General features: G+C 68.7%; 105 protein-coding genes and 2 tRNA genes (2 of these 107 running past the window's edge). 56 read left to right on the top strand and 51 right to left on the bottom strand.

Annotation, left to right across the window (positions count from 1 at the left end; all coding sequences use genetic code 11):
- The 8 genes from H8R02_RS02145 to H8R02_RS02110 form a co-directional block, all read left to right on the top strand.
- Window positions 1–163 carry the 3' end of a glutathione S-transferase family protein gene (locus H8R02_RS02145; RefSeq protein ID WP_255429123.1) on the top strand. 452 nt of this gene lie to the left of the window's left edge, so only the last 163 of its 615 coding nucleotides appear in the window; its start codon lies beyond the left edge, outside the window; it ends in the stop codon at window positions 161–163.
- A 2-nt stretch (window positions 164–165) separates the two neighbouring features.
- On the top strand, window positions 166–1,011 hold the full coding sequence (locus tag H8R02_RS02140; RefSeq protein WP_187079690.1) for a pyridoxamine 5'-phosphate oxidase family protein: 846 nt from the start codon (window positions 166–168) through the stop codon (window positions 1,009–1,011).
- A gap of 66 nt (window positions 1,012–1,077) precedes the next feature.
- Window positions 1,078–1,890: an MlaE family ABC transporter permease gene (locus tag H8R02_RS02135; RefSeq protein ID WP_187079689.1), complete on the top strand. Its 813-nt coding sequence runs from the start codon at window positions 1,078–1,080 to the stop codon at window positions 1,888–1,890.
- A 1-nt stretch (window position 1,891) separates the two neighbouring features.
- A complete protein-coding gene (locus H8R02_RS02130; RefSeq protein ID WP_187079688.1) occupies window positions 1,892–2,917 on the top strand; it encodes an MlaD family protein in 1,026 nt (341 codons plus the stop codon).
- Complete coding sequence (locus H8R02_RS02125) at window positions 2,914–3,558, top strand: hypothetical protein (RefSeq protein ID WP_187079687.1); 645 nt, start codon at window positions 2,914–2,916, stop codon at window positions 3,556–3,558. The genes H8R02_RS02130 and H8R02_RS02125 overlap by 4 nt, the downstream gene beginning before the upstream one ends.
- A gap of 27 nt (window positions 3,559–3,585) precedes the next feature.
- Window positions 3,586–4,602, top strand: a complete 1,017-nt coding sequence (locus H8R02_RS02120; RefSeq protein WP_187079686.1) for a MerR family transcriptional regulator — start codon at window positions 3,586–3,588, stop codon at window positions 4,600–4,602.
- 18 nt (window positions 4,603–4,620) lie between these two features.
- Window positions 4,621–5,808, top strand: a complete 1,188-nt coding sequence (locus tag H8R02_RS02115; RefSeq protein ID WP_187079685.1) for an acyltransferase family protein — start codon at window positions 4,621–4,623, stop codon at window positions 5,806–5,808.
- Window positions 5,795–7,102, top strand: a complete 1,308-nt coding sequence (locus H8R02_RS02110) for an MFS transporter (RefSeq protein WP_187079684.1) — start codon at window positions 5,795–5,797, stop codon at window positions 7,100–7,102. The genes H8R02_RS02115 and H8R02_RS02110 overlap by 14 nt, the downstream gene beginning before the upstream one ends.
- Here the strand turns inward: H8R02_RS02110 and H8R02_RS02105 are convergent.
- The 9 genes from H8R02_RS02105 to H8R02_RS02065 form a co-directional block, all read right to left on the bottom strand.
- Window positions 7,062–7,646, bottom strand: coding sequence for an alpha-ketoglutarate-dependent dioxygenase AlkB (locus H8R02_RS02105; protein ID WP_187079683.1), 585 nt, complete (start codon window positions 7,644–7,646; stop codon window positions 7,062–7,064). The two genes, H8R02_RS02110 and H8R02_RS02105, sit on opposite strands and share 41 nt — an antisense overlap.
- Window positions 7,647–7,718: 72 nt before the next feature.
- Window positions 7,719–8,195 carry a histone H1-like DNA-binding protein gene (locus H8R02_RS02100; protein ID WP_187079682.1) on the bottom strand — a complete coding sequence of 159 codons (477 nt, stop codon included), beginning with the start codon at window positions 8,193–8,195 and terminating at the stop codon, window positions 7,719–7,721.
- A 165-nt stretch (window positions 8,196–8,360) separates the two neighbouring features.
- A complete protein-coding gene (locus H8R02_RS02095; RefSeq protein WP_187079681.1) occupies window positions 8,361–9,572 on the bottom strand; it encodes a ribonucleotide-diphosphate reductase subunit beta in 1,212 nt (403 codons plus the stop codon).
- 138 nt (window positions 9,573–9,710) lie between these two features.
- Window positions 9,711–12,623 carry a ribonucleoside-diphosphate reductase subunit alpha gene (locus H8R02_RS02090; protein ID WP_187079680.1) on the bottom strand — a complete coding sequence of 971 codons (2,913 nt, stop codon included), beginning with the start codon at window positions 12,621–12,623 and terminating at the stop codon, window positions 9,711–9,713.
- 366 nt (window positions 12,624–12,989) lie between these two features.
- A complete protein-coding gene (ampD, locus tag H8R02_RS02085; RefSeq protein WP_187079679.1) occupies window positions 12,990–13,580 on the bottom strand; it encodes a 1,6-anhydro-N-acetylmuramyl-L-alanine amidase AmpD in 591 nt (196 codons plus the stop codon).
- A complete protein-coding gene (locus tag H8R02_RS02080) occupies window positions 13,558–15,039 on the bottom strand; it encodes a sigma-54-dependent transcriptional regulator (RefSeq protein WP_187079678.1) in 1,482 nt (493 codons plus the stop codon). Before H8R02_RS02080 ends, ampD begins: the two co-directional genes overlap by 23 nt.
- On the bottom strand, window positions 15,040–16,755 hold the full coding sequence (locus H8R02_RS02075) for a two-component system sensor histidine kinase NtrB (RefSeq protein WP_187079677.1): 1,716 nt from the start codon (window positions 16,753–16,755) through the stop codon (window positions 15,040–15,042).
- A gap of 8 nt (window positions 16,756–16,763) precedes the next feature.
- On the bottom strand, window positions 16,764–16,997 hold the full coding sequence (locus H8R02_RS30240; RefSeq protein ID WP_187079676.1) for a PP0621 family protein: 234 nt from the start codon (window positions 16,995–16,997) through the stop codon (window positions 16,764–16,766).
- Window positions 16,994–17,791, bottom strand: coding sequence for a cytochrome C assembly family protein (locus H8R02_RS02065; protein WP_187079675.1), 798 nt, complete (start codon window positions 17,789–17,791; stop codon window positions 16,994–16,996). The genes H8R02_RS30240 and H8R02_RS02065 overlap by 4 nt, the downstream gene beginning before the upstream one ends.
- 59 nt (window positions 17,792–17,850) lie before the next feature.
- Between H8R02_RS02065 and ffh the strand changes: the two genes are divergently transcribed.
- The 3 genes from ffh to H8R02_RS02050 all read left to right on the top strand — a co-directional run bounded on the left by ffh (window position 17,851) and on the right by H8R02_RS02050 (window position 21,241).
- Window positions 17,851–19,215 (top strand): signal recognition particle protein, encoded by a 1,365-nt coding sequence (gene ffh, locus H8R02_RS02060; RefSeq protein ID WP_187079674.1) that lies wholly within the window; start codon window positions 17,851–17,853, stop codon window positions 19,213–19,215.
- Window positions 19,190–20,539 (top strand): sensor histidine kinase, encoded by a 1,350-nt coding sequence (locus H8R02_RS02055; protein WP_187079673.1) that lies wholly within the window; start codon window positions 19,190–19,192, stop codon window positions 20,537–20,539. The genes ffh and H8R02_RS02055 overlap by 26 nt, the downstream gene beginning before the upstream one ends.
- A gap of 75 nt (window positions 20,540–20,614) precedes the next feature.
- Window positions 20,615–21,241 (top strand): L,D-transpeptidase, encoded by a 627-nt coding sequence (locus H8R02_RS02050; protein WP_222622309.1) that lies wholly within the window; start codon window positions 20,615–20,617, stop codon window positions 21,239–21,241.
- On the opposite strand, the gene H8R02_RS02045 is transcribed toward H8R02_RS02050, so the two are convergent.
- From H8R02_RS02045 to H8R02_RS02035, 3 genes are all read right to left on the bottom strand, one after another.
- A complete protein-coding gene (locus H8R02_RS02045) occupies window positions 21,238–22,062 on the bottom strand; it encodes an outer membrane beta-barrel protein (RefSeq protein WP_187079672.1) in 825 nt (274 codons plus the stop codon). The two genes, H8R02_RS02050 and H8R02_RS02045, sit on opposite strands and share 4 nt — an antisense overlap.
- A gap of 123 nt (window positions 22,063–22,185) precedes the next feature.
- Window positions 22,186–23,523 carry a tRNA (N6-isopentenyl adenosine(37)-C2)-methylthiotransferase MiaB gene (gene miaB / locus H8R02_RS02040; protein ID WP_187079671.1) on the bottom strand — a complete coding sequence of 446 codons (1,338 nt, stop codon included), beginning with the start codon at window positions 23,521–23,523 and terminating at the stop codon, window positions 22,186–22,188.
- Window positions 23,520–23,918, bottom strand: coding sequence for a hypothetical protein (locus tag H8R02_RS02035; protein WP_187079670.1), 399 nt, complete (start codon window positions 23,916–23,918; stop codon window positions 23,520–23,522). Before H8R02_RS02035 ends, miaB begins: the two co-directional genes overlap by 4 nt.
- An 83-nt stretch (window positions 23,919–24,001) precedes the next feature.
- Between H8R02_RS02035 and H8R02_RS02030 the strand changes: the two genes are divergently transcribed.
- From H8R02_RS02030 to H8R02_RS02020, 3 genes are all read left to right on the top strand, one after another.
- Window positions 24,002–25,138, top strand: coding sequence for a tetratricopeptide repeat protein (locus tag H8R02_RS02030; protein WP_187079669.1), 1,137 nt, complete (start codon window positions 24,002–24,004; stop codon window positions 25,136–25,138).
- Window positions 25,135–26,115 (top strand): NADPH:quinone reductase, encoded by a 981-nt coding sequence (locus H8R02_RS02025; protein WP_187079668.1) that lies wholly within the window; start codon window positions 25,135–25,137, stop codon window positions 26,113–26,115. Before H8R02_RS02030 ends, H8R02_RS02025 begins: the two co-directional genes overlap by 4 nt.
- Before the next feature lie 93 nt (window positions 26,116–26,208).
- Entirely contained in the window at window positions 26,209–26,754 is a 546-nt protein-coding gene (locus H8R02_RS02020) for a hypothetical protein (protein WP_187079667.1), read from the top strand.
- Between the two features lie 43 nt (window positions 26,755–26,797).
- On the opposite strand, the gene H8R02_RS02015 is transcribed toward H8R02_RS02020, so the two are convergent.
- Both H8R02_RS02015 and H8R02_RS02010 read right to left on the bottom strand, forming a co-directional pair.
- Window positions 26,798–27,595: a DUF4399 domain-containing protein gene (locus H8R02_RS02015; protein WP_187079666.1), complete on the bottom strand. Its 798-nt coding sequence runs from the start codon at window positions 27,593–27,595 to the stop codon at window positions 26,798–26,800.
- Window positions 27,596–27,656: 61 nt separating this feature from the next.
- Entirely contained in the window at window positions 27,657–28,688 is a 1,032-nt protein-coding gene (locus tag H8R02_RS02010; RefSeq protein ID WP_187079665.1) for an AraC family transcriptional regulator, read from the bottom strand.
- Between the two features lie 37 nt (window positions 28,689–28,725).
- Here H8R02_RS02010 and H8R02_RS02005 point away from each other — a divergent pair, with 37 nt between their 5' ends.
- Window positions 28,726–28,998: a DUF4242 domain-containing protein gene (locus H8R02_RS02005; protein ID WP_187079664.1), complete on the top strand. Its 273-nt coding sequence runs from the start codon at window positions 28,726–28,728 to the stop codon at window positions 28,996–28,998.
- A gap of 3 nt (window positions 28,999–29,001) precedes the next feature.
- On the opposite strand, the gene H8R02_RS02000 is transcribed toward H8R02_RS02005, so the two are convergent.
- The 5 genes from H8R02_RS02000 to H8R02_RS01980 all read right to left on the bottom strand — a co-directional run bounded on the left by H8R02_RS02000 (window position 29,002) and on the right by H8R02_RS01980 (window position 35,030).
- The gene (locus tag H8R02_RS02000) at window positions 29,002–31,182 is read right to left on the bottom strand and encodes a TonB-dependent receptor (protein WP_187079663.1); all 2,181 of its coding nucleotides are present in this window, start codon (window positions 31,180–31,182) and stop codon (window positions 29,002–29,004) included.
- Between the two features lie 20 nt (window positions 31,183–31,202).
- Window positions 31,203–32,462, bottom strand: coding sequence for an MFS transporter (locus H8R02_RS01995; RefSeq protein ID WP_187079662.1), 1,260 nt, complete (start codon window positions 32,460–32,462; stop codon window positions 31,203–31,205).
- Between the two features lie 22 nt (window positions 32,463–32,484).
- Complete coding sequence (locus H8R02_RS01990; protein ID WP_187079661.1) at window positions 32,485–34,131, bottom strand: protein kinase domain-containing protein; 1,647 nt, start codon at window positions 34,129–34,131, stop codon at window positions 32,485–32,487.
- 102 nt (window positions 34,132–34,233) lie between these two features.
- Window positions 34,234–34,848, bottom strand: coding sequence for a phosphatase PAP2 family protein (locus H8R02_RS01985; protein WP_187079660.1), 615 nt, complete (start codon window positions 34,846–34,848; stop codon window positions 34,234–34,236).
- Window positions 34,849–34,953: 105 nt separating this feature from the next.
- A tRNA-Met gene (locus tag H8R02_RS01980) sits at window positions 34,954–35,030 on the bottom strand.
- A 79-nt stretch (window positions 35,031–35,109) separates the two neighbouring features.
- Here H8R02_RS01980 and H8R02_RS01975 point away from each other — a divergent pair.
- Together H8R02_RS01975 and H8R02_RS01970 are read left to right on the top strand one after the other, a co-directional pair.
- Window positions 35,110–35,721: a sigma-70 family RNA polymerase sigma factor gene (locus tag H8R02_RS01975; RefSeq protein WP_187079659.1), complete on the top strand. Its 612-nt coding sequence runs from the start codon at window positions 35,110–35,112 to the stop codon at window positions 35,719–35,721.
- The gene (locus tag H8R02_RS01970; protein WP_187079658.1) at window positions 35,718–36,800 is read left to right on the top strand and encodes a hypothetical protein; all 1,083 of its coding nucleotides are present in this window, start codon (window positions 35,718–35,720) and stop codon (window positions 36,798–36,800) included. The genes H8R02_RS01975 and H8R02_RS01970 overlap by 4 nt, the downstream gene beginning before the upstream one ends.
- A gap of 7 nt (window positions 36,801–36,807) precedes the next feature.
- Here H8R02_RS01970 and H8R02_RS01965 read toward each other — a convergent pair whose 3' ends face one another.
- Window positions 36,808–37,584, bottom strand: coding sequence for an enoyl-CoA hydratase (locus H8R02_RS01965; RefSeq protein WP_187079657.1), 777 nt, complete (start codon window positions 37,582–37,584; stop codon window positions 36,808–36,810).
- Between the two features lie 36 nt (window positions 37,585–37,620).
- Entirely contained in the window at window positions 37,621–38,610 is a 990-nt protein-coding gene (locus H8R02_RS01960; RefSeq protein WP_187079656.1) for an ABC transporter substrate-binding protein, read from the bottom strand.
- Between the two features lie 124 nt (window positions 38,611–38,734).
- Here H8R02_RS01960 and H8R02_RS01955 point away from each other — a divergent pair, with 124 nt between their 5' ends.
- The 3 genes from H8R02_RS01955 to paaK are packed head-to-tail and all read left to right on the top strand — an operon-like array spanning window position 38,735 to window position 41,267.
- Entirely contained in the window at window positions 38,735–39,538 is an 804-nt protein-coding gene (locus H8R02_RS01955; protein ID WP_187079655.1) for an enoyl-CoA hydratase-related protein, read from the top strand.
- Complete coding sequence (gene paaI, locus H8R02_RS01950) at window positions 39,538–39,972, top strand: hydroxyphenylacetyl-CoA thioesterase PaaI (RefSeq protein WP_187079654.1); 435 nt, start codon at window positions 39,538–39,540, stop codon at window positions 39,970–39,972. The genes H8R02_RS01955 and paaI overlap by 1 nt, the downstream gene beginning before the upstream one ends.
- On the top strand, window positions 39,969–41,267 hold the full coding sequence (gene paaK, locus H8R02_RS01945) for a phenylacetate--CoA ligase PaaK (protein WP_187079653.1): 1,299 nt from the start codon (window positions 39,969–39,971) through the stop codon (window positions 41,265–41,267). Before paaI ends, paaK begins: the two co-directional genes overlap by 4 nt.
- Window positions 41,268–41,272: 5 nt before the next feature.
- Here the strand turns inward: paaK and H8R02_RS01940 are convergent, their stop codons facing one another.
- The 5 genes from H8R02_RS01940 to H8R02_RS01920 all read right to left on the bottom strand — a co-directional run bounded on the left by H8R02_RS01940 (window position 41,273) and on the right by H8R02_RS01920 (window position 46,514).
- Complete coding sequence (locus H8R02_RS01940) at window positions 41,273–41,719, bottom strand: hypothetical protein (RefSeq protein ID WP_187079652.1); 447 nt, start codon at window positions 41,717–41,719, stop codon at window positions 41,273–41,275.
- Window positions 41,720–41,847: 128 nt separating this feature from the next.
- Window positions 41,848–42,882, bottom strand: coding sequence for a DUF3108 domain-containing protein (locus H8R02_RS01935; protein WP_187079651.1), 1,035 nt, complete (start codon window positions 42,880–42,882; stop codon window positions 41,848–41,850).
- 23 nt (window positions 42,883–42,905) lie between these two features.
- Window positions 42,906–44,663 carry a M61 family metallopeptidase gene (locus tag H8R02_RS01930; protein WP_354004856.1) on the bottom strand — a complete coding sequence of 586 codons (1,758 nt, stop codon included), beginning with the start codon at window positions 44,661–44,663 and terminating at the stop codon, window positions 42,906–42,908.
- On the bottom strand, window positions 44,660–45,382 hold the full coding sequence (locus H8R02_RS01925; protein ID WP_187079650.1) for a DsbC family protein: 723 nt from the start codon (window positions 45,380–45,382) through the stop codon (window positions 44,660–44,662). The genes H8R02_RS01930 and H8R02_RS01925 overlap by 4 nt, the downstream gene beginning before the upstream one ends.
- Before the next feature lie 22 nt (window positions 45,383–45,404).
- Window positions 45,405–46,514 (bottom strand): FAD-dependent monooxygenase, encoded by a 1,110-nt coding sequence (locus tag H8R02_RS01920; RefSeq protein WP_187079649.1) that lies wholly within the window; start codon window positions 46,512–46,514, stop codon window positions 45,405–45,407.
- A gap of 34 nt (window positions 46,515–46,548) precedes the next feature.
- Between H8R02_RS01920 and H8R02_RS01915 the strand changes: the two genes are divergently transcribed.
- Complete coding sequence (locus H8R02_RS01915) at window positions 46,549–47,406, top strand: MOSC domain-containing protein (protein ID WP_187079648.1); 858 nt, start codon at window positions 46,549–46,551, stop codon at window positions 47,404–47,406.
- 44 nt (window positions 47,407–47,450) lie between these two features.
- On the opposite strand, the gene H8R02_RS01910 is transcribed toward H8R02_RS01915, so the two are convergent.
- Window positions 47,451–49,316: a sensor domain-containing diguanylate cyclase gene (locus tag H8R02_RS01910; RefSeq protein WP_187079647.1), complete on the bottom strand. Its 1,866-nt coding sequence runs from the start codon at window positions 49,314–49,316 to the stop codon at window positions 47,451–47,453.
- On the opposite strand from H8R02_RS01910, the gene ychF reads away from it, so the two are divergent.
- On the top strand, window positions 49,315–50,409 hold the full coding sequence (ychF, locus tag H8R02_RS01905) for a redox-regulated ATPase YchF (protein WP_187079646.1): 1,095 nt from the start codon (window positions 49,315–49,317) through the stop codon (window positions 50,407–50,409). The two genes, H8R02_RS01910 and ychF, sit on opposite strands and share 2 nt — an antisense overlap.
- On the opposite strand, the gene H8R02_RS01900 is transcribed toward ychF, so the two are convergent.
- A complete protein-coding gene (locus H8R02_RS01900) occupies window positions 50,406–50,897 on the bottom strand; it encodes a YqaA family protein (protein WP_187079645.1) in 492 nt (163 codons plus the stop codon). The genes ychF and H8R02_RS01900 overlap by 4 nt on opposite strands.
- 99 nt (window positions 50,898–50,996) lie before the next feature.
- On the opposite strand from H8R02_RS01900, the gene dusB reads away from it, so the two are divergent.
- From dusB to purH, 3 genes are read left to right on the top strand one after another with little or no spacing between them, the layout of a single operon-like run.
- Window positions 50,997–52,034 carry a tRNA dihydrouridine synthase DusB gene (gene dusB / locus H8R02_RS01895; protein WP_187079644.1) on the top strand — a complete coding sequence of 346 codons (1,038 nt, stop codon included), beginning with the start codon at window positions 50,997–50,999 and terminating at the stop codon, window positions 52,032–52,034.
- On the top strand, window positions 52,031–52,267 hold the full coding sequence (locus tag H8R02_RS01890) for a Fis family transcriptional regulator (protein WP_187079643.1): 237 nt from the start codon (window positions 52,031–52,033) through the stop codon (window positions 52,265–52,267). Before dusB ends, H8R02_RS01890 begins: the two co-directional genes overlap by 4 nt.
- Window positions 52,264–53,832 (top strand): bifunctional phosphoribosylaminoimidazolecarboxamide formyltransferase/IMP cyclohydrolase, encoded by a 1,569-nt coding sequence (gene purH / locus H8R02_RS01885; protein WP_187079642.1) that lies wholly within the window; start codon window positions 52,264–52,266, stop codon window positions 53,830–53,832. The genes H8R02_RS01890 and purH overlap by 4 nt, the downstream gene beginning before the upstream one ends.
- On the opposite strand, the gene hemL is transcribed toward purH, so the two are convergent.
- A complete protein-coding gene (gene hemL / locus H8R02_RS01880) occupies window positions 53,829–55,139 on the bottom strand; it encodes a glutamate-1-semialdehyde 2,1-aminomutase (protein WP_187079641.1) in 1,311 nt (436 codons plus the stop codon). The two genes, purH and hemL, sit on opposite strands and share 4 nt — an antisense overlap.
- Window positions 55,123–56,040, bottom strand: coding sequence for a bifunctional hydroxymethylpyrimidine kinase/phosphomethylpyrimidine kinase (thiD, locus tag H8R02_RS01875; RefSeq protein WP_187079640.1), 918 nt, complete (start codon window positions 56,038–56,040; stop codon window positions 55,123–55,125). Before thiD ends, hemL begins: the two co-directional genes overlap by 17 nt.
- Before the next feature lie 113 nt (window positions 56,041–56,153).
- Between thiD and H8R02_RS01870 the strand changes: the two genes are divergently transcribed.
- The 6 genes from H8R02_RS01870 (at window position 56,154) to H8R02_RS01845 (ending at window position 66,435) form a co-directional block, all read left to right on the top strand.
- Window positions 56,154–56,327, top strand: coding sequence for a rubredoxin (locus H8R02_RS01870; RefSeq protein ID WP_187079639.1), 174 nt, complete (start codon window positions 56,154–56,156; stop codon window positions 56,325–56,327).
- Between the two features lie 72 nt (window positions 56,328–56,399).
- Window positions 56,400–56,786, top strand: coding sequence for a response regulator (locus H8R02_RS01865; RefSeq protein WP_187079638.1), 387 nt, complete (start codon window positions 56,400–56,402; stop codon window positions 56,784–56,786).
- A gap of 10 nt (window positions 56,787–56,796) precedes the next feature.
- Window positions 56,797–57,162, top strand: a complete 366-nt coding sequence (locus H8R02_RS01860) for a response regulator transcription factor (RefSeq protein ID WP_187079637.1) — start codon at window positions 56,797–56,799, stop codon at window positions 57,160–57,162.
- A gap of 34 nt (window positions 57,163–57,196) precedes the next feature.
- Window positions 57,197–57,727, top strand: coding sequence for a chemotaxis protein CheW (locus H8R02_RS01855; protein ID WP_187079636.1), 531 nt, complete (start codon window positions 57,197–57,199; stop codon window positions 57,725–57,727).
- A 215-nt stretch (window positions 57,728–57,942) separates the two neighbouring features.
- Window positions 57,943–60,051, top strand: coding sequence for a methyl-accepting chemotaxis protein (locus tag H8R02_RS01850; protein WP_435531258.1), 2,109 nt, complete (start codon window positions 57,943–57,945; stop codon window positions 60,049–60,051).
- A gap of 24 nt (window positions 60,052–60,075) precedes the next feature.
- The gene (locus H8R02_RS01845) at window positions 60,076–66,435 is read left to right on the top strand and encodes a hybrid sensor histidine kinase/response regulator (RefSeq protein ID WP_187079634.1); all 6,360 of its coding nucleotides are present in this window, start codon (window positions 60,076–60,078) and stop codon (window positions 66,433–66,435) included.
- On the opposite strand, the gene H8R02_RS01840 is transcribed toward H8R02_RS01845, so the two are convergent.
- A complete protein-coding gene (locus tag H8R02_RS01840; protein ID WP_187079633.1) occupies window positions 66,408–67,730 on the bottom strand; it encodes a cryptochrome/photolyase family protein in 1,323 nt (440 codons plus the stop codon). The genes H8R02_RS01845 and H8R02_RS01840 overlap by 28 nt on opposite strands.
- A gap of 22 nt (window positions 67,731–67,752) precedes the next feature.
- Between H8R02_RS01840 and H8R02_RS01835 the strand changes: the two genes are divergently transcribed.
- Genes H8R02_RS01835 through H8R02_RS01810 form a run of 6 tightly spaced genes read left to right on the top strand, consistent with a single transcriptional unit; the run spans window position 67,753 to window position 72,263 of the window.
- Complete coding sequence (locus tag H8R02_RS01835) at window positions 67,753–68,352, top strand: YqgE/AlgH family protein (protein WP_187079632.1); 600 nt, start codon at window positions 67,753–67,755, stop codon at window positions 68,350–68,352.
- Window positions 68,349–68,765 (top strand): Holliday junction resolvase RuvX, encoded by a 417-nt coding sequence (ruvX, locus tag H8R02_RS01830; protein WP_187079631.1) that lies wholly within the window; start codon window positions 68,349–68,351, stop codon window positions 68,763–68,765. Before H8R02_RS01835 ends, ruvX begins: the two co-directional genes overlap by 4 nt.
- On the top strand, window positions 68,762–69,262 hold the full coding sequence (pyrR, locus tag H8R02_RS01825; protein WP_187079630.1) for a bifunctional pyr operon transcriptional regulator/uracil phosphoribosyltransferase PyrR: 501 nt from the start codon (window positions 68,762–68,764) through the stop codon (window positions 69,260–69,262). The genes ruvX and pyrR overlap by 4 nt, the downstream gene beginning before the upstream one ends.
- Complete coding sequence (locus H8R02_RS01820) at window positions 69,262–70,224, top strand: aspartate carbamoyltransferase catalytic subunit (protein ID WP_187079629.1); 963 nt, start codon at window positions 69,262–69,264, stop codon at window positions 70,222–70,224. Before pyrR ends, H8R02_RS01820 begins: the two co-directional genes overlap by 1 nt.
- A gap of 12 nt (window positions 70,225–70,236) precedes the next feature.
- Window positions 70,237–71,541 (top strand): dihydroorotase, encoded by a 1,305-nt coding sequence (locus tag H8R02_RS01815; protein ID WP_187079628.1) that lies wholly within the window; start codon window positions 70,237–70,239, stop codon window positions 71,539–71,541.
- On the top strand, window positions 71,526–72,263 hold the full coding sequence (locus tag H8R02_RS01810) for a lysophospholipid acyltransferase family protein (protein ID WP_187079627.1): 738 nt from the start codon (window positions 71,526–71,528) through the stop codon (window positions 72,261–72,263). The genes H8R02_RS01815 and H8R02_RS01810 overlap by 16 nt, the downstream gene beginning before the upstream one ends.
- Here H8R02_RS01810 and H8R02_RS01805 read toward each other — a convergent pair.
- Complete coding sequence (locus H8R02_RS01805) at window positions 72,246–73,349, bottom strand: hypothetical protein (RefSeq protein WP_187079626.1); 1,104 nt, start codon at window positions 73,347–73,349, stop codon at window positions 72,246–72,248. The two genes, H8R02_RS01810 and H8R02_RS01805, sit on opposite strands and share 18 nt — an antisense overlap.
- Window positions 73,350–73,458: 109 nt before the next feature.
- Window positions 73,459–74,562 carry an ABC transporter ATP-binding protein gene (locus H8R02_RS01800; protein WP_187079625.1) on the bottom strand — a complete coding sequence of 368 codons (1,104 nt, stop codon included), beginning with the start codon at window positions 74,560–74,562 and terminating at the stop codon, window positions 73,459–73,461.
- An 87-nt stretch (window positions 74,563–74,649) separates the two neighbouring features.
- Between H8R02_RS01800 and H8R02_RS01795 the strand changes: the two genes are divergently transcribed.
- Entirely contained in the window at window positions 74,650–76,257 is a 1,608-nt protein-coding gene (locus tag H8R02_RS01795) for an ABC transporter permease (protein ID WP_187079624.1), read from the top strand.
- Window positions 76,258–76,269: 12 nt separating this feature from the next.
- Here H8R02_RS01795 and H8R02_RS01790 read toward each other — a convergent pair whose 3' ends face one another.
- From H8R02_RS01790 to H8R02_RS01750, 9 genes are all read right to left on the bottom strand, one after another.
- Window positions 76,270–78,648 carry a beta strand repeat-containing protein gene (locus H8R02_RS01790; protein ID WP_187079623.1) on the bottom strand — a complete coding sequence of 793 codons (2,379 nt, stop codon included), beginning with the start codon at window positions 78,646–78,648 and terminating at the stop codon, window positions 76,270–76,272.
- Window positions 78,649–78,739: 91 nt separating this feature from the next.
- The gene (locus H8R02_RS01785; protein WP_187079622.1) at window positions 78,740–81,118 is read right to left on the bottom strand and encodes a beta strand repeat-containing protein; all 2,379 of its coding nucleotides are present in this window, start codon (window positions 81,116–81,118) and stop codon (window positions 78,740–78,742) included.
- Between the two features lie 182 nt (window positions 81,119–81,300).
- Window positions 81,301–81,537, bottom strand: a complete 237-nt coding sequence (locus H8R02_RS01780; protein WP_187079621.1) for a hypothetical protein — start codon at window positions 81,535–81,537, stop codon at window positions 81,301–81,303.
- A 172-nt stretch (window positions 81,538–81,709) separates the two neighbouring features.
- Window positions 81,710–81,784, bottom strand: a tRNA-Arg gene (locus tag H8R02_RS01775).
- Window positions 81,785–81,797: 13 nt separating this feature from the next.
- A complete protein-coding gene (locus tag H8R02_RS01770) occupies window positions 81,798–82,988 on the bottom strand; it encodes a vWA domain-containing protein (protein ID WP_187079620.1) in 1,191 nt (396 codons plus the stop codon).
- Window positions 82,985–83,875, bottom strand: coding sequence for a CPBP family intramembrane glutamic endopeptidase (locus H8R02_RS01765; protein WP_222622307.1), 891 nt, complete (start codon window positions 83,873–83,875; stop codon window positions 82,985–82,987). The genes H8R02_RS01770 and H8R02_RS01765 overlap by 4 nt, the downstream gene beginning before the upstream one ends.
- Complete coding sequence (locus tag H8R02_RS01760) at window positions 83,872–84,465, bottom strand: GNAT family N-acetyltransferase (RefSeq protein ID WP_187079619.1); 594 nt, start codon at window positions 84,463–84,465, stop codon at window positions 83,872–83,874. Before H8R02_RS01760 ends, H8R02_RS01765 begins: the two co-directional genes overlap by 4 nt.
- Window position 84,466: 1 nt before the next feature.
- Window positions 84,467–84,679: a hypothetical protein gene (locus H8R02_RS01755; protein WP_187079618.1), complete on the bottom strand. Its 213-nt coding sequence runs from the start codon at window positions 84,677–84,679 to the stop codon at window positions 84,467–84,469.
- Window positions 84,676–85,530: an AAA family ATPase gene (locus H8R02_RS01750; RefSeq protein WP_187079617.1), complete on the bottom strand. Its 855-nt coding sequence runs from the start codon at window positions 85,528–85,530 to the stop codon at window positions 84,676–84,678. The genes H8R02_RS01755 and H8R02_RS01750 overlap by 4 nt, the downstream gene beginning before the upstream one ends.
- Before the next feature lie 86 nt (window positions 85,531–85,616).
- On the opposite strand from H8R02_RS01750, the gene H8R02_RS01745 reads away from it, so the two are divergent.
- On the top strand, window positions 85,617–86,318 hold the full coding sequence (locus tag H8R02_RS01745) for a c-type cytochrome (protein ID WP_187079616.1): 702 nt from the start codon (window positions 85,617–85,619) through the stop codon (window positions 86,316–86,318).
- A gap of 10 nt (window positions 86,319–86,328) precedes the next feature.
- Here the strand turns inward: H8R02_RS01745 and H8R02_RS01740 are convergent, their stop codons facing one another.
- Window positions 86,329–86,760 (bottom strand): DUF1841 family protein, encoded by a 432-nt coding sequence (locus tag H8R02_RS01740; RefSeq protein WP_187079615.1) that lies wholly within the window; start codon window positions 86,758–86,760, stop codon window positions 86,329–86,331.
- A gap of 25 nt (window positions 86,761–86,785) precedes the next feature.
- Here H8R02_RS01740 and H8R02_RS01735 point away from each other — a divergent pair, with 25 nt between their 5' ends.
- The 4 genes from H8R02_RS01735 to H8R02_RS01720 are packed head-to-tail and all read left to right on the top strand — an operon-like array spanning window position 86,786 to window position 90,598.
- Window positions 86,786–87,490: a 3-oxoacid CoA-transferase subunit A gene (locus tag H8R02_RS01735; protein WP_187079614.1), complete on the top strand. Its 705-nt coding sequence runs from the start codon at window positions 86,786–86,788 to the stop codon at window positions 87,488–87,490.
- Window positions 87,490–88,128, top strand: a complete 639-nt coding sequence (locus H8R02_RS01730; protein WP_187079613.1) for a 3-oxoacid CoA-transferase subunit B — start codon at window positions 87,490–87,492, stop codon at window positions 88,126–88,128. Before H8R02_RS01735 ends, H8R02_RS01730 begins: the two co-directional genes overlap by 1 nt.
- Window positions 88,125–89,330: a 3-oxoadipyl-CoA thiolase gene (gene pcaF, locus H8R02_RS01725; protein ID WP_187079612.1), complete on the top strand. Its 1,206-nt coding sequence runs from the start codon at window positions 88,125–88,127 to the stop codon at window positions 89,328–89,330. Before H8R02_RS01730 ends, pcaF begins: the two co-directional genes overlap by 4 nt.
- A complete protein-coding gene (locus H8R02_RS01720) occupies window positions 89,330–90,598 on the top strand; it encodes a serine hydrolase domain-containing protein (RefSeq protein ID WP_187079611.1) in 1,269 nt (422 codons plus the stop codon). Before pcaF ends, H8R02_RS01720 begins: the two co-directional genes overlap by 1 nt.
- Before the next feature lie 497 nt (window positions 90,599–91,095).
- On the opposite strand, the gene H8R02_RS01715 is transcribed toward H8R02_RS01720, so the two are convergent.
- Window positions 91,096–92,085 carry an AraC family transcriptional regulator gene (locus tag H8R02_RS01715; protein ID WP_187079610.1) on the bottom strand — a complete coding sequence of 330 codons (990 nt, stop codon included), beginning with the start codon at window positions 92,083–92,085 and terminating at the stop codon, window positions 91,096–91,098.
- 122 nt (window positions 92,086–92,207) lie between these two features.
- Here H8R02_RS01715 and H8R02_RS01710 point away from each other — a divergent pair, with 122 nt between their 5' ends.
- The 3 genes from H8R02_RS01710 to H8R02_RS01700 are packed head-to-tail and all read left to right on the top strand — an operon-like array spanning window position 92,208 to window position 95,631.
- The gene (locus tag H8R02_RS01710) at window positions 92,208–92,675 is read left to right on the top strand and encodes a (2Fe-2S)-binding protein (RefSeq protein ID WP_222622306.1); all 468 of its coding nucleotides are present in this window, start codon (window positions 92,208–92,210) and stop codon (window positions 92,673–92,675) included.
- The gene (locus H8R02_RS01705; protein WP_187079608.1) at window positions 92,672–94,867 is read left to right on the top strand and encodes a xanthine dehydrogenase family protein molybdopterin-binding subunit; all 2,196 of its coding nucleotides are present in this window, start codon (window positions 92,672–92,674) and stop codon (window positions 94,865–94,867) included. The genes H8R02_RS01710 and H8R02_RS01705 overlap by 4 nt, the downstream gene beginning before the upstream one ends.
- Window positions 94,864–95,631, top strand: a complete 768-nt coding sequence (locus H8R02_RS01700; protein ID WP_255429122.1) for a sulfite exporter TauE/SafE family protein — start codon at window positions 94,864–94,866, stop codon at window positions 95,629–95,631. Before H8R02_RS01705 ends, H8R02_RS01700 begins: the two co-directional genes overlap by 4 nt.
- On the opposite strand, the gene H8R02_RS01695 is transcribed toward H8R02_RS01700, so the two are convergent.
- From H8R02_RS01695 to kefF, 4 genes are read right to left on the bottom strand one after another with little or no spacing between them, the layout of a single operon-like run.
- Window positions 95,571–96,098, bottom strand: coding sequence for a hypothetical protein (locus H8R02_RS01695; protein ID WP_187079607.1), 528 nt, complete (start codon window positions 96,096–96,098; stop codon window positions 95,571–95,573). The two genes, H8R02_RS01700 and H8R02_RS01695, sit on opposite strands and share 61 nt — an antisense overlap.
- A complete protein-coding gene (locus H8R02_RS01690; protein WP_187079606.1) occupies window positions 96,091–99,261 on the bottom strand; it encodes a response regulator in 3,171 nt (1,056 codons plus the stop codon). Before H8R02_RS01690 ends, H8R02_RS01695 begins: the two co-directional genes overlap by 8 nt.
- Before the next feature lie 56 nt (window positions 99,262–99,317).
- Window positions 99,318–101,177 (bottom strand): glutathione-regulated potassium-efflux system protein KefC, encoded by a 1,860-nt coding sequence (gene kefC, locus H8R02_RS01685; protein ID WP_187079605.1) that lies wholly within the window; start codon window positions 101,175–101,177, stop codon window positions 99,318–99,320.
- A 2-nt stretch (window positions 101,178–101,179) separates the two neighbouring features.
- Window positions 101,180–101,809, bottom strand: coding sequence for a glutathione-regulated potassium-efflux system oxidoreductase KefF (gene kefF / locus H8R02_RS01680; protein ID WP_187079604.1), 630 nt, complete (start codon window positions 101,807–101,809; stop codon window positions 101,180–101,182).
- 49 nt (window positions 101,810–101,858) lie between these two features.
- Between kefF and H8R02_RS01675 the strand changes: the two genes are divergently transcribed.
- Window positions 101,859–102,476: a ParA family protein gene (locus tag H8R02_RS01675; RefSeq protein WP_187080572.1), complete on the top strand. Its 618-nt coding sequence runs from the start codon at window positions 101,859–101,861 to the stop codon at window positions 102,474–102,476.
- Window positions 102,477–102,480: 4 nt separating this feature from the next.
- Complete coding sequence (locus H8R02_RS01670) at window positions 102,481–102,936, top strand: MaoC family dehydratase (protein ID WP_187079603.1); 456 nt, start codon at window positions 102,481–102,483, stop codon at window positions 102,934–102,936.
- Here the strand turns inward: H8R02_RS01670 and trmL are convergent.
- Both trmL and H8R02_RS01660 read right to left on the bottom strand, forming a co-directional pair.
- Window positions 102,933–103,397: a tRNA (uridine(34)/cytosine(34)/5-carboxymethylaminomethyluridine(34)-2'-O)-methyltransferase TrmL gene (gene trmL / locus H8R02_RS01665; protein WP_187079602.1), complete on the bottom strand. Its 465-nt coding sequence runs from the start codon at window positions 103,395–103,397 to the stop codon at window positions 102,933–102,935. The genes H8R02_RS01670 and trmL overlap by 4 nt on opposite strands.
- A gap of 10 nt (window positions 103,398–103,407) precedes the next feature.
- Window positions 103,408–104,112, bottom strand: coding sequence for a ComF family protein (locus H8R02_RS01660; protein WP_187079601.1), 705 nt, complete (start codon window positions 104,110–104,112; stop codon window positions 103,408–103,410).
- 32 nt (window positions 104,113–104,144) lie between these two features.
- Here H8R02_RS01660 and H8R02_RS01655 point away from each other — a divergent pair, with 32 nt between their 5' ends.
- The 8 genes from H8R02_RS01655 (at window position 104,145) to H8R02_RS01625 (ending at window position 110,214) form a co-directional block, all read left to right on the top strand.
- Window positions 104,145–105,026, top strand: a complete 882-nt coding sequence (locus tag H8R02_RS01655; RefSeq protein ID WP_187079600.1) for a methyltransferase domain-containing protein — start codon at window positions 104,145–104,147, stop codon at window positions 105,024–105,026.
- Window positions 105,027–105,108: 82 nt separating this feature from the next.
- A complete protein-coding gene (locus tag H8R02_RS01650) occupies window positions 105,109–105,585 on the top strand; it encodes a DUF2244 domain-containing protein (RefSeq protein ID WP_187079599.1) in 477 nt (158 codons plus the stop codon).
- A gap of 51 nt (window positions 105,586–105,636) precedes the next feature.
- Complete coding sequence (gene coxB, locus H8R02_RS01645; RefSeq protein ID WP_187079598.1) at window positions 105,637–106,791, top strand: cytochrome c oxidase subunit II; 1,155 nt, start codon at window positions 105,637–105,639, stop codon at window positions 106,789–106,791.
- A gap of 15 nt (window positions 106,792–106,806) precedes the next feature.
- Window positions 106,807–108,441 (top strand): cytochrome c oxidase subunit I, encoded by a 1,635-nt coding sequence (gene ctaD / locus H8R02_RS01640; protein WP_187079597.1) that lies wholly within the window; start codon window positions 106,807–106,809, stop codon window positions 108,439–108,441.
- A gap of 14 nt (window positions 108,442–108,455) precedes the next feature.
- Window positions 108,456–108,566, top strand: coding sequence for a cytochrome oxidase small assembly protein (locus tag H8R02_RS30030; protein WP_222622347.1), 111 nt, complete (start codon window positions 108,456–108,458; stop codon window positions 108,564–108,566).
- A gap of 4 nt (window positions 108,567–108,570) precedes the next feature.
- Window positions 108,571–109,122: a cytochrome c oxidase assembly protein gene (locus H8R02_RS01635; RefSeq protein ID WP_187079596.1), complete on the top strand. Its 552-nt coding sequence runs from the start codon at window positions 108,571–108,573 to the stop codon at window positions 109,120–109,122.
- Window positions 109,119–109,298: a DUF2970 domain-containing protein gene (locus H8R02_RS01630; protein WP_187079595.1), complete on the top strand. Its 180-nt coding sequence runs from the start codon at window positions 109,119–109,121 to the stop codon at window positions 109,296–109,298. Before H8R02_RS01635 ends, H8R02_RS01630 begins: the two co-directional genes overlap by 4 nt.
- A 31-nt stretch (window positions 109,299–109,329) precedes the next feature.
- The gene (locus H8R02_RS01625; RefSeq protein ID WP_187079594.1) at window positions 109,330–110,214 is read left to right on the top strand and encodes a cytochrome c oxidase subunit 3; all 885 of its coding nucleotides are present in this window, start codon (window positions 109,330–109,332) and stop codon (window positions 110,212–110,214) included.
- Between the two features lie 44 nt (window positions 110,215–110,258).
- Here the strand turns inward: H8R02_RS01625 and H8R02_RS01620 are convergent, their stop codons facing one another.
- Window positions 110,259–110,425: the 3' portion of a twin transmembrane helix small protein gene (locus H8R02_RS01620; RefSeq protein WP_187079593.1), read on the bottom strand. 55 nt of this gene lie beyond the right edge of the window; only the last 167 of its 222 coding nucleotides appear in the window; its start codon lies beyond the right edge, outside the window; its stop codon occupies window positions 110,259–110,261.

Below are 110,425 nucleotides of genomic sequence, written 5' to 3'. Positions count from 1 at the left end.
GCCGACGCTGGCCGACATCGCGCTCTACAGCTACACGGCGCATGCGCCCGAAGGCAACGTGTCGCTGGACGACTACCCCAACGTGCGGGCCTGGCTCGCGCGCATCGAGGCGCTCCCCGGGTTCGTGCCGATGAAGGTGTCGCCGGTCGGTTTGCGGGCGTGACCATGGCCGCGTTCCACGAAGGCGAGATCGCCCTGCAGGCCCAAGCGGGTGTCGACAAGCGCTTGGCCGAAGTCGGCTCGCGCGTGATCCGCGACCACATGCCGGACCAGCACCGCGAGTTCTTCGCGCAGTTGCCGTTCGTGGTGCTGGGCTCGCTCGATGAAAGCGGGCAGCCGTGGGCGTCCGTGCTCGCCGGCGCGCCGGGGTTCGCGCATTCGCCGCAGCCGCGGCGCTTGCGCATCGCGGGCGGGCAAGGCTTGAGGGCAGGCGCCTCGATCGGCCTGCTCGGCATCGAAGCCCACACCCGGCGGCGCAACCGCATGAACGGCGTCGTCGACACCGTGGACGAGCACGGCTTGGAGATCGCCGTGCGGCAAAGTTTCGGCAATTGCCCCAAGTACATCCAGCCACGCGAGGCGTCCTTCGTGCCGGACGCGCCGCCGCCCGGCCCGGTACGCACGATGGACACGCTGGACGAGGAGGCGCTGCAACTCGTCCGCGCCAGCGACACCTTCTTCATCGCCACCTCGCACCCGGCTGCCGCGGCGGATGGCGTGGCCGCGCATGGCGTCGACGTGTCGCATCGCGGCGGCCCGCCCGGCTTCGTGGCGGCGGCGCCGGGCGAGCTGCGCGTGGCCGACTACCCCGGCAACAACTATTTCAATACGCTGGGCAACCTGCTGCTGCAGCCGCGCTGCGGGCTGCTTTTCATCGACTACGCGTCCGGCACGACGCTGCACATCGCCGCCCGCGGCCAGGTGGAACGCACCCCCGGCGCACGCGAGCTGGTGCTGCAGGTGGAGAAGGCACGGTACACGCCGCACGCCCTGCCGCTGCGCTGGCGCTGACGCGCACCGGTCGGCTGTAGGCGGCGCCTTACGGGGTGGGGCGCTGCCGCTGACTATCATGCGCGCATGGTCCTGTCCCATCAATTGGCGTCCTGGTACCGCGTGCTGTCCCACAAGGGCCTCACGCCGCTGCGCTGGCTGTGGGCCTGGGTGTCCATCACCTACTTCGGCTCGACCATGCTCGTGCGGGCGATCACGCCGTCGAGTTACGGGCCCGAGACGCGCGCCAACCTGGTCAAGCACGTGTACATCGACACGGCGCCCATCCTCGGCTGGTTCTCGGCGCTGGTGGCGCTGCTCACGCTGATCATCACGCGCATCGTCGTCGTCACGGCCTACAGCTACGGCCTTTCCCAGTACGCGCTGGAACTGCTGGTGCGGGTGCTGATGATCGAGCTGATCCCGCTCACCGCGGCGCTGTTCGTGGCCCTGCGCTGCACCATCCCGAGCGGCGCGGCGCTGGTGGAGCTTCGCACGGTGGGCCACTTCCGCCAGTTGCGCCGCCAGGGGCTGGACCCGGTCACGATCGAGGTGCTGCCGCGCCTGATCGCCGGGGTGTTTGCCTGCATCACGCTGGCCGCGCTCAGCTCCTTCGTCGCGATGGTGGTCGCCTACCTCGCGGTCTACGGACCGAACGTGGCGGGCCTGCAGTCGTACACCCGCATGTTCGGCAACGTGTTCGAGCCGATGACGTCGCTGATCTTCGTGCTCAAGACGCTGTTCTTCGCGCTGGCCGTTTCGGTGATCCCGATGGCCTCCGGCCTGAACAACGTCGAAGCCGACCGCTCGCGCGAAAGCGCCGCGCTGCAGGGCCTGGTGCGCATGTTCGGCGTGCTGCTGGTGCTGGAGGCCGCCTCGCTCGTGGGCAACTACATCTGACATGGCCCAAGACAACAACGACAACGCCCCGCCGCCCACCGCGCCGCCGCAGCCGGCGACGCCCGCCACGCAGTCGGAGCCCGCCGCCAAGGCGCACTCGGTGCCGCACCTGGAGCTCAAGGCGCTGGCACTCGTGGCGTTCACCTTCCTCCTGGTGATCGGGACGGCCATCTATTTGATGTACGCGCGAGGCGTCTTCGAGGCCAAGCAGACCGTGGTGCTGATCGCGGACGACTCCGAGGGTGTGACGCCCGGCATGGACCTCACCTTCTCGGGCTTCCCCATAGGCCGCGTGCGCAGGGTCGAGCTGGGCGACCAGGGCAACGTGCGCATCGTGGTGGACGTGAACAAGCGCGACGCCAAGTGGTTGCGCACGTCGAGCGTCTACACGCTCGTCAAGGGGCTCGTCGGCGGTGCGCAGCTGCGCGCGTACAGCGGCGTGCTCACCGACCCGCCGCTGCCCGACAACGCCGAGCGGCCGGTGCTGCGCGGCGACGCCAACGCGGAGCTGCAGCGCGTGATCGGCGCGGCGCGCGACGTCTTCGACAACCTCAATGCGATGACGCAGCAGGGCTCGGAGCTGAACAAGACCTTCGCCAACCTGGAGACGTTCAGCCGCAAGCTGCAAAGCAAACAGGGCGCGCTGCACGCGATCTTCGGCAACGAGAAGGACGCCGCCAAGATCGTCGAGGCCGTGGACAAGGCCAACCAGGCGATGGCGCGGCTGGACCAGCTGATGGCCAAGGCGGACACGCAGGTGTTCGGGCGCGAAGGCCTCGCGACCGAAGCGCGGTCCGCGATCCGCGAGGCGCATGCGCTCTTGTCGGACGCGCGCGCGAGCATGAAGAACGTGGACAAGGTGCTGCTGGAGGCGCAGGGCGCGGCGGCCAACGTGAAGGGCGCGACGGCGGACCTCGGCGCGATGCGGGCCGACGTGGAGACCAATTTGCGCAAGATCGAGGACCTGATCAACGACTTGCAGCGCAAGTGGCCGTTCGCCAAGGAAAGGAAGATCGAACTTCCATGAAGCGCGTTGCCCTTGTCCTCCTGGCGTTGACGCTTTCCGCCTGCGGCAACAAGCCGCGCCAGCCCGACTGGCTGGTCAACGCCGACGGCGCGCAGGACCGCTTCGAGCGCGCCTACCTCTCCGGCCGCGACAAGGCCGCCACCGACGAATTCGCGCGGCTGCGCCACGAGCTTTCGAGCACGGGCGACCCGTCGCTCATCGCGCGCGGCGAGCTTACGCGCTGCGCGGTGCAGGTGGCTAGCCTGCAGCTGGATGGCTGCCCCGGCTTCGAGCCGCTGCGGCGCGATGCCTCCGATGCGGAGCGCGCGTACGCGGACTTCCTCCTCGGCAAGTTTCAGGGCGATCCCAAGCAACTGCCGGAGGTGTACCGCGGCGTGGCGGGCGGCGCGGGCGGTGCCAAGGCTGTCGAGGACATCAAGGAGCCGCTCTCCCGCGTGATCGCCGCGGCCGTCGTCTTCCGCACCGGCCGCGCGGACCCCGGCGTGCTGCAGGCCGCCGTGGACACGGCGTCACAACAGGGCTGGCGCCGCGCGCTCATCGCGTGGCTGGGAGCACAGGCAATGCTCGCCGAGAAGAACGGCGACACCGAAACGGCGCAGCGCCTGCGCCGGCGCATCGCGCTCGCCGCGGAAGAAAAGTAGCGGGCCGGCTGCGCGACAATCGCGCGCATGCTGCTCAAGGTCGGTGAACTCGCGCGCCAGTCGGGCCTGACGGTTCGCACGCTGCACCACTACGACGAGATCGGCCTGCTCAAGCCGTCGGGCCGCTCCGACTCGCGCTACCGCCTCTACGACGCCGGCGATATCGCGCGCCTGCACGGCATCCAGGCGCTGCGCCAGCTCGGTCTCCCCTTGGCCGACATCGCGAAGCTGCTGGACGACGAGCGCGCGGCGCCCGCGATGATCCTGCAGCAGCAGATCGCCGCGCTGGAGGAGCAGATCCGCCAGGCCGCCGAACTGCGCGACCGCCTCGCGCTGATCCGCGAAGGCGTGGAGAAGGGCCAGCCGCCGGGCTCCGAGGACTGGCTGCAGGCCCTCTCGCTCATGGCCACGTACGGCAAGTACTTCAGCACGGCCGAACTGCGCCAGATCTTCGACGGCTGGCACAAGATCGAGGACGACTGGCCGAAGCTGCTGGCCGAGGTCCGCGCGGTCATGGACCGCGGCGCCGACCCGCAGTCGCCCGAGGTGCAGAAGCTCGCGCGACGCTGGATGGCGCTGGTGCACCACTGGATGGACGGCGACATGGCGCTGATGCAGCGCTGGGGCGAGATGTACACGCGCGAACCCTCGGCGCACGGCCGCCGGGGCGGGCCGCCCACGGACATGATGCACTTCATGCAGCGCGCCAACGAGTACCGCTTCGACCTGCTCAAGCGGCACTTCACGATGGAGGAACTGTCGAAGATCCGCTTCGTGCCCGAGGCCGAATGGCAGGCGGTGAACGACGCCGGCGCACGCCTGCTCGCGCAGCGCCTGGGCACGCAGGACGAGCGCGTGCGCGCGGTCGCGAAGCAGTACCAGGGCCTGCTGATGCGGCTCGTGGGCGGCGACCCGGCGCTCCTGCGCAAGATGGTGGGCCTTGGCAACAACGAGCCCCTGCTGCGCTCCGGCTCGCCGCTCGACCCGGAAGTGCGCGGTTTCCTGGTCGCCGCGATGGAAGGGCTTGACCCTCACGCAACGTGAGGGACTAGATTCGGCGGGATGGAAACCCGTCCCGCCCCCGACCCCGCGCCGGCGCGGCTGTACGCGCTGGACAACCTGCGTGCCCTGATGATGTGGCTGGGCATCGTGCTGCACGTCGGCATCATCCACATGGTGCAGAACGCGCCGCTGCCGTGGCGCGACGATCGGCGCACCGCGCTGATGGACCTCGTGGTGCCGTTCATCCACGCCTTCCGCATGCCGGTGTTCTTCATCCTCGCCGGCTTCTTCGTCGCGCTCCTGCTTCAAAGTCGGGGCGCCTCCGGCATGGCGCGGCACCGCGCCATGCGGCTCGCGTTGCCCTTCGTGGTCTTCTGGCCGGTGGTGTACGCGGCGTCCGTGGTGTTCGCGCTGCTCTACCTGCACCGCATCCAGCACGGGACGTGGGGCATGGACCCCAATGTCCGCGTGAAGGCGCCCGACGGCCAGGAGGCCGGCCTCAACACGATGCACATGTGGTTCCTGTGGGTGCTGTTCATCATCTGCATGCTGACCGCGGTGGCCGCTCGCTGGCTGCCGAAGTCGCTGTGGGTCGTGCCGGCGCGCGTCCTGCAAGGCTTGGGTGGGGCGTGGTGGGGGCCGGTGGTCCTGGCGCTGCCGCTGGTGGCGGTCGGTCTCGGCCACCCGTTCGGGCTGATGCGCCCGAGCGGGCGCTTCCTGCCGCCGCTGACGGAGTTCCTGCACAACGGCCTCTTCTTCGCTTTCGGGCTGGCGCTGTTCCACCAGCAGTGGGACCTGTTCGCGCTGTACAAGCGCCGCTGGCCGGGCTATGCGATCGCCGGCGTCGTGCCCTTCATCGCCACCGGCGCGCTGATGGAGGCCAAGGCCGCGGCGGTCTGGACCGGCTTTGCCTACAACCTCGCCACGTGGCTCTGGAGCTTCGCGGCGATCGGCCTGGCGCTGCGCTTCCTCGACAAGCGCCATGCCGTGCTCGGCTACCTCGCGGACAGCTCGTACTGGGTGTACCTCATTCACATGCCGCTGACCATCGGCTTCGGCGCGCTGCTGTATGGCACGCCGCTGCCCGCGCTGGCGAAGATCCTGATCAACATCGCTGCCACCACAGTCGTGTGCGTGGCCACCTACCACCTCCTCGTGCGGTTCACCTGGGTGAGCGTGCTGCTCAACGGCAAGCGCCATCCGCGTCCCGCGCGCCCTTCTTCCGGAGCGATCCATGCATCCCCCTGAAACGCAGGCCGCGCGCGCGGCGCTGCTGAAAGACCGCAACTTCCGCTGGCTGGTGTCCGGCGGCACGCTCAACCTGCTGGGCGACCAGTTCACGCTCATCGCGCTGCCGTGGCTGGTGCTCAAGATGACCGGCGACACGCTGGTGCTGGGCACGGTGCTGGCGCTGATCGCCGTGCCGCGCGCACTGTTCATCCTGGTGGGCGGCGCCGTGGTGGACCGCTACTCGCCCAAGCGGGTGAACCTGGTCACGAAGTACGTGAACACGCTGCTGCTCGCGGCGCTCGCGCTCGGCGTGTTCACCGGCAAGCTGACGATGCCCATCGTCTACGTGCTCGCGCTCGGCATCGGCGTGGCGACGGCGTTCAGCATCCCCTCGGGCATGTCGCTGCTGCCGCGGTCAGTGGCCCCGCAGCACCTTGCGGCCGCCAACGGAATCATGATGGGGCTGCGCCAGCTCAGTTTCTTCGTCGGGCCGCTGCTCGCGGGCTTGCTGATCGCGCTGTTCGGCGACGGCTCGGGCGGCCAGCTCGCGAACGCCAACGGCATCGCGCTCGCCTTCGGTGTCGACTCGCTCAGTTTCGCGGTCTCCGCCTGGACGCTCTGGCGCGTGACGATGCGCGAAGCGCCCGAGGCGCCGCGCCAGGCGACCGCACCCGTCGTGCATTCGATCCTCGAGGGCCTGCGCCACGTCGGCCGCGACGCGCAGCTGCGCACCTGCTTCCTCTACTGGGCGGCGATCGCGCTGCTGGTGATGGGGCCGCTGCACATCGCGTTGCCGGTGCTGGCGAGCAGCCATCCGGAACTCGGCGCGTCGGCGCTGGGCATCATGGCCGGTGCGCACGGCTTCGGCACGCTCACCGGCATGGTCGTGGCGGGCGCGAAGCCGGGCCTGCGTATCGGCACGCTCGGCACCACGGTGCTCATCTTCGACCTGGTCGTCGGCGTGCTGTTCATGCCCATGGGCCACATCGGCGCGGCGTGGCAGGGCGCGCTGCTGATGGCGCTGATCGGCGTGCTCGGCGGATCGATGCAGGTGGCGATCTTCACCTGGCTGCAGCGGCGCGTGCCGCCGGCGATGCTGGGCCGCGCGATGAGCCTCTTCATGTTCATCTTCATGGGGCTGGTGCCGATGGCCTCCGCCGTGACGGGCGTGGTCCTGCGCTTCGTGACCTTGCAGCAGCTCTTCGTGACCTGTGGCGGCCTGCTGGTGGCGGTGTCGCTCGTGGCCTTCGTCGCCTCGCCGATGCGCGCGGTCAGCGACCCGCAGCCCGTGCCCGCCGGGTCCGGAAGGTGATGGAGTAGCGCAGTGACTGGGTGGGCGCGATGGCGTGCTGCCAGGCCCAGCGTGCGGGGCCGCGAAGCAGGTAGACCGAGCGCGGCTGCAAGTCGAGCTTGATCACGTCGGCGCGCGTGGTGCCTTCGGGCGGGTAGGGCCGGAACTTCATCACCGCGACGTCGGCGAGCGACACCCCCACCACGTCCTCGAAGTCCAGCACGTCGCGGTGCCAGCCGAGCGGCGTGCCCGGGCGGTACTCGGCGACGAGTGCGTGCTGGAATTGCTGCACGTCGATGCCGGCCCATCCCGCGACCTTCTCGCGCAGCGGGTACAACCACTCGGGCACCGCCTGCGCGTCGTCGAGCACGTTGTTCTCGTAGTCGTACTTGCCGCCGTAGCTCACCACGCGCCGCCGCGCGGTGTAGCCCTTGTAGCGCATGTTGTCGAGGGGCAGGGCGGCGATGTGCGCGACGAGCGCCTGCTCTTCCTCGCGCGTGAGGAATTCGAGCTCGTAGCGCATGCCGTCGGGCAGCGCGGGCCCGAAGAGATCCGTTTGCGGCATCGACGCAGTGTGCCGCGAAACGCCAAACAAAAAAGCCCGGCGTGAGCCGGGCTTTTGGGGAGTCGTTACCGGTTAGGGCTTCGACGCCGTCGGGAAGGGCCAAGCTGCCTGCGGGTTCAGAGTGGTCTGGGCCGCAGGGGCAGCCGGCGTGGGAGCAGCGCTCGCAGCCGGCTTCGCAGCAGGGGCTTTCGCAGCTTTCTTCGCGCCGCCGGCCTTTTTCGCAGCCTTTTTCGCGCCGCCGGCCTTCTTGGCCGCGGGCTTCTTGGCGGCGCTCTTGCGCGCGGTCTTCTTCGCTGCGGACTTCTTCGCAGTCTTCTTGGCAGCGGCCTTCTTGGCCGGCGCCTTCTTCGCCGCCTTCTTCGCTGCCGGGCGCTTGGCCGCGGCCTTCTTCGCAGCCGGACGCTTCGCAGCGGCCTTCTTGGCCGCCGGGCGCTTCGCCGCAGCCTTCTTGGCTGCCGGGCGCTTCGCTGCCGACTTCTTCGCCGTGGCCTTCTTGGCCGCCTTCTTCGCCGGGGCCTTCTTCGCGGCCGCTTTCTTCGCAGTTGCCATTTCCATTCTCCTGTTCAAGTTGATCGAATCAACCAAAGGGGCGCTTCACGCTTGTTGGTTTGCGCGAAGCGATCCGGGAGGTTGGCCCGAAGGCCAGCCTCCCGAACACCGTCGCCTGCCGTTTCTTATATGCAGGTCAAATTTCCAGAGCTCTCGCAGTTGCCATCAATCCCACGAAAGGGCGCCACCCGACTGGTACTCGATCACGCGGGTTTCGAAGAAATTGCGCTCTTTCTTCAGGTCAATCATCTCGCTCATCCACGGGAACGGGTTTTCCTCGTTCGGGAAGAGAGCTTCGAGGCCGATCTGCGTGGCCCGCCGGTTGGCGATGTAGCGCAGGTAGCCCTTGAACATGGAGGCGTTGAGGCCCAGCACGCCACGCGGCATGGTGTCCTCGGCATAGCGGTATTCGAGCTCGACGGCCTTGAGGAACAGGGCCTTGATCTCGGCCTTGAACTCGGCGGTCCACAGCTGGGGGTTCTCCAGCTTGATCTGGTTGATCAGGTCGATGCCGAAGTTGCAGTGCATCGACTCGTCGCGCAGGATGTACTGGTACTGCTCGGCGGCACCGGTCATCTTGTTCTGCCGGCCCAGCGCCAGGATCTGCGTGAAGCCGACGTAGAAGAACAGGCCCTCCATCAGGCAGGCGAAGACGATCAGGCTCTTGAGCAGCTTCTGGTCGGCCTCGGGCGTGCCCGTGTGGAAGTTGGGGTCCATGACCGCGTCGATGAACGGGATCAGGAACTCGTCCTTGTCGCGGATGGACGCGACCTCGTGGTAGGCGTTGAAGATCTCGGACTCGTCCAGGCCGAGCGACTCCACGATGTACTGGTAGGCGTGCGTGTGGATCGCCTCCTCGAACGCCTGGCGCAGCAGGAACTGGCGGCACTCGGGCGCCGTGATGTGGCGGTAGGTGCCCAGCACGATGTTGTTGGCGGCCAGCGAATCGGCGGTGACGAAGAAGCCGAGGTTTCGCTTGATGATGCGGCGCTCGTCCTCGGACAACCCGTTGGGGTCTTTCCAGAGGGCGATGTCGCGGTTCATGTTCACTTCCTGCGGCATCCAGTGGTTGGCGCAGGTGGCGAGGTATTTTTCCCACGCCCACTTGTACTTGAACGGCACCAGCTGGTTGACGTCCGTCTGGCCGTTGATGATGCGCTTGTCGGCAGCGGTCACGCGGCGCTTGCTGCTGCCGCGGGACGTGTCGGGTTGCGTGACGGTCAGGGTGTTCGTGGTAACGGGAACGGTATGCGGCGCAACTTGCGAGACTTGCGCTACTTGCAATTGGGGTGAATGACTCACCTCGCGGCTGGCGAGCAGACCGCTGCTCAATGCATTCGACGGTGTGGGCTTGACTTCGTCGTCCCAGGTCAACATAAGTTTTCCAGTGCTCGAATTATGTGAGCACTGATGCGGAATGCAAAGTGTCCGTTCACATCAGCGCCCGATTTTGTTGCTTGATTGCATCGGCCTCGTGTCGGACAAAGCCGATGCATTCCCTTTTTCACGCGTGCATCACTGGCACGCTTCGCACGTCGGATCGTCGATCGCGCAGAACTTGATGTCGCTCGCGGGCGTGTTGTCCGCGTTCGCCATCTGCGCGTGCGCGGCGGCCGCCGCGGCTTCGAGTGCGGACATGCCGCCTGCGCCACCGCTGTTGCTCACCGCGTTGAGGCGGCCGCTTTGCACCGTGGACTTCTCGGCTTGCGTCGCGCTCGTCGTGCGCAGGTAGTAGGTGGTCTTCAGGCCGCGGATCCACGCGAGCTTGTAGGTCTCGTCCAGCTTCTTGCCCGAGGCGCCCGCCATATAGATATTGAGCGACTGGGCCTGGTCGATCCACTTCTGGCGGCGCGCGGCGGCTTCCACCAGCCACACCGGCTCGACCTCGAAGGCGGTGGCGTAGAGCGCCTTCACCTCCTGCGGCACGCGGTCGATGGGGCGCAGCGACCCGTCGAAGTGCTTCAGGTCCATGACCATCACGTCGTCCCACAGGCTCAGGCGCTTCAAGTCGCGCACCAGGTAGTGGTTGATCACCGTGAACTCGCCGGACAGGTTGGACTTGACCGACAGGTTGCCGAAACAAGGCTCGATCGAGGCGTCCACGCCGATGATGTTGGAGATGGTGGCGGTGGGGGCGATGGCGATGCAGTTGCTGTTGCGCATGCCGTCGGCCGTGATCTTCTTGCGAAGCGCGTCCCAGTCCAGCGTGGCCGAGCGGTCCACGTCCACGTAGCCGCCGCGGGCCTGCTCCAGCAGGTTCAGCGTGTCCAGCGGCAGGATGCCCTTGTCCCAGAGCGAGCCCTTGTAGCTGGAGTACTTGCCGCGCTCGCGGGCCAGCTCGGTCGACGCCCAGTAGGCGTAGTAGCAGACGGCCTCCATCGACTCGTCGGCGAACTGGACGGCCTGCTCGGACGCATAAGGGATGCGCAGCTCGTACAGCGCGTCCTGGAAGCCCATGACGCCCAGGCCGACCGGGCGGTGGCGCATGTTGGAGTCGCGGGCCTTCTTGACGGCGTAGTAGTTGATGTCGATCACGTTGTCGAGCATCCGCATCGCCGTGGCGATGGTCCGCTTCAGCTTGTCGTGGTCGACCTTGCCGTCCTTCAGGTGCTGCAGCAGGTTGACCGAGCCCAGGTTGCAGACGGCCGTCTCGGTGTCGGACGTGTTGAGCGTGATCTCCGTGCACAGGTTGGACGAGTGCACCACGCCGGCGTGCTGCTGCGGGCTGCGGACGTTGCAGGCGTCCTTGAAGGTGATCCACGGGTGGCCCGTCTCGAACAGCATCGAGAGCATCTTGCGCCACAGGTCGGTGGCCGGCACGGTCTTGCTCGGCTTGATCTCGCCGCGCTTGGCCTTCTCTTCATAGGCCACGTAGGCTTTTTCGAACTCGGCGCCGAACTTGTCGTGCAGGTCGGGCACGGACGAGGGCGAGAACAGGGTCCACTCGCCCTTTTCCATGACGCGGCGCATGAACAGGTCGGGGATCCAGTTGGCCGTGTTCATGTCATGCGTGCGGCGGCGGTCGTCGCCGGTGTTCTTGCGCAGCTCCAGGAACTCCTCGACGTCGAGGTGCCAGCTTTCCAGGTAGGTGCAGACCGCACCCTTGCGCTTGCCGCCCTGGTTCACCGCCACGGCCGTGTCGTTGACCACCTTCAGGAACGGCACGACGCCTTGCGACTCGCCGTTGGTGCCCTTGATGTGGGAGCCCAGCGCGCGCACGCGCGTCCAGTCGTTGCCCAGGCCGCCCGCGAACTTGGAGAGCAGGGCGTTTTCCTTGATCGACTCGTAGATGCCGTCCAGGTCGTCCGGCACGGTCGTGAGGTAGCACGACGACAGCTGCGAGCGCAGCGTGCCGCTGTTGAAGAGCGTGGGCGTGCTCGACATGAAGTCGAAGGACGACAGCACCTCGTAGAACTCGATCGCGCGGGCTTCGCGGTCGATCTCGTTGAGCGCCAGGCCCATGGCCACGCGCATGAAGAAGGCCTGCGGCAGCTCGATGCGCGCCTTGCGCACGTGCAGGAAGTAGCGGTCGTACAGGGTCTGCAGGCCGAGGTAGTCGAACTTGAGGTCGCGCTCGGCCTTGAGCGCGGCGCCCAGGCGCTTCAGGTCGTACTGGAGGAGCTTCTCGTCCAGCAGCTCGTTGTCCACGCCCTTCTTGATGAAGCCGGGGAAGTAGTCGGCGTACGCCTCGGCCTTGTCGGCGGGCGCGACCTCGCGGCCGAGGATCTCCTTGAAGATCGTGTGCAGCAGCAGGCGGGCCGTGACGTAGGTGTAGTCGGGGTCCTTTTCGATCAGCGTGCGGGCGGCGAGGATGGAGGCCTTGTAGACCTCGTCGAGCGGCACGCCGTCGTACAGGTTGCGCATCGTCTCGGCGACGATGGGCGCGGCGCTGACGTCGGCGCCCAGGCCCTCGCAAGCCGCTTCGATCAGCGACTTGAGCTTGTCGGTGTCCAGCGGCACGCGCTGGCCGGCGTCGAGCACGTGGAACTGGGGTGCCTTGGGCGCTTCCTGCTGCGCCTGCTTGGCGCGCTCCTGCGAGCGGCGCTCGCGATAGAGCACGTAGGCGCGGGCCACGTCGTGCTGGCCGCTGCGCATGAGGCCCAGTTCGACGGCGTCCTGCACGTCTTCGATGTGGAACGTGCCGCCGCCCGGGCGCGAGCGCACGAGGGCGCGCATGACGGATTGGGTGAGCTGGTCCACCGTCTCGCGGACGGAGGCGGAAGCGGCGCCCTGCGTGCCGTGCACGGCCAGGAACGCTTTCATCATCGCGATGGCGATCTTGTTCGGTTCGAAGGGAACCACGGCGCCGTTGCGGCGGATGATCTGGTAGTGGGAGAGGGGGTTGGGTGCGGCGTTTTCGCCGGCGGGGGGTGTGACAGAGGTGAAGTTGCCGGCCGTGGCCTGGGCGGTGTTCAGGAGTGTCTGCATGTTTCCTCTTCTGCGGTCTTTTCTGGAAAAGCGGGCGAGTGTAACCGCTGGGGCACTATAGATAGTGTCCGGCGGCAATTCAAGCACTAGATGTAGTGGTTAGCCTGGGGGTGACCCGTGGGCATCCCTGTGGAGAACTTGTGCGCGGAAAGCTGTGGACGAGCAGGAAGCCGCGTGGTTGCTGTGTGCGTCGTGCACAAGCGAGTGTTGGTGGGAGTTGCGGAGCGCCTTGGTTTTTCGGGGCTCGGTTCGTGCGGAAATTGCGAGGTGATGTAACGGGGGTGGGGGGTGCGACGCGCGAACACAACACCCCTTGCGCTCTTCGACCTCGCAGCCTGCCCACGTGCCGAAGAGCGCGACAGGAAACTAAGCAGCAAAGTACGAGTCTGGCCACCCCAGGTGCGAGCGCAGGACGGACCATTCGAACTCGGGCCCGGGATCCTGCTTGCGAGTCGGAGCAATGTGCTCGTGGCCAGCCACATGAGCGATGGGGTAGCGCGTAGCAATCGCGGAGCAAACGACAGACAAAGCCTCGTACTGCGCAGCCTCGAACGTCTCGCCCTCCAACCCCTCCAGCTCGATCCCGATCGAAAAGTCGTTGCAGTTGTCCCGCCCGCACCACGAGGACTTGCCGGCGTGCCAGGCCCGGTCATCGCAGCTCACGAACTGCCACAGCTCCCCCGTGCGCCGGATGAAGAAGTGCGCCGAGACCTCCATCCCGCGGATCGTCTGGAAGTACGGGTGGGCATCCCAGTCCAACGTGTTCGTGAAGAGCTGCCGCACCTCATCGCCCCCATACACCCCAGGCGGCAGGCTGATGGAGTGAACGACTATCAGGTCGACGGACGCGCCGGAAGGACGGGGCCCGAAATTCGGCGAAGGCTCGCGGCGCGCGAAGCGGTACCAGCCGTCCTGCCAGAGCGCGGCGTGCTGCTCAGGCGGACGTGCCGTCGTCATTCGGCTCCTCGCTGCCGGGCGTGCTGATCGCCAGCCGCGCGATGCGGTAGCGGATCTGCCGCAGCGACAGGCCCAGCCGCTGCGCGGCGGCGGTGCGGTTGAAACCGGTCTGGCGCAACGCCTGCACGAGGATCTCGCGCTCCTGCTGGTCCAGGTAGGCCTGCAGGTCGCTCGGCATCGGCAGCGGCGCAGCGGGCGCGGCAGCCGGCGCGGCAACGGGCGCGGCCTCCGGCACTTCGCGCGGCATCAGCGGCACGGCGTTCGTCGGCGCGAAATCGACCTGCAGCTCGTCGCCATCGGACAGCGCGACAGCGCGGTGCAGCAGGTTCTCCAGCTCGCGCACGTTGCCCGGCAGCGGGTGCTCGCAAAGCTGGCGCAGCACCTGCTCGGACAAATGCGGCACCGGCATGCCCGACTCGGTCGCGATGCGCGCCAGCAAGGCCTCGCACAGCGCCGGCAAATCCTCGCGGCGCTCGCGCAGCGGCGGCACCACGATCTCGATCACGTTGAGGCGATAGAACAGGTCCTGGCGGAAGCGCCCGGCCTGCACGTCGGCCGCCAGGTCGCGGTGCGTCGCGCTCACGATGCGCGCATCGACCGCGTCCTCCTGCGTCGAACCGAGCGCGCGCACCTGCCGCTCCTGGATCGCGCGCAGCAGCTTGGACTGCATCGGCAGCGGCAGGTCGCCGATCTCGTCGAGGAACAGCGTGCCGCCACGCGCGGCCTGGAAATAGCCTTCGCGGTCGGCCGTCGCGCCGGTGTACGAGCCCTTCTTCGCGCCGAAGAACTCGGCCTCCAGCAGCGTCTCCGGGATCGCGCTGCAGTTCACCGCAATGAACGGGCCATCGGCGCGGTGGCTGCACGCATGCACGGCACGCGCGACCAGCTCCTTGCCGGTGCCCGACTCGCCGCGGACCAGTACGGGCGCCATGCTGCGGGCGACCTTGGCGATGCGCTCCTTCACGAGGCGCATGGACGCGGATTCGCCGACCAGGCGCTGCAGCGCGCCTTCGTTGCCCGCGCTGCGCGCCGCGCCCGGCGAACGCGCGGCAGGCCGCGCTTTGCCCGCGCCGTCCTGGATCGCGGACGCCACCACGTTGCGGAACTGCTTGAGATCGACCGGCTTGGTGAGGTAATCGAACGCGCCGGCCTTCAGTGCCTCCACCGCGTTCTCGGCCGAGCCGTAGGCCGTCATCACGATGCAGCGCTCGGCGCGTTGCTGCGCGCCCATGCGCTGCAGCAGCTCGAGGCCCAGGCCGTCGGGCAGGCGCATGTCGGTGATCACGGCGTCGAAGCGGCGGTCCTGCAGCAGCTGCCACGCTTCGTTGAGCGTGGCGGCGGCGTCGACACGGTAGCCCTCGCGCAGCAGCGTCAGCTCGTAGAGCGTGCGCAGGTCGGGCTCGTCGTCGACGACGAGCACTTGCGCGGACGCGGGCGGGGATGCGAGTGTCTGGGCCATCTAGCCCGGTATTGTGTCAAAGCGCACCGCAGGGGCAACGGCCGCGTGTGCGCGGAAGTTCACGAAAAATTCGTTTCCTTCGCGCACCGCGCCGCCTGTCGCCGATACGCGGCGATAGCCCAGCGTCGCGCCGTGCCGGGAGCAGAGCTCGCGGCAGATGTACAGGCCCAGCCCGCTCGAGCGGCTCTCCGACGAGAAGAAAGGTTCGAAGAGGTGCTGCTGCACGCCGGCATCGATGGGCTCGCCGTCGCTGAACACCACGAGCTGCGGTTGCCCGTTCTCACCCACGCGCGTGCTCACGACGATGGAGTCGCTGCTGCGGCCGGCGTAGCGCAGCGCGTTGTCGAGCAGGTTGACGAGCACGCGGCGCAGGTGGTCGCCTTCGAAGTCCACGGCGGCGATGCCCGCGCCGAGCTCCTGCCGCACGCGGTCGGACGCGTGCGCATGCTCGGCCCACTCGTCGCACACGGTGCACACGGATTCGTCCAGCACCAGCCACTCGGCCTCGGGCCGCTGCTGCTGCACGCGCGCGATGTCGAGGATCTCCTCGACGATGCGCGCGAGGCGCTGCGCGTTCTGCCGCACGAGCTCGCTCAGCTGCTTTTGCACGGGCTCGGCCAGCTCTTCGGCGAGCAACTCGTTCGCCTGCGCAATCGCGGCGAGCGGGTTGCGGATTTCGTGAGCGACCGCGGTCGACATGCGGCCCATGGCGGCGAGCTTCTCGGTGCGCAGCCGCGCCTCCATCTCGCGCAAATCCTGCAGGAACATCACGCACACGCCCACCGCCTGCGGCTGCTGCGGCGGCGTCAGGCGGGTGCGCACGTGCACGAGGCGGCGCTCGCCGGCGGGCAGCGGCAGCGCGAGGTCCGCGTCCTGCGGCGCCCGCTGTTCGAAGGTCAGGCGCGCCAACGCGAGAAGCGGCGCGCACGAAGGGTCGATGCCCAGCACCTGCGGCGGCGGCGTGCGTTTCATGTCCCAGCCGAGCAAGGCCGATGCGGCCGGATTCGCGGCGAGAACGGCGCTGCGCTGGTCCACCACCAGCACGCCTTCGCTCAGCGTCTCGATGACGAGCTCGTTCACCTGCGACTGCATCAACGCCGCGACGACGCTGCTGCGTGCCTTGCGCTCCTCGCGCGCGAGGCGCGAGGCGAGCTGGTTGGCCAGCACGGCTACGACGAAGAAGCCCAGGCCCGTGAGGCCCGCTTGCAGGAAGCGCTGCGAATAGTCGGCGGGGTGCTGCAGCGCGATGACCCAGGTGTCGACGAGCAGCAGCAGCGTGACGGCCGCGGCGGTCCCCAATGCGAGCAAGGCCGAGCCCAGCACGGCGGCGGTCAGCACGGGCAGCGTGAAGAGCGGCGAGTAGTTCAGCCCGCCCGCCTGCAGGAACTGCAGCGTGGCGAAAGCCAGCAGGTCCACGCCGATCGTCGAAACCCACTGCGGGTCGAACAGCGGCCCGGCCTGCATCGGCTGCGACAGCATGCGCACCGCCGTCGCTGCGGCGAGGTAGGTGACGCACAGGCCCACCAGCCATTCATTGACGTTGGTCTGCGGCCCGATCGTGAGCATCAGCCCGAGCAGCAGCGTCAGCACCACCGCGATGCCGACGCGCGCCGTCATGAAACCGCGCCACAGGCGATCGAACGCGGACTCTTCGCCGCCCGCCAGCGCCGCGACCGGGACGGCCCACGGCGACTGGTTCGAAGCGGTCGTGTCCATGCGGCGCGTCAACCGGAGCCGTCGCCGCGCAGGCGATGTTCCTGGCTGCAATAGAGGCGGCCGTCGCCGCCGGTCACTGCGTCGCCACGCGGCAGGTGCACGGCGCAGACGGTGCAGCTCACCATGTCCTGCGGCGGCGCCGGGGGTTTGGCGGCCGGTGGCGGCGAGCCGCGCGAGACGCGGCTGCTGCGCCAGACCATGTACGCGACGACCAGCACGAGGACGAGCACGAGGAACTTCACGAGGTCTTCCCCAGCACGATCTCGAGCACGAAACGCGAGCCCACGTAAGCCAGCAGGAGCAGCAGCGAGCCCGTGTAGAGCACCCGCACCGCCTTGCGCCCGCGCCAGCCGAAGCGCGCGCGGCCCAGCAGCAGCAGCGCGAACGCGAACCACGCGAGCACCGAGAACACCGTCTTGTGGTCCCACTTCCACGGCCGGCCGTAGAGCGATTCGGAGAACAGCAGGCCCGCGAGCAGCGTGGCCGACAGCAGCACGAAGCCCGCGCCCGCGAAGCGGAACGTCAGGCGCTCCAGCGTGAGCAACGGCACGCCGGCATGCGCGTCCTCGGCCAGGCGGATCTGGCGCTCGGCGCGCCGCATCAGCCATGCATGCACGACGGCGGCGGCAAACAGCCCATAGGACGCAATGCCCAGCGCCCAGTGCAGCGGCAGCCACGCGGAGCGGCTGACGTGCAGCGGCGTGCCGGGGAATACCCATGCGAGGAGCACGGCAGCGGCGCCCAGCCCCGCGAGCGCCCAGCGCGCCTGCATCTGCGGGAACATCTGCCGCTCGACCGCATACACGGTGAGCACGAGCCATGCGGTGACGGAGAGTGCAGGCGCGAAACCGAAACGCGGTTCGTCGCCCAGCAGGCCCCAACACAGCGCCGCCCCGTGCAGCAGCCAGGCGGCGAGCAAGGCGCCGCGCGCGGCCTTGTCGCTCAGCCGGGCATGGCCGGCGGCCGGCACCGCGTAGGCCACCGCCGCGGCGAAGGCCAGCAGGCCGCCTGCGGGGGAAGCGCTCGCTAGAATCATGGGCCGCAGTTTACCGCCGGGGTGCATGCCGCCCCGCCCGCCCTCCATCCCCCCACGCCATGGCCTCCGCCCTCTCCGACAAACTCTCCCGCCTCGTCAAGCAGATGCGCGGCCAGGCGCGCATCACCGAAGACAACGTGCAGGACATGCTGCGCGAGGTCCGCATGGCCCTCCTGGAAGCGGACGTCGCGCTGCCCGTGGTGCGCGATTTCGTGGCCCGCGTGAAGGAGAAGGCGCTCGGCCAGGAGGTGATGGGTTCGCTCTCGCCCGGGCAGGCGCTGGTGGGCATCGTCAACCGTGAGCTCGCGGCCACGATGGGCGAAGGCGTGTCGGACATCAACCTCGCGACCCAGCCGCCTGCCGTCATCCTCATGGCCGGCCTGCAGGGCGCGGGCAAGACGACGACGACCGCCAAACTCGCCAAGCACCTGATCGAGAAGCGCAAGAAGAAGGTGCTGACCGTGTCGGGCGACGTGTACCGCCCCGCGGCCATCGAGCAGCTCAAGACGGTGACGGCGCAGGCCGGCGCCGAGTGGTTCCCGAGCTCGCCCGACCAGAAGCCGGTGGACATCGCCCGCGCCGCCATCGACCACGCGAGGAAGAACTACTTCGACGTGCTGCTCGTGGACACGGCCGGCCGCCTCGCGATCGACGAGGCGATGATGAAGGAGATCAAGGAGCTGCACGCCGCCGTGCACCCCGTGGAGACGCTCTTCGTCGTCGATGCGATGCAGGGCCAGGACGCGGTGAACACGGCCAAGGCCTTCAAGGAGGCGTTGCCGCTGACGGGCATCGTCCTCACCAAGCTCGACGGCGACTCGCGCGGCGGCGCGGCGCTGTCGGTGCGGCAGGTCACCGGGGCGCCGATCAAGTTCGCGGGCGTGTCCGAGAAGATCGACGGCCTGGAGGTGTTCGATGCCGAGCGCCATGCGGGCCGCATCCTCGGCATGGGCGACATCGTCGCGCTGGTCGAGCAGGTGCAGGCCGGCGTGGACATGGAGTCCGCGCAGAAGCTCGCTCAGAAGGTCAAGAGCGGCGAGGGCTTCGACCTCGAGGACTTCCTGATGCAGATTCGCCAGATGCGCGGCATGGGCGGCCTCTCGACGCTCATGGACAAGATGCCCACCGAGCTGCAGCGCAAGGCGGGCGAGGTGGACATGGACAAGGCCGAGCGCGACATCCGCCGCAAGGAAGGGATCATCTGCTCCATGACGCCGCAGGAGCGGCGCAAGCCCGAGATCATCAAGGCGACGCGCAAGCGCCGCATCGCCGCCGGCGCCGGCGTGCAGGTGCAGGAAGTCAACCGCCTGCTCAACGAGTTCGGCCAGATGCAGCAGATGATGAAGAAGATGAAGGGCGGCGCGATGATGAAGATGATGAAGAAGCTGGGCGGCAAGGGTGGCATGCCGAAGTTCCCCTTCTGAGGCGCAGGCCGACCTCGAGCGCGAGCACCTGCGCCTGCTGGTGCGCTCCACGCATGCCGGCTTCGGGGACTGGGACGCGGTCCGCGACGTCGTCACCTACTGCAGCCGCTTCAAGGAGATGCTGGGCTACCCGCCCGACGAGGACACCTCCGGCTGGCCGAGCATCTTCGAGATGATGCACCCCGACGACCGCGACCGGGCGCGCGACGAGTTCCGCGCGATGATCCGGCGCAAGCCCACGGGCGGCGAGCAGTCGCCCGGCGCCATGTCGTACCGCCTGCGCCGGCGCGACGGCAGCTACATCTGGATCCATGCCGAGGGCATCGCGCAGGTCGACGAGACCGGCCGCACGCGGCGCTTCATCACCTCCTACCTCGACGTCACGCGCCTGTACGAGCAGGAGGAGCAGCTGCGCCGCTCGCGCGACGAACTCGCGCAGGCGCAGGCCCAGCTCATGGCCACGGCGCGCCGGGCGGGCAAGGCGGAGGTGGCCACCAACGTGCTGCACAACGTGGGCAACGTCCTCAACAGCGTCATCGTCTCGGCCAGCACGGTGCGCAGCACGCTCACGGGCTCGCGGCTCGATGGCCTCGCGCGCGTGGTGGAACTGCTCCAGCCGCACGAATCGGACCTGGCCGGCTTCTTCGCGGACGCGCAGCGGGGCGCCACGCTCGTGCGCTACCTGCGCGAACTCGAGGCCGCGCTGCGGCGGGAACAGGGCGACGCGCTCGCCGACATCGAGCGCGTGCTGCGCAGCGTGGACCATATCAGCCACGTCGTCGCGATGCAGCAGTCGCACGCGGGCCCCTCGAGCCTGGTGGAGCACGCGCAACCGCTCGACCTGCTCAACGAGGCGCTTCGGCTGTCGGCGCACACGCTGCAGCGCTGGGGCGCGACGACCGTGCTGGAATGCGAGGGCGGCCCGGCCGCCGACCTGGACAAGCCGCGCCTGCTGCAGATCCTGGTCAACCTGATCTCCAACGGCGCGCGCGCGATGCGGCAGCTGCCCGAGGGGACCCGGCGCCTGACGCTGTCCAGCACCATCGTGCGCGATGGGGCGCAGGGCGGCTCGCGGCTGCGCATCGCGGTCACCGATGTCGGCGAGGGCATCGCGCCCGCGAAGCTGCGCGACATCTTCGCGCACGGCTACACCACGCATGCCGAAGGCCACGGCTTCGGCCTGCACAGCAGCGCGGTGGCGGCGATCGAGATGGGCGGCAAGCTCACCGCCCACAGCGAAGGGCCGGGGCGGGGCGCGACCTTCACGCTGGACATCCCCGTGCGCACGCACCCGGCTGCGCCCGTGCCCGAGTTTCCCTTCTAGGACTGTCGGCGCGGTCCTGCACGGCGCCTGTTCCCCGCGCGCCAAGAATCGCTTCCTGTCTGCAGGGAGGCTTGGATGTGGATCGCACGTTTTGCGCTGGCGTTGGCACTGGCTTGCGGGGGCGCGCAGGCGTCGCAGGTGAAGGTGCCCGAGGGCCCGTCGGCCGGCGTTCGCTACGTGGCCGACTGGGCCGCGCACGCCGGTGACAACGCCGGGCTGCCGTTCGCCGTCATCGACAAGGTGGATGGGCGCATCTTCATGTACGACGCGCAGGGCCGCTTGCAGGCCGCGGCGCCGGCTCTCACCGGCGCGGCGGCGGGCGACCAGAGCGTGCCCGGCATCGGCGAGCGGCAGATCGCCGCGATCCGGCCGGAGGAGCGCACCACGCCGGCGGGGCGCTTCCAGGTGCGCATGGGCTTCACGCCCAAGGGCGAGGACATCGTCTGGGTGGATTACGACAACGCGGTGGCACTGCACCGCGTCGTGACGCACGTGCCGCAGGAGCGGCGGCTGCAGCGGCTCGCGAGCAAGGTGCCGCAGGACCGCCGCATCACCTACGGCTGCATCAACGTGCCGGCGGATTTCTACGACAACGTGGTAAAGCCCGCGTTCGCGGGCGGGGGTGTCGTCTACATCCTGCCGGAACAACGCCAACCCCAGGAGCTGTTCGGCCCCGGGGCTGGCGCGCTGGCCGGCCGTTAGTTACGCGCGGGCCGCGGGGGCGGCGGCACAGGTGCCGGCGGAGGCGGGGGCGGCGGTGCCATCGGCGGCGGGGGCGGCGGCGGCTGCACCACGCGTGGCGGCGGGGGCGGCGGCGGCGGAGGCGGCGGGGGCGGTGCAACCGCGCGCGCGGGCGCTACGGCCGGCGGGCCACCGAAGTGCCACACCACGCCGATCGAAGCCATGTCGACGTTGCCGCGGCGGCGCACCGGGTCGTGCACGCGATAGCGTTCGAGCTCCGCGCGGATGCCGAGGTTGCGGCCGACCAGGTACTCGAGTCCGACGCCGACCTTCGGTCCCCAGCGGTTGTCATCGTCGCGCAGCGGCAAGGGTGCGAGGCCCGTGGTCGCGACGCTGGAGCGCGAACGCGAGTAGGCGGCGCCCAGGCGCCCGAAGACGGAGAAGCGGTCCGACAGCGGCACCATGCCCACGAGGTCGGCGTTGAAGCCGCGCACGCGCGTGCTGCCGCTGACGGTGCCGGCGGGCACCGTCGTGGCGTACGCGTAATCGAAGCGGCCGAGGTCGAAGTACCCCGCTTCCACCGCGAAGTTGCGGTGGAACTGGTAGCCGCCATAGAGCTTGCCGCCGTTGTCGCGGTCATCGCCGCCGAAGGCCGTGACCGTGCCGGGCGTCACGGTGAACACAGGCCGGTTGTCGAAGTCCGCGGAGGTGCGCCCGAGGTTGCCGCCGACATAGAAGCCGGGTGCCCACCACTGAGCGTGGGCGGCCGCGCCGGTGAGGGCGAGCACGGCAATGCTGATGGCGCGCAGCGAATGCCGCGCGCTGGATGCGTTCGATGTCAAGTTTGCTCCCGTGAAAAGAATCGAGAGCGCAGTATCCCGAGAGTCAGCGCGACCTTAGGGCTCGGGCCGTACTGCTGAGGGGAAGAAAACAACAACCGCTTTGCAAGCGGTTGTAGCTCTGCGTCAGGCCGCGATGGCCTCGTTGACGAGCACTTCGCCGCGCAGCGAGTGCGGCAAGGCCTGCGTGATCGTCACGTCGACCATCTGCCCCACGAGGCGCGGCTGGCCCTTGAAGTTGACGATGCGGTTGCACTCGGTGCGGCCCATCAGCTCGTTCGGGTCCTTGCGCGACGGGCCTTCCACGAGGATGCGTTGCACCGTGCCGATGCGGCTTGCGCTGATGCGGCGCACGTTCTCTTCCAGCACGTGCTGCAGGTGCTGCAGGCGCTTGAGCTTCACGTCGTGCGGCGTCTCGTCGTGCAGCGTCGCTGCCGGCGTCCCCGGGCGAGGGCTGAAGATGAACGAGAAGCTCGCGTCGTAGCCCACGTCCTCGACCAGCTTCATCATCTTCGCGAAGTCTTCCTCCGTCTCGCCGGGGAAGCCGACGATGAAGTCGCTGGACATCGAAATGCCGGGGCGAACGGCGCGCAGCTTGCGGATGATCGACTTGTATTCCATCGCCGTATAGCCGCGCTTCATCGCCATCAGGATGCGGTCGCTGCCGTGCTGCACCGGCAGGTGCAAATGGCTGACGAGCTTGGGCACCTTTGCATACACATCGACCAGCCGCTGCGTGAACTCGTTCGGGTGGCTCGTGGTGTAGCGGATGCGCTCGACGCCGGGGATGTCGGAGATGTATTCGATGAGGAGGGCGAAGTCGGCGATCTCGCTCGTCTCACCCATCTTGCCGCGATAGGCGTTGACGTTCTGGCCGAGCAGCGTCACCTCCTTCACGCCCTGGTCGGCCAGGCCCGCCACTTCGACGAGCACGTCCTCGAAGGGCCGCGACACTTCCTCGCCGCGCGTGTAGGGCACGACGCAGTACGAGCAGTACTTGGAGCAGCCTTCCATGATCGACACGAAGGCCGACGCGCCTTCCACGCGCGCGGGCGGCAGGTGGTCGAACTTCTCGATCTCCGGGAAGCTGATGTCCACCTGCGGCCGCGCCTGCTTCTCGCGCGCGGCCAGCAGCTCGGGCAGGCGGTGCAGCGTCTGGGGGCCGAACACCACGTCGACATAGGGTGCGCGCTCGATGATCGCGGCGCCTTCCTGCGAAGCGACGCAGCCGCCCACGCCGATCAGCACGCCCTTCTTCTTGAGGTGCTTCACGCGGCCGAGGTCGGAGAAGACCTTCTCCTGCGCCTTCTCGCGCACGGAGCAGGTGTTGAAGAGGATCAGGTCCGCCTGCTCGGGGTCCTGCGTGGGCTCGTAGCCTTCGGCCGCGTTCATCACGTCCGCCATCTTGTCCGAGTCGTACTCGTTCATCTGGCAGCCGAAGGTCTTGATGTAGACCTTCTTCATTTGCGCGCGCCCCAGATCAGCGCGAGCAGCTCGGCGAAGCGCTTGAAGCCTTCCGGGTCGCCCGTGTTGATGCCGCCGATCTTGCTGTACTCCTCCGGCGTGAGGATCCAGACCTCGTGCACCAGGCCCGCCGCGTCCTTGCGGTACACGGTGGGCAGCGTGCGGCCGGCGACGGAGCCGGAGAGCACCAGCATGTTGTTGACGCCGCGGATGCGGGCGCCGGGCGACAGGCGCGCCGGCTCGCCGTTGAGCGTGATGTCGGGCGGCGTGCTGCTGATCGCGATCATCGCGGGGCGCACGTCGGCGGGGGCTTCGCGCACGAGGCCCTGCGCGGCGGCAGTGAGGGTGGCGAATGCAGCGAGGGCCGCGAGGGCCCAGCGTTGGCAGCGGTTCATGGTGTAGATCCAGAGGCTGTGGACCGCCGATTTTACCGGGGTCGCCCGGTTGCAATCCCCGGGCCGCGCCCTAGGATGGGCGGATGCGCCTGCTTGCCCTCGTGATCGTCGTGGCTGCACTCGCCGGCTGCGCCACCGCGCCTTCGCCAGCGACGCTGCCGTGGCGCGACGAAGCGTTCGCCGGCGGGACGGAACCCACGGTCGGCAAGGAGGACCTGTTCCGGCTCGACGCGGCGCTGGTGCGCCAGCTGGGCGCGCCGGAAGTGCGGGCCCTTCGCCCGAAGCAGCGTGTGGAGAAGCTGCTGGAGCTCGTCTATGGCCCCGACCGCCGCCGCTTCGAGTACGCGGCCGGGCATTCGACACCCGCCAACGAGACGTGGCGGCTCAAGCGCGGCGACTGCATCTCGCTGACCGTGCTCACGTTCGCGGCGGCGCGTGCGCTGGGGCTCGACGCGGTGATGCAGGAAGTGCAGGTGCCGGCCGTCTACGACCGCCGCGGCTCGCTCGACTACGTCAACCACCACGTCAACGTGCTGGTGCAGGTGGGCACCGACCGGCCGGTGCTGAGCCTCGCACGCTACGACGACGTCATCATCGACTTCGAACCCGAGTTCGCCAGCACCGCACGCGGCCAGCCGCTCGCGGACGAGGGCGTGCTCGCGCGCTACTACAACAACATCGGCGTGGAGGCGCTGGCGCGGCGCGACTACGCCAACGCGTACACACACCTGCGCGCCGCCGCGCGTGTGCAGCCGAACTACGCGCCGACGTACACCAACCTCGCCGCGCTGTACATCGAGCGCGGCCTCGCCGCCGAAGCCGAGCAGTGGCTGAAGCACTCCGTGGCCGCGAGCGAGCGCCCCGAGCACCCGATGCGCGCCCTGCACCAGCTGCTGCTAGACCAGGGCCGCGAGCAGGAAGCCGCCGCGGTCGCCCAGCGCCTGCGCGCGTGGCAGCAGAACGACCCCTACTACTGGGTCTCCGAAGGCATCCGCCACCTGCGGGACAACCAGCCGCGCGAGGCCGTGCGGGCGCTGGAGCGCGCACAGCAACTCACCAGCGGCTTCACCGAGGTGCACCGCTACCTCGCGCTGGCGTACTGGCGCCTCGGCGAAAGCACCCGCGCGCAGGAGCAGTTGCAGGTGCTGGCCACGATCAATTCGAACGACCCGATGGGCGCCAAGCTGCGGCGCAAATTCGACACAGGGAGCTCCCGATGAAAGCCGCTTTCTACGAACGCACCGGCCCCGCGCACGAGGTGCTGCAGGTCGGCGAGGTCCCGGACGAGCGGCCCGGCCCCGGCGAAGTCCGCGTCAAGGTGCTCTTCTCGGGCGTGAACCCGTCGGACGTGAAGAGCCGTGCCGGGCTGCGCAGCAGCGCGATGCCGTTCCCGCGCGTCATCCCGCACAGCGACGGCTCGGGCGTGATCGACGACGTGGGCCAGGGAGTGTCCGCCTCCCGCATCGGCGACCGCGTGTGGATCTGGAACGCGGCCTGGGGCCGGCCCTTCGGCACCGCCGCCGAATACGTCGTGCTGCCCGAGGCGCAGGCCGTGCCCATCCCGCCCGGTGTGTCCGACGAGGCGGCGGCTTGCTTCGGCATCCCGGCCTTGACGGCACTGCACGCGGTGTTGTGCACCGGCGGCGTGGAGAACAAGACGGTGCTCGTCGCTGGCGGCGCGGGTGCGGTGGGCCACTATGCGGTGCAGTTCGCGCGGCGCTTCGGCGCCGCGCAGGTGATCGCCACCGTCAGCAGCGAGGCCAAGGCCGCGCTCGCGCTCGAGGCGGGCGCCGACGTCGTGGTCGACTACAAGCGCCAGAACGTGCTGCAGGCCGTGCATGCCGCGACCAATGACCTGGGTGTGGACCGCATCATCGAAGTGGACGTGGCCGCCAACTCGACGCTCGACCTGGAGCTCGTGCGCCCCAACGGCGAGTGGGTGGTCTACGGCAGCGGCGCGCCGCAGGTGGGCCTGCCGTTCTTCCCGATGATCGTGAAGAACCTCAAGCTGCAGTTCTTCATCGTCTACAACCTCTCGGCACCCGACCGCGCGCGTGCGCTCGACGTGATGGCGCAGGAAGCCGCCGTCCTGAAGCACAACGTCGCGGCCACGTTGCCGCTCGAGCGCATCGCCGACGCGCACGAGATGGTGGCGCAAGGCAAGGCGGCGGGGAACGTCGTGCTGGCGGTGGGCTGATCCAGCGCCGGGGGCCCCCTGTCAGTTCTGGCAGTTACCGGCGCCCGCCGATTGCGCGAGACTCGCACGCGCCACCACAGGGAAGGACGTGCGATGCCGAAACACTATGTGCTGCCGATCGATTCGAACGGGAACGGCCTGTTCCCGATCAAGCAGCGTTTGAACCCGTACACGAACGAGTCATGGTTCTGCGGGGGCTGCCCGCAGCTGTTCGGCGGCACCGACCAGGGCGGCATGATGGAGACGCTCTACCGCGAGACGCAGGAGGAGTCGCACTTGAAGGTCGACCTCACCGGGGACGACATCTTCTACCACCTGGTGCACACCCATGGGGAGATGTCCTTCTACGTCTGCACGAAGTTTGCGTACAACCCGGACGCGTATTTCCCGAAGCTGCTGTCGAAGCAGAACAAGTACCGGGAGACGACGGGCGAGATCTTCACCATCGACATGTCCGACGTGCCCACCGACACGCGCCAGAACGCCGCGGTCCGCTGGGTCGAGCAATACCACGTGCGCTCCGGTGGCCGCCGGCCGCCGGAGTTGTCCATTGCGCAGCTGATGTTGTCCGAGACGGCCGAAGCGTTCCGTCTGGCGGCCGAGACGTACCAGAGCGGCGACCTGCGGTTTCCGATCTGAGCGGCCGCCCCGCCACGCAAGCAGGAGGCCGGCCGCTCGCGCGTCACGGCACGACGACGTGCACCGGCCTGGCCGATGCGGCGAGCTTGCCCACGTCCCGGTTGCTCACCATGTCCAGCCGCAGCGTGTAGTCGCCCTTGGGCGGATTCAGCCAAACCTCGGTCTGCCCGAGCTTGAAGTCGAGCACTTCCGGCGGCTTGCCGCGCGGCTCGACCGTCAGGCGGAACCAGCCGTCCATGGATTTCGATGCGGCGGCCGCGACGTTGTAGCCATTGGCATGGAAGTTCACACGGAAGGGGCCCTGCACGCGCTCGCCGTCGGCGGGCTGCAGGATGCCGATCTGCGGCTCGCCCCACAACTTCCAGATGTTCACGCCGGGGTCGTGCTTCGTCACCGTCACGCGGATCGGCTTGCTGTAGACGGGGTAGGGCACGTGGTCCTCGTCGGCCAGCAGCAGCGCGAGCTGGTAGACGCCGGGCTTGAGCTTCAGGATGGTCTGCATCTCGCCCTTGCCGAAGTGCAGGTACTGGTCCGTGAACGGCAGCGCGCGCGACATGTCCGTGGGGATCGGGTAGTCGATGAGCAGGTGGTGGTGGCCCACGGCCTTGCCGGACTTCACTTCGGCCGGGGCGAGCCCGCGCAGCGAAAGGCCGAAGCGCAGCACGTACGGCGTTTCGATCTTCGCGCCGTCCTTCAGGCCGAGGAAATACGCTTCGGGCTTGGGGCTGGGCGGTGCGACCACCCACGGATGCTTGAGGACCAGCGCATCGGGGGGAACCTGCGCCCCGGCGCCGGCCATGGCCGCCGCGGCAAGCACGCCACACAAGAGCTGGTACCGCATCGCTCTTCCCCCGGTAAAGCAGAGGGGCCGATGGTAACGCGGCACGGCCGCGCGCGCAGGCCTAGTTGCGCGCCCAGTTGGCCGGCGCGCGGCCCACGTGCCGCTTGAACGCGCGGCTGAACGCGGCTTCCGACTCGTAGCCCACCTGGTCCGCCACCTGTGCAAGCCCGAGGCCGGGCTGGTCGCGCAGCAGGTTGGCGGCCAGCTGCATGCGCCATTGCGCGAGGTAGCGCATGGGCGAGACGCCCAGCGACTGCGAGAAGCGCTCGGCCAGCACCGAGCGCGACACCGCGCACTTGCCCGCGAGGTCGTCGACCGTCCACGCGTCGGAGGGGCGCGCGTGCAGCAGCATGAGCGCACGGCCGAGCACGGCATCGTTCAGTGCCGCGAGCCAGCCGCGCTGATGGGCCGGCAGGTCGCGCGCGTACTGCGCCAGGCAGTCGGCGAGCACCAGGCCGGGTAGCCGGGCGAGCATCGCGTTCTCGCCTTGCCGCGCCTGCTCGGCCACGTAGCGCAGGCTGGCCTGGCGCCACTGCGCCGCCTGCGGCGTGCTCGGCCGCACGTGGATCAGGCGCGGCAAGGCCCGCAGCAGCGGGTTGAAGAGCAGGTCGTCGCAGTGCAGGTAGCCGCACAGGATGCGCGTGGGCTCGCCGCCGCCGCCGTGGCGCACCACGGGCATCTCGGTCCAGGGCGGCATGGGCACGAGCGTGGCGATGGGAACGGGCTGCGCTTGCGGCGGGTGCCCCATCGTGTGCTGGTCGCAATAAGGCAGCACCACGGCGTCCCCGGCCTCGGCTTGCGCGCTTTCGCCGCTCGCGAGCTGGATGCGAAAGCGCCCCTCGACGGCGACATGGAAGAGCACCAGGTTGCGCGCGCCCGGCTGCACGATGGCGCACAAGGTGGCCGCGTCGGTCGAGGTGAAGCCCCAGGGTGCCGTGAACTCGCCGCGCAGGAAGACGGCGCTGGCGAGCTGGATGCGCTGCAGCACGTCCGCCAGCAAGTCCTGGTTGCTGCCGGGCTGCGAAGCGCGATTCGGTGTTTCGGTCATGAACTCCGGCGTCGCTGCGTGGCGCAAGCGGGCGCCGTCGATCATAGTGGGATCACCCCCAACCACCAACAGGAGACGAGCCATGCCGAAATTCGTGATCGAACGCAACCTGCCGGGCGCCGGCAAGATGTCGCCCATGGACCTCAAGGGCATCGCCCAGGCGTCGTGCAACGTGCTGCGCGAGATGGGCCCGCGCGTGCAGTGGCAGCAGAGCTACGTCACCGACGACAAGATCTACTGCGTCTACATCGCCGACAGCGAGCAGGACGTGCTGGAGCACGCGAAGAAGGGCGGCTTCCCCGCGAACAGCGTCAACGCGGTGCGCGCGGTGATCGACCCGGTGACGGCGAGCTGAGCCTCAGAACTTCGCGTCGAAGCTCACGCCGACCAGCCGGCGCGACTCCGGCCCCACGAACTGCGTGTACGAGCGCGTGTCGCCGGTGACGAAGGCCACGAGGTTGCCGACGCGGTACGTGGGGCTGAACCGGTCGGTGAGGTTGCGCGCGTAGAGCGCCAGCCCCGCCATGTCGTCGGCGCGCCGCAGCGTGAAGCGGGCGCCGACGATGGTCGTGGCGGGCAGGTTGCGCGCGGGGTCGGTCCGGTCGAACACCTTTTCCGACGTGTACACCACGTCGCCGCCGAGCGACGCGCGCAGCGAAGCGACGGCGAATGCGTAGTCGAACACGAAGGTCGCGCGCAGCTTCGGCGTGCCGCCGGCCGGGTCGCCCGCGGCGTCGCGGAAGCACCCCGTGGGCGAACCCATCGCGCACTCCACGAGAAAGCCCGGCCCGAGCTTCGAGCGGGTGTAGGCCACGCCGCCGTTGAGCGTCAGTGCCTGCACCGGCTTGCCGTAGAAGTTGAGGACCGCGCCGCGCACGGTGAGCTCCGGCGCATTCGAGAACGCGAACGCCAGCGCACCCGGGTCCCAGACCGTGGCCTGGTAGTCCTTGACCTTCATCGTGTACGCGGAGGCGTTCACCGCGAAGCGGCCCTGCAGGAACTGGTTCTTCAGGCCCGCTTCCAGCATCTTCGGGATCTCGGGGCGGACCACCGCCGGCACGCGCGGGTTGGTCGCGTTGTGGTTCACCGCCGGCCCCTTGTAGCCGTGCGAGTACGTGACGTAACCCATGCGGTCGGCATCGAAGTCGTACTGCAGGCCGCCGCGCCACGACGCGTAGCTGTCCTTCGTCTGCGCGGCGACGGGGATCAGGCGCTGCGCTTCCACGGGCCCGACGGCACCGGGCGTCAGCGCGCCCGTGCGCGACGTGGAGGCCTCTTCGCGCCCGGCACGCGCGCCGAAGTTCAGCGACAGCGCCTTGTTGAACTTGTACGTCCCCTGGCCGAAAAGCGCGGTGCTCTCGTTCTCGCCGTCGACGAGGTTGCGCTGGCCGAGCCGGAAGGTCGGCAGCGTGAGCACGCCGGTGAGGTCCTGGTGGATGCGGCCCTTGAACCAGTAGGCGCCGGCGACAAAGTTGCCCCAGTCGTACTCGGGCGAGGTGACGCGCAGCTCCTGGCTGAGGTTGTGGTAGGTCTTGATTTCCGGCTGCACGAAGCCCGGCGCGGCGACGCTGATCATGTCGTAGTCGGCGCCGGAGATGATGTTCTTCACGTCGCGCACCGCGGAGACGGACGTCAGCAGGTAGTTGCCCAGCGCCCAGTCCACCTGCGCGGAATAGCCGCCCACGCGCGTCTTGTTGCCGTTCTGGCCGGGGTTGGCGCACACGTCGGTGTTCTCCGGCCCGACGATGACGCCGCATGCGTTGAGCGCGCGCGTGAGCACCGAGCCCGGCGTGGTCTGGTACAGCGTCCACCGGCCGCCGCCGCGCAGGATCGTGTCCGACTGGTCGCCGCTCAGGTTCACCAGCACGTCGGGGGTCGCCTTCCAGCGCACGCGCAACCGCGCGTTGGTCTTGTGCGGGCTGTCCCATGCGCCGTCGAACAGGTTGTGGGTGCTGCGCGGTTCGTTCACGACCGAGCCGGCGACGCGGAAGGCCAGCGCCTCGGTGACCGGCACGTTGAGCGCCGCCTGCACCGAGCGCCCGTCGCGGCTCTGCGCGTCGACGCGCAGGGCGCTGCCCAGCCTGCGCGGGTCCGGCGCCTTCGTGACGATGTTGATGATGCCCGCCGACGCGTTCTTGCCGAACAGCGTGCCCTGCGGGCCTTCGAGCACCTCGATGCGCTCCACGTCGAACAGCTCCGGCGGGAAGTCGGCCGCGCCCGAGAGCGACACGCCGTCGACGAGGATGCCCACGCTGCTTTCCGCGGTGAGCGAGAACGAGATGCCGCCGAAGCTGCGGATGCGCAGCCCCGCCGGCGACGCGTCGAACGAGGGGACCGCGCGCGCCAGGTCCTGCACGGTGGTGATGTTCTGCTGGTCCAGCTGCTGCGACGGCACGACGGTGGCCGTCGCGGGCACGTGCTGCAGCCGCTCCTCGCGCTTGTTGGCGGTGATGGTCACCGGCTCCAGCGTCGTTTGCGCGAGCGCCGCCGGCGCGGCCACGCCCATGATGAGACCCCCGGCAATTGCGGCTTTCTTCATTGCACCCTCCGTCCTGCCCATCATCTTGCGTGCTTCACCGGCATCAATGCAAGTGCGGAGACCACCAGCGCCAGCAGGGCCGCCAGCCACACCAGCCGGTACCCCCCGGTTCCGGCGAGCACTGCGCCGGCCAGCACCGGCCCCAGCAGGCTGCCGAGGTTGGCCGCGAACTGGCCCATGCCGAGGTCGCGCCCGGCGGCATCCTTGTTTGGCAGCACGTCGATCAGCAGCGCCTGGTCCACCGCCAGGAAGGTGCCGAAGGCCACGCCGCCCACCACGAACTGGATGTAGAGCGCGGGCAGGGCGGGCCACGCGAGCGGCACCGCCATCGAAGCGGCAAGGAGGAACGAGGCGCCGATGACGAAGGGCTTGCGCCTCATCACGCGGTCCGACCAGCGCCCCGCGACAACCATGGCCAGCAAGGTCCCCGGGACTGCGGCGAGGTGCAGCAGCGACACCGTCGTGGCGGCCTGCGCGGCCGTCTGCCCCGGCTCGATGTACGACTGCAGCATGTACACGGTGTACGTCGCGGCGGTCGCATAGCCGCACATCATGAGGATCCGCGCGAGCCACACGAAGCGGAAGTCCCAGTCGCGCAGGGCATGCGTGCACGACAGCACGTGCGCGAGCATGCCGGCCGCGCCCTGCTGCATGCCCAGCGACGAGCGATCGCGCGCGACGGCCACGAACAGCGCGCTGAACACCATCACACCGGAGGCGAACACGAGGTAGCTGCCCAGCCCGAAGCGGGCGTACAGGGCGCTCGCAAGCGCGATGCCGAGCGTGAACCCGAGCAGCAGCCCGGCGCCGGCGACGGCGGACATGATGCCCCGCTGTGCAGCCGGCATGCGGTCCGCCACGGTGGCGGCGAGCGGCCCCATCACCATGGTGATGCCCACCTGTGCGGCGACCCAGCCCGTGAGCAGCTGCCAGACCGCGGTGGCGAATTGCATCCCCGCCAGCCCCGCCGCGGTGGCGAGCGCGCCGGCCACGAGCCACGGCGCGCGGCGGCCCCAGCGCGACCGCGTGCGGTCCGAAGCGACGCCCACCAGCGGCTGCATCACCATCGTCACGGCGACGGCGACCGACTTGATCAGCGCGAGGTTGCCCGCCTTGGCCGCCTCGTCCAGCTGCTGCACGTGCAGCGGGATCAGCACGTTGCCCACGCCGCCCCAGAGGGCGGCCCCGGCCAGCGCCGCGAGCGCGTACGCGGCCATGTACAGGTGCATGGCGCCGCCGCGCTCGTAGATGAAGGTGTGGTGGGGGGCGATGGCGCTCATGGGTTCATGGCTTCCATGGGTTTCAGGGCAGTGGCAGCTCGATGGTGAAGGTCGCCCCTCGCCCCGGCCCGTCGCTGTGCACGCCGAGGGTGCCGCCCATCTCGGTGGCGGCCACCGCGCTGCTGTGCAGGCCGAAGCCGTGGCCGCTCTCGCGGGTGGTGAAGCCGTGCGCGAAGATGCGCGGCAGGTTCTCCGGTGCGATGCCCTCGCCCGTGTCCTGCACCGAGATGCGCACGCGCCGCCCGTGCTCGCCCGTCGCGAGGCCGACACCGAGCGTGAGCTGGCGCGCCGGTGCCGGCACGCTTTCCATCGCCTGCGCCGCGTTGCCGATGAGGTTGACGAGGATCTGCACCAGCCGCTGCTTGTCCAGCGCCGCGGCGGGCACTTCCTCGTAACGGCGCACGAGGGCGATGTCGCGGCGGTTGATCGCCGCCGCGCTCAGGTGCACGGCCTCCTCGACCACCTCGTGCGGCCCCACCATCTCCAGCACGCTGGCCGGGCCGGCATGCGCCTGCTGCGTCGCGACCACGTAGGTGACGTGCTCCACGCTGCGCGAGAGGCGGTCCAGGTTGGCGAGCGCCTCCTGCTGCTCCGAGCGCAGCGCGCCCACCAGCTCGTTCAGGTAGGGCCACAGGGCCTTGCCGCGGTCGGTGGCGACGAAGGCCGGCAGGTCGTGCTGGTGCTGGTTGATGAGTTCCACCGCGCGCGCGAGCCCGTCGAGCCGCGAGTTGCCGATGGTGCCGCGCAGCACGCTGGCCGAAACGTTGATGCTGTTCAGCACGTTGCCCACGTTGTGCAGCACGTTGTTGGCGACTTCGGCCATGCCCGCGCGCCGCGCGGTGGCCACCAGCTGCGCCTGCGTCTCCTGCAGCTCGCGCGTGCGCGCCCGCACCCGCTGCTCCAGGCTTTCGTAGCGCCGCTCCGGCGCCTTGGCGAGCAGGCGCATCACGATGTCGGACAGGCCGCGTGGCACGCGCGTGTCGGCTTGCGCCGGCGGCACGGGCTCGCGCACCAGGTGGTCGTGGATCAGCTGCAGCGCGTCCGCCTGCACGAACGGGGGATGACCGGTCGCCATCTCGTAGAAGGTGGCGCCCAGCGCGTACAGGTCGGCGCGCTGGTCCACCGGGTGGCCGGTGCGGCCGGTCTGCTCCGGCGCCAGGTAGCCCAGCGTGCCCACGATCTGGCCCTCCAGCCCCGCGGGCAGGTGCGGCTCGGCCAGCACGGCCAGGTCGAAGTCGATCAGCACCGCCTGCTGCGCGGGGGACACGAGGATGTTCGATGGGTTGATGTCGCGGTGGATGACCCCTGCGCGGTGGACTTCGGCGAGCGTGCGTGCGAGCTGGCACGCCAGCGAGACCGCGAGCTCGATGTCGCAGGGGCCCGCCCGCAGCATCTGCGCGAGGCTGGTCGCGCCGCAGTCCCGCAGCGCAAGCACGTTTGCGCCGTGCGCGCCCTCGGCCATTTGCACCACGCCCTCGATGCCCGCGAGCCGCTTGAGCAGCTTGATCTCATTGCGCAGGCGCGGCGCCGCGTGCGGGCCGAGATGCTCCTTGCAGACCACGCCCTCCGCAGCCGATGCGCCGCCGAAACGGAAGATGCGGGTCGACGGGCTTTCGTAAAGGGCCTCGCCGGGATCCACGCCCTCGTTGATCGCGTCGGGCGAAATCATTCCAGTGGGATGGATGAGGTGGGGGTCGCCGCAAAGTACCCCAGCTCAGCGGGGAGCGTCAAGCGGGCGGCGGGACGTCATCCGCCGCGCCCCTGGCGCGGCTTAGAACCTGTAGCGCAGCCCCACGAAAGCCGTGCGGCCGGTGACGGCCAGCACGAGCGGCACGTCGCGCCTGGCGGCGAGGTAGCCCACGCCCGCCCCGATCGCGCCGCCGGCCAGCACGTCGGAGAGCCAGTGCCCCTGGGAGGCCATGCGCGCCTTGGCCATGTACACGGGCAGCGCGGCAAGGGCCCACACGGCCGGCTTCTCGTCCTTGTACGCGATGATGAATGGTGTCGTGAACGCCGCCATCATCGCGACCTCGCCGCTCGGGAAGCTGCGGTGGCGGCCGCCCGCGAACCACACGCCGGCGTCCGGCTCCTCGGCGGGGCGCGGCCGGGTGAACGCGCGCTTCATGGATTCGGTCGCGGCGGCGGTGACGAGTGCAGCGTCCAAGGCCTGCCACGCCGTCCTGCCGAGCCTGGTGTCCGTGCCCTCCACGAGCGCGAGCCCCACCACGCCGGCGATCGCCACGTTGTCGATGCGCTTCTGGTTGGCGCGGGAGAAGATGCCGGAATCCTCCCGCTCGTCATACCGGTCGAGCCAGGCGAGTTGTGCGTGGGCAGGGAGCGCAACGGCGGCAAGGGCCAGCGCCAGTGCGGCGATCGTGCGGTTCATCGAAAACTCCTCGCTTCTGTGGAAGAGTCTCGGCCGCGCGGGGCGACCTCATGTTGAGGCCTGTCAAAAACGAAAAGCCCCCGCCGGAAGGCGAGGGCTGGTGTCTGGTGGCGCTTCAGGGATTCGAACCCCGGACCTGCGGATTATGATTCCGTCGCTCTAACCGGCTGAGCTAAAGCGCCAAAGCCCACAATTATAGCGGCTACGATCAACCCTTGACCCCGCTCGGGGTCGTCGCCCGTAGAAGTCTCACCACCACCCATGGCCGCCAACGCGCAAGCGCCCGACGAGGACCTCATGCTCGCGTACGCGGCCGGCGACATGCAGGCCTTCGAAACGCTCTACCTCCGCCACGAAGCCGGGCTGCACCGCTTCGTGCGGCGGCTGCTGGGCGCGCCGCTCGCCGCGCAGGCCGACGAGGTGTTCCAGGACACGTGGGCCCGCATCATCGCAGCACGCGCGACGTTCGCGCCGCGCGGCGCGGCGTGGCGCACCTGGGCTTTCACGATCGCGCACAACGCGGCCATGGACCGGCTGCGCGTCGGCGGGCGTGAAGTGTCGCTGGAACATGGCTTCGATTCGGGCGAGCCGCTCGACTGGCTCGCGTCGCAGCTGGACGCCCAGCACCCCTCGGCGGAGGACGAGGCCTATTGGCGCGCCGCGGGGCGGCAGCTCGTCCAGTGCCTCGAAGCGCTGCCGGCACCGCAACGCGCCGCGTTCCTGCTTCACCATGAGGACGGCGCGACGGTCGAAGAGCTGGCGCAACGCCTCGGCCTTCCGTTCGAAACAGCGAAGAGCCGGTTGCGCTACGCGCTGCAGAAGCTGCGCGGCTGCATGGCGCAGTACCTCGAGCCGCTCGGGAGCCCCGCATGACCGAGATGCGTGACGCCCGGCTCAAGCGCGCCCTCGAGGCGGCCGATGAAGACCCGCAAGGCCCGAGCGCTGCCACGCGCGCCAACGTGTTGCGCGCCGCAAGCGGAGCGCTGGCCCAGCAGGCGGCGCCGGCTCGTCCATGGTGGCAGCTGCCGCAATGGCGCGTGCCGCTCAACGCGGCGTTCGCGAGCATGGCGATCGCGGTGCTGATCACGTTGATGTGGCAAGGGCAGGAGGTTCCGGGTGCGAGGCCGGAGAGCGCATCGGCTGATCGTGCTGCGCCGGCTGCGGCGCCCTCTCCGGCGCCGGCCAGCGCGACGACAACGCCCGCTGCGCCATTGCCTGCACCGGCGACGACTGCGCCGGCTCCTGCGACGCCGAGCGCGCGGCCGGACGCGGCGCCGTCGCCGGCGCCGTTGCCACAGCTTGAAGCGCCGCGGGCTGCCGCACGTGCGCCCGCGCATGCATCGAAAGACGCACCGCCTGCCGGCGCTGCGGCAGAACGCGCCGAGCCACCGCCCAAGGCGGCGCCAGCCGAACCGCTGGCAAAGAAAGCGGAGTCGCAGCGCCGCGACGAGTCGCGGGCCGCGAGGGAAGAGGCTGCTCCTGCGGCGACAAGTCCTTCGCCGTTCCAGGGCCCGGCACCGGCAGACTCGAACCTCGGCCAGTCATCGGCGGCCGACGCGCGCGTTCGCGCACAAGGTTCGATCGCCCCTGCGGCACCCGCCGCCGCGCCGCCATCCACCCAGGCGGCGCTGGCCCGCCGCGCGCCGTGGGAAGACTGGAGCGAAGCGCGCATCGAGTCGCCCGCGCGCACGGCAACGGTCACGCGCGCCCGGGCCTTCCACCTCGCGGAGCTGCTGTACGGCGTGTTGAACTCACCCGCGGCAACCGGCAGCGACGAAGCAATGCCCACACGCATCACGCTCTCGCGCATGGGCATCACGCTCGGCGTGCTCGAACTCGGCCCGAGCCGCGCACGCTGGTCGCCGCAGGACGGCCCCTCGCGCACGCTGCAGCCGCGCGCCGAAGCACTGCGCCTGCTCGAACAGGAAGCGCAGCGCCTCGCGAACAACTAGCGGGAAATCAGCGGCCCTTGAACTCGGCCGGGCGCTTCGCGAGGAAGGCGTCCATGCCTTCCTTCTGGTCCGACGTCGCGAACAGCGCCTGGAACAACCGGCGCTCGTACAGCACGCCATCGGACAGCGGGCTTTCGAACGAGCGGTTCACCGCCTCCTTCGCCGCCATCACGGCCAGCCGCCCATAGCTGCAGATCACGAGCGCCGCTCCCAGCGCTTCCTCCATCAGCTTGTCCAGCGGCACCACGCGGCTCACGAGACCGGACCGCTCCGCTTCGGCGGCGTCCATCATGCGTGCCGTGAGCACCATGTCCATGGCCTTCGACTTGCCCAGCGCGCGCGGCAGGCGCTGCGTGCCGCCGGCGCCCGGGATGATGCCGATCTTGATCTCGGGCTGGCCGAACTTCGCGTTGTCCGCGGCGATGATGAAGTCGCACATCATCGCCACCTCGCAGCCGCCGCCCAGCGCGAAGCCCGCTACCGCCGCGATCACCGGCTTGCGGATGCTGCGCATCGTCTCCCAGTTGCGCGAGATGTAGTCGCGGCCGTACGTCTCGGCGAAGTCGTACTTCGCCATCGCGGCGATGTCGGCGCCGGCGGCAAACGCCTTCTCGCTGCCCGTCACGATGATGCAGCCGATCGCGTCGTCGGCATCGAACGCCTTCAGCGCCGCGCCGAGTTCGTCCATCAGCTGGTCGTTCAGCGCGTTCAGCTGCTTGGGGCGGTTCAGGGCGATCACGCCCACCTTGCCCGCCTCGACGCGGGTCTGGATCGTCTCGTACATGGTTTCTCCTTGCACCCGGCACTTTACCGCCGGCGGCTACTCGATGACGCCGTCGGCGCTGGCCAGCGTGGATGGCGGCACGCGCAGCCCCAGCGCTTTCGCCGTCTTCAGGTTGACGAGCAGCTCGAAGCGGCTCGCCTGCTCGATCGGCAGCTCGCCCGGTGGCGCACCGCGGAAGATCTTGTCGATGAACGTTGCGGCGCGCCGGTACATCTCGGGGAAGCTCGCGCCGTAGCCGACGAGCCCGCCCTGCGGCGCGAACTCTGCGAAGCCGGCCAGCGCCAGCCGGTGCTTCAGCGCCGCCTGCGCGAGCTGCGTGGTGTGGAGCACGAAAAGCGGGTCGTCGATCACCACCAGGGCGTCCCCCCGGCGCGACTTGAACTCGCGCAGCGAGGGCTCGAATTCCGCCGTGCCGCTCACTTCCAGCTTCTCCAGCTCCAACTTGTGCCGGGCCGCGACGTCTTCGATGTGGCGATGCGTCGAAGGCTGGCGGTTCGCGGCGTTCGTCACGAACGCCACCCGGCGCATCGCGGGGTGGATCTCCCTGAGGAGTTCCAGCCGTTTGCCGTACAGCGGCGGCGACACGATGGAGGAGCCGGTGATGTTGCCACCCGGCCGGGCGAGGCTGGTGACGAGCCGTTGCCCGACCGGGTCACCGGAGTCCGCCATCACGATCGGCAGCGTCTTCGTCACATCCAGCGCGGCACGCGCACCGGGGGTCGAGTGCGTCACGAGCAGGTCCACCTTGCCGCGAACGAGTTCGGCCGCGAGTTCGCGCAGGCGGTCCACGTTGCCCTCGGCCCAGCGGAATTCGAGCATGAGGTTTTGGCCCTCGCGATAGCCAAGGGCTGCGAGGCCCTCGCGCAGTGCCGCGATCCGCGCCGCGTAAGGCTCCGGCCGCCCGACACCGAGGAACCCGACGCGCCATGTGCGGCCGGCAGGTTGCGCGACGGCGCAGGCGCTGCCGGCCAGCAGGAAGGCACCGAACGAGCGCCGGGTGGCCAGGAGGGGAGTTGCTTTGCGCAAGCGGCGATTGTCGGGTGGGCACCCCGGCCGTGTCCATGTCCGCGCGGCCAGATATAAACAAGGGTAAGCATTAGCCGACCGCGCGGTCGGCCAATCCTAGAATCCCTCGACAAGGAGAAGGCACATGGATGTTTCCCCGGTCCTCTACGAAACGCGCGGCTCGGTGGCGCTGGTCACGCTCAACCGGCCCGATGCGCTGAACAGCTTCACGCGCAAGATGCACGAAGGCCTGTGGTCGGTGCTCGAACGCATCGAGAAGGACAAGGAAGTGCGCGCGATGGTGCTCACCGGCGCGGGCCGCGGCTTCTGCGCGGGTGCGGACCTGGCCGAGTTCGACTTCACGCCGGGCCCCGACCTCGTGCAGCGTGCCGACCCTGGCCCGATCATCAACGAGCTGTTCAATCCGACGGTGCGTCGCTTGATGAAGCTGCGCGTTCCGACGATCGCCGCCGTGAACGGCGCGACGGCGGGCGCGGGCGTCTCCATCGCGATGGCGTGCGACCTTGCGGTGGCGGCCTCGAACGCAAGCTTCACGCTCGCCTTCAGCAAGATCGGCCTGATCCCCGATGCTGGCGGCACATGGTTCCTGATCAAGAAGCTCGGCCTCGCGCGGGCGATGGGCGCGGCGATGCTCAGCGACAAGCTGCGCGCGCAGGACGCCAAGGAGTGGGGAATGATCTGGGACGTGGCGCCCGAGGGCGAGGACTGCGTCGCTGCGGCGATGAAGCTCGCGACACGCCTGGCGGACATGCCCACCAAGGCGCTGGTGGAAACACGGCACGTGCTGCGCGCGGCCGCATCGAACGACCTGGACCGCCAGCTCGACCTCGAGCGCGACACGCAGTCGGCGCTCGGCAAGACCTACGATTACTTCGAAGGCGTGAACGCCTTCCGCGACAAGCGCGCACCGAAATTCAAAGGGGACTGATGACACCGGAGCAACGCGCCGCCCGCGTGGGCGAAGCCATGTTCGCGGCCGATGCGGCCAGCCGCGAGTTCATGAAGATGGAGCTGGTCAGCTGCACGCCGGGCCGCGCCGTCATGCGCATGACGGTGCGCGAGGAGCAGCTCAACGGCCACCGCATCTGCCACGGCGGCTTCATCTTCACGCTGGCCGATTCGACCTTTGCTTTCGCGTGCAACAGCCACAACAAGGTGGCGGTGGCGGCGGGCTGCACCATCGAGTTCCTCAAGCCGGGGCAGCTGGGCGACGTGCTCACCTGCGAAGGCGTGGAGCAGGTGCTGCAGGGCCGCCACGGCATCTACGACATGAAGGTGACCAACCAGCGCGGCGAGGTGGTCGCGATGTTCCGCGGCAAGAGCGCGCAGATCCAGGGCACCGTGTTCCCGGAGGAAGCATGAAGAGTTTCCCGCTCGAGCCCATCGAGAAGGCAAGCGTCGACGAGCTGCGCTCGCTGCAGCTCAAGCGGCTGCGCCAGACGCTGCAGCATGCCTACGCGAACTCGCCGGTGTACCGCCGCAAGTTCGACGAGGCCGGCGTGCACCCGGACCACCTGCGCACGCTGGCCGACCTGAAGAAATTCCCGTTCACGACGAAGAAGGACCTGCGCGACAGCTACCCCTTCGGCATGTTCGCCGTGCCGCGCGAGCAGTGCGTGCGCATCCACGCGTCGAGCGGCACCACGGGCAAACCGACGGTGGTGGGCTATACGCGCAACGACATCGAGACGTGGTCGAACGTGATGGCCCGCAGCATCCGCGCCGCGGGTGCGCGGCCGGGCGAGCTGGTGCACGTGAGCTACGGCTATGGCCTGTTCACCGGCGGCCTCGGCGCGCACTACGGCGCCGAGAAGCTGGGCCTGACGGTGGTGCCCTTCGGCGGCGGCCAGACCGAGCGGCAGGTGCAGCTGGTCACCGACTTCAAGCCGGACATCATCATGGTGACGCCCAGCTACATGCTCGCCATCGCCGACGAGTTCGAGCGGCAGGGCATGGACCCGCGCGAGAGCAGCCTGCGGCTTGGCATCTTCGGTGCGGAGCCGTGGACCAACGACATGCGGCAGGCGATCGAGAAGCGCATGGGCATCGACGCGGTCGACATCTACGGCTTGTCGGAAGTGATGGGGCCTGGCGTCGCCAACGAATGCGTGGAGACGAAGGACGGGCCGACGATCTGGGAAGACCATTTCTACCCCGAGATCATCGACCCCGAGACCGGCGAGCCGGTGGCCGACGGCGAGCTGGGCGAGCTCGTGTTCACCAGCCTCACGAAGGAAGCGCTGCCCGTCATCCGCTACCGCACGCGCGACCTCACGCGCCTCTTGCCCGGCACCGCGCGCACGATGCGCCGGATGGAGAAGATCACCGGCCGCAGCGACGACATGATGATCGTGCGCGGCGTCAACGTGTTCCCGACGCAGATCGAGGAGCTGATCCTCAAGCGCGCGGAGCTCGCGCCGCACTACCAATGCATCCTCACGCGCGAGGGGCCGCTCGACTGCCTCACCGTCGCGGTGGAAACGCGGCCGCCGCTGGTGCCCGAGAGCGATGCGGCGCGCAACGCGGCCGAGGCGTTGCAGCACGAGATCAAGGCCTACATCGGCACCACGGCGAAGATCGAGCTGCGGCCTGCGGGCGGGATCGAGCGCAGCCTGGGCAAGGCCAAGCGCGTGCTGGACCAGCGCAGCGCAGCCTAGTCCATTCAGCGGTCCGGCCGGGACGCTCCTCCGAAAGAGGACAGGAAGACCCACGCGAGGGTCACCCAGAGCACCGCTGGGACGGCGAGCTTGGCCACCAGGGCGATCGTGAGGTGGGCCGCAACGGCCCCGCGCGTTGCCCACAGCGTCTTCCTGCCGACCCGCCGCCGCGTGAGCCATTGTGTTGCGCAGGCCAGGCAGAGCACCGACATCAGCACGAACACGATGACGTGCATGGAAGGCTGCATGCGCGGGCCGATCGCATTGGCGGCCGACGCCCACGCGAACGCGAGGCAAACCCACAACCCGGCGCAGAGCCATGGCAGGCGCCTGCCCCATCCGGAATCGCTGCTTGCGCCGCGGTAGCGGCTGGAGGTGGCGGGCGAAGCGCCAAGGCTCGAGAAGTCGCTCGGGATCGTCTTCACGAAGTCGTCGTGGCGGTGCTTGTTCATGGGTTCGGTCGGCCGGTGAACGGGTGTTTTTCTAGGCCTTTTGTTTTCACGGCCGCGAATATAGCCGTGAATCCATGCCACCGAAACCCTGTCCGGAAGTCTCTCCCGCAGGTGGAGGAGACGGCCCTTCAGCGCTGCTCGATCGTCTCGATCGCGAGGTCGATGTAGTCCGCCTCGCCCATGCGCAGCTTGATGCGCACCGGCAGGTACTGCAGGCTCGGCGCGTACCAGAGCTCCGCGTAGATGTTGCCGCGCGGGTTGGCGATGGGCCGCGGCGTGAGGTGGAACGCCTGGATCGCGCCCAGCTTCGGCGTCGACAGGGTCTCGGGCCCGCTGATGTCGTAGGTCCACAGGTCGACCGCGCCGGGGCGTGCGAGCCACACTTTGACGACCTCGCCGGCCTTCAACGGCGCGCGGCCGGTCGCGAAGCGCTGGCCCAGTTCGACGAACTGGCTCGCGGTGTCCTGCACCGAGGGCGGGCGCGGCACCGACTTGCCGTTCTCCAGGCGCACGTACTCCGCGTCGAAACGCGCGTGGCGGCGCTTGCGCTTGTTCGTTTCCTCTTCGTACACCGCGGGCGAGAGGCCGTCGGGGGCGACCTCGCCCTGGCTCGTCATGACCAGGCTGGCCCATACGGAGACGTTGACCTCGGCGCGGACTTCATAACGTGCGCCTTCGCGCTGCCACTTGACCTGCGCGTCGCCGAACAGCGGGCCGCTGCGGAACTGGCCGCCGAGCTGGTACGTCAGGCGCGTGTCGGCGGGCCACGACGAGAGGTCAGGCTTGCCGGCGGCAACCTGTGCCGCGGATGCGGCAGCCACGGGGGCGGCGGCGACGGGCGTCTCGGGCGAGCTTGCCTGCGCGGCAACCGCGGGCGCGTCGGCGGACGGTTCCGGCGGCTTCGCGGTTTGCGCGTCCGACGGCAACCCCGTCACGTCAGGCGTTGGCGTCGCGGCGCGCACGGACGACGCCGGGGCCAGAGCCGCAGCCGCCCGCCGCTTCGGCGCACGCACTGCAGCAAGTACGGGGGGCGGCGGGGGTGCCATCGTGGCTGCAGGCGCCAGCATGCGCGTGTACATCACCACCGGCATTGCCTTCAATGGCGAAGGCGCGACGAGCTCCTCACGCACGCGGTCCATCAGCACGACGTGCGCGACCAGCACGCCCGCCCCTAGAAGGGCGAGCCTCAGCCTTGCGGACCCAGCCACGCCTGCGCCTGTGCCGGGTCGCGGAGCACCAGCCGCCAGGTCGTTGCCGCTGCCGGCATGCCCAGCTCCAGCCGCATCAGGCGCCTGTCGCGCGCGACCAGCGCCGTGAGCTTGCGATGCGCGCCCGCATACAGCAGCAGGTCGTCCAGCTTCGTGATGCGCCACGCGGCGTTGCCGGTTTCGATGCCCACCCACTCGTCATTGGCCGCGAAGCCCGCCTGCTCCGCAGGACCACCGCGCAGCACGTTCTTGACGGTGAGCACGCCGTTGGCTTCCGCGACGCGCATGCCCAGGCGCTGCTGCATCTGCGCGGGCTCGTCGAGCACGGCGATGCCGTGGCGCTCCAGCAGCTCGCGCACCGGCAGCTCGCGCGTGCCGTGCACCCATGCCGCGATCTCGCGCGAGAACGAGCGCCCGCCCAGCTCCTTGAGCACCGCCGCGAAGTCCGATTCCGTCATCGGCCCGGCCTTGCAGCGCACCCACAGCGCGCGCATCACGTCGTCCAGGCTCGCGTGGCCTTCGCTGCGCAGCGTGAGGTCGAAGCACAGCGCGACGAGCGCGCCCTTGGTGTAGTAGCTCACGGTGGCGTTGACCGTGTTCTCGTCTTGCCGGTAGTACTTCACCCAGGCGTCGAAGCTCGCCTGCGCCACCGATTGCACCTCGCGGCCCGGCGTCTGCAGCACCTGGTTGCAGGTCTTGGTGAGCAACTTGAGGTACGTGACGTCGTCGATCACGTTCGCACGGCGCAGCAGCAGGTCGTCGTAGTAGCTGGTGAAGCCTTCGAAGAACCAGAGCAGCTGGCTGTAGTTCTCGTGCGCGTAGTCGTAGCGCGCGAAGTCGGCCGGGCGCAGGCGCTTGACGTTCCAGGTGTGGAAGTACTCGTGGCTGATGAGGCCCAGCAGCGTGGTGTAGCCGTCGCCGGCGCGCGTGTCGCCGCGCCGCGGCAGGTCGCGGCGGCCCGCAATGAGCGCGGTCGATGCGCGGTGCTCGAGACCGCCGTAGCCGTCGTCGACGGCATTGAGCATGAAGACGTAATTCTTGTGCGGCGGCTTCTTGCGGTCGTGCCAGAAGCGGATCTGCGCCTCGCACGCCTTCTGCGTGTCGGCCAGCAGCCGGTCGCCGTCGAACGCGTCGGTGGCGCCCGCGACCACGAAGCGGTGCGGCACGCCGCAGGCCTTGAATTCGCCGGACCAGAAGTTGCCCATCTCCACTGGCGAGTCGACGAGTTCGTCGTAATCGGCGGCGGTGTAGGTGCCCCAGCCGCGCTTGTGCAGCCGGCCGGGCGTAAGCGACGTCGCCACGTCCCAGTGGCCGGTCTCGCGGCCGGGGACGAGCTCGAGGTCGTGCTCGGCGCGCTCCTGCCCGTGCACGCGCATGCACAGGCTGGTGCCGTTGAAAAAGCCGCGGTTCGCATCGAGCCACGCGCTGCGCACCGAGTTGTCGAAGGCGTACACCTCGTACGTCAGCACGAGGGGGCTCGAGGGCATGCACTCGACGAGCCAGCTGGCCTTGTCCAGCTGCTGCACGTGCACCGGCTTGTTGTCCTGCTTCGCGACCAGGCGCTGCAGGTGCTTCGAGAACTCGCGCACGAGGTAGCTGCCGGGGATCCACACCGGCAGCGACACGCGCTGCGCGGCCTGCGGCTGCGCGATCGTGAGCGTGACGTGGTAGAGGTGCGCCGCGGTGTCCGCCGGCTCGATGCGGTACGCGACCGGCGCGATGCGGACCGCCGTCACTTCGCCTTCGCCAGCAGTTTCTCCACCTCCGCGGCGCCGATGGCGCCCGGCACGCGCGTGCCGTCGATGAAGAAGATGGTCGGCGTGCCGCTGATGCGGATCTTCTTGCCGTAGTCCACGTTGCGCGTGATCGCGGTGGTGTCGCAGTTCGCGGGGCCCGGGCCGGGGATGGCCTGGTCCTTCGTCATCCAGTTCTCCCAGACCTTGTCCTTGTCGCGGCTGCACCAGATCTGCTTGGACATCTCGACCGAGCGCGGGCCGAGGATGGGGTAGAGGAACATGTACACGGTGACGTTGTCCACCTTCAGCATGTCCTTCTCGAAGCGCTTGCAGTAGGGGCAGTTCGGGTCCTGGAACACCGCGACCCTGCGCTTGCCGTTGCCGCGCACGACGGTGAAGGCGTCCTTGAACGGCAGGGCGTCGAAGTCCACGGCCAGCAGCTTCTCCTGCCGCTCCTCGGTCAGGTTCTTCTGCGACTTGGTGTCGATCAGGTTGCCGGAGATGACGTAATTGCCCTCGGGGTCGGCGTAATAGATGTCGGTGCCCACGCGCACTTCCAGCAGGCCGGGGACGGGCGACTTCGTGATCTCGTCGATCTTGCCCATCATGGGCAGGCGCGACTCGAGGTTCTTCCGCAGGTTGGCGTAGTCCTGCGCAAAGGCAGTGGCCAGGCCGAGGCCGAAGAGGGCGGCGACGATTGCGCGGCCGATGATGTTCATGTCAGGTCCTTCAAAAACTTCACTACAGGCGGCCCATCGCTTGCCGCGCCACCCAATGCTTCACGGGGCCGCTCAGGTCGAACCCCTGCATGCCCCAGTTGCGCAGCATCGCCCAGCCGGGCGAGCTGCGCGCGAACAACTGCTGCAGGCCGTCGGTGGCGAAACCCATCGCCAGCACGTCGGCCTTGCGCGCACGCTCGTAGCGCCGCAGCAGCTTCTCGTCCCCCACGCTGCGCCAGTACTCGCGCCCGTGCAACTCCCGCGCCAGCGCTTCCACGTCCGCGAGGCCGAGGTTGAGGCCCTGGCCCGCGAGCGGGTGCACGTTGTGCGCCGCGTCGCCCGCCAGCGCCCAACCGGGGCCGCACCAGCGGTCGGCGCGTGCCAGTTGCAGCGGCCACGCGGCGCGCTCGGTGGTCAGCGTGAGCTTGCCGAGCACGTCGTGGCTGGCGGCCTGCAGCCTGGCTTCGAACTCCGCGGCCGGCAACGCCAGCAGCTGCGGCGCATGCGTCTCCTGGACAGACCAGACCAGCGCGGCTGAGTTCCCGTCCGGGCCGCCCAGCGGCAGCAGGGCGAGGATGTCGCCGCCGGCAAACCACTGGCGCGCCACCTGCCCGTGCGGCCTTTCGCATTGCACGCGCGCGGCGATCGCCATCTGCGGATAGCGCTTGACGTCGAACTGCACGCCGAACTCGGCGCGCGTGGCGCTGGCACGCCCTTCGCACACCACGGTGAGCGGGGCGGACTCCGGTGCCTGCAGGCGCTCCACAAGGGGCTGGTATTTGAGCGCTTCACCCAGGCGCTCCAGCAGCGGGGCGACGTCGACGATCCATGCGAGCGCCGGCGTGCCTTCGGCGGCCGCTTCGAACTGCACGCGCCCGCCTTCGTCGCCGTGGACGTGCATCGCGAGCACCGGGGTGGCATGTTCCTCGTCGGGCCAGGCGCGCACTTTCTCCAGCAGCGCCTTGGCCGACGCGTTGAGCGCGTAGGCGCGAACGTCGCTTTGGCCCGCGGGTGCGGCCACGGCCGGCAGGTCCACCAGCCCGACGTGCAGCCGGTCGCGCGCCAGCAGCAGCGCGAGCGCGCGGCCCACCACGCCGGCGCCGCGGACACAGACATCGAGGGGAGCCGCCATCAGGGGATTGTAGGGACACGGCACAATTCCCTGCATGAGCTCCCCCGATGTCACCGCCACGATCAGCCGTTTGTTCATCTATCCCGTGAAGTCCTGCGCAGGTGTCGAGGTGCGCGAAGCCGTCCTCACCGAAACAGGCTTCGACCTCGACCGCGCCTGGATGGTCGTCGACGAGCACGGCGAATTCGTCACGCAGCGCGAACTGCCGCGCATGGCCCTTGTCAAGCCGCAGCTGAAGCATTCCGACGTGGTGCTGCGCGCGCCGGGCATGCTCGCGCTGCACCTGTCGATCGACACCGTCGAGGAGCCGGTGAAGGTGCGCGTGTGGGACGACGAAGTGGCGGCCTACGACATGGGCGACGTCGCCGCGCAGTGGTTCACCGATTTCCTCGGCCAGAAGCTGCGGCTCGTGCGTTTCGACCCCGAGCACAAGCGCACGTCCAACATGAAGTGGACCGGCGGCGTCGAGGCGCTCAACCAGTTCAGCGACGGCTACCCGCTGCTCGTCATCGGCGACGGCTCGCTCGAGCAGTTGAACGAGAAGCTCGCGAAGGCCGGGCAGGCGCCGGTGGGCATCGAGCGCTTCCGGCCGAACATCGTGCTGCAGGGCCTGCAGCCGCACGACGAAGACCGCGTGGGGCTGTTGCGCGTGGCCGCGGACGAGGAGGTGCAGTTGCGCCCCGTGAAGCCTTGCCCGCGCTGCCCGATCCCGAACATCGACCCCGCCACGGCGGAGAGCAACCCGGTCGTGCTCGACACCTTGCAGACTTACCGCGCCGACCCGCGTGTCGACGGCGGCATCACCTTCGGCATGAATGCCATCGTGGTGCAGGGGCTGGAGCAGGCGTTGCGCGTGGGCCAGAAGGTCACGGCCGACTACGACTTCGGCTGAAGGGCTGTCATTGCGGGCTCGACCCGCAATCCCTCGCTGAGCGTCTAGGCCGCATTGCGCCCGATCGGCACCACGTTCTCCGGCGCCTGCCGCGGCAGCGGGCGGCTCACGTCGTCGATCATCGACGAGTCCGCACCCAGCGGCGCCGGGTGCGTGTTCTCGGGCTCGAGGAAGCGGATCGGCCGGCGCGTGCGCGGCGACATGCCGGCCAGCAGGTCCGACAGCGCATCGACCAGCTCCAGCGGCTCCATCACGCGTTCGTCGAGCAGCACCGACGCGATGTGGAACTGCAGCGTGACCTCCGGCTTCAGGCCTTTGAGCGGCATCAGGCCGGCCGCGATCAGCCGCGCCGCGCGCTCCGTCACCGACGTGCGCGCATCCACACCTTCGAGGATGACGCCGAAGCGCGCCTCGCCGATGCGGCTGACGGTGTCCACGTCGCGCAGCAGGCGGCGCAGCTTGATCACGCTGCGCAGCAGGCTCTGCTCGGCCACCGCGGAGCCGTAGTAGTCCTTGATGCGCGGGTAGTTCACGAGGTCGATGAAGACGATGGCCGCGCTTTCCTGGTCGCGCTTGTAGCGGCTCACCACCTGCTGCATGCGGTCGTTGAACAGGTGCGGCGCGAGCAGGCCCGTCAGCGCGTCCTGCGTCGAGAGCGCCTGCTCGCGGATCTGCGCGCCGTGCCGCTCGCGCGAGCGGATCGACAGCGCCACCAGCAGCAGCGGCACCTCGATCGCCATCGCGACGACCACCGCGTACTGCGTGCCGAAGGACAGCGGCACCCAGCCGAAGATGCGCATCACGCTCATCAGCACCGCGAGCGTGAGCGGCAGGTAGGCGTAGAGCACCCACTGGCCCACCACGTCGCCGCGGCGCCAGGCGACGAGCGCGATCACGATGTTGATCAGCACCGTGAGCACGACATAGCCGCCCAGCAGCGACAGGCCGACCATCTTCGACATGAACGGCGGCGTCAATGCGAGCGCCAGGCCGGCGATGCCCAGGCCGTAGATCACGCGGTCGACGAGCTGGAAGCGCGTCGGCAGCCCGATGAGGTTGCGCACGAAGAGCAGCGCCGCGGCCGCGGCAACGAAAGCCAGCATCGCCTGGGGCGAGTCCCCCAGCGCGCCGAAGCGCGGCCAGAGAAGGTGCGGCGCGACGCCGGTGTACGTGGCGACCGCCAGCGTGGTCACGGTCGCGTAAGCCGCGTACCACGCATACACGCGGTCGCGGTAGACCCAGCTCTGCGCGAGGCAGGCGGCGATCAGCAGCACGAGCGCGCCGAAGGTCATGCCCAGGCCCAGGTATTCGAGCTGGATGCGCTGGTTGTGCCAGGCCTCGGTGGCCAGCCGCACCGGGAAGTTCACGGCCGTCGTGTGGCGGATGCGCACGTAGACGTCGCGCACCTGCCCCGGCTGCAGGTCGAGCCGGAAGAACGGGTGGCGCCCCGGCTCGGGCCATTGCGCCACGGCGAGGTTGTCGCCCGCGCTCTCGGCGTGCCAGCGGTTGCCGTCGTGCTGGAACACGGTGACCAGGTCCACCAGGGGCATCGGGACCTCGAGCAGCCAGTTCTGGCGCTCGTCGCGCGGGCGGGCGATGCGGTAGTGCAGCCACAGCACGGCCTGCGGGCCGAGCGAGTAGATGGTGTCGGCCTGCGGCTGCACGAACTTCACCGGGCCGTGCGCGCTGTTCACCTGCGTGATCGTGGCGGTGCCGGTGGGGTCGACCCACGCTTCGCCGAGCATCTCCGCGTCGATGGCTTCCAGCGCGCCCTGCAGCACGATCGGCTGCAGCCGCTGGGGTGTGTTCTGCGCGAAAGCCCCACCGCACGCGAGCAGGACCAGGGTGGCCCCGGCCAGCCGCACCAGCATGCGAATAAAATCGTCGGCTTGGCTTTCGGGAACTGACATGAGTTTGAAGTGCGGCATCGTGGGCTTGCCCAACGTCGGCAAATCCACCCTTTTCAATGCCTTGACCAAGGCGGGGATTGCCGCGGAGAACTACCCTTTTTGCACCATCGAGCCCAACGTGGGTGTTGTGGAACTCCCTGACCCGCGGCTCGGCGCCCTGGCGCAGATCGTCAAGCCTGAGCGAATCGTGCCAGCCATCGTCGAGTTTGTCGATATCGCGGGCCTGGTGGCCGGCGCGAGCAAGGGCGAGGGCCTGGGCAACCAGTTCCTCGCGCACATCCGCGAGACGGACGCGATCGTGAACGTCGTGCGCTGCTTCGACGACCCCAACGTGATCCACGTCGCGGGCAAGGTGGACCCCGTCGCCGACATCGAGGTGATCCAGACCGAGCTGTGCCTCGCCGACATGGGCACGGTGGAAAAGAGCCTGCAGCGCTACACCAAGGCGGCGAAGTCCGGCAACGACAAGGAAGCGGCCAAGCTCGTGGCCGTGCTCACCAAGGCGCAGAAGCACCTGGACGAAGGCAAGCCGGTCCGCACGATGGGGCTGAACGACGAGGAGCAGGCGCTGATCAAGCAGCTGTTCCTCATCACCGCCAAGCCCGCGATGTTCGTGGGCAACGTGGACGAGAACGGCTACCACGACAACCCCTACCTCGACCGCCTCAACGAGTACGCGAAGTCGCAGAACGCGCCGGTGGTGGTGATCTGCGCCAAGATCGAGTCCGAGATCGCCGAGATGGCGGACGAGGACAAGAAGATGTTCCTCGCCGAGATCGGCCAGGAGGAGCCGGGCCTGAACCGCCTGATCCGCGCGGCGTTCAAGCTGCTGGGGCTGCAGACGTACTTCACCGCCGGCGAGAAGGAAGTGCGTGCATGGACGGTGGCGATCGGCGCGACCGCGCCTCAGGCCGCGGGCGTCATCCACACCGACTTCGAGCGCGGCTTCATCCGCGCGCAGACCATCGCGTACGACGACTACATCGCCTTCAAGGGCGAGCAGGGCGCCAAGGACGCGGGCAAGATGCGCAGCGAAGGCAAGGAATACGTCGTCAAGGATGGCGACGTGATGAACTTCCTCTTCAACGTCTAGCTCTCGAACCCGGGGATCGCGCCGGGGAACAGGTAGAGCAGTGCCGCCGTGAAACAGAGGTAGCGCAGGAACTTGCCCACGAGCATGTACGCGCTGCACGGCCAGAACGGCATGCGCAGCCAGCCGGCGACCGCGCACAGCGGGTCGCCGACGATCGGGAGCCACGCGAGCAGGCAGGCTTTCGGGCCGAGTTTCTCCAGCCAGTCGAGCGCCTTGGCGTGCGTGCGCGAGTGGCGGTATTTGTCCACGACCTGGTGCGCTTCATAGCCCATCCACCAATCCAACATGCCGCCGAGCGTGTTGCCGAGCGTTGCGACGATCACGGCCGGCCAGAACAGGTCGGGGTTGAGCTTGAGCAGCCCGAACAGCGCGGGCTCCGAACCGATGGGCAGCAGCGTCGCCGAAATGAAGGCCGCGATGAAGAGCGTGGAAAGGCCGAATTCCGGCAGCGACAACATCGTCAGCAGTGAATGCATCCACGCGTACATGAGCAACGAGTCTAACGAGCGCCACGCGATTTCAGGGGCTGAAACCGCGCGGGCCTACAATTCGTGCCTCATTTTTCAGCAGCGCGAACCCCCCTCCCCATGAAGATCGGCCCCTACACCCTGGCGAACAACCTGTTCGCGGCGCCGATGGCGGGGGTGACCGATCGTCCCTTCCGCCAGCTGTGCCGCCGCTTCGGCGCGGGCTATGCCGTGAGCGAGATGGTGACGTCGCGCAAGGAGCTGTGGAACTCGCTCAAGACGTCGCGCCGCGCCGACCATGCCGGTGAGCCGGGTCCGATCGCGGTGCAGATCGCCGGCACCGACGCGCAGATGATGGCCGAGGCCGCCGCTTACAACGTCGAGCGCGGCGCGCAGATCATCGACATCAACATGGGCTGCCCGGCCAAGAAGGTCTGCAACAAGTGGGCGGGCTCGGCGCTGATGCAGGACGAGCCGCTTGCGGTGTCCATCGCGCAGGCCGTTGTAGAAGCTTGCCTGCCGCATGGCGTGCCGGTGACGCTGAAGATGCGCACGGGCTGGTCGCAAGGCAATCGCAACGCGCTGGAGCTGGCGCGCGCTTTCGAGGCGGTGGGCATCCGGATGCTCACCATCCATGGCCGCACGCGCGAGCAGGGCTACGGCGGCGAGGCCGAGTACGAAACCATCGCCGCCGTGAAGTCAGCGGTGAGCATCCCCGTGGTGGCCAACGGCGACATTGATTCGCCTCAAAAGGCGCGCGAGGTGTTGGCCGCGACGGGCGCCGACGCCATCATGATCGGGCGTGCGGCCCAGGGGCGGCCGTGGATCTTCCGCGAAGTGGCGCACTACCTTTCGACGGGCACCGAACTCGCGCCGCCGCTGGTGGCCGAGGTCAGGCGCGCGCTGCTCGAACACCTGCAGGACCATTACGGCCTGTACGGCGAATACACGGGCGTGCGCAGCGCCCGCAAGCACATCGGCTGGTACGTGAGGGGCCTGCCGGGCGGCGCGGAATTCCGCGGCCGTATGAACGCCATCGAGGATTGCGACGCGCAGTACGCGGCCGTCGCGGCTTTCTTCGACGGTTTGAGCGAGGAGATGGACCGGCTGCCCATGACGGCGCCGGCCGGTACACAACAAGAGGCAGTATCCGAATGAGCAAGAAGCACATTGAGGAGTGCGTGCGCGCCAGCCTGGAGGGGTATTTCCGCGACCTGCGCGGCACCGAGCCGGACGGCATGTACGAGATGCTCGTGAAGGTCGTCGAGAAGCCGCTGCTGGAAGTGGTGATGGCGAAGGCCGAGAACAACCAGTCCCGCGCGGCCGAATGGCTGGGGCTGAACCGAAACACGCTTCGAAAGAAGCTGGTCGAACATAAATTGATCAAATGAACGCACTGATCTCCGTTTCCGACAAGACCGGCGTCGTCGACCTCGCCCGCGCGCTGCACGAGCTGGGCGTGCGGCTCATTTCCACCGGCGGCACCGCGAAGCTTCTTGCGGAACAGGGGCTGCCCGTCACCGAGGTCGCGGAGCTCACTGCGTTCCCCGAAATGCTCGACGGCCGCGTCAAGACGCTGCACCCCAAGGTGCACGGCGGCCTGCTCGCGCGGCGCGACCTGCCCGAGCACATGGCGGCGCTGCACCGCCACAACATCTCGACGATCGACATCCTCTGCGTGAACCTCTACCCCTTCGAGGCGACCGTCGCCAAACAGGGCTGCACGCTGGAGGACGCGATCGAGAACATCGACATCGGCGGCCCGGCCATGGTGCGCAGCGGCGCGAAGAACTGGAGGGACGTGGCGGTGCTCACCGATGCGTCGCAGTACCAGCCGGTGATCGACGAGCTCAAGACCGGCAAGCTGTCCGACAAGACGAAGTTCGCGCTGGCCGTGGCCGCATTCAACCGCATCAGCAACTACGACGCGGCGATCAGCGACTACCTGTCCTCGCTGCAGGAAGACCGCTCGCGTTCGCTGTTCCCGGGCCAGTCCAACGGCCGCTTCGTGAAGCTGCAGGACCTGCGCTACGGCGAGAACCCGCACCAGCAGGCCGCGTTCTACCGCGACCTGTACCCCGCGCCCGGCTCGCTCGTCACGGCCAGGCAGCTGCAGGGCAAGGAGCTCTCGTACAACAACATTGCCGACGCGGATGCGGGCTGGGAATGCGTGAAGAGCTTCGACACGCCGGCTTGCGTGATCATCAAGCACGCCAACCCGTGCGGCGTGGCCGTCGGCAAGGACGCAGCCGAGGCTTATGCCAAGGCGTTCAAGACCGACCCGACGTCGGCCTTCGGCGGGATCATCGCGTTCAACCGCACCGTCGACCGCGCGGCGGCCGAGGCGGTGGCCAAGCAGTTCGTCGAGGTGCTGATGGCGCCGGAGTACACGGCTGAGGCACTGGAAGTCTTCAAGGCCAAGCAGAACGTGCGCGTGCTGCAGATCGCCCTGCCGCCCGGCGGCGCCACCGACTGGGACAAGGGCCGCAACGCCATGGACGTCAAGCGCGTGGGCTCGGGCCTGTTGATCCAGACCGCCGACAACCACGAGCTGCAGCTTGCCGACCTCAAGGTGGTGACGAAGAAGCACCCGACGCCGCAGCAGATGCAGGACCTGCTGTTCGCGTGGAAGGTCGCCAAGTACGTGAAGTCCAACGCCATCGTGTTCTGCAAGGACGGCATGACGATGGGCGTCGGGGCGGGCCAGATGAGCCGGATCGACTCGGCCAAGATCGCCGCGATCAAGGCGCAGAACGCCGGCCTGTCGCTGGAAGGCACGGCCGCCGCGAGCGACGCCTTCTTCCCGTTCCGCGACGGGCTGGACGTGATCATCGACCAGGGCGCCAGCTGCGTGATCCAGCCGGGCGGCTCGATGCGCGACGCCGAAGTCATCGCCGCCGCCGACGAGCGCGGCGTGGCGATGGTCTTCTCAGGCGTGCGCCACTTCCGGCACTAGGCCTTCAAGGTCTTGAATACCGCGCGGGCCGCTTCGACGGTCTGCGCGATGTCGCCCTCCGTGTGCGCCGCGCTCACGAAACCCGCTTCATACAAAGCCGGCGCGATGTACACGCCGCGATCGAGCAGCCCGTGGAAGAGCTTCGCGAATTTCGGCGCCTCGCTTTTCATGACCTGGGTGTAGTTGGCAGGCAACGCCTCCAACAAGAAAAACCCGAACATGCCACCTTCGTGATCCGCGGCAAAAGGCACACCTTCGGCATCCGCCGCACCCTTCAAACCGTCCACCAGCGACTTCGTGCGTGCGGAGAGCTCGTGAAAAAATCGCGGTTTCGAAATTTCTTTGAGCGTGGCCAGACCGCATGCCGTGGCCACCGGGTTGCCGCTCAAGGTGCCCGCCTGGTAGACCGGCCCCACGGGTGAAAGCTGCTCCATGATGGCCCTCGGGCCGCCGAAGGCCGCCAGCGGCATGCCCCCGCCGATCACCTTGCCGAGCACCGTGAGGTCCGGCTTGAACCCCGGGATGGCTGCGCCGTAGACCGACTGCGCGCTGCCCAGCGCGACGCGGAAGCCCGTCATCACCTCGTCGAACACCAGCAGGGCGCCGTGCTGCGTGCACAGCTCGCGGCAGCGCTTCATGAAGGGCAGGCTCGCGCGCACGAAGTTCATGTTGCCGGCGATGGGCTCGATCATCAGGCAGGCGATGTCCTTGCCCTGCGTGGCGAAGGCTTCTTCGAGCTGCTGGATGTTGTTGTATTCGAGGACGAGCGTGTGCTGCACGACGTCGGCCGGCACGCCGGCGCTCGTGGGGTGGCCGAAGGTGGCCAGGCCCGAGCCGGCCTTCACCAGCAGCGCGTCCGCATGGCCGTGGTAGCAGCCCTCGAACTTGATGATCATGTTGCGCCCGGTGGCGCCCCGAGCGAGCCGGATCGTGCTCATCGCGGCCTCGGTGCCGGAGCTCACGAGGCGGATCATCTCCACCGAGGGCAGGTGTTTGACGATCTCCTCGGCCAGCTCGATCTCGCGCTCGGTCGGCGCGCCGAAGGAGAAGCCGTCCATGGCGGCCTTCTGCACGGCTTCGAGCACGGCCGGGTGGCCGTGGCCCAGGATCATGGGGCCCCACGAGCCGATGTAGTCGATGTGGCGCTTGCCGTTGGCGTCCCAGAAGTAGGCGCCTTGCGCGCGCTGCACGAAGGCGGGCGTGCCGCCCACCGCGCGGAAGGCGCGCACGGGCGAGTTCACGCCGCCGGGGATCAGCGCCTTGGCGCGGTCGAAGAGGGTCTGGTTGCGGTCAGTGCTTGGTGTCATGGGCAGGCAGTTCGAAAGCGGATGCATCGGGGGCGGCAGGTTCCACCTCGTCGTCGACATTCTCGCCTTCGGGCTGCGCCCAGAACAACCGGTCCGGGATGACGTGGCCCATGCCGGGGCGGAAGCCCCCGTCGAGGCAGCGGTCCAGGTAGCCCAGTGCTTCGGCCGCGGCCGAAGCGAGGTCCGCACCGCTTGCGAGAAGCGCCGCCAGGGCAGCGGCGAGCGTGTCGCCCGCACCCGAGAACACCGCATCGAAGCGCTCGAACTTCTCGCTGGCCAGCACCGCCTGCGGCGTGGCGAGGACGTTGTCGACGTACTGGTCCGGCAGGGGCACGCCTGTGACCAACGTATAGGGAACGCCCATGTCGGCGGCCGCCTTGGCGATGTCGCGCGCCGTGGGGCTGCGCTCGCTGGACCACTCGGGCAGCAGCCAGCGCCACAGCGTGCTGTGGTTGCCGACCAACACGGTCGTCTGCGGCAGCATCAGCTCGCGGAAAGCGTCCTCGTACTGGTCCGCCAGCCCGTCGTCCCACCACGAGAGCGTGGGCATGTAGGCGATGACGGGGACGTCGGCGTAGTCGGCCGCGATCTCGGCCACCACCGCCAGCGTCTCGGGGCTGCCCACGAAGCCGACCTTGAACACCTGCACCGGCACGTCCTCGAGGATGGTGCGGGCCTGTTCGGCGACTGCTTCTTCGTCGAGCGGGAAGTGGTCGAAGACCTCCGCCGTGTCGCGCACGTACGCACCTGTAACAACGGGCAGGGGATGCGCGCCCACCGATGCCACCGCGGTTACATCCGCCGCGAGGCCGCCCGCACCCGAGGGGTCGCTCGCGTTGAAGATCATCACGCAAGCGGGGCTGCCCGCATCGCCGGACTGGGTGTCCTGTGAACTTGACATCGGGGAATTCTTGGGGGTTGCCTGACCCTTGATGATGCGCGCCCCAGAGGCTGACAGGGGTGCAGGAGGGCCTCGATACAATCGTTGCATTCTATTCGAACCCCCTTTAAGCTGTGACCGATACCAAAACGTGGATGTGTCTGATCTGCGGGTGGATCTATGACGAGGCCGCTGGCGCGCCCGAGCATGGCATCTCCCCCGGGACACCTTGGGAGCAGGTCCCGATGAACTGGACATGCCCGGAGTGCGGGGCCCGCAAGGAAGACTTCGAGATGGTGCAGATATAGCAGGGCGCTGTTACAAAATCGGATGATGATGCCGCGCCCGCAAAGCAGTAATAAATTGAGGAGCAGCGTCAAGTGAGCGCATCTGGGTTGAAGGTGCTGGTGATCGATGACAGCAACACGATCCGGCGCAGTGCGGAGATCTTCCTGAAGCAGGGCGGCCACGAGGTCATGCTGGCCGAGGACGGGTTCGACGCGCTGGCCAAGGTCAACGACTACCAGCCGAACCTGATCTTCTGCGACATCCTGATGCCGCGCCTGGACGGTTACCAGACGTGCGCGATCATCAAGCGCAACGCGAAATTCGCGAACACGCCGGTCGTGATGCTTTCCTCCAAGGACGGCGTGTTCGATAAAGCGCGGGGCCGCATGGTCGGGTCGCAGGACTACCTGACCAAACCATTCACGAAGGACCAGCTGCTGCAGACGGTGCAGCAGTTCGGCGCCGGCGCAAGCGAATAAGGAGAGAGAGATGGCGATCCAGAAAGTGCTGGTCGTGGACGATTCCAAGACCGAGCTGATGTTCATGACCGACCTGTTGCAGAAGAACGGCTTCGCCGTGCGCACGGCCGAGAACGCCGAAGACGCGTTCCGCCGCCTGGCGGAAGAAAAGCCCGACCTGATCCTGATGGACGTGGTCATGCCCGGCCAGAACGGCTTCCAGCTCACGCGTGCGATCACGCGCGACCCGCTTTACGCCGACGTGCCGATCATCATGTGCACCAGCAAGAACCAGGAGACCGACCGTGTGTGGGGCATGCGCCAGGGCGCGCGCGACTACATCACCAAGCCGGTCGACCAGGACGAGCTGATGGCCAAGATCAAGGCCCTGGGCTGACGCCCGCTCGCGCGCAGGACCGAGGGAAGGAAAGATGGCCAACCGCGAAGCGTTGCGCGAACTCCAGAGCCGGCTGGCCAGCCGCCTGCAAGCGGCCCGCACCGAGGGCGTGCAGGCCTCGTGGCTCGCCGTGGAGTCCGCCGGCAAGAAATACCTGTTCCCGCTGGCGCAGTCCGGCGAGATCTTCCCGTATGCCGCTACCCAGCCCGTGCCCTACACGCGCGAGTGGTTCCTGGGCGTGGCCAACCTGCGCGGCGGCCTGTACGGCGTGGTGGACCTGGCGAGCTTCGTCGCCGGCCGCGCGCCGCAGCAGCGCTCCGACGCGGGCCGCGCCGAGTCGCGGCTCATCGCCCTCAATGCGCTCCTCGAGGTCAACTGCGCGCTCCTGATCGACCGCCTGGCTGGCCTGCGCAACCTCGACGCGTTTTCCTCGTCCAGCGAAGCCCCCGAGGGCTCGCCGGACTATTTCGGCAGCGGCTACACCGACGCCAGCGGCGCGTACTGGCAGGAAATCAACCTGCAGTCCCTCGCGCAGCAACCCCAGTTCCTGAGCATCAGTGCCTGAAGAGCGCTCCCTGTCCCCCACCGAAGGCTTGCACCATGTCCGTCGTTGATTCCCTGAAAAAACTGTTTGCGAAGAAGCAGGCCGAGCCCGACTCCGGCGAGCTGAGCCTGGCGACGCCGGACGCGAGCCTGATGAACCCCGATGCCACGGGCGCCATCGGCGCGCCGAGCACCACCCAGGCGATGGACGCCGCGATGGTGGACGACCCATCGAGCATGGGCCCCGAGTCGGTGGACGGCGAGGAGCCGACCGAAGCCGAACTCATTTCCGTGCCGCTGCTGGGCCGGCGAAGCATCGTCACCCACCAGCGCGTGCTGTTCGTGCTGCTGGCGGTCTCGCTGCTGGTGCTGGGTTCCGTGGCGTTCTTCGCGGTGAACCAGGCCGACAAGGTCGCGCAGCAGGTGGGTGGCACCGGCCAGTCGCTGATGCAGTCGCAGCGCCTTGCCAAGAGCGTGTCGCAGGCGCTGATCGGCAGCCCGCAGGCCTTCCCCGACGTGCGCGAAGCCTCGCAGGTGCTCGCCAAGACGGTGCGGGCGCTGAAGGCGGGCGACGAGGAAATGCGCATCCAGGCCGTGGCGCCCGAGATGCAGGAAGACCTGGACAAGGTCGTGCCGATGATGGAGCGCGCGGAAAAGAACGCCGCAACCGTGATGGGCCAGCAGAAGATCCTGACGCAGGTGGGTACCGCCCTGCGCACCATCAACCGCCAGTCCTCCGACCTGCTGGAGATCGCCGAGACGGTGTCGTCGCTCAAGCTGCAGCAGAACGCGCCGCCGGCCGAAATCTCCGCCGCCGGCCAGCTGGTGATGTTGACGCAGCGTATCGGTAAATCGGCCAACGAATTCCTGACGATGGAAGGCGTGTCGCCCGAGGCCGTGTTCCTGCTGGGCAAGGACCTGAACTCGTTCAAGGAAATCGCGCAGGGCCTGCTGGACGGCAGCCCCGAGCTGCGCCTGAACGGCAGCAAGGACGAACAGACCCGCGAGCGCCTCGACGCGCTGCTCAAGCTGTACGAACAGACCCGCACGCAGGCCGGCGCCATTCTCGGCAACCTGCAGGGCCTGGTGTCCGCGCGTGAAGCGCAGTCCGCCATCATTCAGGACTCCGAGCCGCTGCGCAAGGGCCTCGAAGCGTTGCAGGGCAAGCTGTCCGAGCAGACGGGCCTGGGGTTCGGCGCCCTGATCGCGCTGGCCATCTCCTCGATCTTCGCCATCATCTGCGCCGTGGGCCTGGCCTACGTGCAGCTGCAGGACTCGCGCAAGCGCCAGGAAGTCGCCGAACAGCAGCGCCTGGAAGCCGAGCGCCAGGAGCAGGAAGCCAAGCGCGTGAACGACGCAAACCAGGCGGCCATTCTGCGATTGATGAACGAACTGCAGTCGGTCGCTGAAGGTGACCTCACGCAGGAAGCCACCGTGACGGAAGACATCACGGGCGCCATCGCCGACTCGGTGAACTACACGGTGGAAGAACTGCGGCAGCTGGTGGGCAACGTGCAGGCCACGGCCACCAAGGTGGCGCAGACGACGGCGCAGGTGGAATCGACGTCCACCGAGCTGCTGGCCGCTTCGACCGAACAGCTGCGCGAGATTCGCGAAACCGGCCAGTCGGTGCTGGACATGGCGACCCGAATCAACCAGGTGTCCGGGCAAGCGCAGGAATCCGCACTCGTTGCGCGCCAGTCGCTGAAAGCCGCCGAGACCGGCCTCGCGGCCGTGCAGAACGCCATCGGCGGTATGAACGCCATCCGCGACCAGATCCAGGAAACCTCCAAGCGGATCAAGCGCCTCGGCGAATCGTCGCAGGAGATCGGTGAAATCACCGAACTGATCTCGGACATTACCGAACAGACGAACGTGCTGGCCCTGAACGCCGCCATCCAGGCAGCGTCCGCGGGTGAAGCAGGCCGCGGCTTCTCGGTGGTTGCGGAAGAAGTGCAGCGCCTCGCCGAACGTTCCGCGGATGCCACGCGCCAGATCTCGGCGCTGGTGAAGGCGATTCAGACCGACACGCAGGACGCGGTGGCCGCCATGGAACGCTCCACGCAGGGTGTGGTGGAAGGGGCCAAGCTGTCCGACAACGCGGGTACCGCGCTGACCGAGATCGACCAGGTGTCGCGCCGCCTCGCCGACCTGATCGAACAGATCTCGCAGTCGGCGTCCAAGGAAGCCGAGTCCGCGAACATCGTGGCCGGCAACATCCAGCACATCTTCGCGGTGACGGAGCAGACCGGTGAAGGTACGCGTTCGACGGCCCAGCAGGTGCGCGAGCTGACCCGCATGGCCGAGGAACTGCGCCAGTCGGTGTCGCGGTTCAAGATCGCCTGAGCGCCCGGCGCGGGGTAGGGTTCCATGCAAGCCAACGATACCGATCTCGACCTGGCCACCAACGACCTCGGCCCGCTGGCCTGGGTGCTCGACGAGCTGCGCAAGTCGCTCGAGTCGGCCTCGTCGGCGCTGCGGCGCTTCGTGCGCGACGCCACGCTCGCGCGCGGCCAGGACATGGCGTCGGTGGACGCCGGCCAGCTGCGCATCGCGCGCCAGCAGCTCCACCAGGCGGTGGGCGCGCTGGAGATGGTGGGGCTGGCCCCGCCCGCGCACATGCTGCGCGCCATGGAATCGGCGGTGCAGAAGTTCGTGGAGCGCCCCGAGCTGTGCACGGAAGCAGCGTCCTCGAAAGTCGAACGGGCCGGCTTCGCGCTGACCGAATACCTCGAAGCGCTGCTGCTGGGCAAGCCGGTGTCGGCCGTCGCCCTGTTCCCGCAATACAAGGACGTGCAGGAGCTCGCCGGTGCCGACCGCGTGCACCCGGCCGACCTCTGGGCCTTCGACTGGCGCTGGATCGAGCCGGCGTCGGCAGGCCAGTTCGAAACGCTCGTCTACGACCCGGCCGTGCGCTCGAAGATGGACCAGGCGGTGCTGCGCATCGTCAAGTCCGGCGATTCGCAGGCGGCGCGTGACCTCGCCGACGCGAGCATCGCGCTTGCCGGCTCGCAGACCGCGAAGCAGCCCAAGGCGTTCTGGAAAATCGCCGCCGGCTACTTCGAAGCCATGGCGCAGGGCCTGCTGCCCGGCGACCTGTACGTGAAGCGCTGCGCCTCGCGCGTGCTGCTGCAATACGCCTCGCTCGCCAAGGGCGACATGGGCGTGTCCGACCGCCTCGCGCAGGACCTGGTGTTCTTCTGCTCGCAGGCCGTGCCGCAGGCCAAGGGCCGCGCGCCGCTGCTCGAAGCCGTGCGCGCCGCGTACGGGCTCGCACGCACGCGCCCGGTCGACTACGGCACGCCGCAGTTCGGCCGCTTCGACCCCGCGGTGCTCTCGCAGGCGCGCAAGCGCATCGTGCACGCGAAGGAGTCGTGGTCCGCGCTTTCCGGCGGCGAGGCCTCCAAGCTCAAGGGCGTGAGCGAGCACTTCCACCAGCTGAACGAATCGCTGGTCAAGCTCTATCCCACCTGCGCGAAGCTCGCGCAGGAGCTGAACACTGTCGTCGACGGCGTCGCGCGTTCCGGCCGCCCGCCGGCGGCGGAGCTGGCGATGGAAGTCGCCACCGCGGTGCTGTACATCGAAGCCGCGCTGCAGGACCTCGACACCGACGACGCGCAGATCGCCGACCGCACCGAGCGGCTCGCCACCCGCTTGTCGACGGTGATCGCGGGCAACCCGCCCGGCCCGCTGGAACACTGGATGGAGGAGCTGTACCGCCGCGTCAGCGACCGCCAGACCATGGGCAGCGTGGTGGGCGAACTGCGCGGCACGCTGGCCGAGCTCGAGAAGCTGCTGGACCAGTTCTTCCGCGCACCGAACGACAAGGCGCCGCTGCAGGCCGCGCCGCAGCACCTGCTGCAGATGAGGGGCGTGCTCTCGGTGCTCGGCCTCGACCAGGCCGCGCAGGCCGTGGGCCGCATGCGCGACACGCTCGACGAAATCCTCGTCACCGAGATCGACGAGGAGAAGGCGCGCGCCGCCGGCACGTTCGACAAGCTGGGCAACAACCTCGGCGCGCTCGGCTTCCTGATCGACATGCTGAATTACCAGCCGGCGCTGGCGAAGAAGCTGTTCGTCTACGACGACTCGACGGGCGAGCTGCGGCCGCTGATGGGCCGGGCGCAGGACGAGCCCGAAGCGCAGGACGCGCAGGACTCCAGGCTCTCCGACGACGTCATGGATGTCGTGCAGGAGGCGCAGGAATCCGGCTTCGGCGAGATGCTCACCGCCAAGCTCGATTCGATCGCGACCAAGGCGGTGCTGGCCGAAGAGAAGGGTGTGGCGCAGGCCGCGCGCGAAGTCGCGGCCAAGGCCGCGCAGGACCCGGCCCTTGCGACCGTTGCCTTGAGCAACCTCGCGGCCGCCGTTGCACCGGTCGCACCCGTTGCCACGCCCGCGCCTGCACCGGTTGCGGCGCCGGCGGAAGCGGAGGTCGACGCCGAGCTGCTCGAGATCTTCCTGGAGGAAGCGCGCGAGGTGGTCGGCAACGGCCTCGCCGCCATCCAGGCCCTGGCCACGGCGCCCAGCGACGTGTCCGAGCTCACCACGCTGCGCCGCGCGTTCCACACGCTCAAGGGCAGCTCGCGCATGGTGGGCCTCAACGAATTCGGCGAGGCCGGCTGGTCGATGGAACAGGTGCTCAACACCTGGCTCGCCGACCAGAAGCCCGCCACCGACGACCTGCGCACGCTGTGCACGCATGCGCTGCAAGGCTTCGGCCGCTGGGTCGACGACATCGCCAACCACAGCGCGGGCGCTTGGAAGGCGGGCATGTTCCGCGGCCCGGCCGATGCGCTGCGCACCGAGCACAAGCTCGTGGAGCTCAAGCTGCCCGCCGCGGGTGGCGCAGAGCCGCAGGCACCGGCGCAGCCGGTCGTCGAAGAAGTCGTGGCGCTGGAGCCCGCACCTGTCGCGATCGAGCCGGTGGCCGTGGAGCCTGCCGCGGCGATCGAGCCGCTGGTCTTCGAACCGGTGCCCGAAGTGGCGGTGCCGGTCGCCGAACCCGCGCCCATCGAGCCCGCGGCGATCGAGATTTCGTTCGAAGCGCCCGTCGAAGCGCCTGCCCCGGTGGCACCGCCCGCCGCCGAGCCGCCCGCGTTCGACCTCGGCACCATTTCGCTGGACGTCACGACCGAAGCGCCGCCCGCGGCCACGCCTGCGCCCGCGATTGAAGTCGCCGAAGCGTTCGACCTGCCCGACGACATGTTCGCGCCGCCCGAAGCGGCCGCACCTGCTGCGCCCACCGAGCCGGTTGCCGAAGCGCCGCTCTCGCTGGACATCCCGGCCGGCCCCGTGTCGTTCGACACCACGCAGGTGATCCGCGGCGAGCCGGCAGCCGCCGCCGAGATCCCGCACGACGAATTGCCGCCCGAGTTCGAGATGGACCTCGGTGCGACCCTGCGCGTCGACGATTCGCCGGCCACGCCCGCGGCGCCGATTGCCGAACTTCCGGCGGAAATCGCCGGCATCGACTTCGGCAGCCTGTCCGCCGTTTCCGGCGCCAACCTCGCCGAGCCGATGCCCGAACCGCAGCCTGAAGTGCCGCCCGAGGTTCTGCCGGAGATGCTGCCCGAAGCACTGGCCGAACCCGAGGCGGTGCGCGACGAGCAGGTCAAGGTGATCGGGTCGCTGCGCATCGGCATCCCGCTCTACAACGTCTACCTGAACGAGGCGGACGAATGGTCGCGGCGCCTGTCCACCGAAGTGAGCGAGTGGGCGCTGCAGATCACCGAGCGCGTGCCCGACTCCACCGTCGGCTGGGCGCATGCGCTCGCCGGCAGCTCGGCCACCGTCGGCTTCACGGCCCTGTCGGACGTGGCCCGCGCGCTGGAGAACTCGCTGGAGCACGCGCAGTCGCTCGCCTACGGAACGCCGCAGCATGCGCAGGCCTTCAGCCAGGCCGCGGAAGAGATCCGCCGGCTGCTGCACCAGTTCGCCGCCGGCTTCCTGAAGGAACCCGACGCGCGCGTGGTCGAGGCGCTGCAGGCCTTGCGCGACCTCGACATCCCGGAGCGCGTCGATGCGGCCGACTCCGTGGCGCCCGAATTCGGCGAGATGGACTTCAGCAACGTGGAGGTCGTCGAGGCGCCTGTGGTGGCCGAATTGCCCGAGGTGCCCGAAGTCCCGCCGGTGCCGCAAGCCGCGCCGGTTGCCGCGACGCAGCCCGAGCCGGTCATGCCGCGCCAGCCGGAGCCCGTGCCGGTTGCGCCCGCCGCTCCCGAGCAGCCTGTGCTGCCGGCGCAGGCTGCGGGTGCCGGCGATCACCTCGAAGGCGACGAAGACATCGACGTCGCCGACGCGATCGACCCCGACCTGTTCCCGATCTTCGAGGAAGAGGCCGTCGAACTGATGCCTTCGCTCGGCGGCGCGCTGCGCCAGTGGGCGAGCCGCCCGGACAACCGCGGCGCGCGCGACGAAGCGCTGCGGGTGCTGCACACGCTCAAGGGCAGTGCCCGCCTCGCCGGCGCGCTGCGCCTGGGCGAAATGGCGCACCGCCTCGAGTCCGAGGTGGAATACCTCGGCACCGAATCGGTCAACCCCGCCGACATCGAGCAACTGCTCGGCCGCTTCGACAACCTGACCGCGCGCTTCGAGGCGCTGCGCACCGTGGGCTCGACGCCCGAGGTGGTGCAGAGCCCGACGCCGGTGATCGTGTCGGCGCCGATCCACGAGCCGTTGCCGGAGGCGAAGGCGGAGGAGCCGCAGGCCCAGGCCGAGCAGCCGCTCAAGGCCGCGCCGCTCAAGCCGCTCGCACCCGCCGCACGCGCGATCGCGATGCCGGCGGCCACCACCGTCACCGCCGCTCGCCAGTCCGCCAACCAGGCGGTGCGCGTGCGCGCCCAGCTGCTCGACCGCCTGGTCAACCAGGCCGGCGAGGTGATGATCACGCGCTCGCGCCTGGAGAACGAGCTCAAGCAGCTGCGGGCCTCGCTCGGCGACCTCACCGGCAACCTGGACCGCCTGCGCGGCCAGCTGCGCGAGATCGAGGTGCAGGCCGAGTCGCAGATGCAGTCGCGCATCGCGCAGCAGAAGGAAGTGGGCGGCGGCTTCGACCCGCTGGAGTTCGACCGCTTCACGCGCACGCAGGAGCTCACGCGCTTCATGGCCGAGTCGGTGAACGACATCGCCACCGTGCAGCGCAACATCCAGCGCGTGGTGGAAGCCACCGAAGACGACTTGATCGCGCAGGCCCGCCAGACGCGCGAGCTGCAGCGCGACCTGCTGCGCACGCGCATGGTGGAGTTCGAAGGCATTTCGGACCGCCTCTACCGCGTGGTGCGCCTGGCCGCCAAGGAAAGCGGCAAGCAGGTGAAGCTGGACATCTTCGGCGGCTCGATCGAAATGGACCGCGGCGTGCTGGACCGCATGACGCCCGCTTTCGAGCACCTGCTGCGCAACTGCGTCGCGCACGGCGTCGAGGACCCCGCGGTTCGCGTTTCCGCCGGCAAGACGGCGGTGGGCAACATCGAGGTGACCGTGCTGCAGGAAGGCAACGACGTGTCGGTGACCTTCCGCGACGACGGCGCCGGCTTGAACGTCGCGCGCATCCGCCAGAAGGCGCTGGAGCAGGGCCTCGTCACGGCCGACCAGCAGCTGACGGACGCCGATGCGGCGAACCTGATCTTCATGCCCGGCTTCTCGACGGCGACGCAAGTGACCGAGCTCGCGGGCCGCGGCATCGGCATGGACGTGGTGCGCTCCGAAGTCGCCGCGCTCGGTGGCCGCATCGAGACCACTACGCAGGCCGGCCAGGGCTCCAGCTTCAAGCTGGTGCTGCCGCTGACCACCGCGGTGACGCAGGTGGTGATGATCCGCTCCGGCCGCCTCTCCGTGGGCGTGCCCGCGAACCTGGTCGAACTCGTGCGGCGCGCAACCGTCAAGGAAGTGCAGCAGGCCTACGAGAGCGGCACCTTCGAATTCGGCGGCGAGCAGTTGCCGTTCTTCTGGTCCGGCGCGTTGCTGCAATCGTCGGCGCGCAGCGTGGAGCCGCAGGGCAAGACGCTGCCGGTCGTGATCTTCCGCTCCGCCGCGCAGCGCGCCGCGGTGCACGTGGACGAAGTGCTGGGCAACCAGGAAGTGGTGGTGAAGAACCTCGGGCCGCAGCTGTCGCGCCTGCCGGGTCTTGCCGGCATGACCGTGCTGGCTTCCGGCGCCGTGGTGCTGATCTACAACCCGGTCGCCCTGACGCAGGTCTACGGCGAACAGGCGCGTGCCCTCTCCGTCGACAAGGCACAGCCCGAGGTGATGGAGAACACGGCCGCGGCCGAGGCCGCGAAGGCTGTGGTTGCCGCGGCTGCCGAAGGGCTGGCTTCACCGCCGATCCCGCAGCTGGTGCAGCAGCCGCCGCAGATCCCGCTGGTGCTGGTGGTCGACGACTCCATCACCGTGCGCCGCGTGACGCAGCGCCTGCTGCAGCGTGAAGGTTACCGCGTGGCGCTCGCCGCCGACGGCCTGCAGGCGCTGGAGAAGCTGGCCGAGGAAAGGCCCGCGGTGGTGCTATCGGACATCGAGATGCCGCGCATGGACGGCTTCGACCTCGCGCGCAACATCCGCAACGACGCGCGCCTGAAGGACCTGCCGATCGTGATGATCACGTCACGCATCGCCGAGAAGCACAAGGAGCACGCGCGCGAGCTGGGCGTGAACCACTACCTGGGCAAGCCGTACTCGGAAGAAGAGCTGCTCAGCCTGGTGAAGCACTACTGCGCGTCCCTGACCGCCGCATAGCGCGCGAGCGTGCGCTCGCGCGCCTGCGCGTGGTCGACGATGGGATCGATGCGTTCGCCTTCGGGCAGGTAGCGCGCGATGAACTTGCCCTGGGGGTCGAACTTTTCCTGCTGGTTCTGCGGGTTGAAGACGCGGAACCACGGCTGCGCATCGCAGCCGGTCGATGCCGCCCACTGCCAGTTGCCGTTGTTCGACGCCAGCTCGTAATCGAGCAGCTTTTCGGCGAAGTAACGCTCGCCGCGCCGCCAGTCGATGCCCAGGTCCTTCACGAGGAAACTCGCCGCCACCATGCGCAGGCGGTTGTGCATGTAGCCGGTCGTGTTGAGCTGCCGCATCGCGGCGTCGACGATCGGGTAGCCGGTGCGGCCGTCGCACCAGGCGCGGAACAGGCGCTCGTCCTGTTCCCATTCGATCGCGTCGTATTGCCGCTTGAAGGCGCCGTCCACCACGTGCGGGAAGTTCGCGAGGATCTGGAAGAAGAAATCGCGCCAGCACAGCTCCGACAGCCACACCTTCGCCCCCTCGCTGTTGCGCTTGCGCGCGTGCCGCACGAGTTCGCGAATGGAAATGGTGCCGAAGCGCAGGTGCGTGCCGAGGTAGCTCGGGCCCTTGACCGCGGGGAAGTCGCGCGTGGTGTCGTAGCGGTCGATGCGCTTGAGGAAGTCTTCGAGCAGGTCGCGCGCGCCTTGCTCGCCGGTGGGGATGCGCAAATCGGTCGCCTCGAAGCCGATGTCGGCCAAGGGCGGGACGCCTCTGATGCCGCGAACGCCCTGGATTCCCGCCTGCGCGGGAATGACGTCATGCACGCCGGCATCAAGGGTTCCCAGCTTCTTGAGCCACGCGTTCTTGTACGGCGTGAACACGGTGTACGGCGTGCCGGCCTGCGTGAGCACTTCACGCGGCTCGAAGACCACGTGGTCCTTCACCTGCTCGAGAGCGATCCGCTGCGCGGCAAGTGCCGTGCGCACCGCGTCGTCGCGCGCGATCGCCGCCGGCTCGTAGTCGCGCGCCGCGTAGACCGCTCCGACGCCAAGCTCGGCGGCAAGGCGAGGAATCTCCTCCACCGCCCGGCCGTGCCGCACGGCGAGCTTGCCGCCCATCGCTTCGTCGAGCTGTACCAGCGACTCGCGGATGAACGCGACCCGCCGGTCGTTTCGCGGCAGCGCATCGAGGATGTCCGTGTCGAAGACGAAGGCGCAATACACCTCCCCGCAGCGCTCCAGCGCCGCCGCGAGGGCGGCGTTGTCCGCCAGCCGCAGGTCGCGGCGCAACCACACCAGGGCGCGTGTCTTCATCGCTTGGTTAAAATCGGGGATCATGCCCGCCGAGTCCCCCTCCATCAACCTCACGCATCATTTCCTGATCGCGATGCCCGGGCTGGAGGACGCGGCTTTCGCCAGGAGCGTCGTCTACCTGTGCGAGCACAGCCCGCGCGGCGCGCTGGGCCTGGTGATCAACAAGCCCACCGACATCAACCTCAAGAACCTGTTCGAGAAGGTGGACCTGCCGCTGGGCCGCGAGGACGTCGCGAAGATGCCCGTGCTGCAAGGCGGCCCGGTGCAGACCGAGCGCGGCTTCGTCCTGCACGAGGCGGTGGTGGCCGAAGGCCAGGACCCGCAGGAGTCCGTCTACGCCTCCACGATGACCATCCCCGGCGGGCTGGAGATGACCACCTCGAAGGACGTGCTCGAAGCCATCTCCACCGGCGCCGGCCCGCGCAAGCTGCTCGTCACCCTCGGCTATTCGGCCTGGGGCGAGGGCCAGCTGGAAACAGAGCTGGCGGAGAACAGCTGGCTCACGGTGGATGCCGACACCTCGGTCATCTTCGACACGCCGATCGAGCAGCGCTACGACAAGGCGCTGTCGCTGCTGGGCCTGCAGGCCTGGATGCTGTCGCCGGGGGCGGGGCACGCATGAGCACCGAGGTGCTCGACGTTCCCTCCAACCAACAAACCTTTCTGGCTTTCGATTTCGGTCTCAAGCGGACCGGCGTGGCCGTGGGCAACCGCCTCACGCGCACCGCCACGCCGCAGCCGACCATCCGCAGCGAAGGCAACGACGCGCGCCTGGCCGCCGCCGCGCTGCGGGTGAAGGAATGGCAGCCCGATGCCCTCGTCGTCGGCGTTCCCTTCCACCCGGACGGCGCCAGCCACGAAAATACGGCTCGCGCGCGCAAGTTCGCGCGGCAGCTGCGCGCGCGCTGCAACCTGCCGGTGTACGAGGTGGACGAGCGGTACAGCACCGTGGCCGGCGGGTCCGAGTACGCAGACGCCGACGCGGGTGCAGCGTGCGTCATCCTCGAACAGTTCCTCAGGAGTTTGCCCCCATGACCATGCTCTCCCTCGATGCGGAAGCGCTGTACGGCGAGCTCAGGCGCGGCGTGCAGCAGATGCTGGGTGCCGACACGCGACTGGTCGGTATCACCTCCGGCGGTGCGTGGCTCGCCGAACGCCTGCAGAAGGACCTCGGCCTCGCAGGCGCGCACGGCCAGATCTCGTCGGCGATGCACCGCGACGACTTCGCCAAGCGGGGGCTCTCGGGCTCAGGCGCACACACCCAGCTGCCCTTCGACATCGCGGGCGCGCAGGTGCTGCTGCTCGACGACGTGCTCTACACCGGCCGCACGATCCGCGCGGTGATCAACGAGCTGTTCGACTACGGCCGCCCCGCAAGCGTGAAGCTCGCGGTGCTGGTGGACCGCGGCGGCCGCGAGCTGCCGATCCAGCCGGACTTCGCGGCCGCGCGCGTGTCGCTGCCGGCGTCGCAGTCGCTCGAACTCGCGCGCGCCGCCGACGGCCGCTTCAGCTTCAAGGTGGAACCGAACTGATGCTCTACAAGCGAAACCCCCAACTCAACAAGCAGGGCGAGCTGGTCCACCTGCTCTCCATCGAGGGACTGCCGCGCGACATCCTCACGCACATCCTCGACACCGCGTCCAGCTTCGTGAGCGTCTCCGACCGCGAAGTCAAGAAGGTGCCGCTGCTGCGCGGCAAGAGCGTGTTCAACCTCTTCTTCGAGAACAGCACGCGCACGCGCACCACGTTCGAGATCGCGGCCACGCGCCTGTCGGCCGACGTGATCAACCTCGACATCGCGCGCAGCTCCACCGCCAAGGGCGAGTCGCTGCTCGACACCATCGCCAACCTGTCGGCGATGGCGGCGGACCTGTTCGTCGTGCGGCACAGCGAATCGGGTGCGCCCTACCTGATCGCGCAGCACGTCGCGCCGCACGTGCACGTGATCAACGCGGGCGACGGCCGGCATGCGCACCCCACGCAGGGGCTACTGGACATGTACACCATCCGCCACTACAAGAAGGATTTCTCCAACCTCACGGTGGCGATCGTCGGCGACGTGCTGCACTCGCGCGTCGCGCGCTCCGACATCCACGGGCTCACGACGCTCGGCTGCGCGGAGGTACGCGTGGTCGGGCCCAAGACGCTGGTGCCCGGCGACCTGGCGCAGATGGGCGTGCGCGTCTGCCACACGCTCGAAGAAGGCCTCAAGGGCTGCGACGTGGTCATCATGCTGCGCCTGCAGAACGAGCGCATGAGCGGCGCGCTGCTGCCCTCGTCGCAGGAGTTCTTCAAGCGCTTCGGGCTCACACCCGAGCGCCTCGCCCTGGCCAAGCCGGATGCGATCGTCATGCACCCCGGCCCGATCAACCGCGGCGTGGAGATCGATTCCGCCGTGGTCGACGGGCAGCAAAGCGTGATCCTGCCGCAGGTGACCTTCGGCATCGCCGTGCGCATGGCGGTGATGAGCATCGTCGCGAGCCACGAAGCCTGAGAACGAGAACCCATGAAGATCCTGATCAAGAACGGACGCGTCCTCGACCCCGCGCGCAACTTCGACGAGATCTGCGACGTCGCGCTGGCCGCCGGCCGCGTCGTGTCGCTGCGGCGGGCGCCCGAGGGCTTCAACCCGGCGAAGGTGATCGACGCGAGCGGTTGCATCGTCGCGCCGGGCCTCGTCGACCTCACCGCACGGCTGCGTGAACCGGGGTACGAGCACGAGGGCATGCTCGAAAGCGAGCTGGCGGCCGCGGTTGCCGGTGGCGTCACCAGCCTCGTGTGCCCGCCGGACACCGACCCGGTGCTCGACGAGCCGGGCCTGGTCGAGATGCTCAAGTACCGCGCGGAGAAGCTGCACCAGTCGCGCGTGTTCCCGCTCGGCGCGCTCACGCGCGGCCTCGCGGGTGAAGTGCTGACGGAAATGGCGGAGCTCACCGAGTCCGGCTGCGTCGGATTCGGCCAGGCAGAGGTGCCGCTCGCGAACACGCAGGTGCTGCAACGCGCGCTTCAATACGCCGCGACCTACGGCTACACCGTGTGGCTGCGGCCGCAGGAGCTGCACCTGGGCAAGGGCGTGGCCGCGAGCGGGCCATTGGCAACGCGGCTCGGGCTTTCGGGCGTGCCGGTCGCGGCCGAGACGATCGCGCTGCACACGATCTTCGAGCTGATGCGAGCCACCGGCGCGCGCGTGCACCTGTGCCGCATCAGCAGTGCCGCGGGCGTGCAGCTCGTGCGGCAGGCGAAGCAGGAGGGCCTGCTCGTGAGCTGCGACGTCAGCATCAACTCGCTGCACCTGACCGACGTGGACATCGGCTACTTCGACAGCCGCGCGCGCCTGAACCCGCCGCTGCGCCAGCAGCGCGACCGCGACGCGCTGCGCGATGGCCTGGCCGACAGCACGATCGACGCGCTCGTCTCGGATCACACGCCCGTCGACGCCGACGACAAGACGCTGCCCTTCGCGGAAGCCGAGCCCGGCGCCACCGGCCTCGAGCTGCTGCTGTCGCTGGCGCTCAAATGGGGGCAGGAAAGCGGCGTGGGCCTTATGCGCGCGCTCTCGGTCCTGACCTGCGAGCCGGCGCGCGTGCTGGGCGCATCCCTCGGGACGCTGCAAGCGAGTGCAGGCCAGCTGGTCGATGGCGGCGTCGCCGACCTGTGCATCTTCGATCCACAGGACGCGTGGGAGGTGAAGCCTGGCGCGTTGCGCAGCCAGGGCAAGCACACGCCCTTCGCCGGGCATGAGCTACCCGGGCGCGTGCGCTGCACGATCGTCGGGGGCCAGATCGCCTACGAAGGATGGGAGCGCACCTGAAAGCAGCGTGGCGCCTCGCGCGCGCGCTGCTGCATGCCGTCGGCGGCTGGTTCACCATCACCTTCGCCTTCCCGCGCCTCACGCAGGCCGAACGCAACGAGCGCGTGCAGGCCTGGGCCGCGAGGATGCTGCAGGTGATGGGCGTGCAGCTGCGTGTCGAAGGCACGCCGCCCGCGGCGGGGCCGGTGCTGCTCGTCGCCAACCACATCTCGTGGCTCGACATCCTCGTGATGCACGCAGCCCGTCACTGCCGCTTCGTCGCGAAGGCCGACATCAAGCGCTGGCCGCTGATCGGGCCGCTGGCCACCGGGGGCGGAACGCTCTACATCGAACGCGAGTCCCGGCGCGATGCGATGCGCGTGGTGCACCACATGGCCGAGAGCCTGCGCGCGGGCCAGGTCGTCGGCGTGTTCCCGGAAGGCACCACCACCGACGGCACCTTCGTGCTGCCCTTCCACGCCAACCTGCTGCAGGCGGCGATCTCGGCCGGCGCCCCGGTGCAGCCGATGGCGCTGTCCTTCCTCGACCGGGAAGGCAACACGAGCCTGGCGCCGCGCTACGACGGCGACATCTCGCTGCTGCAATCGGCGTGGGCCACGCTGTCGGCGGACATCACCGCGGTCGTGGCGTTCGGCGAGCCGCAAGCCGCGCAGGGCCGTGACCGCCGCGCCTGGGCGCACGACCTGCGGGACGCCGTGGTGAACCTACGCGGCGGGCGCTGACGCGGGCGCGGCGGGCTGCACGCACAGCGGCAGCAGCTCCGGGTTCAAGAGGAAGTCGCCCACCTTGGGCATGCCGTGCAAGCGCGCGTACTGGCGCATGAAGAGCACGGCCTCGGCGCGGCGCTGGTCGGCGTGGGGGGCGCCGCTGCGCCACCGCTGCCGCAGCGTGGCAAGCGAGCCGGCGTGCACGCCCTTGCAGAAAAGGAGCACTTCGAAGTTCAGCCGCGGGTCGGCGCCCATCCCGTCCTGGTTGCGCAGGCGCCGGTGGTAGCGCCTGCAAAGCTCCTCGGCGGCGCGGCGGTCGTCGGGCGAGGACTTCACGCTGCGCGAGATCTCATACAGCGTGTGCGCGGCGCCGCCTTCGACACCGAACCTGGCCCGGCAGAGGAAGTACTGGGCGGAGCCGAGCATGCGGATGAAGCTGTCCTTGCTCATCTTGCCGTACATCATGGCCACCGAGTTCGCCTGGATCTCGCCGAAGCGGCCGGCGTAGGCGGGTGGCTTGGTGCCCTTCGCGAAGCCATCGAGCACGACCTGCGTCTTGAGCTCGTCCATCAGGATCGGGTGAAAGGCTTCGGGCAGGGGCCTGGCCTTGACTTCCTTCGGCGGGATGCCCAAGCGCACGACGCCGTTGTAGCCCGAGTAGCCGCACTCCTTGTGCGGCTCGTACACGTACTGGTCCTTCACGAGCCAATGGCCCGTGCCGGCGCGCATGCGCTTGCGGATCGTGCCGATCACCGCCTTCAGGTTCTGCTCGTCCCGCGCGATGAGCGTGATGCGCGCCGCATCCTTCAGGTCGAGCCAGTCGCCGCGGTAGTCGCCCTTGACCTTCTCGGCGGCCCGTTCCTCGCTCTTGACCGGTGCGGTGAGCAGGATGCTGCCCGTCTCCAGCGCGATCTCGGCGGCGAGGCGGTCGAGTTCGGCCTTGGCCGCCGCGGCTGCGCCGAACACGCCCGCCTTGATGCGCTTCTGGGCCGCTTCGCGGATCGCCGCGTTGTGGTCGCGCCCCCCGCCGGAGCCGGCGGCAGCGGCGCCGTAGGCGCGCAGCCGCGCGGGGGTTTGCTGGGTGGCGGTCGTCGGTGTCATTCGCTGGGCTCCTGGCGCGTGGGTTGGCTGAACCCATGCTAGGCGTCCTCCCCTCGATCGCAACCTGACCGGAAGTCTATGGACGCTTCGAAAGAGGAGGAGACCCGGGCTACGCGGCGAACGACGCGATCGGAGCCGCGGCCGCGCCGGCCTCGCGCTGGAACGTGACGACGTGGTCCACCTGCGCGCGGATGCCGATCCACTCGCCGACCTTGTGGTCGTGGTGGCTGGGTACGTGCGCGAGCAGCACTTCGCCGGTGGCCAGGCGCAGCGTGTAGAGGAACTCCGAGCCGCGGAAGGCCTTGCGCAGGATCTCGGCCTTCACCGGCGCGTCGTCGTCGTGCACGATGTCGTCGGCGCGCAGCAGCACCTCGCATTGCCCGTAGCTGAAGGCGCTGGGCAGCGGGCACTCCGCACTGTCGGCAAGCGGGCCGAGCGCGGTGTGCACCATCACCTGGTTGCCCACGCGCTTGAGCGTGGCATTGGCGAACACGCCGTGGCCGATGAAGTCCGCGACGAAGCGCGTGGCGGGGCGGTGGTACAGCGTGTACGCGTCGTCCCACTGGTGCAGCCTGCCTTCGTGCATCACGCCGATCTCGTCGCCGATGGCGAACGCCTCGAGCTGGTCGTGCGTGACGAAGAGGGCCGTGGCCTGCGCGGCCTTGAGGATGCCGCGGATCTCGTGCGCGAGCCGCTCGCGCAGGTCCACGTCGAGGTTGGAGAAGGGCTCGTCCAGCAGCAGCAATTGCGGTTGCGGGGCGAGGGCGCGCGCGAGCGCGACGCGCTGCTGCTGGCCGCCGGAGAGCTCATGCGGCATGGCTTTCTCGCTGCCGGCGAGGCCGACGAGCTCCAGCACCTCGGCCACGCGCTGCGCGCGTTTCCCCCGCGGCCACGCATCGAGGCCGAAGGCGACATTGCGCGCGACGTCGAGGTGGGGGAAGAGGGCGTAGTCCTGGAACACCATGCCGATGCGGCGCTTCTCGGGCGCGACGTGCGTGCCGCCACCCGTGACGACCTCGCCCGAAATGCGGATCTCGCCTTCGCTCGCGGGTTCCAGCCCGGCGATGGCGCGCAGCAGCGTCGTCTTGCCGCAGCCCGAAGGGCCGATCAGCACGCCGATGTCCCCGGCGCGCAGGCCGAGGGAAACCCCCTCGACCGCGGGGCGCTCGCGCCCCCGGTACGCCACGGACAACCGGTTGACTTCTACATGCATGGCGCCCCCATTGTAGTTGTCTACAATGATTCGCATTTGCATTGGATCAACTGAAATGGCTTTCGGGGCTGGGATGATGCGAGTGCCATGCGCGTCCGGCCGCTGACCGACCTGCCCCTCTTGCTGCTTGCCGCCGTGCTGGTGCTGCCGGTGCTGGCGGTGCTGGGCTCGTGGCTGCAATGGAACGAGGCCAGCGCGCAGATCCTGCGCGAGATGGCGGCCACCGTGCTGCCCGACTACGCGCTCACGAGCCTCGGGCTGTGCCTGGCCGTCGGCGTGGGCACCGCGGTCGTCGGAACCACGGCCGCGGCGGCCGTCACGCTCTTCGATTTCCCCGGCCGGCGCACGTTCGAGTGGGCGCTGCTGCTGCCGCTGGCGATGCCGGCCTACGTCATCGCCTACGCGTACACCGACTTCCTGCAGTTCAGCGGGCCGCTGCAGACGATGCTGCGCGCGCGCTTCGGGCTCGAAGGCCGCGTGTTCCCCGAGGTGCGCAACGTCTACGGGGCCATCTGGGTCTTCGTGTTCGCGCTCTATCCCTACGTGTACCTGCTGGCGCGCACCGCGCTGGCCGAGCGCGCCGCGCACCTGATGGAAGCCGCGCGGCTGCTGGGTGCGCCGCTGCGCCGCCGCATCACGCGCGTCGCGCTGCCGCTGGCCCGCCCGGCCGTGGTCGCGGGTGTTGCGCTCGCGCTGATGGAGACGCTGGCGGACTTCGGCGTGGTCAGCTACTTCGGCATCCAGACCTTCACCACCGGCATCTACAAGGCGTGGCTGTCGATGGACAACCGCATCGCCGCCGCGCAGCTCGCGACGATGCTGCTGGCAGTGGTGGCGGTGCTGCTCGCGCTGGAGACGCGCGCACAGCATCGGCTGCGCTTTGCCGCGACGCAGCGGCGCGGCGCGGGGGCGGAATCGGAACCCGCGCCCTTGCATGGAGGCGCACGCTGGGTTGCATGGCTGATCTGCCTGCTGCCGGTGGTGATGGGCTTCGTGCTGCCGCTGGCGTTCATGCTCCGCGCGCTCGTGGCGGAGAGCTCTTCGCTGCCCTGGGAGCGTTTCGGCCAGTGGGCCTTCCACAGCCTGCGGCTCGGGCTCATCAGCGCCGCGCTGGCGGTGGCCTGTGCGTTGCTCCTCGCCTTCAGCGTGCGCCGCGCGCAGTCGGGCCTGACCCGTGGCGTGGTGCGCCTCGCGAGCCTCGGCTACGCGGTGCCCGGGGCGGTCATCGTCGTCGGCCTGCTGCTGCCGGTCGGCTGGCTGCAGCAGGCACTGCCGCAATCCAGCGCGGGCTACTGGGTGACGGCAACCGTGCTCGGCATCGTGTGGGCGTACCTGGTGCGCTTCGTGTCGGTGGCGCTGCAGTCGGTGCAGAGCGGCTACGCGCGCATCCCGGCGAGCCTCGACGACACGGCACGGATGCTGGGCAGCGCCGGGCCCGCGCTCCTCGCGCGCGTGCACTGGCCGCTGCTGAAGCGCTCCGCCGCGGCCGCGGCGCTGCTCGTGTTCGTCGACGTGATGAAGGAGCTGCCGGCCACGCTGGTGCTGCGGCCCTTCAACAGCGACACGCTGGCCGTGGTGGCCTACCAGCTCGCACGGGACGAGCGCCTCGGCGAAGCCGCGCTGCCTTCGATCGCGCTGGTGCTGGTCGGGCTGATCCCGGTGGTGCTCCTGAGCCGCACGCTGCGCTCGGCCTGAGGCAGTCCCCGATCAGGCGAACACGAAGTCGCCGGTCGCGACGGTTCCGGTGACGCCCGTGATGTTGACCAGCATGTCGGTCGTGTCGGTGAACGAGTTGTTCCCGTTCGTGTCGATCACGAGGAACGTGCCGGCCTGCAGCCCGCCCGAGACGGTCAGCACGCGCGCGGCCGGGCTCGCGGCGGTGCTGCCCGTCGTCGCGCCCGCGCCGGCGTACACGTCGGCCAGCGTGTCGGCCGTGGCGACGGTGCCGGTCGTGACGGCGCTGATCGAGACCACGGTGCCGATGCCCACCAGGGCGATCTTGTCGGTTCCCGCGACGAAGTCGGTGATCTTGACCACCTGCGCGGTGCCGGCGGACTGGGCCGCGGAAACGAAGCGGAACTGGTCGGTGCCGGCGCCGCCGGTGGCGATGTCGCCCTGGCTCACGCCCGTGCCGAACTGGATGCGGTCGTTGCCGGCGCCGCCAACGATCTGGTCGGCGCCGTCGCTGCCGAACAGCGTGTCGCTGCCGGAGCCGCCGGTGATCTGCACGCCGTTGTTCGTCACGACCACGCCTGCCGCCACGCCCGCGCTCTCGCTCACCGAACCCATCGAGAGGTTGCCCGTGAAGCTCGACGCGTTGACCTGGTCGGCCCGCACGGTGCCCGCGATCGTGAGGTCACGCGTGCCTGTGACGTTCAGCACCTCCGTGGCCGCCGATGCGGTCATCTCGATGCGACTGGCCACCGTGTTGCCGGTGCCCGCGGCGCCACTGGACGCGATGGTGATCGTCTCGAAGCCGTTCGAGGTGAAGGTGCCGCCGGCCGCGCCAAGCGTCACGGCTGTGGTCGTGCTGGTGCCCAGCGTGAGGTTCAGCAGGTCCGTCGTCGCCGAGCCCGAAGCGTTCACTGCCAGCGTGTTTCCCGTTTCGTCGACGCGCACCGCCAGCCCGGACGTGCCGGAGGCGTAGTTCGCCGTCCAGTTCGCCGCCGACGCGACGCTGGAGAAGACCAGCGTGCCCGCACCGCCGAAGAGCGTCGGCGCGTAAGCGGACGCGCTGGCGGCCGTGACCAGCTCCAGCAGCTCCAGGTTCGACAGGTTGGCCTGGTTGTCCGTGACGTTCGCCACGGCCGCCTCCGCGACGCGAAGCGTGTCGACGCCGCCGCCGCCGTTGATCGTGTCCACCGCGGCATAGTTGGCGTCGAGGATGAAGCGGTCGCCGTTGGAGCTGCCCGTGAGGTTGACGGCGCTCGCCGCAAGGCTGGCGTCCAGCGAAAGGGAAGCGCTACCCGACAGGCGGGCGCCGTCCACGGTGACCGCGTTCGTCCCGGTCCGCAGGTCGAGCGAGCTCGTCCCGGAAACCCGCACGGTCGCCCCCTCGGAATAACCGAGGGTGACGGCGTTGGCCATCGCCGGGTCCGTGTACCCCGTCGACACGGCGTTGATCGTTTCGTAGCCGACGAGGTTGACGGCAATCCTGCCGCCGGCGCCCGCCTGGACCAGGTTGAGGACGACCGTGTCGGCGGTGCCCGCGACCGCCGCGGCGGTGCTCGTGACGGTAAGGCCGGCGTCGCTGCGGTTGATGGTGACGGTGCCCAGCCGGCTGCCCACATTGCCCAGCGTGATGTCCCCGCCGGCGCGGCCGTTGTTGAGCGACACGGTGGCCAGCCCGGTGGCGTTCGTCAGGTCCAGCGTGGTGGCCGCGGTGCCGGTGGCGTTGACCGCGATGCCCTCGATGCTGGTCAGCGTGGCGCTGATCGTCTGGGCGCCGGCGACGTTGTTGAAACCGACATTCAGGAGGTCCGTGCCCGCGCCGCCATTGACCACGTCGCCGGAGTTCAGCGTCTGCAGGAACGTGCCCGAAGGCGCGTTGAAGAACAGGTTGGCATTGATGGTGTCGTTGCCGGGCGTGCCGGTGACGGCGTCGCCCGCGTTCACCGTCAGTGGCGACGTGGTCGTTGTCGTGCCCACCGCCTGGCTCTGCGTGTTGCCCGTGTCGGACGCGAACAGGTAGGCATTGGCCACGTAGCGGTTGAAAGCCTGGGCGACCGCGCCGAACGTGGCGTTCGACTCCAGCTGCGCCAGCAGGTTCATGGCGTTGAGCACCACGATGCCGCGCTGGGCGGGGTAGGCGGCGAAGGCCTGCGCCATCGCGGCCTGCAGCGCGTTGAATGAAGCCGCCGGGAGGGTGGACGCCGTGATGCCGATGTTCGCCAGCACCCGCGTGGCCAAGGCCGTATCGGCCACTCCCGCGAACTGGCTGCCGATGACCACCGCCAGGTTCAGCGGGCTCGAGGTGGCGGCGAGGCCGATGTAGTTCTGGTAGATCGGGTTGCCGGGCGCCTGGCCGTAGAAGGCGACATAAAGTTCGACGGCGACCGATGGTGTACCGAAGACGGTTGCGGGCATGGGCGCCCTTTTACCACTTTCGCCCAATCCCACGAAAAAGGGCGGCCGAAGCCGCCCTGTCCTCCCTGCCTGTATGACAGTGTTCGCGTGATCAGGCGAAGACGAAGTCGCTCGTCGTGATCGTGCCGGTGACGCCGGAGATGTTGACCAGCATGTCCGTCGTGTCGGTGAACGAGTTGTTGCCGTTCGTGTCGATCACGAGGAACGTGCCGGCCTGCAGGCCGCTGGCGACGGTCAGCACACGGGCTGCGGGGCTGGCGGCGGTGCTGCCGGTCGTCGCGCCCGCGCCTGCGTACACGGCCGCCAGCGTGTCGGCCGTGGTGATGGTGCCGGTCGTGACGGCGCTGATCGAGGCGACGGCGCCGATGCCCACGAGGCCGATCTTGTCGGTGCCGGCGACGAAGTCGGTGATCTTGACCACCTGCGCGGTGCCCGCGGACTGGGCCGCGGCAACGAAGCGGAACTGGTCGGTGCCGGCGCCGCCGGTCACGATGTCGCCCTGGCTCACGCCCGTGCCGAACTGGATGCGGTCGTTGCCCGCGCCGCCGAGGATCTGGTCCGCGCCGTCGCTGCCGAACAGCGTGTCGTTGCCGGAGCCGCCGGTGATCTGCACGCCGTTGTTGATCACGACCGCGCCCGCCGTCAGGCCCGCGCTTTCGCTCACCGAACCCATCGAGAGGTTGCCGGTGAAGTTGGCCGCGTTGATCTGGTCGGCACGCACGGTGCCGCTGAGGGTCAGGTCGCGTGCGCCCGCGATGTTCAGCACTTCGGTGGCCGCGGTTGCCGTCAGGTTCAGGCGGCTGGCGACGGTGTTGGAAGCGCCGATCGCGCCGTTGGACGTCAACGTGATCGTCTCGAACCCGTTCGATGTGAACGTGCCGCCCACCGCGCCCAGCGTGACCGCGGTGGTCGTGCCGGTGCCGAGCATGAGGTTCAGCAGGTCGTTCGTGGCCGAGCCGGAGGAGTTCACCGTCAGCGCGGCGCCGGTCTCGTTCACGCGCACGTTCATGCCGGACGTGCCGGAGCCGTAGTTGACCGTCCAGTTCGCCGCGGACGCGGTGTTCGCGAAAGTCAGGATGGTGGCGCCGCCAAACACCGCCGGCGTGTACGTCGAGGCGGTCGCCGCGTTGGACAGCTGCAGGACTTCGAGGTTCGACAGGTTCGACTGGTTCACGGTGACGTTCGCGGCGGACGCCTCGAACATCGTGACGGCGTCCGTGCCGGCGCCGCCGTTGTAGGTGTCGGCGGTGGTGTAGTTGGTGCCGAAGACGACGACGTCGTTGTTGGCCGTGCCGGTGACGTTCACGTTGTTGGCGCCGCCGCTCGCGGTCACCGACAGGGTGCCGGTGCCGGTCATGCCGGACGCATCGACCGTGATCGCATTCGTGCTGGCGCCGGTCGAGAGGTTCAGCGAGCTCGTGCCGGTCACCTTGACGGTTGCGCCGGCGGAATAGCCGAGGGTGACGGCGTTGACGTTGGACGGGTCCGCGTAGCCGGTGGAGACGGCGTTGATCGTCTCGTAGCCGGTGATGTTCACGGGAATGAAGATGTTCGCGCCGGCCTGGTTGAGGTTCAGCGTGACGGCGTCGGCCGTCCCGGAAATGGAGGCCGCGGTGTTCGCGACGGTGATGCCCGCGTCCGTGTTGTTCAGCGTGACGGAGCTGAGCACGGTGCCAACGTTGTTCAGCGTGATGTCGCCGCCCGCGCGGCCGTTGCTGATGGAGACCGTGGAAAGGCCGGTGCCGTTCGTCAGGTCCAGCGTCGTCGCGCCCGTGCCGGTGGTGTTCACGGCGAGGCCTTCGATGCTCGTCAGCGTGGCGCCGATGGTTTGCGCGCCCGCACTGTTGAAGCCCAGGTTCAGCACGTCGGTGCCGGCGCCACCGTTGACCGTGTCGCCGGTGTTCAGCGTCTGGAAGAACGTACCGGACGGCGCGTTGAAGAACAGGTTGCCATTGATGCTGTCGTTGCCGGACGTGCCGTTGACGATGTCGCCCGCGTTCACCGTGAGGGGCGACGTGGTCGTGATCGCGCCCAGCTGCGTCTGGACGTTGGCCGTGTTCGAGGCGTAGACGTATGCGTTCGCAACGGACTGGTTGAACGTCTGCGCGACGGTGCCGAACGTGGCGTCCGTCTCCAGCTGGGACAGGAGGTTCATCGCGTTGAGCACGACGATGCCGCGCTGCGTCGGGTACGCGGCGAAGGCCTGCGTCAGCGCCGTCTGCAGTGCCGTGAACGACGCGGCCGGGATGGTCGACGGGGTGATGACCAGGTTCGTCAGCACGTTGGTCGCCAGGAGCGAGTCGCTCACGTTGGCGAACTGGTTGCCGATCGTCAGCGCCAGGTTCAGCGGGGAAGAAGCCCCCGCGACGGCGATGTAGTTCTGGTAGATCGGGTTGCTGGGCGCTTGGCCATAGAAGGCCATGTAGAGTTCAACGGCGACGGCGGGCGTACCGAATACGGTTGCGGGCATGACCACCTTTCACTTCTTGGGGGGGTACTACGGACACCGGGAGGAACTCTTCCCGGCGACCGCGAGTCGGCCACGGCTCGTAAAGAAATGGGACGAACATTTCGGCGCGAGGTGACCCGCGTCACAGCATCCGTCGCTTGCCGGCGACGGATGTGATACTTAGATGTGCGTGTTACGCGCGACTAGGCTTCGCCGGACCAGTCGCCCTGGCCGTCGGGATTGGGGGCCTTGCGGAAAACGATCTCGCCCGTGGGCACGTGCACGACGCGGATCTCCTCGCCCGGCGTCGTGAAGCTCTTGGCCGCCAAAGCGACGGCCAGTGCACGGTCCTTCACCACGTACTGCTGCGCGCCCGCGGCGGGCCACAGCCGTCCGCCGATGGGGTGGCTGCTCTCGATGCGGTAGTCGGCAGAACCCATGGAACCTCTCCTGTTGTCTCCGGTGTCTTCCGATCGTCGGCCACGTGCGTGACGCGCCGATGACGCCCTTGCCCGCGAGGTTATCGGGCAGCAAGCCGGAGTCTGTAGGAAAACTCGCACCGGGGCGTAGGACGGCGACGGGCGGCGTGGTGCGGTGCAGCACGGGAGGCAGTGGCACCACCGACAGGAATCGAACCTGTATCTAGCGCTTAGGAGGCGCTCGTTCTATCCATTGAACTACGGCGGCCAGGCCGGGCATTCTATTTCGACAGCAGGCGCATGGCCTCTTCGAGGCCCTTGATCGTCAGTGGGTACATCCGCTGGTTCATCAGCTGCTGGATGACCGAGATGCTCTGGCGGTACTGCCACACGCCCTGCGGCTCGGGGTTGATCCACGCGAACTTGGGGAAGGCGTTGGTCAGGCGCTGCAGCCACTCGGCCCCGGCTTCCTCGTTGTTGTATTCGACGCTGCCGCCCGGCTGCAGGATCTCGTAGGGGCTCATCGTCGCGTCGCCGACGAAGATGAGTTTGTAGTCCTTGTTGTACTTGCGGATGATGTCCCAGGTCGCGAACTTCTCGCTGAAGCGCCGCCGGTTGTTCTTCCACATGAAGTCGTAGACGCAGTTGTGGAAGTAATAGAACTCCAGGTGCTTGAACTCCGCCTTCGCGGCCGAGAACATCTCCTCCACGCGGTGGATGTGTTCGTCCATCGTGCCGCCCACGTCCATGAGCAGCAGCACCTTCACGTTGTTGTGACGCTCGGGCACCATCTTGATGTCCAGCCAGCCCGCGTTGGCCGCGGTGGACTTGATGGTGTCGTCGAGGTCCAGCTCCTCCTCGGCGCCCTCGCGCGCGAACTTGCGCAGGCGCCGCAGCGCGACCTTGATGTTGCGCGTGCCCAGCTCCTGCGAGTCGTCGTAGTCCTTGTACGCGCGCTGGTCCCACACCTTCACCGCGCTCTTGTTGCGGCTCTTGTCCTGCCCGATGCGGATGCCCTGCGGGTTGAAGCCGTAAGCACCGAAAGGCGACGTGCCGCCGGTGCCGATCATCTTGCTGCCGCCCTCGTGGCGCTCCTTCTGCTCCTCGAAGCGCTTCTTCAGCGTCTCCATGAGCTCGTCCCAGCCCATCTTCTCGATCTTCGCCTTCTCCTCCGGCGACAGCTCGAGCTCGAGGTTCTTGCGCAGCCACTCGAGCGGGATGTCCTTGGTGAAGTCGGCCAGCAGCTCCACGCCCTTGAAGTACGCCGCGAAGGCGCGGTCGAACTTGTCGTAGTGCTTCTCGTCCTTCACGAGCGCCGTGCGGGCGAGGTAGTAGAAGTCGTCGAGCGAATACGCGCCGTCGCTCATGGGGCCGACCACGCCCTCCTTCACCGCCTCGATGAGGGTGAGGTATTCCTTGACCGACACCGGCAGCTTGGCGCTGCGCAGCGTGTAGAAGAAGTCGATCATCATCGCGTATTCCCCTTCAGGCGGTATTTTGCGCCCGCCGCCAGCAGCGCGCCCGAGAGCAGCAGGCTGAGCAGCACCGTGAGCACCGAGCCTTCGATGCCGAACGCGCCGCCCGTGAGCCACACCGGCCCCGGGAACTGCGCGACGAGCCAGCTCGCTTCCGGCGCCATGCCCGAAACCGGGCTGCCGAACACCGTGCCGGCCAGGAAGTTCCACACCATGTGCAGCCCGATGCAGGCCCACAGCGACCGGGTCACGTGGTACACGACCCCGAGCAGCACGCCGGCTTCCACGGCGATGGCGAACGAGGTCCAAAGCGTCGCGTTCTGGTTGCCGATGTGCACGCCGCCGAAGAAGAGCGCCGAGATGCCGAGCGCGGGCCACACGCCCCAGGCTTCGTCGATCAGCCGGAACAGCACGCCGCGGAAGATGACTTCCTCGATGATCGCCGTGCCGACGCCGTAGACCAGGAGCGGGCGCAGCCATTGCACGTCGCTGCCGGTGCCGGTCACGACGTACGCGCCGCCGAGCCACAGCGCGCCGATCACGGACCCGATCAGCACGACGCCCGCAGCCACGCCGGCCGCTGTGTGGGGCAGCGCCTTGCGCCACGCGAGCTCCTCCGCGTGCCGCTTTTCGATCACCTGCACGATGAAGAAGTACGCGCCGAATGCGGCGGCGACGCGCACGAGGACGTCCGCGGCCAGGCGCGGGGCCGAATGCGACGGCATCCGCAGCCAGCCGAGCGCGTCGCGAAACAGCACGACGCACACGAAGCCGATCAGCATCGCCAGCGCCGTGAAGATGACGATGCGCGCGAGTGCGCTGTCGACCAGCCAGCGCCGCCAGCGTGGCCGCTGTGTGGGCAGTTCCAGCACGTCGGTGGTCACCGCGGCCTCGCGAGCTGGTAGGCGAGGTGCGCCTTCACCTCCGGCCACTCGCCGGCCGTGAGGCTGTACATGACCGTGTCGCGCACCGTGCCGTCACGCCGCAACGCATGGTGGCGCAGCACGCCGTCCTTGCGGGCGCCCAGGCGCTCGATCGCCTTCTGGCTCGCGAAGTTGTAGTTGTCGGTGCGCCAGCCCACGAGCTTCGCGCCGAGCGTGTCGAACGCATGCTGCATCAGCATCAGCTTGCAGGTGGTGTTGACGTGGCTGCGCTGGCGGCTCTTCGCATACCAGGTGTAGCCGATCTCCAGCCGCTCCACGGCCATCACGATGTCGTGGTAGCGGGTGCTGCCGATGACGGCGCCGCTGGCCTTGTCGATGACGGCGAAGGGCAGCATGTGGCCGGCTTCGTAGCCTTGCAGCGCCGCAGCAACGTACGCGGCGGTGTCGCCCGGCTCCGGGACCGAGGTCACGCGCAGGTTCCACAGCTCGCCGTCGCGCGCCGCGGCTTCGAGGCCGTCGACATGTTTCGCGGTCAGCGGCTCCAGCCGCACGTGTTCGCTGTCGAGGATGACGGGTTCGGGTTTGCGCATGTCAGTCCTTCTTCGAACGCCTGCGAAGCCAGCGCGCCACCTGCACGCCCGCACCGCCGCCGATACCGGACATGACGATCCCGCCGAGCGCCTTGCCGTCCCAATCGGGCGAGAGCGGGTCGAAGCCGACGAGCGTGGAGATGCCCCACGCGACCAGCACGCCGGCGACGAAGCCGACGGCGTCGGTCAGGCCTTCGGCGAGCAGCGGGCTCATCGATTGTGTCGTTGCATGAACACGAGTTTCTCGAAGAGAGTCACGTCCTGTTCGTTCTTCAGCAGCGCGCCCACCAGCGGCGGCACGGCCACCTTCTCGTCCTTGCTTTGCAGTGCCTCGGGCGGGATGTCCTCGGCCACCAGCAGCTTCAGCCAGTCCAGCAGCTCGGAGGTGCTGGGCTTCTTCTTCAGGCCGGGCAGGTTTCGCACGTCGTAGAAGGTCTTGAGCGCGGCGCCCAGCAGCTCCTTCTTCAGGCCGGGGAAGTGCACGTCGACGATGCGCTTCATCGTCTCCGCGTCCGGGAACTTGATGTAGTGGAAGAAGCAGCGGCGCAGGAAAGCGTCGGGCAGCTCCTTCTCGTTGTTGGAGGTGATGAAGACGAGCGGCCGGTGCTTCGCCTTCACGAGTTCGCGCGTCTCGTAGACGTAGAACTCCATCCGGTCCAGCTCGCGCAGCAGGTCGTTGGGGAATTCGATGTCGGCCTTGTCGATCTCGTCGATCAGCAGCGCCACCGGCTGGTCGGCCGTGAAGGCCTGCCACAGCACGCCCTTGACGATGTAGTTGTGGATGTCCTTGACCTTCTCGCCACCTTCAAAATCCTTCAGCTGCGAATCGCGCAGGCGGCTCACGGCGTCGTACTCGTACAGGCCCTGCTGCGCCTTGGTGGTGCTCTTGATGTGCCACTGCAAGAGCGGCATGCCCAGCGCGCCGGCCACTTCCTCGGCCAGCATGGTCTTGCCGGTACCGGGCTCGCCCTTGACCAGCAGCGGGCGCTTGAGCGTGATGGAGGCGTTCACGGCAAGCATGAGGTCTTGCGTGGCGACGTAGTTTTCGGAGCCTTGGAACTTCATGGGGGTCGAGCGTGGAAGGGCGAAGGTGGCCCGCCTGTTAGAATCGCGGGTTGCGAAGAAACTGTCCTGCTGATTGTGCGCGGAAAATGAACAAGTTGCTGACCCTGCTTTTCGCCCTCGGTGTCGCTTGCGCGACCTCCACGAGCTTTGCCCAGGCGTCCGCCCCGGCGGCTGCCGCCAAGAGCGCGGCCTCCGCGCCCGCGCCGCAGGCCCCGGCAGGCGCCAAGTCGCTCGAAGCCAAGATCGCCATGTGCATCGGCTGCCACGGCATCAAGGGCTACCAGGCCAGCTTCCCCGAGGTGCACAAGGTCCCGATGATCTCGGGCCAGGGCGCCAAGTACATCGCCGCCGCGCTCAACGCGTACAGGGCCGGTGACCGCAAGCACCCCACCATGCGCGGCATCGCCTCCAGCCTGTCGGACCAGGACATCACCGACATCGCCAATTTCTACGCGAGCCAGGCCGTTGCCGCCCCCGCCACGGTGAAGGAGCCCACTGGCAACGTCGCCGAGCTGGTGAAGAAGGGCAACTGCGCCGCCTGCCACGGCCCCAACCTGTCCAAGCCGATCGACCCCAGCTACCCCAAGATCGCCGGCCAGTACTCGGACTACATGTTCGTCGTGCTCAAGGCGTACAAGACCGAGAACAACCCGTCCGTCGGCCGCAGCAACGGCGTGATGGGCGCCATCGCCAAGCAGTTCTCCAATGCGGAGCTGAAGGCGCTGGCCAGCTATGTCGGCTCGCTCGACGGCGAACTGACGGTGCACCCGGAACCCAAGTTCCGCTGAACGCAAGACGCTAGCGCGTCGCGCGCTTCTGCACGCATTCCACGTAGGCCGCCCCATCGGGCGGCCTTCCTGCTTTCTGGCTCTCCCACAGCATCTGGCCGAGGCATTCCATGGCCTCGTGGTGCGCGTCGTGCAGCGAGTTGCGGCGCGCGGCCAGCAGCTCCACGGCCTGGCGGATGCCGCGCGGCTGGTCGATGGAGCATTGTTCGCTGATCGACAGGTGCATCGACAGGTGCAGGAACGGGTTGGTGCGGCCGTCGGCGCCGTCGTAGGTGCGCGTGACGGCCGCCTCGGCATCGGCCACGTCGGGATGGTATTCCGGGTGCTCGGCGAGCCATTGGGAGGCCAGCGTTTCCAGCGCGTCCATCGGCTGTGCCGCGCTCGACTTGGCGTGCACCGCGCAGAAGAACCGGCGCACGTCTTCCTGGGAAGGATTAAACATGGGCGGCAAGCGTAGCATTGGGGGCATGGTCAACAAGATCGCAGGGTCGATTGCCGAAGCACTGGCCGGCATCGCCGACGGCAGCACTGTCCTGATCGGCGGCTTCGGTACGGCCGGCATCCCGGGTGAGCTCATCGACGGCCTTATCGAGCAGGGCGCGCGTGACCTCACGGTCGTGAACAACAACGCGGGCAATGCCGACTACGGCCTCGCTGCGCTGCTGAAGGCCGGGCGCGTGCGCAAGATCGTCTGCAGCTTCCCGCGCCAGGTGGACAGCTGGGTGTTCGACGAGCTCTACCGCAGCGGGAAGATCGAGCTGGAGCTGGTGCCGCAGGGCAACCTGGCCGAGCGCATCCGCGCCGCCGGCGCGGGCATCGGCGGCTTCTTCACGGCCACGGGCTACGGCACCGAGCTCGCGAAGGGCAAGGAGACGCGCGAGATCGACGGGCGCATGCACGTCCTCGAGAAACCGATCCACGGCGACGTGGCACTCATCAAGGCGGAGCGCGGTGACCGCTGGGGCAACCTCACCTACCGCAAGGCGGCCCGCAACTTCGGGCCGGTGATGGCGATGGCGGCGAAGCGCACGGTCGCGAGCGTGTACGAGGTAGTGGAGCTCGGCGAGCTCGACCCGGAGAACGTCGTCACGCCCGGCATCTTCGTCACGCACGTCGTGAAGATCCCGCGCACGGCCACGCAGGCCGGTGGCTTTGCGCGCAAGGAGGCGTGATGGCGTACACCAGGCGCACCAAGGACCAGCTCGCCCAGCGCGTCGCGCGCGACATGCACGACGGCGCGTACGTCAACCTCGGTATCGGCATGCCCACGCTCGTGGCCAACCACCTGCCGCAGGGCGTGGAGATCATCCTGCACAGCGAAAACGGCATCCTCGGCATGGGCCCGGCACCGCCCGAAGGCCAGGAGGACTACGACCTGATCAATGCCGGCAAGCAGCCGGTGACGCTGCAGCGAGGCGGCTCCTTCTTCCACCACGCCGACAGCTTCGCGATGATGCGCGGCGGCCACCTCGACATCTGCGTGCTGGGCGCCTTCCAGGTCTCCGCCACGGGCGACCTCGCCAACTGGCACACCGGCGAGAAGGACGCGATTCCCGCTGTAGGCGGCGCGATGGATCTTGCAACCGGCGCGAAACAGACGTGGGTGATGATGGACTTGCTCACCAAGAAGGGCGAGAGCAAGATCGTGCGCAGATGCACTTACCCGCTCACGGGCATCGGCTGCGTCAAGCGCATCTACACCGACCTCGCCACTTTCGAATGCACGCCGCAAGGGCTGAAGCTGGTCGACACCGTCGACGGCCTCTCGCGCGGCGAACTGGAACAACTGCTGCAACTGGAACTGTCATGACCCGCCAAGCCTTCATCTGCGACGCCATCCGCACCCCCTTCGGCCGCTACGGCGGCGCGCTCTCGTCCGTGCGCACCGACGACCTCGCGGCCATCCCGATCCGCGCGCTGATGCAGCGCAACGCGAAGGTGGACTGGCAGGCGGTCACCGACGTGATCTACGGCTGCGCCAACCAGGCCGGCGAGGACAACCGCAACGTGGCGCACATGGCGACGCTGCTGGCTGGGCTGCCGGTCGACGTGCCCGGCGCGACCGTCAACCGCCTGTGCGGCTCGGGCCTCGATGCGATCGGCACGGCCGCGCGTGCGATCAAGGCGGGCGAAGCGACGCTCATGATCGCCGGCGGCGTGGAAAGCATGAGCCGCGCGCCGTTCGTCATGCCCAAGGCCGACAGCGCCTTCTCGCGCGCGAACGCCGTGTACGACACCACCATCGGCTGGCGCTTCATCAACAAGCTGATGAAGGAGCAGTACGGCGTCGACTCGATGCCCGAGACCGCGGAGAACGTGGCCACCGACTACAAGATCGAGCGCGAGGCGCAGGACCGCATGGCGCTGGCTTCGCAGATGAAGGCGGTTGCCGCGCAGAAGGCGGGCTTCTTCGATGCGGAGATCACGCCGGTGACGATCCCGCAGAAGAAGGGCGATGCGGTCGTGGTCAACAAGGACGAGCATCCGCGCGAGACGTCGCTCGAAGCGCTGGCCAAGCTCAAGGGTGTGGTGAAGCCCGATGGCACCGTGACGGCAGGGAATGCCAGCGGCGTGAACGACGGCTCCTGCGCGCTGCTGATTGCGGATGAATCCACGGCCGCGAAGCACGGCCTCACGCCGAAGGCGCGCATCGTGGGCATGGCCACCGCGGGCGTGCCGCCGCGCGTGATGGGCATCGGCCCCGCGCCCGCCACGCAGAAGGTGCTGGCGCTCACGGGCATCACGCTGGACCAGATCGACGTGATCGAGCTGAACGAAGCCTTTGCCGCGCAAGGGCTGGCGGTGCTGCGCATGCTGGGCCTGAAGGACGACGACCCGCGCGTCAACCCCAACGGCGGCGCGATCGCGCTTGGCCACCCGCTGGGCGCGTCGGGTGCGCGCCTGGCGACGACCGCGGTGAACCACCTGCACAAGACGGGTGGCCGCTACGCGCTGTGCACGATGTGCATCGGCGTGGGGCAGGGCATCGCCCTCATCCTGGAGCGCGCCTGATGGCGGCGCCCGGCACACTCGAGTTCGACGGCGCCTCCTACCCGGACGGCCGCGCGTCGGACCCGCGTGAGCTGGGCTGGATGCAGGGTTCGCCACCGGCGCCCGGCAAGCGCATCCGCTTCGCCGACGACAACTTCCTCTCATTCCCGCAGATCCGCTGGTCGCTGTCGCACATGCGGGAGCTGGTGCCGACGGTGAACGTGTGGCGCGGAGAAGGGCAGGCCTCGTCGCTGGGTGAGCCGGGCGACGGCGCGGCGATCGACGCGCTCACCTTCACCGACATGAACGGCCGCGCGCGGCGCTGGGACGAGTCGCTGTACGACACCTACACCGACGGCGTCGTCGTGCTGCACAAGGGCAGGCGCGTGTACGAGCGCTACTTCGGCGCGCTGCAGCCGCACGTGCCGCACAGCTGCTTCTCGATCACGAAGTCGTACGCCGCGACGCTGTGTGCCACGCTCGTGCACGAGGGCGTGCTCGACGAGCGCCAGCTCGTGCCGCACTACCTGCCGGAGATGAAGGGCACGGCCTACGCCAACGCGACGCTGCGCAACGTCATGGACATGCAGATCGGCGTTGCGTACTCCGAGGCGTATGCGGACCCGAAGGCCGACATCTGGGACTATTCGCGCGCGGGTGGCTTGCGTCCTCGGCCGGCGGGCTACAGCGGGCCGGAAAGCTTCTACGACTACCTCGTCACGTTGAAGCCCGAGGGCGCGCACGGCGAAGCGTTCGCGTACAAGACCGTCAACACCGAGCTCATGGCCTGGATCATGAAGCGCGTGACCGGTGTGCCGCTGGCCGACATGCTGTCGCAGCGCCTGTGGTCGCAGCTGGGTTGCGAGCAGGACGGCTACATCACGGTCGACCCCATCGGCGTGCCCATGGGTGGCGGCGGCTTGAGCGCGAGCCTGCGTGACCTCGCGCGCTTCGGTGAGCTGATGCGCCGCGAGGGCGAGTGGAACGGCCGCCAGCTCATTCCCGCCGCGGTGGTGCAGGACATCGCGCGCGGCGAAGACCCCGCGAAGTTCGCGAAGGCCGGCTACAAGTTGCTGCCCGGCTATTCGTACCGCAGCATGTGGTGGGTGACGCACAACGAGCATGGTGGCTTCGAGGGGCGCGGCATTCATGGGCAGCGGCTTTACGTCGCGCCGAAGGCGGAGCTGGTGGTGGCGAAGTTCGGGTCGCATCCGGTTGCGGCGAGTGCTGCGCACGATCCGATCACCGTGCCTGCTTTGATCGCTCTGGGTCGGCTGGTTCAAGGTTGAGTCGCGGCTGTCTGCGCTGCCTCGGGCGTGTTTGGCGTCTGGGGCGTTTGGCAGTGGCGCGCCGGTCTGCGGCGGGTGGGGCCCCGCCCTGCGCTTAATCTTCCGCCGTCCGTCCTTCGGACGGAGCCCCTGGCGGCCGACGAGCAAGTCGCACGCCGGAAAAACATCGGCGGCCGCAACGGCGTCTCCACATGCGCGCCGGATCGAGGCCCCACCCACCGCAGACATCCCGAGGGCACGGCCGTCGAGCGCGAACATCGTGACGTGGCGCGATGTCCGGGTCCGCGTTTTCTTGCGCGCTACCTTGTGTAGACGTGGCGGATGGTATGCCGCCTGGACCGCATGTAGAGCCGCCGTTGCGGCCGCCGATGTTCAACCGGCGTGCTCGGTGCATGCCGGCCGCTAGGGTCGCCGTCCGAAGGACGGACGGCGGCACCTTAAGGGCCAGGCGGCATACCGTCCGACGCGTCCGCGAGGTCTCACCCCAATAACGGCAGCTAAGCGGCGACACCTTTGCGAAAGGACTCAGGGGTAGTCCCCGTCCAGCGTCGAAAAGACCGATAGAAAGAGTTCGAATCCTCGAACCCAAGCAGGTAAGCGAGTTCAACAACGTTGCGCTTCCCGGCAGCAAGCGTGCGTTGCGCCACCTCGCAACGAACGTCATCGAGCAACCGGCGAAACGTCGTCCCCTCGGACGTCAACCGTCGCTGCAAGGTTCGCTCGCTCATGCACAGCCCCGAAGCAACAGCAGCCAGCGTTGGCTCGTCGCCCTGCAGCATCCGCTCCAGTGCCGCACGCACGCGGGGCGTCACGCGGCTGTCGTCCATCTTCTCCAGCGCGGCCTGCGCCCCGAGCTCCAGCCACTCCCCCGCGCCCGGGTTGGCACTGACCAGCGGCCGCTCGGTGTCGGCACGGTGGAAGACGATGCTGTTCACGGGCGCCCCGAAGACGACGGGGCAGCCGAAGATGTCCCCATAGAGTGCCCGGAATGCAGGCGCCGGCCGCCGCAGCGTCAGGCGCACCGGTACCACGTGCACTTCCGTGAAGCGCCGCGCGAAAGCGATGAGCGAAGCGAATTCGGTGTCCACCCGCGCATGGCTGTACGGCCGCGATTCGTCCGGCGCTTCCACGCTGAGCGTGACGGTGTCGCCCTCCTGCTCGATGCGGTACGCGTCACCCCACAGCAGCCGGTTGAAGCGGCCCTTGCGCTCGAGCGCGACGCGCAAAGTGGGCGCTGCCATCGCGGCCAGGCCGGAGATGCCGAAACGCTCGGGGCGCAGCATGAGGCCCGCGCGCAGGCCGAAGGAAGGGTCGTCGACCGCGCGCCACGCTTCGGTGAGGAAGCGGTCGGCCTCCTCGAGCGTGACACCCGTCTCCAGCCGCGCGGGCTCGACGCCCGCCGTGCGCGCGATGTCATCGACGTCGAAACCCGCATCGGCGATGGCATCGACGATGTTGCGGGGCAGCGGCGTGGTGAGTTCAGGCATCCATAGACCTTCGTACAGGCCGCATGGCGCGAGCGGCATGTAATCTGGCGCGCCGTGCAACAGCCGGCCCAGCGCGGCACGCCAGCATTGTGGCGCGCAAGCCCCCACCACGAAAGCCCCTCATGCCGACCACACTGTCGCTCAACGGAACCCCCCGCACCTTCGACGTCGACCCGCAGATGCCGCTGCTGTGGGTCATTCGGGAGACCGCCGGCCTCACCGGCACCAAGTTCGGTTGCGGCATCGCGGCTTGCGGTGCATGCACCGTCCACGTCAACGGCGCGCCGGTGCGGTCCTGCATGTTCCCCGTGGAGGGCGCGGCCGGCGCGAAGGTCACCACGATCGAAGGGCTCGGCGCCGCCGGCGAACACCCGGTGCAGAAAGCATGGGTCGAGCTGCAGGTGCCGCAATGCGGCTACTGCCAGTCCGGCATGCTGATGGCCGCATCCGCGCTGCTCGCCGCCAATCCCTCGCCCACCGATGCCGACATCGATGCGGCGATGACCAACATCTGCCGCTGCGGCACCTACCCCCGTGTGCGCGCTGCGATCCACGCGGCGGCCAAGGCGAACGCGAAGGTGCAGTCATGAAGCGCCGCACGTGGTTGATCGGAAGTGCTGCTGCCGTCGGCGGAGTCCTCACCGTCGGCGTGGCAGGCCTCGCCGCTCGCGATTCGCATTTCGAGAAGCGCGCCGCACAGGCCGGCTCCTCTGCCGCGCCGCTGCTTGCTGGTTGGGTGCAGGTCGCGGGCGACGGCGCCGTCACCGTGCTGGTCCCCCACTCCGACATGGGCCAGGGCTCCGCGACGGCGCTGGCGATGATGGTGGCCGAGGAGCTGGATGCCGACTGGGCGCAAGTGCGCGTGGCGCAGGCGCCTGCAGACCCGGCCTTCGCCAACCGTTTCTTCGTCGGCGCCTTCCTGATGAAGGGGCCGGCGCCCGCAGGCTTCGAGCGGGCGGCCGAGGTCGCGTTCGGCGAAGTCGCCCGCCTGGCCAGCATGCAGGTCACCGGCGGCTCGGCGGCCGTCCGCTACACGGGCCAGTTCGGCCTGCGCGCGGCGGGCGCCGCGGCGCGCGAGATGCTGGTCGCGGCCGGTGCGCAGAAGCTCGGCGTGCCCGCCGCTGAATTGCGGACGCAAGGGGGCCGCGTGGTCCACGCCGGCAGCGGCCGCTCCATCGCCTACGGTGAGCTGGCCGGCGCAGCCGCCACGCTGGACGTGCCGCGCCATCCCCGCCTGAAACCCCGCAGCGAATTCCGCCTGGTCGGCACCGCCCCGCCGCGGCTGGACATCCCCGCCAAGGTGACGGGCCGCACGAAGTACGGCATCGACGTGCAGTTGCCCGGCATGCTCGTGGCCACGGTGCGCGCGGCGCCCGTGCACGGCGAGCGCCTGCTCGAGGTCGCGGATGCGCCCGCACTCGCTGTCGCTGGTGTGCGCAAGGTCCTGCGCCTGCCCAACGCCGTGGCCGTCGTCGCGGACGGCTACTGGCAGGCGCGCACCGCGCTCGGCAAGCTCAAGCCCGTGTTCACCGCCACCGCGAGCGAGGGCGTGAACAGCGCTTCGATCTCCCGCCAGTTCGACGTGGCACTGGCCTCCGCCGACGGCAAGAAGCTCGTGTCGCGCGGCGACGTGGCCAAGGCAGAAGGCCGCGTCGTGCAGGCGGCGTACGAAGTGCCCTTCCTGCACCACGCCACCATGGAGCCGATCAACGTCACGGCGCAGTGGGACGGCAAGCGCATGCGGGTGTGGGGCAGCGAGCAGGACGCGCTGGGCGCGCGCAACAACGTCGCCAAGGCGGCCGGCATCTCGCTGGACGATGTCGAGTTCACGCCGATGTCGCTGGGCGGCGGCTTCGGCCGACGCTCCGCGCCCAAGAAGGACCATCTCGAGCAGGCCGTCCACATCGCGAAAGCGATGTCGCCGGCCCCCGTCAAATTGATCTGGAGCCGCGAGGAGGACTTCGCGCAGGGCGCCTACCGCCCCGCGATCGCCACGCGGATCGAGGCGAAGCTGGACGCGCAGGGCCGCATCGCCTCGTGGCGCCAGCGTTTCATCGACACGCCGGAGCTGATCAACGAAGGCTTCCCGATCCCCTACGACGTGCCCAACCAGCTGATGGAAGCGGTGGTCAGCCCCACGCACGTTCGCTACGGCGCGTGGCGCAGCGTGGCGCACAGCCAGCACGGCTTCTTCACCGAAAGCTTCATCGACGAACTCGCGGCGGCCGCGAAGATGGACCCGCTGGAATTCCGCCGCCGGCACGTGCCCGCCGGTTCGCGCCACCGCAAGGTGCTGGACGAAGTGGCCCGGCGCAGCGGCTGGGGTACGCCGCTGCCGGCAGGCCGCGGGCGCGGCGTCGCGCTGGTGGAAAGCTTCGGCAGCGTCGTTGCCGAAGTCGTCGAGGCGTCGCTCTCGGAGGGCAAGGTGCAGGTGCACCGCATCACCGCGGTGGTCGACTGCGGCTACGTGGTGCACAAGGACACGGGCGCGCAGCAGGTGCAAGGCGGCATCGTGATGGGGCTGAGCGCCGCGATGGGCGAGGCGATCACCATCGAGAACGGGGCGGTCGCGCAGCGCAGCTTCCCGGACTACCCGCTGCTGCAGCTCGCGCAGGTGCCACCCATCGACGTGTTCTTCGTCGAGAGCGATGGGCCGCTGGGCGGCCTGGGCGAAGTGGGCCTGCCGCCGGTGGCGCCGGCGCTGGCGAACGCAGTGCATGCAGCCAGCGGCCGGCGGTTGCGCTCACTGCCCCTGCGGCAGTCGGCACAATCGCAGGCTTGACGACGACGCTTCCCCTCATCACCGACTGGCAGTTCTACGCCATCGCCGTCCCCGCGGTGCTCCTCATGGGCATCAGCAAGAGCGGCTTCGGCTCGGGCTTCGGCTCGCTCGTCGTGCCGATGATGGCGCTGACGGTCACCGTGCCGCAGGCCGCCGCGATCATGATGCCCATCCTGTTCGTGATGGACATCATGGGGCTGGCCGCATTCAGGCGCCACTTCGACTGGCAGCTGATCCGCTTCCTCGTGCCGCTCGGGCTCGTGGGCACGCTGGTCGGCACGCTGTCGTTCAAGCTGCTCGACACACGGCTCGTCGCCGGCATCGTCGGCATCTTCACGCTGCTGTTCCTGGCGCAGCGGCTGGCCTTCCCGCCGGGGCCCAACAGCCCGCACCCGCCGAAGTGGGTGGGCGTGATCCTCACCGTCACCTCGGGCTTCACGAGCTTCGTGTCGCACGCCGGCGGCCCACCGATCAATGCCTACGTGCTGCCGATGCGGCTGCCGCCCATCGTCTTCACCGCGACGATGGCCGTGTTCTTCTTCGTGATCAACCTGAGCAAGTGGGTGCCGTACGCGTGGCTCGGTTTGCTCGACCTGCGCAACATGTCGACCTCGCTCGTGTTGCTGCCGCTCGCGCCTGTGGGCGTGTGGATCGGCGTGCGCATGGCCAAGCGCATCGACCCGGTGCTGTTCTACCGGCTGGTCTACCTCGGGATGTTCCTGACCGGCGCCAAGCTGGTGTGGGACGGCTTCCTCTCGCGGTAGCAAGTCACGGTGCCGACGCGGCGGCCGCGCACGCTTTGCGGACGCATGCGCCACTCGATCACGCGGCCGTCCGTGAGGTGCACCTCTCCCGCGTGCTCTCGGTCCGGGTGGGCGCGGCGCGCTTCCACGCCGGCGAGGAAGCCTTCGGGGTCCTGCACCTGCGCGAGCTGCATCGCGAGCAGGGCCGCCTCGTTCAGCGCCTCCAGCTTGTCCTGGGGAATGCGCCACATCTCGATGAAGCTCAGGTTGTAGTGCACGGCGCGGCCGAAGTGGCCGAGCGCGAGCACGCCGTCGGTCGTGGAGTCCAGCGTGGCGAGCAGCAGCGACACGGCCGCGCGGGCTTCCACCAGCTCCTGCGAGCGCGCCTCCAGCGTCTTGGTGACGGTGCCCAGCCGCGCCTGCGACTTGTGCAGCGCGGCCTGCGCCGCGGCGAGCTGCTGCGTCAGGCGGTTGACGAGATCATCCATGCACCGGCTCCGCGAGTTGCATTCCAAGGGCGGCCACGAGCGCCGCCAGTTCGGGTTCGAGTGCATCGAGGCGCGAGAGCACCTCGGCTCGCGGCTGTTTCTCGCGCAAGGCGTGTTCCACGCGCGCGGCCAGCGCTTCGATGCGAGTCGCGCCAATGGTGCCGGAGACGCCCTTGAGCGTGTGCGCGACGCGCTCGGCCGTCACTGCATCGCCGCCCTCGTACGCGTTGCGGACCTCGGTGGTGGCAGCCGCCTGCCCCTGCGCATAACGCGCGAGCAGTTTCAGGTACAGCGGCTTCTTGCCCACCATGCGGGCGAGGCCCGTCTTCGTGTCGAGCCCCGGCACGACCGGCAGCCCGTCCGCCGCGGGTGCGGCGGCGGCGGACGGCACCGGCTGCACGACCGCCGTGCGCGGACGAATCCAGCGCAGCAGGATGGACCCCAGGTCCCGCGGGTCGATCGGCTTGACGAGGAAGTCGTTCATGCCCGCGTCGAGGCAGGCCTGCCGGTCCTGCGCCATCGCGTTGGCGGTCATCGCCACGATCGGCAGGCGCTGGTGGCGCCCGCTCACGCGGATGGCTTCGGTAGCCGACACGCCGTCCATCACGGGCATCTGCATGTCCATGAACACGAGGTCATATTCCGCCTCGTCGACCTTGCGCACGGCGATCGCGCCGTTGTCCGCAACGTCCACGACGAGGCCGGCTTCCTCCAGCAGCTCGCGCGCGACCTGCTGGTTGATGTCGTTGTCTTCCACGAGCAGGATGCGCGCGCCGCGCACCGGGGCCAGGCGAGCATCGGCGGCGGACGGCTGGGCGGCAACCGGGGCCTCGCCGCGTACGCCCAACACACCCATCGTGGTGTCGAACAGCTGCGACGGGCTCACGGGCTTGACGAGCACGTTGTCGATGCCGGCCTGAGTCGCCTCCTTCAGGATCTCGTCGCGGCCGAAGGCGGTCACCATCAGCATCAGCGGCGGCGCGTCGAGGCCCAGCGCGCGGATGCGACGCGCGCACTCGGTCCCGTCCATGCCCGGCATGCGCCAGTCGAGGTAGACGATGTCGTACGGGTGGCCGTCCGCCGCCGCGCGACGCACGGCTTCGAGCGCGCTCGCGCCGTCACGGGCTTCCGCGGTCGTGAACGTCATCCCCTGCAGCATCTCCACGATCACGGCGCGGGCGTGCTCGTTGTCGTCGACCACGAGCGCGCGCCGCCCGCGCAGGTCGGGCCGCGGCACCAGCTCGCGGCGGCGCTGCTCGCCGATGCCCACGCGCGCGGTGAACCAGAAGGTGCTGCCCTTGCCGAATTCGCTTTCCACGCCTACTTCGCCGCCCATCAGCTCCGCCAGCCGTTTGCAGATGGCCAGGCCGAGGCCCGTGCCGCCGAACTTGCGCGTCGTCGACGTGTCGCCTTGCGAAAAGCTCTGGAAGAGCCGGGCCGCCTGTTCCGGCGTGAGGCCGATGCCCGTGTCCTTGACGCGGAAGTGCAGCAGCACGTCGCGCTCGGTGCGTTCGCTCGCGCGCACCGACACGAGCACCTCGCCCTTCTCGGTGAACTTCACGGCGTTGTTCGCGTAATTGAGCAGCACCTGCCCGAGGCGCAGCGAGTCGCCCACCAGCGTGCCGGGCACGTCCGGCGCGACGTCGAAGACAAGCTCCAGCCCCTTCGCATGGCATTTCTCGCTCACGAGGCCGCACGTTGTCTCCAGCAGCTTCTCCAGCTCGAAACCGGCGCGTTCCAGGTCCAGCTTGCCGGCCTCCACCTTCGAGAAGTCGAGGATGTCGTTGAGCAGGCCCAGCAGGTGCTGGCCGGACGACTGCACCTTGTGGATGTAGTCGCGCTGGCGCGGCGTGAGCTCGGTCTTGAGCACGAGATGCGACAGGCCGATGATGGCGTTCATCGGCGTGCGGATCTCGTGGCTCATGTTGGCGAGGAAGTCGGACTTCATCCGCGTCGCGGCCTCGGCCTCTTCCTTCGCGCGGCGCACCTCCTCCTCGGCACGCACCCGCCCGCTGATGTCGCGGCTCACCCCGAGCGTCCCCTGCAGCTCGCCGTTCTCGTCCCAGAGGGGCGCGACCACGGTGTCCCAGGTCGCGCCCCCGAAACGGCCCTCCGATGAATGTTCGCGGCGCTCGCGCAGGCACCGTTCGTCGCGCGAGCGCACCGCGCTTGCCATCTCCGCCGGGAAGAAGTCCCGCGCCGTGCGGCCGATGATCGCGTCGCGCGGCGCCCGCGCCAGCGCGGCGAAGGCGGCGTTGCAGCCGAGGTAGCGCCCCTCTGTGTCCTTGTAGTAGACGGCGTCCGAGATCGAGTCGATGAGCGACTGCAGCGTGGCGCGCTGCCGGTTCTGGTCGCGCTCGGCCGCCTTCTGGCGCGAGATGTCCTTGAACGCGCAGATGTAGAGCGACTGACCGTTGGCCTCGGTGAGGAAGGTGGTCACCTGTGCGTCGCGCATGCGGCCGTCCTTGCAGCGGTGGCGCGACTCGAACTTCACCTGCCCGCGCGTCTCGGCGAGCGCGGTGTCCAGCCACTTCACGTCCGCGGGGCCGAACGACGGGTCGAAGTCGGCGACAGTCATTCCCACGAACTCGTCGACCGGGTACCCGAAGTGCGCGCACGCGGCGGGGTTGGCCCAGGTGACCTTCAGCGACCCGCGCTCGATCCACACCATCGGGCCGGCGTTCTCCAGCACGAGGTGGTTGAACAGCATCTTCTGCTCGTGGCGCAGCCGCTCGGTGATGTCGCGGAAGATGATGACGCTGCCGACGCAGCGCCCGTGCATGCGCTGCGGCACGACGCGGCGCTCCAGCACGCGGCCGTCCTTCAGCTCGACCGTCGACAGGTCCTCGGCTTCCGGGTTGGCCCGGCGCCGCAGCACCTGCGCCGTCCAGGCAGCGGGGTCCTTCACCTGCGTGAGCTGGTGCTCGACCAGCGCCTTGTCGCTGATGTCCCCGAGGTGGTCCTCGGGGATGTTCCACAGCTCGATGAAGCGGATGTTGTAGAAGATCGAGCCGTCGGAGTACTGCAGCGTCAGGATGCCGTCGTTGCCGGCATCGAGCGTGGAGACGAGCAGCTCGCGCTCGCGCGTGAGTTGCAGGGCGGTTGCGCGCGCCAGCGCAAGCTCGCGCTCGAGGCTGGCGACGGGTTCGGGGGCACGGTCCATGCACCCGATTGAAGCGGCCGCGCCCCGGGGCGCCTTAAGCAAATTGCCTAGGGCCTTTAGGGATTGGCCGCGTCGCGGTCCGTTTCCGCGCTGGCCCAGCCCTGCCGTTCGCCGCGCTGGCGCCGGTCGGCCGCCTCGGCGCGCTCGCGCGCCATCTGCTCCTCGAACTGCTTGCGCCCCTCCTTGACCACGGCGATCAGGCGGGCGCGGTCGCGGTGGTGCAGGTACATCTTCTCGAACAGCTCGAGGTTGTGGCGGCGAAAGCGCATCGCGCGGCGGCGCGCGTCGTGGGGCTCGATGCCCAGCGCCTCCAGCACGGTACGGCCGCTCCTGAGGCTGGACTCGAACAGCTCGCGCTCCACCAGCATCACGCCGCGGTCGCGCAGCTCGTTCCAGTGCGTCACGTCGCGGGCGCGCGCGACCAGCTCGAGATGCGGGAAGTTTTCACGCGCGAGGTCGACGATGCGCAGCGACTGCTCGCGGTCGTCGACGGCGACCACGAGGATGCGTGCCGACTCGGCGCCCGCCGTGCGCAGCAGGTCCATGCGCGTCGCGTCGCCGTAGTGCACCTTGTAGCCGAAGGTGCGCGCGGCCTCCACCATGTCCGCGTCGTGGTCCAGCACGGTGGAGGCGAAGCCTTCGGCGGTGAGCAGCCGGCCGATGATCTGCCCATAGCGGCCGAAGCCCGCGATGATCACCGGCGCGCGCTGCGGCTCGCTCAGCTCCTCCATCCCGGCGCCGGCGCGGCTCGCGAAGCGCGGCAGCACGAGGCGGTCCACCGCGACCAGCAGCAGCGGCGAGACCAGCATCGACACCGCCACCGCGCCGATCAGCAGCGATGCGGTCTCGGGCGAGAACACCTTGCTGCCGGCAGCCGCCTGGAACACGACGAACGCGAATTCGCCGCCCTGCGCCAGAAGCAGCGTGAAGACCGGCCGCTCCGCGAGCGGGATGCGCATGCCCACCGAGATGGCCCAGATCACCACCGCCTTCGCGGCAAGAAAGCCCAGCACGATCGCGGCCATCAGCCCCGGCGAGCGCGCGAGCACGCCGAAGTCGATGCTCATGCCCACCGCGATGAAGAACAGGCCCAGCAGCAGGCCCTTGAAGGGCTCGATGTCGGTTTCCAGCTCGCGCCGGTACTCGCTCTCGGCCAGCAGCACGCCCGCGAGGAAGGCCCCCAGCGCCATCGACAGGCCGACGAACTGCATCAGCGCGGCGATGGCGACGACGAGCAGCAGCGAAGCCGCCGTGAAGATCTCCGGCGTGTTGCTGCGCGCGATCCAGCGCAGCACGGGCCGCAGCAGCAGCCGGCCGCCCAGCACGATGCCGCCGATCACCGCCACGATGCGCAGCGCTTCCACGGCGTTGTTGCCGTCGTTGCCGTGGTCGACCGTGCCGCCCAGCAGCGGCAGCAATGCGAGGATGGGGATGGCCGCGACGTCCTGGAACAGCAGGATGGAAAAGCCCGCCTGCCCGCTGGAGGTTGGCAGCAGGTTGCGCTCGCCCATCACCTGCAGCGCAATGGCCGTGGACGACAGTGCAAGCCCGAGCGCGGCCACGAGCGCGATGCGCCAAGGCACGCCGAAGGCGATGCCCGCGAGGAAGATCGCGAGCGCGCAGCCCACGACCTGCGCCGTGCCCCAGCCGAAGATCGGCCGGCGCAGGCTCCACAAGCGGCGCGGCTCCAGCTCCAGGCCCACGAGGAACAGCATCAGCACCACGCCGAATTCGGCGAAGTGCAGGATGTCCTCGACGTTGCTCACCAGTTTCAGGCCCCACGGGCCGATGGCGATGCCCGCGGCGAGGTAGCCGATGATCGAGCCGAGCCCGAGTGCGCGCGACAGCGGCACCGCGAGCACGGCGGCGCCGAGGTAGATCAGCGAATTGGTCAGCCAGGCGGGTGCGTGTTCCATGCTCAGGTCGGCAGGGGCCGGTCCAGGGGCGGGACCACGCACGCAGGGCACGGCTCCAGCTCGTCCATCTCCGGCCAGTCCGGGTAGGAGCGCAGGCGCTCGGCATAGACCTGCACGTGCTCGGCGATCGCGGCCTCGCTGGCCCGGTGCGCACCGTGCAGCACCAGAGGCGGCAGGAAGCGCATGCCGCACAGGGCTGCTGTCTGCTCGTAGGGCGGCAGGAATGCGTCGAAGAAGTAGCGGTTGTAGCCCTGCGGGTGGTACGAGCCCTCGGAGCCGCCGGTCGTCGCCACGAGCCACACGTCCTTGCCCTGCAGGGCGGTCGGGCCGTGGCCGTACGCCCAGCCGTAGGTGAGCACTTCGTCCAGCCACAGTTTCATCAGCGGCGGCATGGAGTACCACTGGATCGGGTGCTGCAGCACGATGAGCGGCGCCGCCTCCACGGCGCGCTGTTCGGCGGCCACGTCGATGTCGAAATCGGGGTAGCTGCCATAGAGGTCGCGCACCACCACCCCCGGCGCGGCCCGGGCGGCCTCCAGGAGGCGGCGGTTCACCCGCGACTCCCGCCAGTGGGGGTGCGCGGCCAGCACGTAGGCCCGGGCGCGCACCGGCTCGGTTGCGGACTCATCCATGGCCGGTAACATAGCAAAGCAGCGCGCAAGGCGCAGATGGAGCCGAATGATGCCAGTCGTGGTCGTTGCCAATCCGAAAGGCGGTGTCGGGAAGTCCACCCTGGCCACCAACATCGCCGGGTACTTCGCGTCGAAGGGGCACAAGGTGATGCTGGGCGACGTGGACCGCCAGCAGTCCTCGCGCCTGTGGCTCGGCCTGCGCCCGCCGCAGGCACGCGCCATTTCCAGCTGGGACGTGGGCGAGAAGGAGATGGCCCGGCCGCCCAAGGGCACGACCCACGTGGTGCTGGACACGCCGGCCGGCATGCACGGCAAGCTGTTCAAGGAGGCCCTGAAGATCGCCGACAAGGTGGTGGTGCCCCTGCAGCCGAGCATCTTCGACATCTTCGCCACGCGGCACTTCCTGGACGAGCTGGCGCAGCAGGGCAAGTCCTCGCACGTGCAGGTGGGCATCATCGGCATGCGCGTCGACCCGCGCACCATCGCGGCCGACCACCTGCAGGAGTTCACCAAGAGCCTCGGGCTGCCCGTGCTGGGCTACCTGCGGCCGACGCAGAACTACATCCACCTCGCGGCGCGCGGGCTCACGCTGTTCGACGTGTCGCCGGGCCGCGTGGAGCGCGACCTGGAGCAGTGGGAAGGGATTTGCCGTTGGCTCGATACTTGAGGGCATGAAAGTCCTCCCATCCCTTGATGCACTGCCGCCCCTCGTCGGCCAGGAAGTCGCCGTGAGCGACTGGCTCACGATCACGCAGGAGCAGGTGAACAAGTTCGCCGAAGCCACCGGCGACCACCAGTGGATCCACGTCGACGTGGAGCGCGCGAAGGCCGGGCCGTTCGGCGCGCCCATCGCGCACGGCTTCCTCACGCTGTCGCTGATCCCGAAGTTCTTCGAGAGCTCGTTCACCATCGAGAACACCCGCATGGGCGTGAACTACGGCCTGAACAAGGTGCGGTTCACGGCGCCCGTGCCCGTGGGCAGCCGGCTGCGCGCGCGCATGAAGCTCGCCAGCTGCGAACCCATCGAGAACGGCGGCATGCAGATGGCGTGGAACGTCTTGATCGAGCGCGAGGGCAGCGACAAGCCGGTCTGCGTGGCCGAGACGCTGTCGCGCCGCTATCCCTAGGCCGCGAAGCCGTTCTGCCGCCAGGCCTCGAACACCGTCACCGCGACGGCGTTGGAGAGGTTGAGGCTGCGCTGGCCGGGGCGCATCGGCAGCTTCAGGCGCTGCGCTTCGGCGAAGTCGGCGCGGATTTCCTCGGGCAGCCCACTCGTCTCCGAGCCGAACACGAGCCAGTCGCCACGCGCGAATTCGACGTCATGCACGAACCGCGTGCCGCGCGTCGTGAGCGCGAACATGCGATCGCGCTTCGGCTGCTCGTTGGCCAGGAACGCCGGCCACGATGCGTGACGCCGAACGTCGGCGTACTCGTGGTAGTCCAGCCCGGCGCGCTTCATGTGCTTGTCGTCCATCGAGAAGCCGAGCGGCTCGACCAGGTGCAGCGCGCAGGCGGTGTTGGCCGCTAGGCGGATCACGTTGCCGGTGTTGGGCGGGATTTCGGGGTGGACGAGGACGATGTTGAACATCAGGCGGGGATCATTCGGGCTCGTCGGTGCGCGCGACGACGGCGGCGCCGACCGAGGCGGCGCCGGCGGCACGCAGCGCCTGCGCGGCCGAGAACAGGGAAGCGCCGCTGGTCATCACGTCGTCGACGAGCAGGATCGCGCGCTCGCGCACGTCGGCTGCGCGCAGCGGCTCGACACCGAATGCGCCGCGCACGTTGGCCTGGCGTTCGCGGCGGCTGAGCGCGGTTTGCGGCGCGGTGTCGCGCAGGCGCAGCAGCAGGCCCGCGTCGGCCTTCTCGGGTGCAAGCGCCCGCGCCAGCTCGTGCGACTGGTTGAAGCCGCGCAGCGCAAGCCGCTCGCGCGACAAGGGCATCGGCAGCACGAGGTCCGCCTGCGCGACGCTGGCCGCGACGCCGGGTGCATCGAGCATCAAAGCGGCCAGCGTGCGTGCCCAGCCGGGCTCGTCGCCGAACTTGAAGCGCAGGAGCAGACGCGACCAGGGAAAGCCATAGGACACGGCGGCGTGGCATCGCTCGAGGGGCGGCGGCTCGCGCAGGCACGCGCCGCACACCGCGACGCCATCGGGCACCGCCAGCGCACAGCTGCGGCACCGCGGCCGCGGCGCAGCAAAGCGCTGCACGCACGCATCGCACACCGGCTCGGCCGGCCACGCCCCACACGCCGCGCAGCGGCTGGGCACCAGCGGTGCGAGTCGGGAGAGCCAGGTGCCGAGCATCGGGTCAATATACTCGTCGCGCCCCTTCATAAATGGCCGAAGATCGTCCACCCACCATCGACCCCGTCGCCGCCGACCGCTGGCAGCGCCGCGCCCCCGCGCACTCGCCGTGGCTGCACGAGGAAGTGGGCCGCCGCATGGAAGAGCGGCTGGAGTGGATCCGCCGCGAGCCGGCGTCATGGGTCGACTGGGAGCCCGTGCGCGGCGGCCTCGCCGCCCATGCGCGCGTCGCGCAGCGCTACGCCAGGTCGCGCTGCCTCGTGGTCGAGCCGCACCACGAAGCGGCCGCGCGGGCCGCACTCGCCCCTTCGCTCTGGCAACGGTTGCGCGGGGACGTCACCACTTTCGGCGACGCACCCGACGGCGCCGCCCAGATGCTGTGGTCCAACATGCGGCTGCACACGAGCGCCGACCCGCAGCAGCTCCTCGCGCGCTGGCACCGCGCGCTGGAAGCCGACGGCTTCCTGATGTTCTCCTGCCTCGGCCCCGACACGCTGCGCGAACTGCGCGCGCTCTACGCCGCGCTCGGCTGGCCGCCGCCCTCGCACGAGTTCACCGACATGCACGACTGGGGCGACATGCTCGTGCACACGGGCTTTGCCGAACCGGTGATGGACATGGAGCGCATCACGCTGACGTTCGAAACGCCCGCGCGCCTCGTCGCCGAACTGCGCGAGCTCGGCGCCAACCTGCACCCGCAACGCTTTCCCGCACTGCGCGGCCGCGCATGGCGGCGCACGCTCGAGGAGGCGCTCGGCCGCGACCTGCGCGGTGCCGAAGGGAGGCTGGCACTCACCTTCGAGGTCATCTACGGCCACGCGCTCAAGCCGCAGCCGCGCGTGAAGGTGGGCGAAAAGAGCACGTTTTCGGTGGACGACATGCGCCGCATGCTGCAGCGGCCGCCGCAAGCCTGACATGGGTCAAGACCCCGCGCCCCGGAAAGTGGCAGGGGGAACCCGCGCTACAATGCGCGGTTGATTTTGTGAGCGACGGCTCGTGTCGAACATCGTCTTTCGTTTCGCCACTGTCCAGGGCCAGGCCATCCACTGGTTCCTGAAGCGCAACTGCTCGGTGACGCCGGCCCAGCTGGGTTGGCTGTACGCCTCGCTGTGCGTCGTGTCGCTCGCGATCGGGACCTTTTTCTGGTTCCAGGGCGCGGTGTTGATCCTCCCCTTCGCCTGGCTCGAACTGGCCGCCGTGGGCCTCGCGTTCCTCGTGTACGCGCGCCACGCGGCGGACGGCGAGCACATCCTGCTGCAGGGCCGCAGGCTGGTGGTGGAGCTGGAGAACGCCGGGCGGCTGGAACGCGCGGAATTCAACCGCGACTGGGTTCGCGTCGAGCCCAGCGTGGACGACCGCTCCCTGATCGAGGTGTCGGGGCAGGGCCGGCGCGTGGCCGTGGGGCGGTTCCTCCGCCCGGAGCTGCGCCCGGCGCTGGCGCAGGAGATTCGCAGGGCCTTGCGCGAGGCATGACGCGCAAGGGCCGGCAGGACAGTTTGAATTGAGAGCTTGAGGCTAAGAACGATGAAAAGTCATTCCATCCAGGCGGCGGCCCTCGCGGCACTCGGCGCTTTCGCGGGCGCCGCGCACGCGGTGCAGGACCTGCCGGGCGGCCCGGCGGTGCGCCAGCTGAACCTGCACAACGCGGCCACGCGCATCGGCGTGGAAATCGCCTGGCTGCACTGGTTCATGCTGATCACCTGCCTCGTGATCTTCATCGCCGTGTTCTCGGTGATGTTCTATTCCATCTGGAAGCACCGCAAGTCGGTCGGCCACAAGCCCGCCAACTTCCACGAGTCGGTCACGGTCGAAATCGTCTGGACCATCATCCCCTTCCTCATCGTGATCGGCATGGCGCTGCCCGCCACCAAGGTGCTGGTCGCCTCCAAGGACACGAGCAACGCCGACCTGACCATCAAGGCCACCGGCTACCAGTGGAAGTGGGGCTACGACTACATCAACGGCGAAGGCCAGGGCGTGAGCTTCCTGTCCACGCTGGACCCCACGCACCGCGAGATCTCCAACGACGGCGCGAAGAACGCCCCGGACAACTTCCTGCTCAAGGTCGACAACCCGCTGGTCGTGCCGGTGAACAAGAAGGTGCGCATCGTCACCACCGCCAACGACGTGATCCACGCCTGGGGCATCCCGGCCTTCGGCGTCAAGCAGGACGCCATCCCCGGCTTCGTGCGCGACACGTGGTTCCGCAGCGAGAAGACCGGCGACTTCTACGGCCAGTGCTACGAGCTGTGCGGCAAGGAGCACGCCTACATGCCCATCCACGTGAAGGTGGTGAGCGCGGAGCAGTACACCGCCTGGGTGGCCGACCAGAAGAAGCTGATGGCCGCCAAGCAGGACGACCCCGCCAAGGTGTGGACGCTGGCCGACATCACGGCCCGCGGCGAGAAGGTGTATGCCGCCAACTGCGCGGCCTGCCACCAGCCCAACGGCAAGGGCGCGGGCCCGATCAAGCCGCTGGACGGCTCGCCGGTCGTGCTCGACGCGAACAAGGCCGCCGAGATCCAGGTGGTGCTGCAGGGCCGCGGCGCGATGCCGTCGTGGAAGCAGCTTTCCGACACCGACCTCGCGGCGGTGATCAGCTACACCAAGAACAACTGGTCGAACAAGACCGGGCAGCTCGTGCAGCCGGCCGAAGTGCTGGCGCAGCGCGCGAAGTAAGGACAGAGGTAAATCATGAGCGCCGTACTCGACCACCACGACCACGCCCACGACGACCACCACCACGCGCCCGCCGGCTGGCGCCGCTGGGTGTATGCCACCAACCACAAGGACATCGGCACGCTGTACCTGCTGTTCTCGTTCACGATGTTCATCGTGGGCGGCATCCTGGCGCTGCTGATCCGCGCCGAGCTGTTCCAGCCGGGCCTGCAGGTCGTCAACCCCGAGCTGTTCAACCAGCTCACCACCATGCACGGCATCATCATGGTGTTCGGCGCGATCATGCCGGGCTTCGTGGGCTTCGCGAACTGGATGATCCCGCTGCAGATCGGCGCGCCGGACATGGCGTTCGCGCGCATGAACAACTTCAGCTTCTGGCTGCTGATCCCGGCCGGCCTGATGGTGGTGGGCTCGTTCTTCATGCCCGGCGGCGCGCCCGCCGCGGGCTGGACGCTCTACGCGCCGCTCACGCTGCAGATGGGCCCCTCGATGGACGCGGGTATCTTCGCGCTGCACATCATGGGCGCGAGCTCCATCATGGGCTCGATCAACATCATCGTGACCATCCTCAACATGCGCGCCCCCGGCATGACGCTGATGAAGATGCCGATGTTCGTGTGGACCTGGCTGATCACGGCCTACCTGCTGATCGCGGTGATGCCCGTGCTGGCCGGCGCCATCACGATGACGCTGACCGACCGCCACTTCGGCACGGTGTTCTTCAACCCCGCCGGCGGCGGCGACCCGGTGATGTACCAGCACATCTTCTGGTTCTTCGGCCACCCCGAGGTCTACATCATGATCCTGCCGGCGTTCGGCATCATCAGCCACGTGGTGCCGGCGTTCTCGCGCAAGAAGCTGTTCGGCTACGCCTCGATGGTGTACGCCGTGGCCTCCATCGCCATCCTGTCGTTCATCGTGTGGGCGCACCACATGTTCACGACCGGCATGCCCGTCACCGGCCAGCTGTTCTTCATGTACGCCACGATGCTGATCGCGGTGCCGACGGCCGTGAAGGTGTTCAACTGGATCGCGACGATGTGGCAGGGCTCGATGACCTTCGAGACGCCGATGCTGTTCGCCGTGGGCTTCATCTTCGTGTTCACGATGGGCGGCTTCACCGGCCTGATCCTCGCCATGGCGCCGATCGACCTGCTGCTGCAGGACACCTACTACGTCGTGGCCCACTTCCACTACGTGCTGGTGGCCGGCTCGCTGTACGCCATGTTCGCGGGCTTCTACTACTGGGCGCCCAAGTGGACGGGCGTGATGTACAACGAGACGCGCGGCAAGATCCACTTCTGGTGGTCGCTGATCGCGTTCAACGTCACCTTCTTCCCGATGCACTTCCTGGGCCTGGCCGGCATGCCCCGCCGCTACGCCGACTACCCGATGCAGTTCGCCGACTTCAACGCGATCGCTTCGGTCGGCGGCTTCGCCTTCGGCATCGCGCAGGTGTACTTCTTCTTCTGGATCGTGCTGCCCGTCATGATGGGCAAGGGCCCGAAGGCCGTGCAGCGCCCGTGGAACGACCCCGACGGCAAGGGCGCCGAGGGCCTGGAATGGGAAGTGCCGTCGCCGGCGCCCTTCCACACCTTCGAGACGCCACCGAAGCTGTCGGCCGACGCCACCCGCGTGGTCGCCCACTGAGCGCCAGCGTGAACATGACCGACGAGCAGCGCAAGAAGAACCTGCGCACGGCGCTGATCCTGGCGACCGTGGTGGCGGTGTTCTTCATCGGCTTCATCGCCCGCATGGTGCTGCTGGGCAGGTAACAAGATGGACATCAAGCGCGAAAACCTGCGGATGACGGGCAAGCTGGCGGTGATTGCCGCCGGCATGTTCGCGTTCGGCTACGCCCTGATCCCGCTGTACAAGCACATCTGCGAGCTCACCGGCATCAACATCCTCGCCGTCGGCGAAAAGCAGGTGCCCGGCAGTTCCACGGCCAGGCCGAACACGCAGGTGGACACCTCGCGCACCATCACCGTCGAATTCGACGCCAACACGATGGGGCCGTGGAAGTTCAAGCCGGCGGTGGCCTCGGTGCAGGTGCACCCGGGCGAGCTCGCGACGGTGGTGTACGAATTCCAGAACGTGCAGGACCGCAAGATGGCGGCGCAGGCCATCCCGAGCTATGCGCCGCGCAACGCGGCCGCGCACTTCAACAAGATCGAGTGCTTCTGCTTCAACCAGTACACGCTGGAGCCGGGCGAGAAGAAGCAGTGGCCGGTGGCTTTCGTGGTGGACCCGAAGCTGCCCAAGGACGTGAAGACGATCACCCTGTCGTACACCTTCTTCGAGGTGGGTGGCAAGGTGGCGAAGTTATGAAGTTGCTGCAGGCGGTCAGGGCGGTGCTTTGGTCGTTCGTCGGCATCAGGAAATCGAGCGGACAGCAGGAGGACTTCGGCAAGTTGAATCCCTTCCAGGTCATCGCCGTGGCGGTGGTGGTCGTGGTGCTCTTCGTGGCGGGATTGATTGCCCTGGTCAACTGGGTCGCAAAGTGAATACCGAGATAGAGGATCAGGAGTCGAGAAAATGAGTTCCAGCGCACACGGCACCACGCCCCACTACTACGTGCCCGAACCGTCGCGCCACCCGGCGATGGCGGCCTTCGGCCTGTTCTTCGTGCTGCTCGGCGCGGTCAACTGGGTCAACGGCGCCGACTGGGGCAAGTATTCGCTGCTGTTCGGCTTCCTGTGGCTGTTCTGGGTGCTGTTCCAGTGGTTCCGCGACGCGGTGCACGAGAGCGAAACCGGCCTCTACGGCCGCAAGATCGACTTCAGCTACCGCTGGAGCATGAGCTGGTTCATCTTCTCCGAGGTGATGTTCTTCGGCGCGTTCTTCACCGCCCTGTGGTGGATGCGCGTGCACTCGGTGCCCGCCCTGGCCGGCGCCGACAACGCGCTGCTGTGGCCCGAATTCAAGGCGGTGTGGCCCTCGGTGTCGCCGGGCGCGACGGCGTCGCCCGCCGGCATCATCGAGCCCTTCCAGACGATGACGCCGTTCTGGCTGCCGACCATCAACACCGCGCTGCTGCTGTCCTCCGGCGTCACGCTGACCATCGCGCACCATCTGCTGCAGGCCGGCGCGTCGCGCGGCAAGATCATCATGTGGATGTGGATCACGGTCGCACTGGGCGCCACCTTCGTCGGCGTGCAGGCCTACGAATACGCGCATGCGTACTCCGACCTGAACCTGAAGCTCACGTCGGGCGCCTACGGCTCCACGTTCTTCATGCTGACCGGCTTCCACGGCTTCCACGTGCTGGTCGGCATGCTGATGCTGCTGTTCATCACGCTGCGCCTGATGAAGGGCCACTTCACGCCCGAGCGCCACTTCGGCTTCGAAGGCGCCGCGTGGTACTGGCACTTCGTGGACGTGGTGTGGCTGGGCCTGTACACGCTCGTGTACTGGCTGTGAGGCTCGCACAACCGCAATGAAAAAAGCGCCGCGAGGCGCTTTTTTCATTGGCCGGGGCGAATGCCGGTGGGGCTGATCAGACCGAACTTCCAGGCAATGAGGATGCAGACGAACAGCAGGATGGAAAAGCCGACGCGGAAAGCCAGCGCGCGGGCCATGTTGTTGGTCTTCGGCTTGCCGTCGGCGCCGTCGCGCATCATGAACCACAAGG

The organism is Ramlibacter albus, assembly GCF_014297445.1.
GTDB classification, from domain to species: domain Bacteria; phylum Pseudomonadota; class Gammaproteobacteria; order Burkholderiales; family Burkholderiaceae_C; genus Ramlibacter; species Ramlibacter albus.
Note: the sequence above shows the minus strand (reverse complement) of the source record. Positions and strands in the feature narration are given on the sequence as shown.

Coding starts and splice junctions, on each gene's coding strand:
- H8R02_RS02140 (WP_187079690.1), top strand. CDS start 166: ATGGCCGCGTTCCACGAAGGCGAGATCGCCCTGCAGGCCCAAGCGGGT.
- H8R02_RS02135 (WP_187079689.1), top strand. CDS start 1,078: ATGGTCCTGTCCCATCAATTGGCGTCCTGGTACCGCGTGCTGTCCCAC.
- H8R02_RS02130 (WP_187079688.1), top strand. CDS start 1,892: ATGGCCCAAGACAACAACGACAACGCCCCGCCGCCCACCGCGCCGCCG.
- H8R02_RS02125 (WP_187079687.1), top strand. CDS start 2,914: ATGAAGCGCGTTGCCCTTGTCCTCCTGGCGTTGACGCTTTCCGCCTGC.
- H8R02_RS02120 (WP_187079686.1), top strand. CDS start 3,586: ATGCTGCTCAAGGTCGGTGAACTCGCGCGCCAGTCGGGCCTGACGGTT.
- H8R02_RS02115 (WP_187079685.1), top strand. CDS start 4,621: ATGGAAACCCGTCCCGCCCCCGACCCCGCGCCGGCGCGGCTGTACGCG.
- H8R02_RS02110 (WP_187079684.1), top strand. CDS start 5,795: ATGCATCCCCCTGAAACGCAGGCCGCGCGCGCGGCGCTGCTGAAAGAC.
- H8R02_RS02105 (WP_187079683.1), bottom strand. CDS start 7,646: ATGCCGCAAACGGATCTCTTCGGGCCCGCGCTGCCCGACGGCATGCGC.
- H8R02_RS02100 (WP_187079682.1), bottom strand. CDS start 8,195: ATGGCAACTGCGAAGAAAGCGGCCGCGAAGAAGGCCCCGGCGAAGAAG.
- H8R02_RS02095 (WP_187079681.1), bottom strand. CDS start 9,572: ATGTTGACCTGGGACGACGAAGTCAAGCCCACACCGTCGAATGCATTG.
- H8R02_RS02090 (WP_187079680.1), bottom strand. CDS start 12,623: ATGCAGACACTCCTGAACACCGCCCAGGCCACGGCCGGCAACTTCACC.
- ampD (WP_187079679.1), bottom strand. CDS start 13,580: ATGACGACGGCACGTCCGCCTGAGCAGCACGCCGCGCTCTGGCAGGAC.
- H8R02_RS02080 (WP_187079678.1), bottom strand. CDS start 15,039: ATGGCCCAGACACTCGCATCCCCGCCCGCGTCCGCGCAAGTGCTCGTC.
- H8R02_RS02075 (WP_187079677.1), bottom strand. CDS start 16,755: ATGGACACGACCGCTTCGAACCAGTCGCCGTGGGCCGTCCCGGTCGCG.
- H8R02_RS02065 (WP_187079675.1), bottom strand. CDS start 17,791: ATGATTCTAGCGAGCGCTTCCCCCGCAGGCGGCCTGCTGGCCTTCGCC.
- ffh (WP_187079674.1), top strand. CDS start 17,851: ATGGCCTCCGCCCTCTCCGACAAACTCTCCCGCCTCGTCAAGCAGATG.
- H8R02_RS02050 (WP_222622309.1), top strand. CDS start 20,615: ATGTGGATCGCACGTTTTGCGCTGGCGTTGGCACTGGCTTGCGGGGGC.
- miaB (WP_187079671.1), bottom strand. CDS start 23,523: ATGAAGAAGGTCTACATCAAGACCTTCGGCTGCCAGATGAACGAGTAC.
- H8R02_RS02035 (WP_187079670.1), bottom strand. CDS start 23,918: ATGAACCGCTGCCAACGCTGGGCCCTCGCGGCCCTCGCTGCATTCGCC.
- H8R02_RS02030 (WP_187079669.1), top strand. CDS start 24,002: ATGCGCCTGCTTGCCCTCGTGATCGTCGTGGCTGCACTCGCCGGCTGC.
- H8R02_RS02025 (WP_187079668.1), top strand. CDS start 25,135: ATGAAAGCCGCTTTCTACGAACGCACCGGCCCCGCGCACGAGGTGCTG.
- H8R02_RS02020 (WP_187079667.1), top strand. CDS start 26,209: ATGCCGAAACACTATGTGCTGCCGATCGATTCGAACGGGAACGGCCTG.
- H8R02_RS02015 (WP_187079666.1), bottom strand. CDS start 27,595: ATGCGGTACCAGCTCTTGTGTGGCGTGCTTGCCGCGGCGGCCATGGCC.
- H8R02_RS02010 (WP_187079665.1), bottom strand. CDS start 28,688: ATGATCGACGGCGCCCGCTTGCGCCACGCAGCGACGCCGGAGTTCATG.
- H8R02_RS02005 (WP_187079664.1), top strand. CDS start 28,726: ATGCCGAAATTCGTGATCGAACGCAACCTGCCGGGCGCCGGCAAGATG.
- H8R02_RS02000 (WP_187079663.1), bottom strand. CDS start 31,182: ATGAAGAAAGCCGCAATTGCCGGGGGTCTCATCATGGGCGTGGCCGCG.
- H8R02_RS01995 (WP_187079662.1), bottom strand. CDS start 32,462: ATGAGCGCCATCGCCCCCCACCACACCTTCATCTACGAGCGCGGCGGC.
- H8R02_RS01990 (WP_187079661.1), bottom strand. CDS start 34,131: ATGATTTCGCCCGACGCGATCAACGAGGGCGTGGATCCCGGCGAGGCC.
- H8R02_RS01985 (WP_187079660.1), bottom strand. CDS start 34,848: ATGAACCGCACGATCGCCGCACTGGCGCTGGCCCTTGCCGCCGTTGCG.
- H8R02_RS01975 (WP_187079659.1), top strand. CDS start 35,110: ATGGCCGCCAACGCGCAAGCGCCCGACGAGGACCTCATGCTCGCGTAC.
- H8R02_RS01970 (WP_187079658.1), top strand. CDS start 35,718: ATGACCGAGATGCGTGACGCCCGGCTCAAGCGCGCCCTCGAGGCGGCC.
- H8R02_RS01965 (WP_187079657.1), bottom strand. CDS start 37,584: ATGTACGAGACGATCCAGACCCGCGTCGAGGCGGGCAAGGTGGGCGTG.
- H8R02_RS01955 (WP_187079655.1), top strand. CDS start 38,735: ATGGATGTTTCCCCGGTCCTCTACGAAACGCGCGGCTCGGTGGCGCTG.
- paaI (WP_187079654.1), top strand. CDS start 39,538: ATGACACCGGAGCAACGCGCCGCCCGCGTGGGCGAAGCCATGTTCGCG.
- paaK (WP_187079653.1), top strand. CDS start 39,969: ATGAAGAGTTTCCCGCTCGAGCCCATCGAGAAGGCAAGCGTCGACGAG.
- H8R02_RS01940 (WP_187079652.1), bottom strand. CDS start 41,719: ATGAACAAGCACCGCCACGACGACTTCGTGAAGACGATCCCGAGCGAC.
- H8R02_RS01925 (WP_187079650.1), bottom strand. CDS start 45,382: ATGAACATCATCGGCCGCGCAATCGTCGCCGCCCTCTTCGGCCTCGGC.
- H8R02_RS01920 (WP_187079649.1), bottom strand. CDS start 46,514: ATGGCGGCTCCCCTCGATGTCTGTGTCCGCGGCGCCGGCGTGGTGGGC.
- H8R02_RS01915 (WP_187079648.1), top strand. CDS start 46,549: ATGAGCTCCCCCGATGTCACCGCCACGATCAGCCGTTTGTTCATCTAT.
- ychF (WP_187079646.1), top strand. CDS start 49,315: ATGAGTTTGAAGTGCGGCATCGTGGGCTTGCCCAACGTCGGCAAATCC.
- H8R02_RS01910 (WP_187079647.1), bottom strand. CDS start 49,316: ATGTCAGTTCCCGAAAGCCAAGCCGACGATTTTATTCGCATGCTGGTG.
- H8R02_RS01900 (WP_187079645.1), bottom strand. CDS start 50,897: ATGTACGCGTGGATGCATTCACTGCTGACGATGTTGTCGCTGCCGGAA.
- dusB (WP_187079644.1), top strand. CDS start 50,997: ATGAAGATCGGCCCCTACACCCTGGCGAACAACCTGTTCGCGGCGCCG.
- H8R02_RS01890 (WP_187079643.1), top strand. CDS start 52,031: ATGAGCAAGAAGCACATTGAGGAGTGCGTGCGCGCCAGCCTGGAGGGG.
- purH (WP_187079642.1), top strand. CDS start 52,264: ATGAACGCACTGATCTCCGTTTCCGACAAGACCGGCGTCGTCGACCTC.
- hemL (WP_187079641.1), bottom strand. CDS start 55,139: ATGACACCAAGCACTGACCGCAACCAGACCCTCTTCGACCGCGCCAAG.
- thiD (WP_187079640.1), bottom strand. CDS start 56,040: ATGTCAAGTTCACAGGACACCCAGTCCGGCGATGCGGGCAGCCCCGCT.
- H8R02_RS01860 (WP_187079637.1), top strand. CDS start 56,797: ATGGCGATCCAGAAAGTGCTGGTCGTGGACGATTCCAAGACCGAGCTG.
- H8R02_RS01855 (WP_187079636.1), top strand. CDS start 57,197: ATGGCCAACCGCGAAGCGTTGCGCGAACTCCAGAGCCGGCTGGCCAGC.
- H8R02_RS01850 (WP_435531258.1), top strand. CDS start 57,943: ATGGGCCCCGAGTCGGTGGACGGCGAGGAGCCGACCGAAGCCGAACTC.
- H8R02_RS01845 (WP_187079634.1), top strand. CDS start 60,076: ATGCAAGCCAACGATACCGATCTCGACCTGGCCACCAACGACCTCGGC.
- H8R02_RS01840 (WP_187079633.1), bottom strand. CDS start 67,730: ATGAAGACACGCGCCCTGGTGTGGTTGCGCCGCGACCTGCGGCTGGCG.
- H8R02_RS01835 (WP_187079632.1), top strand. CDS start 67,753: ATGCCCGCCGAGTCCCCCTCCATCAACCTCACGCATCATTTCCTGATC.
- ruvX (WP_187079631.1), top strand. CDS start 68,349: ATGAGCACCGAGGTGCTCGACGTTCCCTCCAACCAACAAACCTTTCTG.
- pyrR (WP_187079630.1), top strand. CDS start 68,762: ATGACCATGCTCTCCCTCGATGCGGAAGCGCTGTACGGCGAGCTCAGG.
- H8R02_RS01820 (WP_187079629.1), top strand. CDS start 69,262: ATGCTCTACAAGCGAAACCCCCAACTCAACAAGCAGGGCGAGCTGGTC.
- H8R02_RS01815 (WP_187079628.1), top strand. CDS start 70,237: ATGAAGATCCTGATCAAGAACGGACGCGTCCTCGACCCCGCGCGCAAC.
- H8R02_RS01810 (WP_187079627.1), top strand. CDS start 71,526: ATGGGAGCGCACCTGAAAGCAGCGTGGCGCCTCGCGCGCGCGCTGCTG.
- H8R02_RS01805 (WP_187079626.1), bottom strand. CDS start 73,349: ATGACACCGACGACCGCCACCCAGCAAACCCCCGCGCGGCTGCGCGCC.
- H8R02_RS01800 (WP_187079625.1), bottom strand. CDS start 74,562: ATGCATGTAGAAGTCAACCGGTTGTCCGTGGCGTACCGGGGGCGCGAG.
- H8R02_RS01795 (WP_187079624.1), top strand. CDS start 74,650: ATGCGCGTCCGGCCGCTGACCGACCTGCCCCTCTTGCTGCTTGCCGCC.
- H8R02_RS01790 (WP_187079623.1), bottom strand. CDS start 78,648: ATGCCCGCAACCGTCTTCGGTACACCATCGGTCGCCGTCGAACTTTAT.
- H8R02_RS01785 (WP_187079622.1), bottom strand. CDS start 81,118: ATGCCCGCAACCGTATTCGGTACGCCCGCCGTCGCCGTTGAACTCTAC.
- H8R02_RS01780 (WP_187079621.1), bottom strand. CDS start 81,537: ATGGGTTCTGCCGACTACCGCATCGAGAGCAGCCACCCCATCGGCGGA.
- H8R02_RS01770 (WP_187079620.1), bottom strand. CDS start 82,988: ATGATGATCGACTTCTTCTACACGCTGCGCAGCGCCAAGCTGCCGGTG.
- H8R02_RS01760 (WP_187079619.1), bottom strand. CDS start 84,465: ATGCGCAAACCCGAACCCGTCATCCTCGACAGCGAACACGTGCGGCTG.
- H8R02_RS01755 (WP_187079618.1), bottom strand. CDS start 84,679: ATGAGCCCGCTGCTCGCCGAAGGCCTGACCGACGCCGTCGGCTTCGTC.
- H8R02_RS01750 (WP_187079617.1), bottom strand. CDS start 85,530: ATGAAGTTCCAAGGCTCCGAAAACTACGTCGCCACGCAAGACCTCATG.
- H8R02_RS01745 (WP_187079616.1), top strand. CDS start 85,617: ATGAACAAGTTGCTGACCCTGCTTTTCGCCCTCGGTGTCGCTTGCGCG.
- H8R02_RS01740 (WP_187079615.1), bottom strand. CDS start 86,760: ATGTTTAATCCTTCCCAGGAAGACGTGCGCCGGTTCTTCTGCGCGGTG.
- H8R02_RS01735 (WP_187079614.1), top strand. CDS start 86,786: ATGGTCAACAAGATCGCAGGGTCGATTGCCGAAGCACTGGCCGGCATC.
- H8R02_RS01730 (WP_187079613.1), top strand. CDS start 87,490: ATGGCGTACACCAGGCGCACCAAGGACCAGCTCGCCCAGCGCGTCGCG.
- pcaF (WP_187079612.1), top strand. CDS start 88,125: ATGACCCGCCAAGCCTTCATCTGCGACGCCATCCGCACCCCCTTCGGC.
- H8R02_RS01720 (WP_187079611.1), top strand. CDS start 89,330: ATGGCGGCGCCCGGCACACTCGAGTTCGACGGCGCCTCCTACCCGGAC.
- H8R02_RS01715 (WP_187079610.1), bottom strand. CDS start 92,085: ATGCCTGAACTCACCACGCCGCTGCCCCGCAACATCGTCGATGCCATC.
- H8R02_RS01710 (WP_222622306.1), top strand. CDS start 92,208: ATGCCGACCACACTGTCGCTCAACGGAACCCCCCGCACCTTCGACGTC.
- H8R02_RS01705 (WP_187079608.1), top strand. CDS start 92,672: ATGAAGCGCCGCACGTGGTTGATCGGAAGTGCTGCTGCCGTCGGCGGA.
- H8R02_RS01695 (WP_187079607.1), bottom strand. CDS start 96,098: ATGGATGATCTCGTCAACCGCCTGACGCAGCAGCTCGCCGCGGCGCAG.
- H8R02_RS01690 (WP_187079606.1), bottom strand. CDS start 99,261: ATGGACCGTGCCCCCGAACCCGTCGCCAGCCTCGAGCGCGAGCTTGCG.
- kefC (WP_187079605.1), bottom strand. CDS start 101,177: ATGGAACACGCACCCGCCTGGCTGACCAATTCGCTGATCTACCTCGGC.
- kefF (WP_187079604.1), bottom strand. CDS start 101,809: ATGGATGAGTCCGCAACCGAGCCGGTGCGCGCCCGGGCCTACGTGCTG.
- H8R02_RS01675 (WP_187080572.1), top strand. CDS start 101,859: ATGCCAGTCGTGGTCGTTGCCAATCCGAAAGGCGGTGTCGGGAAGTCC.
- H8R02_RS01670 (WP_187079603.1), top strand. CDS start 102,481: ATGAAAGTCCTCCCATCCCTTGATGCACTGCCGCCCCTCGTCGGCCAG.
- trmL (WP_187079602.1), bottom strand. CDS start 103,397: ATGTTCAACATCGTCCTCGTCCACCCCGAAATCCCGCCCAACACCGGC.
- H8R02_RS01660 (WP_187079601.1), bottom strand. CDS start 104,112: ATGCTCGGCACCTGGCTCTCCCGACTCGCACCGCTGGTGCCCAGCCGC.
- H8R02_RS01655 (WP_187079600.1), top strand. CDS start 104,145: ATGGCCGAAGATCGTCCACCCACCATCGACCCCGTCGCCGCCGACCGC.
- coxB (WP_187079598.1), top strand. CDS start 105,637: ATGAAAAGTCATTCCATCCAGGCGGCGGCCCTCGCGGCACTCGGCGCT.
- ctaD (WP_187079597.1), top strand. CDS start 106,807: ATGAGCGCCGTACTCGACCACCACGACCACGCCCACGACGACCACCAC.
- H8R02_RS30030 (WP_222622347.1), top strand. CDS start 108,456: ATGACCGACGAGCAGCGCAAGAAGAACCTGCGCACGGCGCTGATCCTG.
- H8R02_RS01635 (WP_187079596.1), top strand. CDS start 108,571: ATGGACATCAAGCGCGAAAACCTGCGGATGACGGGCAAGCTGGCGGTG.
- H8R02_RS01630 (WP_187079595.1), top strand. CDS start 109,119: ATGAAGTTGCTGCAGGCGGTCAGGGCGGTGCTTTGGTCGTTCGTCGGC.
- H8R02_RS01625 (WP_187079594.1), top strand. CDS start 109,330: ATGAGTTCCAGCGCACACGGCACCACGCCCCACTACTACGTGCCCGAA.